The sequence below is a fragment of the Lentzea roselyniae genome, from assembly GCF_039537795.1.
Lineage (GTDB): Bacteria > Actinomycetota > Actinomycetes > Mycobacteriales > Pseudonocardiaceae > Lentzea > Lentzea atacamensis.
The window spans coordinates 57,230-167,613 of the sequence record NZ_BAABBE010000013.1 but is presented as its reverse complement, the minus strand read 5'-3'; the positions used below and the strand labels follow the sequence as shown (position 1 = coordinate 167,613).

At 69.0% G+C, this 110,384-nt stretch carries 119 protein-coding genes, 1 tRNA gene, 1 pseudogene and 1 riboswitch (2 of these 122 running past the window's edge); of the genes and pseudogenes, 46 read left to right on the top strand and 75 right to left on the bottom strand.

The genetic code is table 11. The features are described from left to right. Positions 1-277: the 5' end (the start) of an SDR family oxidoreductase gene (locus tag ABFX45_RS24165; RefSeq protein ID WP_346132045.1), read on the bottom strand. Its footprint begins 380 nt before the window's first position; only the first 277 of its 657 coding nucleotides appear in the window; it begins with the start codon at positions 275-277; its stop codon lies off the left edge, out of view. A gap of 80 nt (positions 278-357) precedes the next feature. Here ABFX45_RS24165 and ABFX45_RS24160 point away from each other — a divergent pair, with 80 nt between their 5' ends. The 3 genes from ABFX45_RS24160 to ABFX45_RS24150 are packed head-to-tail and all read left to right on the top strand — an operon-like array spanning position 358 to position 1,407. Beyond that, entirely contained in the window at positions 358-789 is a 432-nt protein-coding gene (locus tag ABFX45_RS24160) for a winged helix-turn-helix transcriptional regulator (RefSeq protein WP_109637284.1), read from the top strand. Then, positions 786-1,151: an Imm63 family immunity protein gene (locus ABFX45_RS24155; protein ID WP_170154974.1), complete on the top strand. Its 366-nt coding sequence runs from the start codon at positions 786-788 to the stop codon at positions 1,149-1,151. The genes ABFX45_RS24160 and ABFX45_RS24155 overlap by 4 nt, the downstream gene beginning before the upstream one ends. 10 nt (positions 1,152-1,161) lie before the next feature. Next, positions 1,162-1,407 carry a hypothetical protein gene (locus ABFX45_RS24150; protein ID WP_109637279.1) on the top strand — a complete coding sequence of 82 codons (246 nt, stop codon included), beginning with the start codon at positions 1,162-1,164 and terminating at the stop codon, positions 1,405-1,407. Here the strand turns inward: ABFX45_RS24150 and ABFX45_RS24145 are convergent. Further along, a complete protein-coding gene (locus tag ABFX45_RS24145; protein WP_109637277.1) occupies positions 1,382-1,834 on the bottom strand; it encodes an iron chaperone in 453 nt (150 codons plus the stop codon). The two genes, ABFX45_RS24150 and ABFX45_RS24145, sit on opposite strands and share 26 nt — an antisense overlap. 77 nt (positions 1,835-1,911) lie before the next feature. Between ABFX45_RS24145 and ABFX45_RS24140 the strand changes: the two genes are divergently transcribed. Then, a complete protein-coding gene (locus ABFX45_RS24140; RefSeq protein WP_233439587.1) occupies positions 1,912-2,727 on the top strand; it encodes a 3-methyladenine DNA glycosylase in 816 nt (271 codons plus the stop codon). A 63-nt stretch (positions 2,728-2,790) separates the two neighbouring features. After that, positions 2,791-4,497, top strand: a complete 1,707-nt coding sequence (locus ABFX45_RS24135) for a substrate-binding domain-containing protein (protein WP_346132041.1) — start codon at positions 2,791-2,793, stop codon at positions 4,495-4,497. 6 nt (positions 4,498-4,503) lie between these two features. On the opposite strand, the gene ABFX45_RS24130 is transcribed toward ABFX45_RS24135, so the two are convergent. Continuing rightward, complete coding sequence (locus tag ABFX45_RS24130) at positions 4,504-4,911, bottom strand: ester cyclase (RefSeq protein WP_346132039.1); 408 nt, start codon at positions 4,909-4,911, stop codon at positions 4,504-4,506. A 14-nt stretch (positions 4,912-4,925) separates the two neighbouring features. On the opposite strand from ABFX45_RS24130, the gene ABFX45_RS24125 reads away from it, so the two are divergent. Continuing rightward, positions 4,926-5,273: a nucleotide disphospho-sugar-binding domain-containing protein gene (locus ABFX45_RS24125; RefSeq protein WP_346132176.1), complete on the top strand. Its 348-nt coding sequence runs from the start codon at positions 4,926-4,928 to the stop codon at positions 5,271-5,273. Here ABFX45_RS24125 and ABFX45_RS24120 read toward each other — a convergent pair. Then, entirely contained in the window at positions 5,260-6,072 is an 813-nt protein-coding gene (locus ABFX45_RS24120; RefSeq protein ID WP_109637270.1) for an aldo/keto reductase, read from the bottom strand. The two genes, ABFX45_RS24125 and ABFX45_RS24120, sit on opposite strands and share 14 nt — an antisense overlap. Further along, entirely contained in the window at positions 6,060-7,031 is a 972-nt protein-coding gene (locus ABFX45_RS24115; RefSeq protein ID WP_346132036.1) for a helix-turn-helix transcriptional regulator, read from the bottom strand. Before ABFX45_RS24115 ends, ABFX45_RS24120 begins: the two co-directional genes overlap by 13 nt. A gap of 49 nt (positions 7,032-7,080) precedes the next feature. Between ABFX45_RS24115 and ABFX45_RS24110 the strand changes: the two genes are divergently transcribed. The 3 genes from ABFX45_RS24110 to ABFX45_RS24100 are packed head-to-tail and all read left to right on the top strand — an operon-like array spanning position 7,081 to position 8,312. Beyond that, positions 7,081-7,458: a DUF3224 domain-containing protein gene (locus ABFX45_RS24110; RefSeq protein ID WP_146231583.1), complete on the top strand. Its 378-nt coding sequence runs from the start codon at positions 7,081-7,083 to the stop codon at positions 7,456-7,458. 2 nt (positions 7,459-7,460) lie between these two features. Then, positions 7,461-8,120, top strand: coding sequence for a maleylpyruvate isomerase family mycothiol-dependent enzyme (locus ABFX45_RS24105; RefSeq protein WP_109637267.1), 660 nt, complete (start codon positions 7,461-7,463; stop codon positions 8,118-8,120). 12 nt (positions 8,121-8,132) lie between these two features. After that, complete coding sequence (locus ABFX45_RS24100) at positions 8,133-8,312, top strand: hypothetical protein (RefSeq protein ID WP_109637266.1); 180 nt, start codon at positions 8,133-8,135, stop codon at positions 8,310-8,312. A gap of 45 nt (positions 8,313-8,357) precedes the next feature. On the opposite strand, the gene gcvP is transcribed toward ABFX45_RS24100, so the two are convergent. The 9 genes from gcvP to ABFX45_RS24055 form a co-directional block, all read right to left on the bottom strand. Next, a complete protein-coding gene (gene gcvP / locus ABFX45_RS24095; RefSeq protein ID WP_346132033.1) occupies positions 8,358-11,249 on the bottom strand; it encodes an aminomethyl-transferring glycine dehydrogenase in 2,892 nt (963 codons plus the stop codon). Positions 11,250-11,408: 159 nt separating this feature from the next. Further along, positions 11,409-11,504: riboswitch (glycine riboswitch) on the bottom strand. Between the two features lie 56 nt (positions 11,505-11,560). Further along, positions 11,561-12,511: a Clp protease N-terminal domain-containing protein gene (locus ABFX45_RS24090; RefSeq protein WP_346132031.1), complete on the bottom strand. Its 951-nt coding sequence runs from the start codon at positions 12,509-12,511 to the stop codon at positions 11,561-11,563. A 79-nt stretch (positions 12,512-12,590) separates the two neighbouring features. After that, positions 12,591-13,157 (bottom strand): MerR family transcriptional regulator, encoded by a 567-nt coding sequence (locus tag ABFX45_RS24085; protein ID WP_109637263.1) that lies wholly within the window; start codon positions 13,155-13,157, stop codon positions 12,591-12,593. 322 nt (positions 13,158-13,479) lie between these two features. Continuing rightward, on the bottom strand, positions 13,480-13,953 hold the full coding sequence (locus tag ABFX45_RS24080) for a bifunctional nuclease family protein (RefSeq protein ID WP_030468959.1): 474 nt from the start codon (positions 13,951-13,953) through the stop codon (positions 13,480-13,482). A gap of 125 nt (positions 13,954-14,078) precedes the next feature. After that, entirely contained in the window at positions 14,079-14,639 is a 561-nt protein-coding gene (gene ftsR / locus ABFX45_RS24075; protein ID WP_170155000.1) for a transcriptional regulator FtsR, read from the bottom strand. Between the two features lie 33 nt (positions 14,640-14,672). Further along, on the bottom strand, positions 14,673-15,128 hold the full coding sequence (garA, locus tag ABFX45_RS24070) for a glycogen accumulation regulator GarA (RefSeq protein ID WP_109637261.1): 456 nt from the start codon (positions 15,126-15,128) through the stop codon (positions 14,673-14,675). 113 nt (positions 15,129-15,241) lie between these two features. Next, positions 15,242-15,625 (bottom strand): glycine cleavage system protein GcvH, encoded by a 384-nt coding sequence (gene gcvH, locus ABFX45_RS24065; protein WP_109637260.1) that lies wholly within the window; start codon positions 15,623-15,625, stop codon positions 15,242-15,244. Between the two features lie 42 nt (positions 15,626-15,667). Continuing rightward, a complete protein-coding gene (gene clsA / locus ABFX45_RS24060; RefSeq protein WP_109637259.1) occupies positions 15,668-16,249 on the bottom strand; it encodes a cardiolipin synthase ClsA in 582 nt (193 codons plus the stop codon). Positions 16,250-16,359: 110 nt separating this feature from the next. Continuing rightward, positions 16,360-16,575: a hypothetical protein gene (locus ABFX45_RS24055; protein WP_109637258.1), complete on the bottom strand. Its 216-nt coding sequence runs from the start codon at positions 16,573-16,575 to the stop codon at positions 16,360-16,362. A gap of 253 nt (positions 16,576-16,828) precedes the next feature. Here ABFX45_RS24055 and ABFX45_RS24050 point away from each other — a divergent pair, with 253 nt between their 5' ends. Both ABFX45_RS24050 and ABFX45_RS24045 read left to right on the top strand, forming a co-directional pair. Then, entirely contained in the window at positions 16,829-17,494 is a 666-nt protein-coding gene (locus tag ABFX45_RS24050) for an ANTAR domain-containing protein (protein WP_346132027.1), read from the top strand. A 142-nt stretch (positions 17,495-17,636) separates the two neighbouring features. Further along, positions 17,637-17,999 carry an STAS domain-containing protein gene (locus tag ABFX45_RS24045; protein WP_233439586.1) on the top strand — a complete coding sequence of 121 codons (363 nt, stop codon included), beginning with the start codon at positions 17,637-17,639 and terminating at the stop codon, positions 17,997-17,999. Between the two features lie 8 nt (positions 18,000-18,007). Here ABFX45_RS24045 and ABFX45_RS24040 read toward each other — a convergent pair whose 3' ends face one another. After that, a complete protein-coding gene (locus tag ABFX45_RS24040; RefSeq protein ID WP_346132024.1) occupies positions 18,008-18,676 on the bottom strand; it encodes an ATP-binding protein in 669 nt (222 codons plus the stop codon). A 131-nt stretch (positions 18,677-18,807) separates the two neighbouring features. Between ABFX45_RS24040 and ABFX45_RS24035 the strand changes: the two genes are divergently transcribed. Continuing rightward, positions 18,808-19,206, top strand: a complete 399-nt coding sequence (locus tag ABFX45_RS24035) for an ATP-binding protein (protein WP_233439585.1) — start codon at positions 18,808-18,810, stop codon at positions 19,204-19,206. Further along, entirely contained in the window at positions 19,203-20,012 is an 810-nt protein-coding gene (locus ABFX45_RS24030) for a SigB/SigF/SigG family RNA polymerase sigma factor (RefSeq protein WP_109637254.1), read from the top strand. Before ABFX45_RS24035 ends, ABFX45_RS24030 begins: the two co-directional genes overlap by 4 nt. A 148-nt stretch (positions 20,013-20,160) precedes the next feature. On the opposite strand, the gene ABFX45_RS24025 is transcribed toward ABFX45_RS24030, so the two are convergent. From ABFX45_RS24025 to ABFX45_RS23980, 10 genes are all read right to left on the bottom strand, one after another. Next, positions 20,161-20,460 carry a WhiB family transcriptional regulator gene (locus ABFX45_RS24025; RefSeq protein ID WP_109637253.1) on the bottom strand — a complete coding sequence of 100 codons (300 nt, stop codon included), beginning with the start codon at positions 20,458-20,460 and terminating at the stop codon, positions 20,161-20,163. A 155-nt stretch (positions 20,461-20,615) separates the two neighbouring features. Beyond that, a complete protein-coding gene (argS, locus tag ABFX45_RS24020) occupies positions 20,616-22,349 on the bottom strand; it encodes an arginine--tRNA ligase (protein ID WP_109637252.1) in 1,734 nt (577 codons plus the stop codon). A gap of 38 nt (positions 22,350-22,387) precedes the next feature. After that, positions 22,388-23,062, bottom strand: a complete 675-nt coding sequence (locus tag ABFX45_RS24015; RefSeq protein WP_211337378.1) for a M50 family metallopeptidase — start codon at positions 23,060-23,062, stop codon at positions 22,388-22,390. Positions 23,063-23,132: 70 nt separating this feature from the next. Then, positions 23,133-23,765, bottom strand: coding sequence for a DUF4383 domain-containing protein (locus ABFX45_RS24010; RefSeq protein ID WP_109637250.1), 633 nt, complete (start codon positions 23,763-23,765; stop codon positions 23,133-23,135). A 36-nt stretch (positions 23,766-23,801) separates the two neighbouring features. Beyond that, positions 23,802-24,104, bottom strand: a complete 303-nt coding sequence (locus ABFX45_RS24005) for a hypothetical protein (RefSeq protein WP_346132020.1) — start codon at positions 24,102-24,104, stop codon at positions 23,802-23,804. A gap of 77 nt (positions 24,105-24,181) precedes the next feature. Further along, positions 24,182-24,616, bottom strand: a complete 435-nt coding sequence (locus tag ABFX45_RS24000) for a hypothetical protein (RefSeq protein ID WP_346132018.1) — start codon at positions 24,614-24,616, stop codon at positions 24,182-24,184. Between the two features lie 78 nt (positions 24,617-24,694). Continuing rightward, positions 24,695-24,979, bottom strand: a complete 285-nt coding sequence (locus ABFX45_RS23995) for a response regulator transcription factor (protein ID WP_109637247.1) — start codon at positions 24,977-24,979, stop codon at positions 24,695-24,697. A 27-nt stretch (positions 24,980-25,006) separates the two neighbouring features. Continuing rightward, positions 25,007-25,672, bottom strand: coding sequence for an SAM-dependent methyltransferase (locus ABFX45_RS23990; RefSeq protein WP_109637246.1), 666 nt, complete (start codon positions 25,670-25,672; stop codon positions 25,007-25,009). Positions 25,673-25,780: 108 nt separating this feature from the next. Further along, a tRNA-Glu gene (locus ABFX45_RS23985) sits at positions 25,781-25,852 on the bottom strand. 144 nt (positions 25,853-25,996) lie between these two features. Further along, entirely contained in the window at positions 25,997-27,349 is a 1,353-nt protein-coding gene (locus tag ABFX45_RS23980) for a PucR family transcriptional regulator (RefSeq protein WP_346132015.1), read from the bottom strand. 82 nt (positions 27,350-27,431) lie between these two features. On the opposite strand from ABFX45_RS23980, the gene ABFX45_RS23975 reads away from it, so the two are divergent. The 5 genes from ABFX45_RS23975 (at position 27,432) to ABFX45_RS23955 (ending at position 33,908) form a co-directional block, all read left to right on the top strand. After that, complete coding sequence (locus tag ABFX45_RS23975) at positions 27,432-28,853, top strand: sodium:solute symporter family protein (protein WP_109637244.1); 1,422 nt, start codon at positions 27,432-27,434, stop codon at positions 28,851-28,853. Further along, a complete protein-coding gene (gene speB, locus ABFX45_RS23970) occupies positions 28,850-29,788 on the top strand; it encodes an agmatinase (RefSeq protein ID WP_109637243.1) in 939 nt (312 codons plus the stop codon). Before ABFX45_RS23975 ends, speB begins: the two co-directional genes overlap by 4 nt. A gap of 121 nt (positions 29,789-29,909) precedes the next feature. Further along, positions 29,910-31,520, top strand: a complete 1,611-nt coding sequence (locus ABFX45_RS23965; RefSeq protein WP_346132012.1) for a thiamine pyrophosphate-binding protein — start codon at positions 29,910-29,912, stop codon at positions 31,518-31,520. Further along, the gene (locus ABFX45_RS23960; RefSeq protein WP_346132010.1) at positions 31,517-32,905 is read left to right on the top strand and encodes an aminobutyraldehyde dehydrogenase; all 1,389 of its coding nucleotides are present in this window, start codon (positions 31,517-31,519) and stop codon (positions 32,903-32,905) included. Before ABFX45_RS23965 ends, ABFX45_RS23960 begins: the two co-directional genes overlap by 4 nt. Positions 32,906-32,963: 58 nt before the next feature. Continuing rightward, entirely contained in the window at positions 32,964-33,908 is a 945-nt protein-coding gene (locus tag ABFX45_RS23955; RefSeq protein WP_346132008.1) for a zinc-binding dehydrogenase, read from the top strand. Here ABFX45_RS23955 and ABFX45_RS23950 read toward each other — a convergent pair. The 6 genes from ABFX45_RS23950 to ABFX45_RS23925 all read right to left on the bottom strand — a co-directional run bounded on the left by ABFX45_RS23950 (position 33,898) and on the right by ABFX45_RS23925 (position 37,324). Further along, positions 33,898-34,029, bottom strand: coding sequence for a hypothetical protein (locus tag ABFX45_RS23950; RefSeq protein ID WP_346132006.1), 132 nt, complete (start codon positions 34,027-34,029; stop codon positions 33,898-33,900). The two genes, ABFX45_RS23955 and ABFX45_RS23950, sit on opposite strands and share 11 nt — an antisense overlap. Then, entirely contained in the window at positions 34,026-34,274 is a 249-nt protein-coding gene (locus ABFX45_RS23945; protein WP_346132005.1) for a hypothetical protein, read from the bottom strand. The genes ABFX45_RS23950 and ABFX45_RS23945 overlap by 4 nt, the downstream gene beginning before the upstream one ends. 7 nt (positions 34,275-34,281) lie before the next feature. Next, positions 34,282-34,989 carry an anti-sigma factor family protein gene (locus tag ABFX45_RS23940; RefSeq protein ID WP_346132003.1) on the bottom strand — a complete coding sequence of 236 codons (708 nt, stop codon included), beginning with the start codon at positions 34,987-34,989 and terminating at the stop codon, positions 34,282-34,284. Next, on the bottom strand, positions 34,986-35,537 hold the full coding sequence (locus tag ABFX45_RS23935) for a sigma-70 family RNA polymerase sigma factor (protein WP_109637237.1): 552 nt from the start codon (positions 35,535-35,537) through the stop codon (positions 34,986-34,988). The genes ABFX45_RS23940 and ABFX45_RS23935 overlap by 4 nt, the downstream gene beginning before the upstream one ends. A gap of 122 nt (positions 35,538-35,659) precedes the next feature. After that, positions 35,660-36,595 (bottom strand): DUF1996 domain-containing protein, encoded by a 936-nt coding sequence (locus ABFX45_RS23930; protein ID WP_233439584.1) that lies wholly within the window; start codon positions 36,593-36,595, stop codon positions 35,660-35,662. A 132-nt stretch (positions 36,596-36,727) separates the two neighbouring features. Further along, the gene (locus ABFX45_RS23925; RefSeq protein WP_346132000.1) at positions 36,728-37,324 is read right to left on the bottom strand and encodes a hypothetical protein; all 597 of its coding nucleotides are present in this window, start codon (positions 37,322-37,324) and stop codon (positions 36,728-36,730) included. Positions 37,325-37,472: 148 nt separating this feature from the next. Between ABFX45_RS23925 and ABFX45_RS23920 the strand changes: the two genes are divergently transcribed. The 3 genes from ABFX45_RS23920 to araD are packed head-to-tail and all read left to right on the top strand — an operon-like array spanning position 37,473 to position 40,715. Continuing rightward, positions 37,473-38,120, top strand: coding sequence for a GntR family transcriptional regulator (locus tag ABFX45_RS23920; RefSeq protein WP_233439583.1), 648 nt, complete (start codon positions 37,473-37,475; stop codon positions 38,118-38,120). Continuing rightward, positions 38,107-39,012: a dihydrodipicolinate synthase family protein gene (locus ABFX45_RS23915; protein ID WP_346131997.1), complete on the top strand. Its 906-nt coding sequence runs from the start codon at positions 38,107-38,109 to the stop codon at positions 39,010-39,012. The genes ABFX45_RS23920 and ABFX45_RS23915 overlap by 14 nt, the downstream gene beginning before the upstream one ends. Next, positions 39,009-40,715 carry an L-arabinonate dehydratase gene (gene araD / locus ABFX45_RS23910; RefSeq protein ID WP_346131995.1) on the top strand — a complete coding sequence of 569 codons (1,707 nt, stop codon included), beginning with the start codon at positions 39,009-39,011 and terminating at the stop codon, positions 40,713-40,715. The genes ABFX45_RS23915 and araD overlap by 4 nt, the downstream gene beginning before the upstream one ends. On the opposite strand, the gene ABFX45_RS23905 is transcribed toward araD, so the two are convergent. Then, positions 40,677-41,558: an alpha/beta hydrolase family protein gene (locus ABFX45_RS23905; protein ID WP_346131993.1), complete on the bottom strand. Its 882-nt coding sequence runs from the start codon at positions 41,556-41,558 to the stop codon at positions 40,677-40,679. The genes araD and ABFX45_RS23905 overlap by 39 nt on opposite strands. A gap of 99 nt (positions 41,559-41,657) precedes the next feature. On the opposite strand from ABFX45_RS23905, the gene ABFX45_RS23900 reads away from it, so the two are divergent. Beyond that, entirely contained in the window at positions 41,658-42,215 is a 558-nt protein-coding gene (locus ABFX45_RS23900; protein ID WP_346131991.1) for a TetR/AcrR family transcriptional regulator, read from the top strand. On the opposite strand, the gene ABFX45_RS23895 is transcribed toward ABFX45_RS23900, so the two are convergent. Further along, entirely contained in the window at positions 42,202-42,444 is a 243-nt protein-coding gene (locus tag ABFX45_RS23895) for a ribbon-helix-helix domain-containing protein (protein WP_109637231.1), read from the bottom strand. The genes ABFX45_RS23900 and ABFX45_RS23895 overlap by 14 nt on opposite strands. A 269-nt stretch (positions 42,445-42,713) precedes the next feature. On the opposite strand from ABFX45_RS23895, the gene ABFX45_RS23890 reads away from it, so the two are divergent. Beyond that, the gene (locus tag ABFX45_RS23890) at positions 42,714-43,037 is read left to right on the top strand and encodes a hypothetical protein (RefSeq protein WP_346131988.1); all 324 of its coding nucleotides are present in this window, start codon (positions 42,714-42,716) and stop codon (positions 43,035-43,037) included. A gap of 30 nt (positions 43,038-43,067) precedes the next feature. Here the strand turns inward: ABFX45_RS23890 and ABFX45_RS23885 are convergent, their stop codons facing one another. Next, entirely contained in the window at positions 43,068-43,859 is a 792-nt protein-coding gene (locus ABFX45_RS23885) for a hypothetical protein (RefSeq protein WP_346131986.1), read from the bottom strand. 104 nt (positions 43,860-43,963) lie between these two features. Next, positions 43,964-46,039, bottom strand: coding sequence for a PQQ-dependent sugar dehydrogenase (locus ABFX45_RS23880; RefSeq protein ID WP_346131984.1), 2,076 nt, complete (start codon positions 46,037-46,039; stop codon positions 43,964-43,966). A 136-nt stretch (positions 46,040-46,175) separates the two neighbouring features. Here ABFX45_RS23880 and ABFX45_RS23875 point away from each other — a divergent pair, with 136 nt between their 5' ends. The 5 genes from ABFX45_RS23875 to ABFX45_RS23855 are packed head-to-tail and all read left to right on the top strand — an operon-like array spanning position 46,176 to position 51,190. After that, a complete protein-coding gene (locus tag ABFX45_RS23875; RefSeq protein ID WP_346131982.1) occupies positions 46,176-47,369 on the top strand; it encodes an extracellular solute-binding protein in 1,194 nt (397 codons plus the stop codon). Continuing rightward, positions 47,366-48,424: an ABC transporter ATP-binding protein gene (locus ABFX45_RS23870; protein ID WP_346131980.1), complete on the top strand. Its 1,059-nt coding sequence runs from the start codon at positions 47,366-47,368 to the stop codon at positions 48,422-48,424. Before ABFX45_RS23875 ends, ABFX45_RS23870 begins: the two co-directional genes overlap by 4 nt. After that, the gene (locus ABFX45_RS23865; RefSeq protein WP_109637227.1) at positions 48,421-49,335 is read left to right on the top strand and encodes an ABC transporter permease; all 915 of its coding nucleotides are present in this window, start codon (positions 48,421-48,423) and stop codon (positions 49,333-49,335) included. The genes ABFX45_RS23870 and ABFX45_RS23865 overlap by 4 nt, the downstream gene beginning before the upstream one ends. A 53-nt stretch (positions 49,336-49,388) precedes the next feature. Next, positions 49,389-50,156 (top strand): ABC transporter permease, encoded by a 768-nt coding sequence (locus ABFX45_RS23860; protein ID WP_346132173.1) that lies wholly within the window; start codon positions 49,389-49,391, stop codon positions 50,154-50,156. Between the two features lie 50 nt (positions 50,157-50,206). After that, positions 50,207-51,190 carry a LacI family DNA-binding transcriptional regulator gene (locus ABFX45_RS23855; RefSeq protein WP_109637226.1) on the top strand — a complete coding sequence of 328 codons (984 nt, stop codon included), beginning with the start codon at positions 50,207-50,209 and terminating at the stop codon, positions 51,188-51,190. A gap of 174 nt (positions 51,191-51,364) precedes the next feature. Here the strand turns inward: ABFX45_RS23855 and ABFX45_RS23850 are convergent, their stop codons facing one another. Genes ABFX45_RS23850 through ABFX45_RS23840 form a run of 3 tightly spaced genes read right to left on the bottom strand, consistent with a single transcriptional unit; the run spans position 51,365 to position 55,996 of the window. Beyond that, positions 51,365-53,146 carry an AMP-dependent synthetase/ligase gene (locus tag ABFX45_RS23850; protein ID WP_211337376.1) on the bottom strand — a complete coding sequence of 594 codons (1,782 nt, stop codon included), beginning with the start codon at positions 53,144-53,146 and terminating at the stop codon, positions 51,365-51,367. Between the two features lie 32 nt (positions 53,147-53,178). Continuing rightward, positions 53,179-55,317 (bottom strand): molybdopterin oxidoreductase family protein, encoded by a 2,139-nt coding sequence (locus ABFX45_RS23845; protein ID WP_346131977.1) that lies wholly within the window; start codon positions 55,315-55,317, stop codon positions 53,179-53,181. 31 nt (positions 55,318-55,348) lie between these two features. Further along, positions 55,349-55,996, bottom strand: a complete 648-nt coding sequence (locus ABFX45_RS23840; RefSeq protein WP_346131975.1) for a zinc-binding dehydrogenase — start codon at positions 55,994-55,996, stop codon at positions 55,349-55,351. A 277-nt stretch (positions 55,997-56,273) separates the two neighbouring features. Here ABFX45_RS23840 and ABFX45_RS23835 point away from each other — a divergent pair, with 277 nt between their 5' ends. Then, positions 56,274-57,221, top strand: a complete 948-nt coding sequence (locus ABFX45_RS23835; protein WP_211337375.1) for an MASE1 domain-containing protein — start codon at positions 56,274-56,276, stop codon at positions 57,219-57,221. 76 nt (positions 57,222-57,297) lie between these two features. Here the strand turns inward: ABFX45_RS23835 and ABFX45_RS23830 are convergent, their stop codons facing one another. Continuing rightward, the gene (locus ABFX45_RS23830; RefSeq protein ID WP_346131972.1) at positions 57,298-60,195 is read right to left on the bottom strand and encodes a helix-turn-helix transcriptional regulator; all 2,898 of its coding nucleotides are present in this window, start codon (positions 60,193-60,195) and stop codon (positions 57,298-57,300) included. 124 nt (positions 60,196-60,319) lie between these two features. Between ABFX45_RS23830 and ABFX45_RS23825 the strand changes: the two genes are divergently transcribed. Continuing rightward, positions 60,320-61,540, top strand: coding sequence for a serine hydrolase domain-containing protein (locus ABFX45_RS23825; RefSeq protein WP_346131970.1), 1,221 nt, complete (start codon positions 60,320-60,322; stop codon positions 61,538-61,540). Positions 61,541-61,625: 85 nt separating this feature from the next. Here the strand turns inward: ABFX45_RS23825 and ABFX45_RS23820 are convergent, their stop codons facing one another. From ABFX45_RS23820 to ABFX45_RS23810, 3 genes are all read right to left on the bottom strand, one after another. After that, a complete protein-coding gene (locus tag ABFX45_RS23820; protein WP_346131968.1) occupies positions 61,626-63,197 on the bottom strand; it encodes an alpha/beta fold hydrolase in 1,572 nt (523 codons plus the stop codon). A gap of 84 nt (positions 63,198-63,281) precedes the next feature. After that, complete coding sequence (locus ABFX45_RS23815; RefSeq protein ID WP_346131966.1) at positions 63,282-63,695, bottom strand: DUF3237 domain-containing protein; 414 nt, start codon at positions 63,693-63,695, stop codon at positions 63,282-63,284. After that, complete coding sequence (locus ABFX45_RS23810) at positions 63,695-64,462, bottom strand: SDR family NAD(P)-dependent oxidoreductase (RefSeq protein ID WP_346131965.1); 768 nt, start codon at positions 64,460-64,462, stop codon at positions 63,695-63,697. The genes ABFX45_RS23815 and ABFX45_RS23810 overlap by 1 nt, the downstream gene beginning before the upstream one ends. 104 nt (positions 64,463-64,566) lie before the next feature. On the opposite strand from ABFX45_RS23810, the gene ABFX45_RS23805 reads away from it, so the two are divergent. Beyond that, on the top strand, positions 64,567-65,553 hold the full coding sequence (locus tag ABFX45_RS23805) for a PHP domain-containing protein (protein ID WP_109637218.1): 987 nt from the start codon (positions 64,567-64,569) through the stop codon (positions 65,551-65,553). Here the strand turns inward: ABFX45_RS23805 and ABFX45_RS23800 are convergent. Next, a complete protein-coding gene (locus ABFX45_RS23800) occupies positions 65,516-66,094 on the bottom strand; it encodes a hypothetical protein (protein ID WP_346131964.1) in 579 nt (192 codons plus the stop codon). The two genes, ABFX45_RS23805 and ABFX45_RS23800, sit on opposite strands and share 38 nt — an antisense overlap. Positions 66,095-66,331: 237 nt before the next feature. Here ABFX45_RS23800 and ABFX45_RS23795 point away from each other — a divergent pair, with 237 nt between their 5' ends. The 3 genes from ABFX45_RS23795 to ABFX45_RS23785 all read left to right on the top strand — a co-directional run bounded on the left by ABFX45_RS23795 (position 66,332) and on the right by ABFX45_RS23785 (position 68,299). Then, a complete protein-coding gene (locus ABFX45_RS23795) occupies positions 66,332-66,970 on the top strand; it encodes a sensor histidine kinase (RefSeq protein ID WP_346131963.1) in 639 nt (212 codons plus the stop codon). Further along, positions 66,967-67,593, top strand: coding sequence for a response regulator (locus ABFX45_RS23790; protein WP_346131962.1), 627 nt, complete (start codon positions 66,967-66,969; stop codon positions 67,591-67,593). The genes ABFX45_RS23795 and ABFX45_RS23790 overlap by 4 nt, the downstream gene beginning before the upstream one ends. Positions 67,594-67,672: 79 nt before the next feature. Then, positions 67,673-68,299, top strand: coding sequence for a response regulator transcription factor (locus ABFX45_RS23785; RefSeq protein WP_109637214.1), 627 nt, complete (start codon positions 67,673-67,675; stop codon positions 68,297-68,299). A 20-nt stretch (positions 68,300-68,319) separates the two neighbouring features. Here the strand turns inward: ABFX45_RS23785 and ABFX45_RS23780 are convergent, their stop codons facing one another. The 15 genes and pseudogenes from ABFX45_RS23780 to ABFX45_RS23710 form a co-directional block, all read right to left on the bottom strand. After that, a complete protein-coding gene (locus tag ABFX45_RS23780; protein WP_346131961.1) occupies positions 68,320-69,615 on the bottom strand; it encodes a COG1470 family protein in 1,296 nt (431 codons plus the stop codon). A gap of 90 nt (positions 69,616-69,705) precedes the next feature. Then, entirely contained in the window at positions 69,706-72,699 is a 2,994-nt protein-coding gene (locus tag ABFX45_RS23775) for a VWA domain-containing protein (RefSeq protein ID WP_346131960.1), read from the bottom strand. After that, a complete protein-coding gene (locus ABFX45_RS23770; protein ID WP_346131959.1) occupies positions 72,696-73,637 on the bottom strand; it encodes an NADase-type glycan-binding domain-containing protein in 942 nt (313 codons plus the stop codon). The genes ABFX45_RS23775 and ABFX45_RS23770 overlap by 4 nt, the downstream gene beginning before the upstream one ends. Next, a complete protein-coding gene (locus tag ABFX45_RS23765) occupies positions 73,634-74,170 on the bottom strand; it encodes a phage tail protein (RefSeq protein ID WP_109637210.1) in 537 nt (178 codons plus the stop codon). The genes ABFX45_RS23770 and ABFX45_RS23765 overlap by 4 nt, the downstream gene beginning before the upstream one ends. A 56-nt stretch (positions 74,171-74,226) precedes the next feature. After that, positions 74,227-76,152 carry a putative baseplate assembly protein gene (locus tag ABFX45_RS23760; protein ID WP_109637931.1) on the bottom strand — a complete coding sequence of 642 codons (1,926 nt, stop codon included), beginning with the start codon at positions 76,150-76,152 and terminating at the stop codon, positions 74,227-74,229. Beyond that, positions 76,152-76,553, bottom strand: coding sequence for a GPW/gp25 family protein (locus ABFX45_RS23755; protein ID WP_109637209.1), 402 nt, complete (start codon positions 76,551-76,553; stop codon positions 76,152-76,154). The genes ABFX45_RS23760 and ABFX45_RS23755 overlap by 1 nt, the downstream gene beginning before the upstream one ends. A 3-nt stretch (positions 76,554-76,556) precedes the next feature. Next, complete coding sequence (locus ABFX45_RS23750) at positions 76,557-76,841, bottom strand: PAAR domain-containing protein (protein WP_109637208.1); 285 nt, start codon at positions 76,839-76,841, stop codon at positions 76,557-76,559. A gap of 10 nt (positions 76,842-76,851) precedes the next feature. After that, entirely contained in the window at positions 76,852-78,621 is a 1,770-nt protein-coding gene (locus ABFX45_RS23745) for a VgrG-related protein (RefSeq protein ID WP_346131958.1), read from the bottom strand. Next, positions 78,614-79,348 carry a CIS tube protein gene (locus ABFX45_RS23740; protein ID WP_109637206.1) on the bottom strand — a complete coding sequence of 245 codons (735 nt, stop codon included), beginning with the start codon at positions 79,346-79,348 and terminating at the stop codon, positions 78,614-78,616. The genes ABFX45_RS23745 and ABFX45_RS23740 overlap by 8 nt, the downstream gene beginning before the upstream one ends. After that, positions 79,345-79,773, bottom strand: coding sequence for a phage tail protein (locus ABFX45_RS23735; RefSeq protein WP_109637205.1), 429 nt, complete (start codon positions 79,771-79,773; stop codon positions 79,345-79,347). The genes ABFX45_RS23740 and ABFX45_RS23735 overlap by 4 nt, the downstream gene beginning before the upstream one ends. 9 nt (positions 79,774-79,782) lie before the next feature. After that, positions 79,783-82,434, bottom strand: coding sequence for a hypothetical protein (locus ABFX45_RS23730; protein WP_346131957.1), 2,652 nt, complete (start codon positions 82,432-82,434; stop codon positions 79,783-79,785). A gap of 60 nt (positions 82,435-82,494) precedes the next feature. Next, positions 82,495-82,641, bottom strand: a pseudogene (locus ABFX45_RS23725) (DUF6760 family protein); the annotation flags it as partial. Beyond that, a complete protein-coding gene (locus tag ABFX45_RS23720) occupies positions 82,638-83,006 on the bottom strand; it encodes a hypothetical protein (protein WP_109637930.1) in 369 nt (122 codons plus the stop codon). The pseudogene ABFX45_RS23725 and the gene ABFX45_RS23720, both read right to left, overlap by 4 nt. A 20-nt stretch (positions 83,007-83,026) precedes the next feature. Beyond that, the gene (locus ABFX45_RS23715; protein ID WP_109637201.1) at positions 83,027-83,470 is read right to left on the bottom strand and encodes a phage tail protein; all 444 of its coding nucleotides are present in this window, start codon (positions 83,468-83,470) and stop codon (positions 83,027-83,029) included. A 15-nt stretch (positions 83,471-83,485) separates the two neighbouring features. After that, complete coding sequence (locus ABFX45_RS23710; protein ID WP_109637200.1) at positions 83,486-85,000, bottom strand: phage tail sheath family protein; 1,515 nt, start codon at positions 84,998-85,000, stop codon at positions 83,486-83,488. 238 nt (positions 85,001-85,238) lie between these two features. Between ABFX45_RS23710 and ABFX45_RS23705 the strand changes: the two genes are divergently transcribed. The 4 genes from ABFX45_RS23705 to ABFX45_RS23690 all read left to right on the top strand — a co-directional run bounded on the left by ABFX45_RS23705 (position 85,239) and on the right by ABFX45_RS23690 (position 89,696). Further along, positions 85,239-86,600, top strand: coding sequence for a CBM96 family carbohydrate-binding protein (locus ABFX45_RS23705; RefSeq protein WP_346131956.1), 1,362 nt, complete (start codon positions 85,239-85,241; stop codon positions 86,598-86,600). 22 nt (positions 86,601-86,622) lie between these two features. Next, on the top strand, positions 86,623-87,828 hold the full coding sequence (locus ABFX45_RS23700) for an MFS transporter (protein ID WP_109637198.1): 1,206 nt from the start codon (positions 86,623-86,625) through the stop codon (positions 87,826-87,828). After that, positions 87,825-88,775 carry a hypothetical protein gene (locus tag ABFX45_RS23695; RefSeq protein WP_346131955.1) on the top strand — a complete coding sequence of 317 codons (951 nt, stop codon included), beginning with the start codon at positions 87,825-87,827 and terminating at the stop codon, positions 88,773-88,775. Before ABFX45_RS23700 ends, ABFX45_RS23695 begins: the two co-directional genes overlap by 4 nt. A gap of 525 nt (positions 88,776-89,300) precedes the next feature. After that, positions 89,301-89,696, top strand: coding sequence for a hypothetical protein (locus ABFX45_RS23690; protein WP_346131954.1), 396 nt, complete (start codon positions 89,301-89,303; stop codon positions 89,694-89,696). A gap of 1 nt (position 89,697) precedes the next feature. Here the strand turns inward: ABFX45_RS23690 and ABFX45_RS23685 are convergent, their stop codons facing one another. From ABFX45_RS23685 to ABFX45_RS23630, 12 genes are all read right to left on the bottom strand, one after another. Continuing rightward, complete coding sequence (locus tag ABFX45_RS23685; RefSeq protein WP_346131953.1) at positions 89,698-90,411, bottom strand: eCIS core domain-containing protein; 714 nt, start codon at positions 90,409-90,411, stop codon at positions 89,698-89,700. 20 nt (positions 90,412-90,431) lie between these two features. After that, positions 90,432-92,396: an ATP-binding protein gene (locus ABFX45_RS23680; RefSeq protein WP_346131952.1), complete on the bottom strand. Its 1,965-nt coding sequence runs from the start codon at positions 92,394-92,396 to the stop codon at positions 90,432-90,434. Continuing rightward, on the bottom strand, positions 92,393-93,019 hold the full coding sequence (locus tag ABFX45_RS23675) for a Pvc16 family protein (RefSeq protein WP_109637193.1): 627 nt from the start codon (positions 93,017-93,019) through the stop codon (positions 92,393-92,395). The genes ABFX45_RS23680 and ABFX45_RS23675 overlap by 4 nt, the downstream gene beginning before the upstream one ends. A gap of 111 nt (positions 93,020-93,130) precedes the next feature. Continuing rightward, the gene (locus ABFX45_RS23670; protein WP_346131951.1) at positions 93,131-93,496 is read right to left on the bottom strand and encodes a hypothetical protein; all 366 of its coding nucleotides are present in this window, start codon (positions 93,494-93,496) and stop codon (positions 93,131-93,133) included. Positions 93,497-93,897: 401 nt separating this feature from the next. Beyond that, positions 93,898-94,053 (bottom strand): hypothetical protein, encoded by a 156-nt coding sequence (locus ABFX45_RS23665; protein WP_170154970.1) that lies wholly within the window; start codon positions 94,051-94,053, stop codon positions 93,898-93,900. Between the two features lie 51 nt (positions 94,054-94,104). After that, complete coding sequence (locus ABFX45_RS23660; RefSeq protein WP_109637191.1) at positions 94,105-94,386, bottom strand: hypothetical protein; 282 nt, start codon at positions 94,384-94,386, stop codon at positions 94,105-94,107. 126 nt (positions 94,387-94,512) lie between these two features. Next, positions 94,513-95,799, bottom strand: a complete 1,287-nt coding sequence (locus tag ABFX45_RS23655; RefSeq protein WP_346131950.1) for an ABC transporter substrate-binding protein — start codon at positions 95,797-95,799, stop codon at positions 94,513-94,515. A gap of 11 nt (positions 95,800-95,810) precedes the next feature. Continuing rightward, positions 95,811-96,911 carry a branched-chain amino acid ABC transporter permease gene (locus tag ABFX45_RS23650; RefSeq protein ID WP_112227796.1) on the bottom strand — a complete coding sequence of 367 codons (1,101 nt, stop codon included), beginning with the start codon at positions 96,909-96,911 and terminating at the stop codon, positions 95,811-95,813. After that, complete coding sequence (locus ABFX45_RS23645; protein ID WP_109637188.1) at positions 96,908-97,795, bottom strand: branched-chain amino acid ABC transporter permease; 888 nt, start codon at positions 97,793-97,795, stop codon at positions 96,908-96,910. Before ABFX45_RS23645 ends, ABFX45_RS23650 begins: the two co-directional genes overlap by 4 nt. Further along, the gene (locus ABFX45_RS23640) at positions 97,788-99,608 is read right to left on the bottom strand and encodes an AMP-dependent synthetase/ligase (RefSeq protein ID WP_109637187.1); all 1,821 of its coding nucleotides are present in this window, start codon (positions 99,606-99,608) and stop codon (positions 97,788-97,790) included. Before ABFX45_RS23640 ends, ABFX45_RS23645 begins: the two co-directional genes overlap by 8 nt. Beyond that, entirely contained in the window at positions 99,605-100,384 is a 780-nt protein-coding gene (locus ABFX45_RS23635) for an ABC transporter ATP-binding protein (RefSeq protein ID WP_109637186.1), read from the bottom strand. The genes ABFX45_RS23640 and ABFX45_RS23635 overlap by 4 nt, the downstream gene beginning before the upstream one ends. Then, positions 100,381-101,154 carry an ABC transporter ATP-binding protein gene (locus tag ABFX45_RS23630; protein WP_109637185.1) on the bottom strand — a complete coding sequence of 258 codons (774 nt, stop codon included), beginning with the start codon at positions 101,152-101,154 and terminating at the stop codon, positions 100,381-100,383. Before ABFX45_RS23630 ends, ABFX45_RS23635 begins: the two co-directional genes overlap by 4 nt. A gap of 204 nt (positions 101,155-101,358) precedes the next feature. Here ABFX45_RS23630 and ABFX45_RS23625 point away from each other — a divergent pair, with 204 nt between their 5' ends. From ABFX45_RS23625 to ABFX45_RS23615, 3 genes are read left to right on the top strand one after another with little or no spacing between them, the layout of a single operon-like run. Beyond that, a complete protein-coding gene (locus ABFX45_RS23625) occupies positions 101,359-101,823 on the top strand; it encodes an SRPBCC family protein (protein ID WP_109637184.1) in 465 nt (154 codons plus the stop codon). 13 nt (positions 101,824-101,836) lie between these two features. After that, positions 101,837-102,556 (top strand): SigB/SigF/SigG family RNA polymerase sigma factor, encoded by a 720-nt coding sequence (locus ABFX45_RS23620; protein ID WP_233439579.1) that lies wholly within the window; start codon positions 101,837-101,839, stop codon positions 102,554-102,556. 42 nt (positions 102,557-102,598) lie between these two features. Next, positions 102,599-103,024: a DUF4383 domain-containing protein gene (locus ABFX45_RS23615; protein WP_170154969.1), complete on the top strand. Its 426-nt coding sequence runs from the start codon at positions 102,599-102,601 to the stop codon at positions 103,022-103,024. On the opposite strand, the gene ABFX45_RS23610 is transcribed toward ABFX45_RS23615, so the two are convergent. Then, a complete protein-coding gene (locus tag ABFX45_RS23610; protein WP_346131949.1) occupies positions 103,011-103,934 on the bottom strand; it encodes a DNA topoisomerase IB in 924 nt (307 codons plus the stop codon). The genes ABFX45_RS23615 and ABFX45_RS23610 overlap by 14 nt on opposite strands. A 49-nt stretch (positions 103,935-103,983) precedes the next feature. Between ABFX45_RS23610 and ABFX45_RS23605 the strand changes: the two genes are divergently transcribed. The 3 genes from ABFX45_RS23605 to ABFX45_RS23595 are packed head-to-tail and all read left to right on the top strand — an operon-like array spanning position 103,984 to position 106,204. Beyond that, complete coding sequence (locus ABFX45_RS23605) at positions 103,984-105,051, top strand: carboxylate-amine ligase (RefSeq protein ID WP_109637180.1); 1,068 nt, start codon at positions 103,984-103,986, stop codon at positions 105,049-105,051. Next, entirely contained in the window at positions 105,051-105,815 is a 765-nt protein-coding gene (locus ABFX45_RS23600) for an iron-containing redox enzyme family protein (protein ID WP_109637179.1), read from the top strand. The genes ABFX45_RS23605 and ABFX45_RS23600 overlap by 1 nt, the downstream gene beginning before the upstream one ends. Before the next feature lie 26 nt (positions 105,816-105,841). Further along, a complete protein-coding gene (locus ABFX45_RS23595) occupies positions 105,842-106,204 on the top strand; it encodes an STAS domain-containing protein (RefSeq protein WP_170154968.1) in 363 nt (120 codons plus the stop codon). On the opposite strand, the gene ABFX45_RS23590 is transcribed toward ABFX45_RS23595, so the two are convergent. The 4 genes from ABFX45_RS23590 to ABFX45_RS23575 form a co-directional block, all read right to left on the bottom strand. Continuing rightward, the gene (locus tag ABFX45_RS23590; protein WP_346131948.1) at positions 106,192-106,707 is read right to left on the bottom strand and encodes an SDR family NAD(P)-dependent oxidoreductase; all 516 of its coding nucleotides are present in this window, start codon (positions 106,705-106,707) and stop codon (positions 106,192-106,194) included. The genes ABFX45_RS23595 and ABFX45_RS23590 overlap by 13 nt on opposite strands. Before the next feature lie 48 nt (positions 106,708-106,755). Continuing rightward, complete coding sequence (locus ABFX45_RS23585; protein WP_346131947.1) at positions 106,756-106,893, bottom strand: hypothetical protein; 138 nt, start codon at positions 106,891-106,893, stop codon at positions 106,756-106,758. Continuing rightward, entirely contained in the window at positions 106,890-107,261 is a 372-nt protein-coding gene (locus ABFX45_RS23580) for a hypothetical protein (RefSeq protein ID WP_146231578.1), read from the bottom strand. The genes ABFX45_RS23585 and ABFX45_RS23580 overlap by 4 nt, the downstream gene beginning before the upstream one ends. Positions 107,262-107,897: 636 nt before the next feature. Then, positions 107,898-108,344 carry a nucleoside deaminase gene (locus tag ABFX45_RS23575; protein ID WP_109637175.1) on the bottom strand — a complete coding sequence of 149 codons (447 nt, stop codon included), beginning with the start codon at positions 108,342-108,344 and terminating at the stop codon, positions 107,898-107,900. Positions 108,345-108,443: 99 nt separating this feature from the next. Here ABFX45_RS23575 and ABFX45_RS23570 point away from each other — a divergent pair, with 99 nt between their 5' ends. Together ABFX45_RS23570 and ABFX45_RS23565 are read left to right on the top strand one after the other, a co-directional pair. Beyond that, positions 108,444-109,943: a S8 family peptidase gene (locus ABFX45_RS23570; RefSeq protein WP_346131946.1), complete on the top strand. Its 1,500-nt coding sequence runs from the start codon at positions 108,444-108,446 to the stop codon at positions 109,941-109,943. 119 nt (positions 109,944-110,062) lie between these two features. Beyond that, on the top strand, positions 110,063-110,384 hold the start of the coding sequence (locus ABFX45_RS23565; protein WP_346131945.1) for an Nramp family divalent metal transporter. It continues 1,124 nt past the right edge of the window; the window shows 322 of its 1,446 coding nt (coding positions 1-322); its start codon is at positions 110,063-110,065; its stop codon lies off the right edge, out of view.

The following is a 110,384-nucleotide window of genomic DNA, read 5'->3' as shown; positions in this document are numbered from 1 at the left end:
ACTCCGTCCTGATGCTGTCGACGTCCTCGCCGCCGATGGCCACGCCCGCGTTGTTGATGACGATCGAGACGTCGCCGAGCTCCTTGGCCGCGGCCGCGACGGACGCGTCGTCGGTCACGTCGAGCTGGACCGGGATCACGCCGTCGTCCACAACGGACACCGGGTTGCGCGCGCCGGCGTAGACCTTCGCCCCCTGTTTCACGAGCTCTCGGGCGAACGCACGGCCGAGCCCGCGGTTGGCACCGGTCACCAGCACCACAGCACCGTTGAAGTCCATCACTACCTCCTGAGTTGGGATTTCCAACTCACCGTAGCGAGTGTCAGTTGGATTTGCCAACCCACTGCTAGGATGGTCACATGGCACCTCGAACCTGCTCGATGGCGAACGCACTGGAAGTCGTGGGCGAACGCTGGTCGCTGCTCGCGTTGCGCGAGATTTTCTTCGGCAACACCCGGTTCGACCAGATCGCGGCGAACACCGGTGCCTCCCGCGACGTGCTCGCCGCGCGCCTGAAGAAGCTTGTCGCCGCCGGCGTGCTGGAGAAGCGCCCGTATTCCGACCACCCGCCGCGCCACGAGTACCACCTGACCGAGGCGGGGCGCGCGCTGCACAACACGATGCTGCTGCTCAAGGAGTGGGGCGACGCCTACGTGACCGAGGGCCCGCTCCCCCTCGTGTGGGAGCACTCGTGCGGCCACGTGCTCCAGCCGCGCGTCGTATGCGCTTCGTGCGGCGAGGAGGCGACGCCGGAGTCGCTGACCCCCGCACCGATTCCGGCAGCGTCGTGAAGGACGAGCTCGCCGCGCGGCTCGAAGCCATGCGGCGGCAGATCGGTGCCAGGTGGGTCGTCGGGTTCGAGAACTTCGACGGCGGCCACCCGTTCATCGAGGTCGCGGAGGGGCCGGTGTACCGGCTCACGGCGTACGAGCGCGGGAAGCGGCTGTTCACCAAGGAGACGACGGAGCTCGACGAGATCCTGTACTGGGCGATGTACGAGGTCACCTGGAACATGGCGTACGGGTACGCCGTGGAGCATCCGGTGGAGGGCGAGGAGCAGCGGTTCACCGCGTTCCGGCGGCAGGAGGAGCTGCTGGGCACGCTCAACCCCGCGTGGGTGGAGCGCGCGCGTGCGACCAGGCCCACCCACTAGGTTGTGCACCATGAGTGAGGACGACGAGGACGAGTTCGCCGAGGACGACGACTTCGAGGACGAGGAAGACGCCGACGACCTCTTCGCCGTCACGCCGGAGCCGCGCACGGTGTGCCACCTGTGCGGAGGAGCCAGCTACATCGCGGCGCCCACGCTCGCGCTCATCGGAGGCGCGCCGCGGACCGTCGACAACGGGCGGGAGTGCCCGCACTGCAACGGCGCGCGGACGTTCAACGGGCTGGTCCCGCCGCTCTAGCCGCGTCGTGCCAGCCGAGGAAGTCGTCGACGCTCAGGCGTGCGATCTCCTCGCCGATGACGTCGAGGGCCAGGTCCGAGGCGCGTTTGAAGCGGATGCAGGACTTGCCCATGTCCAGCTTCTTGCCGGTGGCCTCGTAGCGCTCGCGGAACGACTCCTCGCCTGGGCCCATCACCGTGGTGAGGTAGACAGAGTAGTAGTTCTTCTGGGCGGCCAGGGCCACGTAGGAGAGGGGCTGCTTGTTGTAGGTCGGGCCGCTGACCTCCAGCGGCACGAACCACGTGATCATTCCCCACATCACGCCCTCGACGTAGCCGTCGGGCAGGCTGGCGAGAATGACGTCGCGCACAGCGCTGACCTCGGCACGCCTCTCATCAGGCAGTTCGGCGAGGTACTCGGTGACCGTCGAGGCTTTGCTCTGCACCATGGCGCGTACGGTAATCGCTCGTGGAGGTCCTGACCCGAGCCGAATGGCACGAATTGCGCGAGGCGCACGTCGCACGCATGAGGCGGTTCACGGGTCCGCATCAGGAACGGAAGCTTCGCAAGGAGAAGCACCCGGTGATGGACTTCCTCTTCACGTACTACAGCCATCGGCCCGTGCGGCTTGAACGGTGGCATCCGGGGCCGGGTGTCGTCCTCGAGGACGCGGCGGAGTACCTGGAGTTTCCGCACTACAAGGCCACGCCGGACGGTGTCGCGCTCGACGTCGAGAGCTTCCTGGGGCAGCGCGCGAAGACTGTCGAGTTCGTGCGGCAGCTGCTCACGGCGACGCTCAGCCGGCCGCCGCGGCTCGGGTGTTTCGGGCTGCACGAGTGGGCCATGGTCTACCGGCAGGAGCCCGAGGAGATCAGGCACAACGCGTGGCCGCTGCGGCTCGGCAGCGATGGGACCGATCGGGTGGTGGAGGCCAGCCGGATCCAGTGCGGGCACTTCGACGCGTTCCGGTTCTTCACGCAGCCCGCGCGGCCTCGCAACGCCCTCCAGCCCACGCGTGAGGACCAGGTCGCGAACGAGCAGCCGGGGTGCCTGCACGCGAACATGGACCTCTTCAAGTGGGCCTACAAGATGGAGCCCGCCACGCCGTCCGACCTGGTCGCGGACTGTTTCGAGCTGGCAGCCGACGTGCGCGAGCTCGACATGCGGGCCTCGCCGTACGACCTGGCTGGACTCGGGTACGACCCCGTGCCGATCGAGACCCCCGACGGACGGGCGGAGTACGCGCGGCAGCAGGCGGCGTTCGCCGAGCGGGCACGACCGTTGCGAGAACGGCTCGTGTTCGTGTGCCAGTCGATACTTACAGTGACTTCACTTCGCTGAGCGAGTTCACCTGTTAGCGTGATTGGCGGTCGTCGGGGGCCGCTGAGTAGTTGTGAGGGATCGATGTCTCGACACCGCGCGCTGCGGGCGAGGGTGCGGCGCGGGATCGCCAAGTGGCCCGTGCTCATCGTCGTGTTCGTCGTGCTGATCGGCCTCGGGTACCTGGCGTGGTCGTGGGCCGGTGGCGTGCTCGACAGCCGGGCCAGGGCGCTGGCCCAGAACTGCAGCGAGGGCGACTCGGTGCTGCGCGTCGCCGCGACGCCGAGTGTTGCCGGGGCTGTTGCCGACGTCGCGCGCGCGTGGAGCGCCACGCGGCCCGTTGTGTACGACCACTGCATCGCCATCGAGGTGACGTCACTGGACTCGTCCGCGGTGCTGGACGGGCTGACGACGACGTGGGACGAGACCAAGCTCGGCAAGCGGCCGCACGCGTGGCTGCCCGACTCGACGTTGTGGGCGAACCGGCTGAGCGCGCTCAACGCGAAGCTCGTCGGCGCGGCGCCCAAGTCCGTCGGCACCTCGCCCGTGCTGCTCGCGGCACCGGAGGCGGCGGCGCCCGTGCTGAAGGACTTCCGCTGGTCGGACATGCCCGAGGTGACGGACTGGAACAAGTTCGGCCAGTCGTGGGGACGGTTCAGCGTCGCCATGCCCGACCCGTCCGCGAACACGGCGTCCGCGCTCGCGATCCAGTCGGCGCTGGCCGAGGGCAAGGGTCCCGTCACGGCCGAGTCGCTCAACTCGGAGAGCGCCAAGGCGAAGCTCACGAAGCTCGCGGCCACGGTGCCGCCGGAGGTGCCGCCGACGACGCGCGACGCGTTGCGGCGCCTGGGTGACAGCGCGACGGTCAACGCGGCGGGCTTCAGCGTCACGCCGGTGTCCGAAGTGGACCTCTACAAGCACAACACCGGCAAGGAAGCCCCGTCGAAGCCGCTCGTGGGCGTGCTTCCGGTCGGACCGGCGCCGGTGGCGGACTTCCCGTACATCGCGCTGGGCGGCTCCGAGGTCGGCGAGGCGGAGGAGCGGGCGGCGCAGGCGTTCCGCGAGTTCATGACCGAGCCCGAGCAGCAGAAGATCCTGGCGAAGGGTGGGTTGCGGGTCGAGTCCACTCAGGACCGTCCGACGCCCTCCCCCGGCGTGTCCTGGGCCGCTGTCACGGAGAACCTCGTCGCCGCGGACGCGACCACCACGCAGCAGATCTCGTCGGCCTGGGCGTCGGCGGACCGCGGTGGGCAGGTCGTGACGGTGCTGGCCGACGTGTCGACGTCGATGAAACCCCGGCTGGACAAGGTGAAGGCCGCGCTGCGCGGCCAGATCGACAGATCGGTGTCCGGGTCGTTCGGGCTCTGGGAGTTCGCGCGGGACCTCGACGGCGCCAAGCCCTACAAGCAGCTCGTCGGGACAGGGCCGGTGGCGGAGAAGCGCGACGCGCTGCGCAGGGCCGTCGACGGGCTCAGGACGTCCGACGGGTCTCAGCTCTACAGCTCGCTGGCGGCCTGCTACGAGGCAGCGCACGACGGCTTCGTGGCCGGGCGGGTCAACCGGGTCGTGGTGATCACCGACGGCACCTCGGACGGCGGGATCGACCTGGCGGCGTTGAAGAGCCGCCTGCACGGCAAGGACCTGGCCGTCAGCTTCATCGCCATCGGCGGTGAGGTCGACAAGGGCGCGCTGACCGACATCGCGCAGACCACCGGCGGTTCGGTGTCCGTGGTGGAGAACCCCGACGGGATCGAGGCGGCACTCGGCCAGGTGCTGTCGACGAACGCCTGACCGCGGTCAGAACGACGGAATCTGCTCCGGCAGGAGTCCTGCCTGGCGGAGCATGCCGTACAGGTCGGTCTCGCCCCAGAACTCCACGACGCGGCCGTCGTGGAGCCGGTAGGACTTGAGGCCCGACATGGTGAGGTCCTTGCCGCTGCGGTCGTGGGTGTAGGTGAGCGTGCAAGCCACGCTCACCCGGTCGGCCGCAGCGAAGAAGTCATCCACCTGCACGCGGCAGTTGGACAGTCCCGGAGTCAGCACCGCCTGTTCGGGGTGGTGCCGCCCGCGGACGTGAGAGGTCGCGCCGTGCACGAGGACGTCCTCGGCGACGAGCTCGGCGACGTTCCTCGTCTCGAAGACCCGGAGATAGCGGCGGACGACCTCGGCATTGCGTGTGCTGACGGCTTCGGCTGGGCCCGACATGAACCGACCGTAGCCTGCTCGCATGGGGGAACAACGTATATTGGTCGCTTCGATGCCTGCTGCTGCCGCGGACCGATGTGATGATCACCAATGGCGGGTGGGGTGGCGTGCTCGCCGCGGTCGAGGCGGGTGTGCCGATGGTCGTGGTGCCGGACTCGCTGGACAAGCCTCAGGCCGCGCGACGGGTCGCGCGGGCGGGAGCCGGGGTCGTGCGGAAAAAGCCCGAGCGGCTCAGGAACGCGGTGGACCAGGTGCTCGCTCAGCCGCGCCACCGGGTGCGCGAGCTGGGGCGCGCGATCACGGCGGCCGGTGGCACGGCCAGGGCGGTTGATCTGGTCGAGGAGCTGCTCAGGCGACGTTGAAGCGGTCCGGGTCCGGGCCGGTTCGCGTGCCGTTGTCCAGTTCGGCGATGACGGTCATGTCGTCCTGGGCCAGTTCGAAGTCGAAGATGTCGATGTTCTCCTTGATCCGGTAGGGCGTGACGGACTTCGGGATCACGACGTTGCCGAGCTGGATGTGCCAGCGCAGCACGATCTGGGCCGGGGTCTTGCCGTACTTCTCGGCGAGGCTCGTGATGTCGGGCTTGTGCAGCAACGCGCCCTGGGCCAGCGGGGACCACGCCTCGGTGACGATGCGGTGGGTGACGTGGACCTTGCGCATCTCTTCCTGCTGCAGCAACGGGTGCAGCTCGATCTGGTTCACCGCCGGGGTGGTCGGGAATTCGTCGAAGAGGCGCTGCAGGTGCCGCGTGTGGAAGTTCGAGACGCCGATGGCACGCACGCGGCCGTCGGCGTAGAGCTGCTCGAACGCGCGCCACGTCTCGGCGTAGAGGTCGCGTTCGGGGGTCGGCCAGTGGATGAGGTAGAGGTCGAGCACGTCGCGGCGCAGGCGTCGCATGCTCTCGTCGAACGCGCGCAGCGTCGAGTCGTAGCCCTGGTCGGAGTTCCACAGCTTGGTCGTGACGAACAGGTCGGGGACGCCTGCGATCGCGTCGCCGACACCGGACTCGTTGCGGTAGGCGGCCGCCGTGTCGATGCTGCGGTAGCCGGCTTCGATCGCGGTCGTGACCGCACCGGCGACCTGGTCCTCCGGCACCTGGAAGACGCCGAAGCCGAGTTGAGGGATCCGTACTCCGTTGTTCAACGCGATCAGCGGAACCATGCGCGTAGCTTCGCACCGTTGTAGACGTCCTGCATCGCCTTGATTGTCTCGACGAGTTCGTGTCTCAGTTCGACCGGAGCGACCACCTCCACGTCCGCACCGAATTTGAGCAGGTCAGCGACGGCGTGCCGGGTCGACTCGGTGGGGAAACCGAACTCCTGGCCCGGCTGCGGCGCGGTCTCCCGGACGACCCGGGCCTGGTAGCCGCTCAGCAGGTACTGGGTCTTGTCGAGGCCCGCCTGCGTCATGCGGACCGTGACGCGCTCGCCGTACATGCGGGCCTCGAACTGTTCCGACCACCGGGCCCAGTACCGGGCCAGGTCGAAGTCCGCCGGCCGGTCGAAGGTCTCCGGCAACGTGTCGAGCGACAGGACACGCGACACGCGGTAGGTGCGGCCGCTGCCGACGAAGTACCAGGTGCCGGCCTTCACCACGAGCCCGTACGGGTCGACCTCGCGCTCGACGGTCTGGTTGCCCCACCGCTGGTAGGTCATGCGGATCCGGCGCTGCTCCCAGACGGCGTCGGCGATCGCGGCGAGGTGCTCGGCGGGTTCGTCGCCGCGGAACCACGTCGGGGTGTCGAGGTGGAAGCGCTGGCGGATCTGCTCGGCGCGGGTGCGCAGCTCGGTCGGCAGCGCGGCGAGGAGCTTGAGCTGGGCGGCGGCGGCGAACTCCTTCAACCCCAGCTCCTCCGCCGGACCGGGCAGGCCGGCGAGGAACAACGACTGGGCCTCGCCGGTGGTGAGGCCGGTCAGGCGGGTGCGGTAGCCGTCGATCAGCTGGTAGCCGCCGGTGGGGCCGCGGTCGGCGTAGACGGGGATGCCGGCGGCACCGAGAGACTCGATGTCGCGGTAGATCGTGCGGGGCGAGACCTCCAGCTCGGCGGCGAGCTCGTCCGCCGTCATCCGGCCCCTCGACTGGAGGAGCAGGAGCACCTGGATGAGCCGGCTGGACTTCATCTCTCAAACCTGACACGAACTGTCAGGAATCGCCAGCAGAGTGGTCCGCATGAAGGCAACCGGAACCATCGAAGTGAAGAGCTGGGACGAGAAGACCTGGGACGGCCGCCCGTACCAGGAGGTCGAGGGACGCAAGCTGACCGAGGCGCACGTCCAGTTCGCCTACGCGGGTGATGTCAGCGGCGTCGGGAACTGCCGGTACCTCATGTCGTACGGCGACAACGTGGCGTGGACGACGGCGATCGAGGAGATCACGACCGACGACGGCACGCTGGTGTTGCGGCACGTGGGCGCCTATCGCACCAGTGTGGAGGCCGTGATCGAGATTCTGGACGGCACCGGGGCCTACGCCGGCGCGCGAGGTGCGGCGACGATCGACTGGGCGGAGGATGGCAGCGCCACCTACACCCTGGAGTACGAGGTCTGACCATGACCAACGCCCCCGTCTACGACGCGACCAAGCAGCGGATCACCGAACTGGTGCGAGGCCGGGATCCCCAGACGCCCGTGGCGGCGACGCCCGGCTGGTCGGTCAAGGACGTGGTGGCGCACCTCGCCGGCGGTCTGCGCGACTTCGTGGACCGCCGGTTCGACGGCGTCGAGTCCGGTGAGTGGGGAGAGCGGCAGGTCCGCGACCGCCGGGCCAACACGCTGGACGACGCCTTCGCGGAGTGGGACGCGAACCGGGAGCTGGCCGAGCCGTTGTTCGACACCCCCATGGGGTCCGTGCTGATCTCCGAGGTCGTGCAGCACGAGCACGATCTGCGGGCGGCGCTGGGTGTGCCTGGTGACCGGGACGGCGTCGCCGTGCGGTCGGCGTTGACGAAACCGTTGCAGCAGCTGGATCAGCGGATGCGGGAGAACGACGTGCCCGCGTTGCGGATCTCGCTGGAGCACGGGGACCGGGTGCTGGGGCACGGCGAGCCGGAGGGGACGTTGCGGACGACGTCGTTCGAGCTGATGCGGGCCATCGGCGGGCGGCGGTCGGCGGATCAGATCAAGGCGATGGACTGGGACGGGGATCCGGACACCTGGATCTCGTCGCTCGCGTTGTTCGGACGGCACCGGCCGGAGCCCTTCGAGGAGTGAGACCATCTGCCGGTGAACGACCAGACCTGTCAGCGGTGCGGTGAGCCGGTCGAGCTCGACCAGGAGGACTTCGAGCTGTTCGAGCGCATGCACCCGGAGTGCTTCCACTACGCGTTCGAGCACGACCTGACCAAGCCCGGCCTCAGCGTGGACGAGGACTGCGGCGACCCCGCCTGCCCTTCCGGCGCATAGGAAAAAGGGGCGCACCCCCGAGTGCGCCCCTTTCACCAGACCGGATCAGCTGCCGTACGCCGAGAGCGGCGGGCAGGAGCAGACCAGGTTGCGGTCGCCCTTCGCGCCGTCGATGCGGCGGACCGGCGGCCAGATCTTCGGAGCAGAAGTACCGGCCGGGTGGACGGCCTCCTCGCGGGTGTACGGGTGGTTCCACTCGCCGACGGTCACGCAGGCCGCGGTGTGCGGGGCGTTGCGCAGCGGGTTGTCCTCGACGGGCCACTCGCCGGCGCCGACGCGGTCGATCTCGCGCTTGATGGCGATCATGGCGTCGATGAACCTGTCGATCTCGGCCAGGTCCTCGGACTCGGTGGGCTCGACCATCAGCGTGCCGGCGACGGGGAACGACATCGTCGGGGCGTGCAGGCCGTAGTCGGCGAGGCGCTTGGCGACGTCGTCGACCGTCACGCCGGTGGCCTTGGTGATCGGGCGCAGGTCCAGGATGCACTCGTGGGCCACGAAGCCGCCCTCACCGGTGTAGAGGACCGGGTAGTGCTCGTCGAGGCGGCGCGCGACGTAGTTGGCGGCGGCCACGGCGGTCAGGGTGGCGCGGCGCAGGCCGTCGCCGCCCATCATGCGCACGTAGGCCCACGAGATCGGCAGGATCGACGCGGAACCCCACGGGGCGGCGCTGATCGGGCCGACACCCGTCGCCGGGCCCGCGGTGGGCTGCAGCGGGTGGTTCGGCAGGAACGGGGCGAGGTGGGAGCGGACGCCGATCGGGCCGACGCCGGGGCCACCACCGCCGTGCGGGATGCAGAACGTCTTGTGCAGGTTCAGGTGCGAGACATCCGAGCCGAACTTGCCGTAACGCGCGAGGCCGATGAGGGCGTTGAGGTTCGCGCCGTCGACGTACACCTGGCCGCCCGCGTCGTGGACCAGGCCGCACACCTCGCGGACCGTGTCCTCGTACACGCCGTGGGTCGACGGGTAGGTGATCATGATCGCGGCGAGGTCGTCCGCGTGCTCCGCGACGGTCTCCCGCAGGTGGCCCATGTCGATGTTGCCCTTGTCGTCGCACTTCACGACGACGACGCGCATGCCGGCCATGACGGCGGACGCGGCGTTGGTGCCGTGGGCCGACGACGGGATCAGGCAGACGTCGCGGTCGGCGTTGCCGTTCGCGCGGTGGTAGGCACGGATCGCCAGCAGACCGGCGAACTCGCCCTGCGAACCGGCGTTGGGCTGCAGGGACACCGCGTCGTAGCCGGTGAGCTCGGCCAGCCAGGCCTCGAGGTCAGAGACGATCTTCAACAGGCCTGCGGCGTCCTCGACGGGCGCGAAGGGGTGCAGCGTCGAGAACTCCGGCCACGTGATGGACTCCATCTCCGCGGTGGCGTTCAGCTTCATCGTGCAGGAGCCGAGCGGGATCATGCTGCGGTCGAGCGCGACGTCCTTGTCCGACAACGCACGCAGGTAACGCAGCAGCGCGGTCTCGGAGCGGTGCGCGTGGAAGACCGGATGCGTCAGGTAGTCGGACGTGCGGCGAAGGTCTGCCGGGATGCCGTCCGCGGTGTCGGCGTCGATGGCGTCCACATCGGACCCGGTGACCCCGAAGGCTTCCCACACAGCGACGACGTGCGCCCGCGTGGTCTTCTCGTCGCAGGCGATCGCCACGACGTCGGCGTCGACCTGGCGCAGGTTGATGCCTGCCTCGCGCGCCTTCTCGACGATCCGGGCGGCCTGACCCTCGACGCGCACCTGGACGGTGTCGAAGAACTCGCCGTGCACGACGTCCAGACCGGCCTCGCACAGGCCCGTGGCGAGCACGGTGGCCATGCGGTGCACACGGGTCGCGATGGCGCGCAGGCCCTCGGGACCGTGGTAGACGGCGTACATGGAGGCGATCACGGCCAGCAGCACCTGCGCGGTGCAGATGTTCGACGTGGCCTTCTCGCGGCGGATGTGCTGCTCGCGCGTCTGCAGCGCGAGGCGGTAGGCCAGCGAGCCGTCGGCGTCGACGGAGACACCGACGAGACGGCCGGGCAGCTGACGCTCCAGCCCGGACCGGACGGCCATGTAACCGGCGTGCGGGCCACCGAACCCGATCGGCACACCGAAGCGCTGGGTGGTGCCGATGACGACGTCCGCGCCGATCTCGCCCGGCGCGCGCAGCAGCGTCAGCGCGAGGAGGTCGGCGGCGACCACGGCCTGCGCACCGGCGGCGTGGATCTCCTCGACCAGGCCGGCCTGGTCGCGCACCACACCAGACGCGCCGGGGTACGAGAGCAGCACACCGAAGAAGTCACCGCCCAGGCCGAGGCCCTCGATGCCCTGCGACAGGTCGGCGACGACGATCTCGATGCCCAGCGGCTCGGCGCGCGTCTCGATGACGGCGAGCGTCTGCGGCAGCGTGTCGGCGTCCACGACGAACTTGTTCGACTTGGACCGACCGGCGCGGCGCACCAGCGTCATCGCCTCGGCGGCGGCGGTCGACTCGTCCAGCATGGACGCGTTCGCCACCGGCAGGCCGGTCAGGTCGCCGACCATGGTCTGGAAGTTCAGCAGCGCCTCGAGGCGGCCCTGCGAGATCTCCGGCTGGTACGGCGTGTACGCGGTGTACCAGGCGGGCGACTCCAGCACGTTGCGCAGGATCACGCCCGGCGTGACGGTGTCGTAGTAGCCGAGACCGATCATCTGCGTCATCGGCCGGTTCTGGGACGCGAGCTCACGCAGCTCGGCGAGCGCCTCGGTCTCGGTGGCCGGGGCGGGCAGGTCCAGCACGAGGTCGCGCTCGTGAATGGACGAAGGCACCGCGCGCTGCGCCAGCTCCTCCAGCGACCCGACGCCGATGACGTCGAGGATGCGCGCGAGTTCGGCGGGGCGCGGACCGACGTGGCGGTCGGCGAACGGGGTGCCGTGCTCGAGAGCGGCGAGCGGAATGCGGTCCTGCGACATCAAACGCCTCCGGGGGCTGCGGGCACACGTGTCCTGGTGCCCTCCCCGCTCTGTCCGTACCCCGAGGGGCGCCTGAGAGGTTCACCCCGGCGCGAACCAGGGCTTTCACCGTCGGCGGGACCGCAAAAAGATCTTCAGCGGTCCACTTTCCAGAGGCGTCTCGCTCACGCGGTCCTGGATGCCTGAGAGGTTCCCGGGGAGGGACTTGCTCCTTCGGCGCCGGGTTCGAGGCCCGGTCTCTCCCGCCTGAGTTCAGCGACTACCCGCGAAGAATACCCGCAGGTGGCCCACCTAGTCCCCAGGGACGCGACCTACGTCTCAACAGCGAGATCGCGCAGCACCCTGCCGACCGGGTCGAGCAGGTCCTCGCGCACCGCCACCAGCAGGTGCGAGGTGCCCACCACGTCGTCCCCGCGCTGCGCCGCGACGAGCTTCGCGCCCTCGACGAACCGCTCGACCCCGGCACCGGACGCGGCCGGCAACGCGGCCGGGTCCACTCCTGCCGCCCGCAGCGCCGCCGCCCCACCGGACTCGAACTCCGGCCGCAACCACTGCCCGGCGGCCGTCAGCTGGTCGTCGACCGTCAGCACCGCCGCCACCAGGTCCGCAGCCGTGGCTTCCTGACGCCCGGCGGCCACCGCGAGCCTCGTCGCCTCGTTCCGCACCACGGTCAGCACCGGTCCGCCCAGACCCTGGCTGCGGGCGACAAACCGGATCAGCCAGCGCACGTAACCGCCACCGGTGTCACCCTCCAACGCCCCGGCCTTGCGCAGCAGTCGCACGGCGGGAGCCTCTTCCGGTTCCGCGGCTTTCCGCACTGCTTCGACCGTGGCCTCGACATCCACACGCAGGACGGTGAACAGTTCGGCGGCGCGTCCGTACTCCAGCGACAGCAACGCCACCGAGAGATGCGTCGTGGTCAGCACACCGTCGCCGGCCTCGGCGATCGCCGCACGCAAGCACTCGTCCAACGCCCGGCTGACCGGCAACGCGGGCTCGGCACCGGCGCGGTCGTGGGCTGTGCGCATCAGTGCGGCCACGCCGGGATCAGCCTCACAGGCGCCACCGTCGTCACCGGTCCAGCTCCTGGCCATCGCCTGTGCCCGAACCGACTTCACACCCAGTCTGCGGCCGGGGCCGATCGTGTCCGCCAGTGCGATCAACAGGTTCTCGGTGCCGACGAGGCCGAACTCCAGCCGGGACGCTCGCTGCACCGCGGCGGCCAGCACGTTCACGACCTGATAGGAGGGTGTGCAGATCATGCGCTCAACGCTAGAGAGCGGCACGATCGCGACGCTGCTGCCGACTGGCCACGAGGGACAGCCGGTCGGCCACGGTCTCTCAGCCGGTCGCGCGCTCCCGGCGGCGACGCGCCAGCTCGTCCTCCGTCATGGGAGCGATCTCGACGCCGTCCGCACGTTCGGCCGGGAACTCGTGGATCGTGCCGCTGATCTCCCGCATGGCGCCGGAGACCGCGATGCCGAACACGCCTTGGCCGCCCTGCAGCAGGTCGACGACCTCCTCAGGCGAGGTGCACTCGTAGACGGTCGTGCCGTCGGAGAACAACGTGATCTTCGCCAGGTCCTGCACGCCGCGGCGGCGCAGGTGGTCGACCGCGACCCTGATGTTCTGCAGCGAGACCCCGGTGTCCAGCAGTCGCTTGACGACCTTCAGGACCAGGATGTCCTTGAACGAGTACAGCCGCTGACTGCCGGAGCCGTGCGCCATCCGCACCGTCGGAGCGACGAGGCCGGTCCTGGCCCAGTAGTCGAGCTGCCGGTACGTGATGCCCGCGATCTGACACGCCGCGGGACCCCGGTAACCGACGAGCTCGTCCGGCAGCGAGGAGTCCGGGAACAGCTCACCCTGCTGCCCGGATTCGGCCCGAACGGGCGCTTCCTCGACCACGCCTGCCTCCCCTCGGAACGGCCACGAAACTCATGGCCGTCAAGCCGCTACGTCAGCTCACGCAAACCAGCGACGTCCACTCGAGTTCGACGGTAAGACCGGTCAGAGGGCAGGTCAACGCGACGCGCGGGGAGTGTCGACGCTCAACCTCAGGTAGAGAGTCACGCCGTCACCCGATGTAGGACGTTCAGGTGACGTTTAGTGATCGTTTAGCGGGCAAATTGTGCGGAAGGTAGCCCAAAAGAGCGACAAGCGGACGAGTTACGCCGGTGCCAAACAAGACGGACAGCGACACGCTTATGTGTCCGCTCCGCGACTGTGCTTATGTGTCCGCTCCGCGGAAGTCCTCGGGCGAGACCGAGTCGAGGAACTCGCGGAACTTCTCCACCTCGTCCTCCTGCTCGTCCGGGATGATGAGGCCCGCCTCGGCCAGCACGGACTCCTCCGCGTGGATCGGCACACCGACGCGCAACGCCAGCGCCACCGAGTCCGAGGGCCGCGCGGACACCCGCACGTCGCCGTCGAACACGAGTTCGGCGAAGAAGGTGCCCTCCTGCAGGTCGGTGATCCGCACCTGTTCGAGGTTGCGGCCCAACGCTCCGATGACGTCCTTGAGCAGGTCGTGGGTGAGGGGCCGGGCCGGGCGCACGCCCTGTTGCTCGAGTGCGATGGCCGTGGCCTCGACGGAGCCGATCCAGATCGGCAGGTACCGCTCGCCCTCGGTTTCGCGCAGCAGGAGGATCGGCTGGTTCTGGGGCAGCTCCACCCGGACGCCCACGACGCGCATCTCGCTCATCGGGTCTCGCCTCCCTCTGGACTCGTTGGGGAGTACCCGGTTTGTCTCCGAGCATCCCCCGGCGTATGCGTTCGACGCTACCCGCCAAGCGGGCCGTGTGCTCAATCGTTGCGGGCAGAACGTGATCAAGACGATTGACGCAGACCTGCTCTTACCAACAACGTGTGCAACGAGGTGAACAGGTCAGCCAATTCCCGGACCGTCTCGGGATCTGAGAAAGACTTCAGCAGAACCACCTCGTGGTCCGCCGCAGCGCGAACCGCGCGCAGCTGCTCGCGCTCGACGCCGAGTCCGGTCATCGTCCGGATCGTGCGGAGCGCGGTGATGTCATCGGTGGTGAAACGGCCACCGGGGCCCGCGCGCAGCAGACCGTCGCGTTCCAGCTGGGACAGCTGTTCCGCGCTGATTCCGGTCTGGGCCAGCAGGTCTGCCCGCGTCACCGAGCCGGAGTCGGCGGCAACCGCGCTGTCGAGCTGTTCGCGGATCACCTTGAGCGGCAGGTATCTGTCGCGTTGTGCGGACAGCACAAAACGCAGCCTCTCGACGTCCGCCACGGAGAACTGGCGGTAGCCGGAGGCCGTGCGTGCCGGGCGGACCAGCCCCTCCGCTTCCAGGAAGCGGATCTTGGAGATGGTGACCTCGGGGAACTCGGGGCGGAGCTGCGAGAGCACCGCCCCGATGCTCAGTACCCCGCGTTGTGGCCGCCCGGCCGTCACGCGTCAGGCTCCGGAGGAGCCAGGACCCGTCAGGAAGACGAGGCGGAACTTGCCGATCTGGACCTCGTCGCCGTTCGCGAGGACGGCCTGGTCGACCGGCTCGCGGTTGACGTAGGTGCCGTTGAGGCTGCCGACGTCGATGACGACGAACTCGCCGCTTTCCCGGCGGAACTCGGCGTGGCGGCGGGACACCGTCACGTCGTCCAGGAAGATGTCGCTGTCGGGGTGGCGTCCCGCGCTCGTCGTGTCGCGGTCCAGCAGGAACCGGGAACCGGCGTTCGGGCCGCGCTTCACCACGAGCAGCGCGGAACCGGCGGGAAGTGCGTCTACGCCGGCAACGGCCGGCTCCTGCGCGGGCGCCTCTGCGCCTTCGACCTCTGCGAGGAAGTCCGCCCGGAAGACGGAGGTCCGCTCCGGGGACTGCTCCGGCGGAACGCCTGGGCCGTCGTTCGTGCTCACCTGAGCTCTCCTCCTGCTGCTGGATCCGTCACTTCCGGTAAAACCTATCGTGTTCGAGTCGCCACCTTGAGCGCGGCTCCCCTTCCGGCCGAAGATCCGGCGAAAGATCGACGTCACTCCTTCTCCACCAAAGCCTTGTACCCGTCGGCGTCCAGCAGCCCTTCGATCGCGTCCGGGTCGCTCACCCGGAGCTCGACCATCCAGCCCTCGCCGTACGGGTCGCTGTTGACCGAGTCGGGCGTCTGCACCAACGCGTCGTTGATGGCGACGACCTCACCGTCGAGCGGCGAGTAGAGGTCGGACACGCTCTTGGTCGACTCGACCTCGCCGAACGTGTCGCCCGCGGAGACGGTGTGGCCGACCTCGGGCAGCTGGACGAAGACGACGTCACCGAGCTGTTCCTGGGCGTAGTCGGTGATGCCGACGCGCACGGTGTTCTCGCCCGTGCTGGCGACCCACTCGTGCTCCTCGGTGTAGCGAAGCTCCTCGGGAATCAACTGACTGCGCTCCTCGTGCTGAACCTGTATGGGGTGATCTTTTCACGCGGCCTTGCCGGGAGTGACCCGCAGGGCCAGGAAGAACTGGTAGACGTACAGCAGCGCCGACCACAGGTAGAGCGCTCCGCCCCAGACCGTGAACGCGTAGGCGAACGGCTGGGCGACCTGCGCCCAGCCCGAGTCGCCCTGTGCGAGCAGCAGCAGGGGGAACGCGTACAGCAGGTTGAAAGTCGCGGCCTTGCCCAGGTAGGTGACCTCGAACGGGGCCCAGCCGCGCCCGCGCAGGATCAGCAGGCAGATGCCGACGACGACCTCTCGGCCCACGAGCACGAGAGCGATCCACAGCGGGACGATGTCCCTGACCACGAACGCCAGCAGCGTGCAGAACACGTACAGGCGGTCGGCGGCGGGATCGAGCAGCGCGCCCAGCTTGCTGGCCTGGTCGAGCCAGCGGGCGAGCTTGCCGTCCAGCCAGTCGGAAAGCCCCGCGAAGACGAGAACGAGCAGCGCCCAGCCGTCCGCGCGGGGTCCGAGCAACAGGTACAGGAAGAGCGGAACACCGGCCAGCCGCAACACGCTGAGCAGGTTCGGAATCGTCAGCAGGCGATCAGCCGGATCACGCACACCCGCACTCTAAACGAGTGACTGCGCACGGGCTGCCGGATGGCGTCACGGCACGCGGTGCGACTGGTTGCGGGTCTGGTGCGCGGTGTTCGGTTCTTGCGGGGTCGAGCTCAGGCTGTCCGGGTGAGCGTCCAGCCGCGGCGCTGCATCTCGGCGCCGGTGATGGCGTGCGGGCGGCCCCGGTCGTCGCGGCCCACCCAGCGAGCGCGGAAACCCTCGAGCACGTAGGCGTGCCCCCGGCTCCACACCACGCTGCACGGCGTGGTGGGCAGCGCGGTCTGCATCTCTGCGGACTGCTGCGGCTGGGTCTCCATGGCGGTTCTCATTTCAATCCCTCCGTGACACCAGGGATGTCGCGCACCGGGGCTCCGGTGTTATCCCTGAGAACGAATTCTGTCGGACTGTGGTTCAGAACACGTGTCCTGTTTGGGTCCTTAGCGTTAACTGGGCCGAACGGCGCGCCGAGCTGTTCGGGCCCGAAGCGGAACGGAAGAACGGGTCATTGCTCACGCAACCGTTCGTCGTACGACGACGACCGCACAACGTTTGCGACGTATCGGTCTGGCCTAACCTCCGCGGATGGAGCAGGTGAAGTTCGGTGGCGAGCTGATCTCGCGGTTGATGACCCACCTGTGCGAGCGGCTGGACGGCTGCCTCGGCGTCGGGCTGAGCGTGTGGCCGGACGGCGCGCTGCTCAGGGCCGTCGGTGTCGCGGCGGAGCTGGACCAGGCGCAGGTGGAGGGGCGGGAGGGACCGCTCGTCGACGCCTCACGCGACGAACGGCAGGCCGCCGGGAAGGTCGGCGGTCTGGACGTCGTCGCCGTGCCGGGCAGCTGGGGCGACGGGGGCCCGGTGGTGCTCACCGTGTACCTGGACCACGAGCCGGAGGCCGAGGACCTCAAGGCCATCGAGGAGATCGAACCGCTCGTCGCCACCGCCGCCGCGGTGATCGAGTTCTGCGCCGGCGAGGTGCTCAGGGCCGACCAGATGGTGCGGATGGTGCAGCACCGGCGCTACATCGAACAGGCCAAGGGGCTGCTGATGGGAGCGCGGCCCTGCCCGCCGGGAGACGCGTTCGAGCTGCTCGTGCGCGCCAGCCAGCACGCCAACGTGAAGCTGCGGGACGTGGCGATGGCGCTGGTGCTGGTGGCCTGCGGGGAGCTGGAGGACGCCGACGACATGTCGATGCCGCCGAAGATCGCCTACGACACCGCGCAACGGTTGTGGGAGGCGCTGCACGTTTGAGTCACCCTCGTGTTGGGTATGGACCCCTCGACCTGTCATGTGATGCGACCTCTCCCGTACGGTGAGGGCGCAGCGGTTGAGCCAGCAGCCGCGTCGGGGCCGCTGCAGTGGCGGCTCCCTGGGTGCGAGAGGGAGAACATCGGTGACTGTGCAGGACCCGCGAGCTGAGCAGACCATCGCACTGTCGGCGAGCCAGCCGGCGGCCGGTGCCACGGTGCTCGCCGTGTCCGGCGAGGTCGACATGGTGTCCGCGCCCGCGTTGCGCGACGCCCTGGTCAACGGCCTCGAGGACGGCGGCACCTTCGTAGTGGACATGACCGGCGTGACCTTCCTCGGATCCGCCGGCCTGGCGGTGCTCGTGGAGGCTGCCCGGTTGGCGCCGCAACATTCCGCGACTCTCAAGGTCGTGGCCACCGCACGGGCCGTGACGCGGCCTCTGGAGGCCACGGGCCTTGGTGAGGTGTTCAGCGTGCACGAATCCGTGGACGCCGCTCTCAGCGTTTAGTTCAGCGTTCAGTTCATCCGAATGGTGAGGCGGTTTCCCGCCGCCTCCAACGCCTCGGAGACCGTGTGGAGCGCGTGCTGGACTCCGCCTGTCTCCTCGCCGAGCTCGGTGAGGTCGACGGTCAGCGGCACGGTGCCACCGCGCGCCGCCGTGGTCAGGGTGCGTCGCAACGACGGACCGGCCTCGGCGGGCACGTTCCTCCGGATGACCGCGACGACGCCGGAGGAGGTCTCGTACACGTGCACTTCGCAGTCGGTCGCGGCCGGAGACCCGAACGGCACCGGCGAACGGCCGCGGCGCAGCCGCACGGTCGTGCCTCTCGACGAGCGGTCGATCACGACGTCGTCCACGCTCTCCCGCATGAGCAGAAGTCCTCGGCCCCTCGTGGTGAGCGCCGGCGGCGGTACACGCCACTGGCCGTGGTCGGTGACGTCGATCGCGACGGCGCCGTCCTTCCCGATCCGCGCGCGGACCTCGATGGTGCCCGTGGCGGGCGCCGGGTACGCGTGTTCGACCGAGTTGTTGACCGCTTCGCTGACGGCGAGAACGAGGTCGCTCGCCTCGTCGTCACCAAAACCGCTTTCCCGCAGCCACTCGCGCAGCTGGTGCCGCAAAGGCGCCACTTCGCGTGCGTCCGCGGGGAAGCGGAGGGACAGGAAGTCCTCGTGCACCAGCACAACGCTCCTCCCCTGGATTGCCTCTGCCAGGTGATTTCCCTGCGGCTCGGACCAATACACGTGTGAAACGAGAACAATTCGGGTACGGCAATGACATGCCGGCCTTCAGCAGAACGGACTACAAGGTGGGTGTGACGCAATTGTCAGGGGTCGAACTGCGGATGGCCGCGGATCCCACGCAGCTGTCCATCGTCCGCGCCGTCGCGGCGGACATCGCGATGAGGCAGGACTTCGACCTCGACTCGATCGAGGACCTGAAGCTCGCCGTCGACGAGACGTGCTCGACGCTGATCACACTGGCGGACTCGGACGCGGTGCTCAGCTGTCACTTCGCGGTCGACGCCGCTGGTGCGGTCCGGGTGTCGGCCCGCGTCGCAACGAACTCCGCCGGCGGGCCCGACGAGGGCAGCTTCGGCTGGCGCGTGCTGACCGCGCTCGTCGACTCGGTGAAGACCAGAGTCGAGGAGACCGAAGGGGTCGTGGTCCACATCGACCTCGTGAAGTCCTCGGCAGGGGCGGTGGATGCGTGACGGGCTCGGAGGAGGCGACCAAAACCTCCCCTGCCGAGGAGAAGAAGACCTCGCAGGGCGGTGATTACGACCACCTGGCCCCGCTGTTCGCCGAGCTCGCGCAGACCCCTGAGGGGCCGTCGAGAGACGCGCTGCGGGACCGGCTCGTGACCGAGCACCTCCCGGTCGCCCAGCACATCGCGCGCCGGTTCGGCCATCGCGGTGAACCGCACGAGGACCTGGTGCAGGTCGCGACGGTCGGCCTGATCAACGCGGTCGACCGGTTCGACCCCGACCGCGGCTCGGACTTCCTGTCGTTCGCCGTGCCGACGATCATGGGCGAGGTCAGGAAGTACTTCCGCGACTCCAGCTGGTCGGTGCGCATGCCGCGCCGGCTGAAGGAGCTGCACCTGGCGATCAACGCGGGTACCTCGCGGTTGTCGCAGCAGCTGGGGCGGGCACCGACGCCGTCGGAGCTGGCCGAGCACCTGGGGCTCTCGCGCGACGAGATCCACGAAGGACTCGCGGCCGGAAACGCCTACCAGAGCGCGTCTTTGGACGACATGCTGATGTCGGAGGACTCGTCGATCTCGCTCGGTTCCACGATCGGCGAGGAGGATCCCGAGATCGCGATGATCGAGCAGCGGGAGGCTCTGCACCCGTTGCTGCAGAAGCTGCCGGAGCGGGAACGCAAGATCGTGATCATGCGGTTCTTCGGGAACATGACGCAGACGCAGATCGCGCAGAAGGTCGGGATCTCGCAGATGCACGTCTCGCGGTTGCTCGCGAAGACGTTGCGGCAACTCCGAGACGTGCTCGAGGAGTGAGCCGGAGTTCCGGCACGGTCACGTCTCGCCGCCGCCGCGGCGATGCGATCGGGGCTTGACTTCGAGGGATTTGCGAGACGTTCGCACCCGAGGTCGAGCCCCGATCGCAAGAGCGGGTGGCTGCGTCGGACCGGTGCCGACGGGCTTTTCAGGACGCCACGCGGACGCGGCGCCGGGTCGCAGCGATGATCTGGCGCCGCTCGTCCTCCCCCATGCCGCCCCACACGCCGTAGGGTTCCTGGGCCTCAAGGGCGTGCTCGCGGCACTGCTCGAGCACCGGGCAGTGCGCGCAGATCGCCTTGGCCTTCTCCTCCCGGGCGGCGCGGGCGTAGCCGCGCTCGTTGTCCGGGTGGAAGAAGATGGCGCTGTTCTGGCCGCGGCACAGACCATGCATCTGCCAGTCCCACACGTCGGTGACCGGCTTGGGCAGACGGGTCGTGCAGGTCATCGCGACTCCCTTGGCTGGGCGGAAGAGTTGCGATCACTGCGTACCCGTGGTCTGACCAGCGGTAAACCTGTTAGGCCGTGTCCTGCAGGTCTCGTTCGCGATAGTCGCGGCCGAGGGGCCTGGGACCCTCATCGAACGGACCTGCAGGACACGGCCTAAAGCCGTTCAGGTGCCCCGATGCCCAGCAACGACAGGCCCAGCGTGAGCACGCGTGACGTGAGGGTGAGCAGGTGCAGGCGTGAATCCTGAAGCTCCTGGGACTCCGCGGTCGCCACGGGGCAGTTGTTGTAGAACGTGGAGAACGCCGTCGCCGTCTCGAACAGGTACGTCGTGAGCTTGTGCGGGGCGAGCTCGTCGATGGCCGCCTGGATCGCCGTGGGCAGCTGCAGCAGCTTCAGGGCGAGGTCGCGTTCGGCCTGCTCCTGCAGCACGAGCGGGGCGTCCGCGGGGGCCTCGCGGCCCACCTTGCGTCCGATGGAGAGGATGCGGGCGTTCGCGTACTGGATGTAGACGGACGTGTCGCCGGTGGTGGCGAGCATCTTCTCCCAGGTGAAGACGTAGTCCTTCTCGCGGTCGTTGGAGAGGTCCGCGTACTTCACCGCGCCGAGGCCGATGGTGCGGGCGAGCTGTTCCTTCTCCGCACCCTCCACTTCGGACGTTTCGGGCATGACCTTGTACGAGTTCTCGATCGCCTCGGTGAGCAGGTCGATGAGCTTGATGGTGCCGCCCGCGCGGGTGCGGATGGTCTTGCCGTCCGAGCCGAGGATCGTGCCGAAGCCCGTGTGCACGGCGGTGTGGGCGTCGTCGAGCCAGCCGGCCTGCCTGGCGGTGGCGAAGATCATCTGGAAGTGCTGGGCCTGCGGGGTGCCGACGACGTAGATCAGGTCGTCGACCTTGCGGTCGCGCACCCAGTAGCGGACCGTCGCGAAGTCCGTGGTGGCGTAGCCGTAGCCGCCGTCGCTCTTGCGGACGATCAGCGGCAGCCGGTCGCCGTCGCGGTTGGTGAAGCCGGGCGGGAACACGCACAGGGCGCCGTCGCTGGTCTCGACGAGGCCCTTCTGCTGCAGCTCGGTGATCGTGTCGGCGAGGTAGGGGTTGTAGAAGCTCTCGCCGTAGTTGTCGGCGGCGGACAGGCCGATGCCGAGCATGTCGTAGATCTGGTTGAAGTGCCGCTGCGACTCCGCGACCAGCTCGTTCCACAGGGCGAGCGTGTGCTCGTCGCCGCCCTGCAGCAGCACGACCCGGCGGCGCGCGCGGTCGGCGAAGCCCGGCTCGTTGTCGAACTTCTGCCGCGCCTGCTGGTAGAAGGCGTTGAGGTCGCTGATCTCGTGATCGGCGCCGTGGCCCTCGTCGGTGAGGTGCTCGATGAGCATGCCGAACGGCGTGCCCCAGTCACCGAGGTGGTTGTGCGGGATGACCTCGTGGCCGGCGAACGTCAGCAGCCGGCAGAACGCGTCACCGATGATCGTCGAGCGCAGGTGCCCGACGTGCATCTCCTTGGCGACGTTCGGGCTGCTGTAGTCGATCGCGATCCGCCGCGGCTCGTCCGTCGTGGGCACGCCCAGCCGGTCGTCGGCCAGCAGGCGCGCGGTCTGCGTCTCCAGCCACTCGCGGCGCAGCTTCAGGTTGATGAAGCCGGGGCCCGCGATCTCCGGGGTCTCGAGCGCGTCGGCCGCGTCGAGGTGCTCGACGATCAGCGCGGCGACCTCGCGAGGGTTGCGGCCGACCTTCTTGGCGAGACTCATCGCCACGTTGCACTGGTAGTCGGCACCGTCTCGGTTGGACGGTCGGATCAGCGCTTCCTCGGCGGTGATGTCCACGTCCAGAGCGGCGCGCAATGCCCGCGCGACCCGCTGGCCCAGTTCGAGCCCGACATCCCCACGCAGCACTGAACCCACCTTTCACCCGCGGCTTTGAACCCAGTATTTCACCAGCGTCCAAGCAGTAACGCACCGCCGCCCACGAGCGCCGCCAGACTCACCGCGCCGAAGAGCGTCACCCAGCCGAGCGCGGGCACGCCGGTCAGCCAGGCGAGCTGGTCGGCGTCCGACCGCGGTGCCTGCCGGCGCCACCGCTTGACCTGCAGTTCCCACACCGGCCGCACGCCGCCGAGCAGCAGGAACCACGCGAAGACGTACGCGGCGGTGTCCCTGACCTCGGGTGATGCGTAGAAGGAGACGAAGAAGAACGCGCCGCCGGTGACGATGATGGACAGGACGCCGAAGACGTTGCGGATCATGATCAGCATGGCGGCGAGGAAGCCGATGCTGATCCAGAGCATGAGCTGGATCTGCTCGTTGGTGATGAGCACGGCGGCGCCGAAGCCGAGCAGCGACGGGGCGATGTAGCCGGCCAGGGCGGTGAGGACCATGCCGGGTCCGCGGGGCTTGCCGCGCGAAACCGTGAGGCCGCTGGTGTCGGAGTGCAGCTTGATGCCGCTGAGGCGTCGTCCCGTGAGGACGGCCACCAGTGCGTGGCCGCCTTCGTGGGCGATGGTGATGACGTTCCGGGTCACCCGCCAGAGCCCGTGCAGCGCCACGGCCAGGAACGCGGCGAGCGCGGTGCCCCAGGTGATCACGACCTCATGAGTCAGCTCCGGCATCGGGACATCGAAACAGACGCGCCGTGAGAGCCGCATGTGGGCTCTCACGGCGCGCGTGCTCGGCAGGGGGTCAGTGCTTGATCTTGTCCTTGCTCACGCGGTCGGTCTTGGGATCGACCACGGCCTGCTCCTTGGTGATGGGCTCGCGTTCCCTCGGGCTGACCGTCGGGTCCATCTCCTCGATGCGGTGTTCGCGGGCCGGCTCGTCGCCGGCGTCCCGGAACGCCGCCGAACGCTGCTGGGGCAGCTCCGGCTCCTCGTCCTCCTCGATCAGCTTGCGGCGCGCGGGCACCACCGCGAGCAGCAGGCCGAAGAGCGCGAGGCCGAGGTGCAGCCAGTTGTCGTTCGTGTTGAGCGCCAACGGGTTGCCGAACTCTGACGCGGGGTTCTGCGCGAGGATCCCGGTGATCATCAGGCCCCAGACGAAGAGCGCGCCGTAGCCGGCGAACAGCAGCCACCCGTACAGCCGGGCGAGGCCCGACCCGAGAGCCATCAGCAGACCGAGCACGCCGATGGCCACGTGCACCAGGTTGTGCAGCGGGTTCACCGAGAACCCGAGCACGAACGAGTGGGTGGACCAGTCACCGACCCCGGTGCGGGTGAAGCCCACGACGCCGAACACGATGAACGCGATACCGGCCAGCGCGGCCAGAATCTGCACCGGTTGCAGACCGGCGACCTTGACAGTGACGCGGTGGGTCATGACGCCCTCCAGGCTCCGTACTTGTCGCTCGGCTGACTACCCCGCGTCAGCTTTCGTCAAACCGTTCACCGAAACGTCCGGCATGCCATTACGTGGCACGACGACATTGCGTTTGCCGATGTGCACCACATGGGCTCTCGCAGGGTTCACGAGAACCGTGATTTCGGCGTTCTGCTCGTTGTACGCGCGGACCTCGACCTGTGCGCCGCGGGCGGCGGCATTGCGCAGAGCCGCGGCGAGCATGTCCAGGTTCCACGGTTTGACGAGCCGGAACTGGAACTCGTCCACGTTCAGCACGGCCCAGAGCTCGTGGTCGGTGGGTGGATCGGTCGGATTCATCGCGAAAATCCCCTCGGTGGTGGGCTCCGGGCGCCGCGCCCACCGCTCGGCGCCCGGAATCCTGTTGCGGCGTGTTGTCACGGGAGCTGGGTCACGACGTACGGGACCTCGTAGAACGCACCCGCCCCGGACACCAGCTGCTCCTTCGAGGCGGTGCGGCACGGCACGCGGAACGAGCCGATGACGGTGTCGACGGCGGGGTCGTCCTCGACGACGGACACCACCACGAAGCCACCCGGCGCGATGAACTCCGTGATCTGGTCGGCGTTCCCGAGCTCGCTGCCCTCCCGCGTCTGGCCTTCCGTGAACGTGCGCGTGCTCGTTCTCTCGTCACCGACCCGCAGGTAGATTTCGTCCGTGGGCGTCTCCTGCAGGTCGCGCGCCTGAACTTCGGTGATGCGCAGCTCGCACGAACCGGCCATGGGTGCGACCTGTGCGTGCGACGTTCCCGTGGTGGCGGCGGCGATCCCGCCGGCAAGGGGCAACACGGCTGCGATGCGCTTCAGGTTCAACTCGTTCTCCTAGGTCGGGGTTTCTGTTGCCCCTCAAGGAGAACTCATGTGCCGCCACCCGCACATCTGTCGCATTACCTAGGTTTGGTCGCGGGCGATGCGCGCCGCCTCCGACCTGTTGCTCGCACCGAGCTTCGCCGGCACGTGCAACCCGACGGTCCGCACGCTCAGCACCAGCTCTTCGGCGATCTCCTTGTTGGTGCGGCCCCATCCCAGCAGTTCCAGCACGTCGCGCTCGCGAGGGGTCAGCGTGCCGAGTTGTGGTTTGTCCTTGTGCAGCAACGGGACTCGCAGCTCCGCAGCGGCGTCCTCCGGCCTTCCCGCCCACCGCAACGCCTTCGCCCGCTCAAGTGCTTCCCGCACGTTCCCTTAGGAGTCGCGGCGGAACTCCTAGATACGGCCCGGCTTGCGCCCGATGCCCGAGTACGCCCCCGGCACCACGCACGGCGCCTCGATCGACAGCCCTTCCATGAGCTGCTCGACCGGTGCCGGATGCGACACCACCAGGAACCCGCCCGCCGGTAACGCGTGCCGGTACCGGCGCACCACCCGACCCTGTCCCGTGGCGTCGTCGACGTATCTCAGGACGTCGATCATCAGCACGGCGTAAGGCTCACGGAGGTCGAGATGGGACATCACGCCCGGATGCCTCAGCACCTGCTCGGGGCGGCGCAGATCGGCCTCCACGGCGCACGTCCGCGGTTCGCCGCGCAGCAGGCCACGCGCGAACGTCACGGTCACCGGGTCCGAGTCCACGTAGACGACGCGGGCGTCCGGCAGCGTCTGGTGGGTCGCACCGCACGTCGGGATGCCGGAACCGAGGTCGAGGAACTGACGCACGCCCGCCGCCCAGCAGTGGCGGACGGCGTGCCGGAGGAACAGCCGGTGCGCCCTGGTCACGAGCGGCAGCTCCGGGTCGATCCGGACGGCCTGTTTGGCGAACGCCCGGTCGGCGGCGTAGTTGTGCGCGCCGCCCAGATAGAAGTCATGGATCCGTGCGGCGTTCGGCCGACGTACGTCGACCTCGTAGCGTGCGAAGGCGGGGACCGCAGCCATTCGCAGAGCGTAACTGGCGCCTAGACCATTCGGGCGAAGTTTTGGGAAGATTCTTTGGGCCCGTCTGAGGCGGGCGGGCCCGGTCCACCCCACACAGACCGGGCCACGTAGCGCGTACGGGGATCGAACCCGTGTTTCCGGATTGAGAGTCCAGCGTCCTGACCACTAGACGAACACGCCAGGAACGAGCATTGATACACAAATGCTCGCAGAGATTAGAAGAAAATGTACTAGCTGGTCACGGCTTTGAGGGCGCTCCGGCCCATTCCTCTGCGGTAATCATGGAACAATGATGACCGAAGGGCCGCACACCTCGCAAAGGAATTAATCGAGCCACGTCAGCGAGAGCCACAGCGAGGCCCTCGCGTCGGCCGAACCAAGATCACGGCCGAGCAGCCGTTCGACGTGGGCGATGCGGTGCCGGACGCTGTTGCGGTGCACGCCGAGCACCGTCGCGGCCCGGTCCCAGCTGCCGTGCTGACCCAGCCAGGCTCGCAGCGTCTCGATCAGTTCGGGGCGTCCGAGCAGTGCCGCGAGCTCGCGGCGGGCGAAGGCGCGCGCTGCCACCGGGTCCACCAAAGAGGACAGATCGGACGCCGGGAACGCGGGTGAGCCGGTGGCGAGAGCACGCGGCAGCAACGCACGAGCCTCCGCCACCGCGCTGTCGATCGCGGACGTGGAGGCGGCAGCGGGCTCGGCGACCGGGGACGACACCCCGACCGGTCCCGACACCGCGAACCCCGCCGGCACCAGCGCCAGAAACTCGTCCTCCGCCTTCGACACCAGCGGCCCGTACCGCTGCGCGAGCACGTCGTAGTCCGCTCGCGACTCCCCCGCCACCGCCCGGTACGGCCCCGGTCCCAGCACGCCCGCCAGCCCGGACACCTCCGAGCGCAGCACCGCCGACGCCGCGAGCCGGGCGATCTGGCCGCGTTCGCTCTCCACGTCCCGGCGCAGCAGCCCGAGCAACGCCAGCGCGACCGCGACGACCGCCCGTTCGGCGGCGGACAGCGGGGCCGGACGTCTGACCACGAGGACCGCGGACTCGACCGGGTCGAGCGTCACGTGGTCTTCCCCCACCTGGGCGGAGGCCGAACGAGGTCCCGTACCGGACGCGACACGTGCCACGAGAGAGGAGACGTCTTCGGGTGCGTTCCGAGCGTCGACGAGGTCGGCCCGGCAGTTCAGGACGACCGCGAGCGTGGTCAGCACCGACTCGACGGGACGGACGCGGGTCGCCGCGCGGGTCAGGGCGCGCTGGCTGTCCGCGAGCATCCGCTGCTCCCGCACGGCGATCTCCGCGAGCAACGCCCCCAGCGCCTGCGACACCGCGAGGAACGGCGTCGACGGCGGCACCTCCAGCAGCGGCATCCCCTGCGCCGCACAGGCTTCCACCAGCGACGGCGGCACGGTCGGGAACTCCGGCTCGACGCCGAACCCGATCGCCGAGACACCGGACGACACCAGCCCGGCGACGTACGCGGGCACGTCGGACGGGAACCGCACGCCGGCCGTGAGCAGCAGCTCCTCTCCGACCAGGTAGGGCGTCGGGTCCTCCAGCTCGGACACGTGCGCCCAGCGGATCGGCCGGTCCAGCCCGTCGGCTCCACACAGGACCGTCAGCCCGAGATCGACTCGCGCGACCAGATCCTTCAGCGGGACGGTTTGCACAACCATGGTCGAACGATTGTGCAGAACAACCACTTACCAGCGCCAGTGCGCGTTCCTACTGTGACCTGCAACCCAAGGAGGTCCGACAGTGGCTCTCGACTACGCGGTGATCGCCGCCTACGTGCTCGGCATGATCGGGATGGGCTGGTGGGGCATGCGCCGCGCCACCACCAAGAGCGAGTACCTGGTCGCAGGACGCAGGCTCGGTTTCGGCATGTACTCCGGCACCATGTCGGCCGTCGTGCTCGGCGGCGCGTCGACCATCGGCGGTGTCGGGCTCGGCTACAAGTTCGGCATCTCCGGCGCCTGGATGGTGTTCGCGATCGGCCTCGGCATCCTGCTGCTCTCCGCGTTGTTCGCGCGCAGGATCGTCCGGCTCAAGGTCTACACCGTCTCGCAGATGCTCGATCTTCGTTACGGCGGCAACTCGTCGATGGTGTCCGGCGCGGTGATGTGGGCGTACACGCTGATGCTCACCGTCACGTCCACGATCGCCTACTCGACCATCTTCAACGTCCTCTTCGGACTGCCGAAGACCGTGGGCGTGATCATCGGCGGCAGCATCGTGGTGCTGTACAGCGTTCTCGGCGGCATGTGGTCGATCACGCTGACCGACATCGTGCAGTTCATCGTGAAGACCATCGGCATCCTGTTCCTGCTGCTGCCGATCTCGCTGTTCGCGGCGGGCGGCATCGACGGCATCCAGGCGCGGCTCGACGACCCCGCGATGTTCGACGTCGGCAACATCGGCATCAGCACGATCATCACGTTCCTGCTGATCTACGTGTTCGGCCTGCTGATCGGCCAGGACATCTGGCAGCGCGTGTTCACCGCGAAGTCGCCGAAGGTCGCGACGTGGGGCGGGATCACGTCCGGGCTCTACTGCCTCGTCTACGCGGTCGCCGGCGCGTTGATCGGCACCGCGGGCAAGGCGCTGTACCCCGACATCGCCAACAAGGACGAGGCGTTCGCGACGATGGTGGAAGGCCTGCTGCCGACCGGTGTGCGCGGGCTCGTGCTCGCGGCCGCGCTGGCGGCGATGATGTCGACGTCCTCCGGCGCGCTCATCGCGTGTGCGACCGTCGCGGCCAACGACATCTGGAAGCGCAAGACCGACGTGCACTCCAACCGGATGTTCACGCTGGTGCTCGGCGTGATCGCGATCGGCGTCGCGGTCGCCCTGAACGACGTCGTGGCCGCGCTGACCGTCGCCTACAACATCCTCGTGGGCGGTCTGCTCGTCGCGATCATCGGCGGGCTGGTGTGGAAGCGCGGCACGCGGATCGGCGCGATGGCGTCCATGGCGGTCGGCGCGCTGACGGCGATCGCGTTCATGGTGATCGACGGCGTGCTGGCCGACTCCCCGATCTACTACAGCCTCGGCGCGTCGCTCGTGACCTACGTGGCGGTGAGCCTGGCGACGCCACCGACCCCGGCCGAGGTGCTGGCGGCGTGGGACCGCCGGGTGGCGGGAAAGGCTGACGAAGAAGAGGAACTGGTGAACGCATGATCGGCCCCGTCGACTCCTCCCAGGTCCCGCGCTACGCGGGACCGGCGACCTTCGCCCGGCTGCCGCGCCTCGACCAGGTGGCGCACGCGGACGTCGCGGTGGTGGGAGTCCCGTTCGACACCGGCGTCTCGTACCGGCCGGGAGCGAGGTTCGCGCCCACGGCCGTGCGGGAGGCCTCCCGGCTGCTGCGGCCCTACAACCCCGGTCTGGACGTGTCACCGTTCGAACGCGTCCAGGTCGCGGACGGCGGGGACATCGCGGTGAACCCGTTCCACATCGGCGAGGCCATCGAAACGATCGAGGGTGCCGCTTCCGAACTGCAGCGCGAGGGCACGCGGCTGGTGACGATCGGCGGTGACCACACGATCGCGCTGCCGTTGCTGCGGGCGGTGTCGCGGATCCACGGCCCGGTGGCGCTGCTGCACTTCGACGCGCACCTCGACACGTGGGACACCTACTTCGGCGAGCCGTTCACGCACGGGACACCGTTCCGGCGCGCGGTGGAGGAGGGCATCCTCGACACCGAGGCGATCTCGCACGTCGGCACGCGGGGACCGTTGTACGGCAAGAAGGATCTGGAGGACGACCGGCGGCTCGGGTTCGGGATCGTCACCTCGTCCGACGTGATGCGGCGTGGCGTCGACGAGACCGTGGACGCGTTGCGGCAGCGGATCGGGTCGCGGCCGTTGTACGTGTCGATCGACATCGACGTGCTCGATCCGGCGCACGCCCCCGGTACCGGGACGCCCGAGGCCGGTGGGATGACGTCGCGAGAGCTGCTGGAGATCGTGCGCGGGCTGCGGGGGCTGAACCTCGTGGGCGCGGACGTGGTCGAAGTGGCGCCCGCCTACGACCACGCGGACATCACGTCGGTGGCGGCTTCGCACCTCGCCTACGACTTGGTGAGTTTGCTGGCGCTGAAGGAGGGTCTGTGAGCGGCACACGCACCGCTGCGAACGACCCGGCGAGGCTGCTGGCAGCAGTTGGAGGACGCCTGAGCGGCACACGCACCGCTGCGAACGACCCAGCGGGGCTGCTGGCGCCTGGGGAGGGAAAGTGAGGACCGGCGGTGACGTCGTCGTCGAGACGCTCGAAGCACTCGGCGCCCACACCGTGTTCGGCATCCCCGGCCAGCACGCCCTCGGGCTCTTCGACGCGCTTCGCCGCTCCGACCTGCGGTACGTCGGCTCACGGACCGAGGTCAACGCCGCCTTCGCCGCCGACGGGCACGCGCGGATCACCGGTTCGGTGACGCCGTTGCTGGTGTCGACCGGGCCCGGCGCGTTGCAGACCCTGGCCGGGCTGCAGGAGTCCGCGGCCGCGTCGGCACCGGTGCTGGGGATCTCGTCGCAGATCCCCTCCGCCGGGCTGGGCGGGGTGCGGGGCGGGTACCTGCACGAGCTCACCGATCAGCTGGCGTCGTTCCGGGACGTGGTGAAGCACGCGCGGGTCGTGCGGCACGTGTCGCAGATCCCGTCGGCGCTGGCCGAGGCGTGGGAGATCGCGCTGACCGCGCCGTTCGGGCCGGTGTGGGTGGAGATTCCGCAGGACGTGCTGCTCGGGCCGGCCACGGTGCCGCCGGTGACGTCGGTTTCCTGGTCCGCGCGGGAGTTGTACCCGCGGCCGGAGCTCGTCGCGGAGGCCGTCCGGTTGCTGGACGGGGCTTCCCGGCCGGTGATTCTCGCCGGTGGCGGTGCGGTCAGGGCGTCGGACGAGTTGCTGGAGCTGGCCGAGAAGCTGCGGGCACCGGTCGTCACGACGTTCGGCGGCAAGGGCAGCTTCCCTTGGGAGCACCCGCTTTCCGCGCGGTCGTGGCTGGAGGACTGGCACACCACCGAGTTCCTCGCCTCCGCCGACGTGCTGCTCGTCGTGGGCTCCGGGCTGGGTGAGCTGTCCAGCAACTACCGCACGTTCCGCCCGGCGGGGAAGGTCGTCCAGATCGAGGCCGACCTGGGCAAGCTGGAGTCGAACTACCCGGCGCTCGGCATCCACGCCGATGCCCGGCACGCGTTGCGCGCCTTGACTTCCGGCGTGACCGCGCGCGCTGCGGACGGCGCCTCGGAGTCGCTGGTCAGCCGGCTGCTGGGGCTGGTGCGGGCGCGGCTGGCGGCGCAGGACCTGGAGCTGGAGCAGCAGGTGCTGTCGGCGCTGCGGTCGGCGGTCCCGGACGGCACACCCACCTGCTGGGACATGACGATCCTCGCCTACTGGGCCTGGTCGGCGTGGGATCCGCGCGGTGGCGCGCAGTTCTCCGCCCAGGGTGCCGGTGGTCTGGGTTACGGGTTCCCTGCCGCGCTGGGTGTCGCGGCGGCCGTCGACGGGCCCGTGCTGGCGGTGTCCGGTGACGGCGGCGCGATGTACGGGATCTCGGAGCTGGCCGTTGCCGCCCAGCACGGTTCGCGGGTGGTGTGGCTGATCGTCGACGACGGGGGCTACGGCATCCTGCGCGAGTACATGACCGACGTGTTCGGCCAGGCCACCGCCACCGAGCTGGCCAGGCCCGACTTCGTGGCGCTCGCCGGCGCGTTCGGGGTGCCCGCCACCCGCAGCACGCCCGAGTCGCTGCGCGAAGATCTCGCCAAGGCGTTCGCCGGGGACGGTCCGCACGTGGTGGTACTGCCCGCGGTGTTGCGCATGTTCGCCCCCACGCACCTGGAGCACACGTGATCGTCGCGAACTTCATCAACGGCACGGCTGTTTCCGCCGACGAGACCTCACCGCTGGTCGATCCCGCCGCCGGCGAGGAGTTCGGCCGCGCCGTCGTCTCCCGTGCCGCCGAGGTCGACGCCGCCGTCCAGGCCGCGGCCGATGCCTTTCCCACCTGGTCGCGCACCACGCCCGGCGAACGCCAGCTGGCGTTGCTGAAGCTCGCCGACCTCCTCGAAGCCAACGCCGAAGCGGTGGCCGACGCGGAGATCCGGGCGACCGGCAAGATCCGCGCGGTCGTGCTGGGCGAGGAGATCCCGCAGTGCGTGGACCAGATCCGGTTCTTCGCCGGTGCCGCCCGTGCGCTGGGCACCGCCGCCGCGGGTGAGTACGTCTCCGGCGCCACCTCGTACCAGCGTCGCGAGCCGGTGGGTGTGATCGCGCAGATCACGCCGTGGAACTACCCGCTGATGATGGCCGTGTGGAAGATCGCCCCGGCACTGGCGGCGGGCAACACCGTCGTGGTCAAGCCCGCCGACACCACGCCGTCGTCCACCGTGCTGCTCGCGTCTCTCGCCGCTCGGGTGCTGCCCGCCGGTGTGTTCAACGTGGTGCTGGGTGACCGCGACACCGGTCGGTTGCTGGTCGAGCATCCCGTCCCGGCGATGGTCTCGCTGACGGGCTCCACCCGCGCCGGCGTCGAGGTGGCCCGCAGCGCCGCCGCGACCGTGAAGCGCACGCACCTCGAACTCGGTGGCAACGCGCCGGTTCTGGTGTTCGACGACGTGGACGTCGCTTCCGCCGCCGAGGGCATCGTGGGCGCCGCCTTCTACAACGCGGGCCAGGACTGCACGGCTGCCACGCGCGTGCTGGTGCATTCGGCGGTGCACGACGAGTTCGTCGCGGCGCTGGTGAAGGCCGCGTCAGCGCAGGTTCCCGGCACCGACTTCGGCCCGCTGAACAGCGCGGCGCAGCTGGACCGCGTGCTCACGATGCTCGGCAGGTCGTCCGCCAAGGTCCACTGTGGAGGGAAGCGGTACGGTTCGACCGGTTTCTTCCTGGAGCCCACCGTGATCTCCGGGCTCGCGCAGGAGGACGAGCTGGTGCAGGAGGAACCGTTCGCACCGGTGATCACGGTGCAGTCGTTCGGCTCCGACGACGAGGCGGTCGAGCTGGCCAACGGTGTGCCGCAAGGTCTCGCTTCGTCGATCTGGACCCGCGACACGAGCCGGGCCGCGGCGCTGACGACGCGGCTCGACTTCGGCATCGTGTGGGTCAACACCCACGGCCTCGTGGCGTCCGAGATGCCGCACGGCGGGTTCGGCGCCTCGGGCTACGGCAAGGACCTCTCGATGCACGGGCTGGAGGACTACACACGCGTGAAGCACGTGATGATCGCTCACTAGGCCAGTCACAACCCGCCGACTTGACCTCCAGTTAAGTCGAGCTCATAGCGTCAACGGCATGTTCGCGATTCGGCAGTACGAGTTCGGCCCGGCGGAGAACCTGCTCTTCGAGGAGGTGCCCGATCCGGAGCCCGCCGCGGGCCAGGTCCGCGTCACGGTGGCCGCGGCCGGCGTCCACCTCGTCGACACGACCATCCGCAAGGGCGGGTTCGGCCCGGTCGAGTTCCCCATGACACCGGGCCGCGAAGTGGCCGGCGTCGTCACGGCCCTCGGCGACGGCGTCTCCCCCGAGTGGCTGGGCCGCCGCGTCACCGCACACCTCGGCCAGGCCAACGGCGGCTACGCGGAACTCGCCGTCGCGAAGGTCGAGTCGCTGCACGCCCTTCCGGACGAGGTGTCGTTCGAGGCCGCGGTGGCGATGATCGGCACCGGCCGCACGGTGGTCGCGGTGCTCGACGCGGCGAAGCTCACCAAGGACGACGTGGTGCTGGTGACCTCGGCGGCAGGCGGCATGGGAGCGCTGTTCGTGCAGGAGGCGCGCAACATCGGAGCGCAGGTCGTGGGTCTGGCCAGCGGCGAGAAGCTCGATCACGTGATGGACAACGGCGCGGACGCCGCCATCGACTACACCCGGCCGGGGTGGGCGGACGGGATCAAGGACATGACCGTGGTGCTCGACGGCGCCGGCGGCGAGGTGGGCGCGACGGCACTGAAGACGCTGGGGCCCGGCGGCCGGCAGATCATCTACGGCTGGGCGTCCGGGAGCATGACGCCGATCAGCACGGAAGCGTTGTTCGCCAACAGCCTCACGGCCACGGTCGCGCTCGGGCCCGGTCTGATGCGGCGTGGGTTGCGAGCGCTGGAGGACGAGTCGATGGCCGGGCTCGCGAGCGGGCGGTTCGTGCCGCTGGTCAACCCCGCGTTCGCGTTGAAGGACGCGGCGAAGGCGCACGAAGCGCTGGAATCTCGTGCCACGGTGGGGAAAGTGGTGCTCAAGCCGTGACGCCGGGATAGCGCGCGGCGAGGTCGGCCAGGTCGTCGACCAGCGGCAGCAAGTAGTCGCGGTACTCCGCGTTGCCCTCGCTGTCCGCCAGTGCCGCCGCACGAAGGTCCGTGACGATCACTGCGCGATGGCCACGGGGTCGCGGTAGTTGTTGCCGTCGATCACGGCCATCTGCCAGCCGCCCCAGTCGGCCGCTTCCTTCAGCGCGGCGGCGTCCGCCTCGTCGCTCACCCGCTCGGCCAGCACGCCGAGCACCCAGCCGAGGGTGCTGCGCTGGAGGGAGCGCGACTCGTCACCGATGTAGATCGTTGCCGGCGTCGGAGGAGGATGGAGGGGCCGCCCACCGGACGGCCCCTCCTTTTTCACCCCTCGGTCATGCCTGTACGGGCACCTCGACGAACTTCTTGCCCGCGAAGTTCTCGACCACCACGGACTTGACGTCGTTCGGTGCCACGAGGGCGGAGCCGTCCAGGTTCGTGCCCTCGGCGGCGCCCTTCTTGGACACCACCCAGGAACCGGCCTCCTGGCGGCTGCCGTCCTTCGCCACGACGAAGATCCGGCACTTCTCGCCCTCGGGAATACCGTTGATCGACATGTTCGTGCGCACCCAGCCCGCGGCGGGGACGACCTTGACGGTCATCGACGCCTTGGTCACCGGGTCGGTGAAGGTGGCGAGCCTGGTACCGGTCGGATCCGGAGCCACCGACGGCGTGGGAAGGGCCGTGGTCGCATCGGGCGACGTGGCCTTGCCGACGAAGACACCGGCGCCGAGCACCAGAGCGGCGACGACTGCCGCCGCGGCACCGAGAGCGAACTGACGACGCCGTGCGACGCCGCCTCGTTCCGCGCGCACCTGACGAAGGGTGCGCTGCAACAACAGATCGCCGCCTTCCGGCGGTCCGTCGAGCATGGCCTCCGGCGGCACCTCGCCGAGGTAGGCCTTCATCGAACGGAGTTCATCGAGCTCACGCGTGCAGTCCGGGCAGGATGCCAGGTGCTCGTCCATGGCGCGCACCTCCTGCTCGTCCAGTGCTCCGAGAACATAGGCACCGAGCAGCTGCGGGTCGTGCTGCGTGGTCATCCGGCCACCCCCTTCAGTGCGACCTGTTGACCGACGAACGTCTCCCTCAGGGCTCGCAACGCGTAATACGATCTTGATTTCACAGTGCCCGGTGGTACTCCGAGCGCTTCCGCCGCCTCCGTCACGCTGCGGCCGCGGAAGTAGATCTCCATCAGCACATCGCGGTGGTCGGAGGACAACCGGTCAAGCGCCTCCAGCACCACCACCGAGTCGACCACCTGATCGGCGTGGTCACGTTCGATCGGTGGCGTCGCCGGAGACTCCGCCACCTCCTGCGGGCGCGCCGCCTTGGCCCGCACCCTGTCGGTGACGATGTTGCGCGCCACGGTCAGCAACCAGCCGCGCACCGATCCCTTGCCGTTCACGAGGGCGTCGGGATGGCGCCAGGCTCGGACGAGGGTCTCCTGGACCACGTCCTCGGCAGCCGCCCGATCGCCGGTCAACCGCGTCGCGTACGCCAGCAGCGCCCGACCGTGCTCCTCGTAGAGCGACCGGATCAGTGCCTCGTCGGCCGCGGTCTCCCGTTTGCGGGAGAACAAAGCCGCCATCCACCCACTCCTCCCCGCCCGCGAACACCTCTTGCGGGCGTTCTGTTCAAGACCTCAGCCGACACACGAGCGAAAGCGGGCTTCGGTTCAAACAGGTTTCGACGAAAAAGATGGAGCGGATGCTAGCGGCTGCGGTTGAGGTGCCCGACGAGTTCACTCATCTGCGCCTCCGGCATCACGTTGATGGCCATGGCGTGGTCGGTCGCCGGGTCGCGCAGCTCCTCGGGGAAGCTGTCGATCGCGAACGGGCGGCCCGCGGGAACGTCGTACCCGACGGTGACGCGCAGGTGCGGGATCGGGAACGTCTTGGGCGGGCAGACTCCGCTTTCCAGCGGGAACACCACGTGCGAGCGGTGGGAGGCGCTGTCGGTGTTGTTGCCGTCCCAGCAGCTGCCGAAGTCGAAGGTGCGCAGCGTCGTCGCGCTCCCGCACAACGGGTACCGCGTCGTGTACCGGCCGGGCTGGTCCGAGCACCCCCACCTGGCGCGGGTGTTCGGGCCGTAGTCGCTGGTGAACGCCGACGGATCACCGGTGATCATGCGCAGGAACCGGGGCATCGGCAGCACGTCGCTCACCGGGCTGCCCTCGTACCGGATCTCCACGCTCCTGGGCTTCAGCACCTCGCCGGCGTTGCCGTGCACCCCGCCGCCCTCGGCGTGCACGTCGTGGCCCGTGCCGTCGGTCAGGCGCAGCACCGGCCAGTAGTAGGTGGAGAGGTCGCCCTTCTCGCACGTGCTGGTCGCGGCCGCGAGAGAGTCGTTCGTCGACATCGCGTTGGCCGACCTGTTGCCCACGTACTCGTGCGTGTGGTGTGCGCCGAACGGGATTCCAGGTGACACAACGGGGTTGTCCGCGTTGAGGTGCCGTTCCTCGTTCGTGCCGCAGCGGATGACCACGCTGGGCGCCTTCGGCTCGTCCAGCACCTGGTCGAGCTCGCTCACGTACTGGTCAGCGGCGCGTTCGCCGCTGGACGTGCCGCACAGCAGGACCGCCGAGAGCCCGATGACGAGAACCGAGACCACCGCGACTGCGACGGTCATCGGTTTGTTCGGGGCCACACCCACAGCTTGCCAAGCGGATCACGGAGATGACAGGGCACTGTCTCACTTCGGCGGTCAGCGAATTTCCGGTCGGTAGCGTCGCCGGTGGCACGGTGAGCGTGTGGCCCGGACCTCGGCCGGGCCACATCACTAGTTCGCGGTCACCAGCGGCTCGTGGTGGTGGTTCACCACGCTGACCCCGGCGACGTCGCCCGCCCGCACCATCGCGGACCCGGCCAGCGTCACCTCGCCGGCGTGCGCCCGCCAGGAGCCCGCGGTGAAGGTGCGCCCGTCCTTCGTGTGCACGACCAGCCAGCAGGCTTCCCCGTCCTGCACGCCGTCGACGGTGGCGACCAGTCTCAGGCCGCCCTCGGTGTCGGTGACCTTCACGGCCAGGTGCGCGCCGGCCGGCGAGGTCCCCTGCAGGACGCCGTCCGTACCACCGACGCCGAGCCCCTGGCCCAGCCAGACGCCGCCGGCCAGCACGCCGGCGACCACGAAGGTCGAGGTCAGGGCCGTGATGCGCCCTCGGCGTCGCACGGCCAAGTGTCTCTCCTCGCGAACCGTGCCCAGCGTGCGCTGCAGCAGGTGGTCCGCGTTGCGCGGAGGACCGTCCAGTGCGGCCTCCGGTGGCAGTTCTTCCATCAGCATGTCGATCTCGTTCAACTCGTTGGTGTCCAGGACGTTCGGTGCCATGCGCTGGCGGACGCGGCAATGGACACGTTTTACGCGGAACGACTCACTCATTTCTCCTTCTCCAGTCCCGCGCAGTTGCGGTGACCGACACCTTCAAAACGAGCGTTCGAGGAACTTGGTTCAACGCAGATACACAGACGTTGCCCAGCCCACAGGAGTCGCTTGACCTGGGCCTCTGGCAGCTCCTAGGGTCTCGTATATGATGTATGACCGAGCGGAAGCGCCTCCGGCGTCGCGCACGGACTTCGTTCTGGAATCGATCAAAGAAGCGATTCTCAACGGAAAGCTGAAGCCCGGTCAGGCGCTCGTGGAAACAGATCTCGCGGCCACGCTCAACGTCTCCAAGACGCCGGTGCGCGAGGCGCTCAAGACGCTCGCGGGATCAGGACTCGTCGTGATGAGTCCGTACAAAGGCGCCGCGGTCCGCACCGTCGACGCCGAGATGGCCGCTTCCGTCTACGACGTGCGGATGCTGCTGGAACCCGAGGCGCTGCGCCGCGCGGTCCTGCTGGCCGCCTCGTTCGACGAGGCGGCTTCGGCGCTGGAGGACGTCCCCGACCTGGCCCGGCGCTCGCTCGCCAACCGCCGCTTCCACCGCGCCCTGTACGCCGGGTGCGGCAACCCGTTGATGATCGAGATCCTGGACGGCCTGCGCGACCAGGCGGCGCTGATCACCGTCGCCGGCTGGGGCATCTGCCCGACCTGGGACGACGAGGCTGCCGAGCACCGCGCGATCCTGGCCGCCGCCGTGCGGGGCGAGGGTGACCTCGCCTGCGAACTCCTCCGCCGCCACATCCAGACCTTCGCCGACCGAGTAGTTGAGGAGCTTCCCGATGGCGTTCGATGACCTCTCCGAGCGGCTCGCGTCAGTCGTGGCGATCACCGTCACGCCGTTCGACGCTGACGGCGCGATCGACGAGAAGAACTACGCCGCGATCGTGGACCGGATGGTGGAGGGCGGCGTCTCGGTCGTCACGCCGAACGGCAACACCAGCGAGTTCTACACGTTGTCCGCTGCGGAGACCGAGCGCGCGCTTTCCATCACCGTGGACGCGGTCGGGGACCGTGCCGCGATCGTCGCCGGTGTCGGGCACGACGTGGGGACCGCCGTCGCGGCTGCCCGGTTCGCTGATCGGGCGGGCGCGAACGGGATCATGATCCACCAGCCGGTGCACCCGTACGTCTCGCTGGACGGCTGGGTCGACTACCACCGGGAGATCGCGTCTTCTGTGCCCGAGCTGAGCGTGGTCCTGTACGTGCGGAACCCTCGGATCGGGGGCGCTAAGATGGCCGCCCTGGCCGACGCGTGCCCGAACGTCGTCGGCGTGAAGTACGCGGTGCCGGACCCGGTTCGCTTCGCCTCGGTGGCCCGCGACGCCGGGCTGGACCGGCTGACGTGGATCGCCGGGCTGGCCGAACTGTCGGCGCCCGGCTACTTCGCGGTGGGGGCGACCGGGTTCACGTCCGGGCTCGCGAACGTGGCGCCGCAGCTGTCGGTGCAGATGTTCCGTTGCCTGCGGGCCGGCGAGTTCGGTGCCGCGATGGAGCTCTGGGAGTTCATCAGGAAGTTCGAGGAGCTGCGGGCGCTCAACGAGTCCGCGAACAACGTGTCCGTGGTGAAGGAAGCGCTGGCACAGCTGGGGTTGTGCCGCCGGGACGTGCGACCGCCTGCTTCCGTGCTGGCGGAGGCCGACCGGTCTGCCGTCGGTGTGCTGCTCAACTCGTGGAGCCTGCTGTGAGGCTGCGCAGCGCGGAGTGGTTCGAGGGCGAGGGGTTGCGGGCGTTCTCGCACAACGCCCGCATGCGCCAGCTGGGCATGAACCCGTCCGAGCACCTCGGCAAGCCGGTCATCGCCATCCTGAACACGTGGAGCGGCATCAACCCGTGCCACATGCACTTGCGCGAGCGGGCCGAACAGGTCGAGCGCGGAGTGTGGGAGGCGGGCGGATATCCGCTGGAATTCCCGGTTTCCACGCTGTCGGAGACGTACCAGAAGCCGACGCCCATGATGTACCGCAACATGCTGTCGATGGAGACGGAGGAGATTCTCCGCTCCTACCCGGTCGACGGCGCGGTGCTGATGGGCGGCTGCGACAAGACCACACCGGCGTTGCTGATGGGTGCGGCTTCCGCCGGCCTGCCCGCGGTCTTCGTGCCGGCCGGGCCGATGCTGCGCGGCAACTGGCGTGGCGAGAAGCTCGCGTCCGGCACCGACATGTGGCGGTTCTGGGACGAGAAGCGCGCGGGGACGATCTCCTCCGGCGACTGGGCGGAGATCCAGTCGGGGCTGGCCCGCTCCCCCGGCACGTGCATGACGATGGGCACGGCCTCGACGATGACCGCCGCCGCGGAGGCGCTCGGGCTCACCCTGCCCGGCGCGTCGTCGATTCCGGCGGTCGACTCGGCGCACTACCGGATGGCGGCGGCGTCGGGCATGCGGATCGTCGAGATGGTGCGCGAGGGACTGACGATCAGCGACGTGCTGTCCGCGGAGGCGTACGAGGACGCCATCCGCACCGTGCTGGCGCTGGGCGGCTCGACGAACTCGTGCATCCACCTGATCGCGATGGCCGGGCGGTCGCAGATCTCGTTGTCGCTGGACGACTTCGACAGATTGTCACGTGAAGTGCCCGTGCTGGCATCGGTTCAGCCCGCCGGGTCTCATCTGATGGAGGACTTCTACTACGCGGGCGGACTGCGCGGGTTGTTGTCGCGGTTGCGGGATTCGTTGCACCTCAAGCGGATCACGGTGACAGGGCGGACGTTCGGAGAGGACCTCGAAGGCGCCGAGGTCTACGACTCCGCGGTGATCCGGCCGCTGGACGACCCGATCTCGGCCGAGGCCGGACTGGCGGTGCTGCGCGGCAACCTGGCGCCGGACGGTGCGGTGATCAAGTACGTGGCGGCTGATCCCTCGTTGTGGAAGCACACCGGACCCGCCGTGGTTTTCCGCGGGTACAAGGACTTGCAGGCGCGGATCAACGATCCTTCGCTCGACGTGACGAGGGACTCGGTGATCGTGCTCGCGGGTGGAGGACCCAAGGGCGGGCCCGGCATGCCGGAATACGGGATGCTGCCGATCCCGGACAAGCTGCTACGCGAGGGAGTCCGGGACATGGTGCGCGTGTCGGACGCGCGGATGAGCGGAACTTCTTACGGCGCTTGCGTTCTGCACGTCGCACCGGAGGCGCACGTTGGCGGTCCGTTGGCGTTGGTGCAGGACGGCGACCTCGTGACGCTGGACGTCGAGGCGCGCGTGTTGCGCGTGGAGATCTCCGACGAGGAGATGGCACGGCGGAAGGCCGCGTGGACGGCGCCGCCGCCGAAGTTCGAACGCGGGTACGGCGCTTTGTACTACGAGCACATCACTCAGGCGAACGAGGGTTGTGACTTCGAGTTCCTGTCACGGCCGGGAGTGAACCCCGAACCCGACGCCCACTAGTGCCTCCTGCTGCCAGTCGGCCGTCCCGAGCAGCTGACCGCGCAGGTAGGCCGTGGTGAGCCGCTGCACGGCCGCGACCCGCTCCGGGCTTTCGTCCGTGGTCTCGGCGACGTCGTACCCGGAGACGCCGCCGAGGCCGTGATCTCCGCCTTCGAGGATCAGCAGGTCCTTCGGGGCGGGCGCGAGGTGGAACGGGTCCGTGTGCCACTCCGGCCCGTTGACCGTGAGGTGCTCCGAGGCGTCCTTGTCACCGGCGACCACGAGGGCCGGGGTGGTCATGTCGCTGAAGTCCGAGGTCACCATGAAGGAGTAGTTCTCCCGCACGAACTCGGTGAGCCCGTCGCCGCGCCCGGTGGCGCCGAGCAGCACGCCCGCCCTGATCCGGTCGTCCTTGAGGCTGACCCCCTCGGTTTTCATGCCCAGCAACAGACTCGCGGTGTGGCCGCCCATCGAGTGGCCCGCGACCGCGACCTTCGTGCGGTCGAGCCGGCCCTGCAGCTGGGGCACGGCCTTCTCGATCTCGTCGAGCCGGTCGAGGAGGTGCGACATGTCCTGGGCGCGTTCCTTCCAGAACATCGGCGCGCCAGGCGTGTCGGCGGGGAGGTTCAGGGTCCTGCTGCTCAGGTGCGTGGGCTGGAGGACGACGAAGCCCTCTTCCGCCCAGTGGTTCGCGAGCGGCGCGTAGCCGTTCAGCGAGGAAAGGTGGTTCGAGTAGCCCTGGCCGTGGGACAGCAGGATGATCGGCAACCCGCTGCCCTCGGTCGGCGCGGAGACCTTCAACTGCAGGTCAACAGGCCTTCCGGGGATTTCGAGCACGACAGGGCTCACCGTGAAGACGGTCATGACGTTCCCTTCGAGTAAGCTCACCACTTAAGTGGAGCGACGTTCCGGAACGATACGGAGCACTGTTCCGCTTTGTCAACGTCCGGGAAGGGAGGCGCTGTGCCACCACGCAAGCGAGCCGACGCCGTGCGCAACGAGCAGACGCTGCTCGCGGCCGCGGCCGAGGTGTTCGTGAGGTCCGGCGTCGACGCGCCGATCCGGGAGATCGCGGCCGAGGCGGGCGTCGGGATGGGGACGATCTACCGCCACTTCCCCACCCGCGCGGACCTCGTCGTCGCGGTGTACTGGCATCAGGTCGAGGCGTGCGCCGAGGCCGGACCGTCGCTGCTGTCCACTTCGGACTCGCCGTTCGCGGCGCTGCGGGCGTGGGTCGACCTGTTCGTGGACTTCCTGGTGACCAAGCACGGGCTGGCTCACGCGCTGCAGTCGGACAGCAGCGGGTTCGAGTCGTTGCACGCGTACTTCATCGACCGGCTGGGGCCGGTGTGCGGTGAGCTGCTCTCGGCGGCGGCTTCGGCGAGCGAGATCCGGGCCGATGTGCAGCCGTACGAGCTGATGCGCGGGATCGGCAACCTGTGCATCGGACGGGACGACGATCCGCGCTACGACCCGCGCCGGTTGATCGGACTGCTCCTCGACGGACTCAGAAGATCTTGACGAGGCGGTCGATGCCGTCGGGATCCCGCACCACGAGTTCCTTGCCCTCACGCATCTCCGCTTCGAGGAACTCGTAGAGCTGCACGGCCCGGTTCACGATGTCGACCTTCTTCATGCCGGTCCGCGCCTGGAGCTTGCCCAGCGCGGCAGCCGAGTCGGCGATCAACGCGACGTTGACGCGCTCGACGACGGCCGGCTTGTCCTGCTGAGTCTCCTTGGCAGCTCCCATGCACCCATCCTCGCAGATCAACACATCCCTAGCCACTTTTTGACACAAAAAATGTGGCGAATCGGTTGCCATGCCGCGTGTGACCGGCGCTATGCTTGCGGCGGACCGTGCGCAAGCCGCGTGCGGCGGGCCGGAAAAATGGGGGTCGTCCGGCCTGCCGACGTGATTGCGCGACGTGGCGTTTGGCTTGTGAGCGCCACCGAGGTCCCCCGGTCGCCGCGCTCATGGCGGGTGCAGGTTGGTGCCGGGTGGTGAGGAGAACATCTGCGATGACAGGTGTTACAACTCCGGACCTGGGCGAGCCGGAGCCGAACGAGGAGCCTGGCGACACGGCGCAGCTGCGCATCGAGTTCGATGACAAGGCCGTGGACGTGAGAGGACCGTCGAGCCGGTTGCACGAGTTGACCGACTCGATGTCGCTGACCGTTGCCACCGTTGGTGGTGCGGCCGGTCCCACGCTGGCGTTGGGAGCACTTCCCGAGGGAACACCGGCGTGGGTGACGGGAGCCGTGGCCGACGCGCAGCTGGTGTTTCTGGCGTACGTGGTCACCACGATCTTCGTGCGCCGCAGCCGGCGGACGCGGTCCGCCTGATCCTGAGGGGCGCTCCGCACGGGGTGCCCCTCAAGGCTTTTCGGCGTCTTCTTCCTCGGGCTTCCGATCGGTCTTCTTCCGCTTCTTCTTGCGCAGCCAGACGAAGAACGTCCCGACCGCACCAACGATCACCGGCACGCTGAGACCCGTGATCGCACCGTAGTCCTTGACGAACTTGCCGAAGCTGTAAGGGAAGTTGACGTCGACCTCGACCTCATGGGCGTAGGTCCGGTAGTGGATGGGGACGCCGCCGGCGTCCTTGGCGACGTACAGCACGAAGTCGAGGCGCAGCTTCCCGCTCTTCTGCGGGCGGACGTCCCAGGCCCACTCGGCGTAGTCGCGGTCGGGCAGCTCACGCTGACCGTCGTCGCCTCCGACGCGGGTGATCTGGAAGTCCGGGCCGCTGAGGTCCGCGGTGAGCGCGCTGCCGACCTTCGCCGGGGCGACGGACACGCTGCCCGTGCCGGGCAGGCCAGAGGTCAGGTCGGGCGGGGCCTCCTCGCCGACGACGCGGACGGTGACGCGCTGGACCTCGTTGACCCGCATGGGAGACGGGGCGCGGTAGACGACCTGGCCGTCACGGAGGCGGAACGTGGTCGTGGTGGGCGTGGCGGCGTCGGTGGTGGTCGTGGCGGTGCGGGTCGGGATTCCGGACGGCTTCACCGTCGGCGTCGGGAACGGCGTCACCGGCACGGTCGTCGGCTTCACCGTCGGATGCGGATCCGCTGTCGGCTCGAAGTTGAGGTAGACCAGGGTGCCGGCAGCCGTCAGCGCCGCCGCCACGAGACCGGTGACGACGACCAGCGTGTTTCGCCGGGCCATCGGAGTCACCTCCTCCGTATCCCAGGTCGATCCCCCGCACGTCGCCGTTACGCGGGGAAGCCCCCGGACGAGGTGTCCGGGGGCTTCCGTTTCCGGCGCGGTCCCTAGTTCAGCGCCACCTTGAGAATCCTGGTGTTGCTGTTGCCCGCCGTGGAGTCCTTGTCACCGTTGGAGGTGGTGACCCACAGCGAGCCGTCCGGCGCCGGCTCCGGAGTGCGCAGCCGGCCGTAGGTGCCCTGGAAGTGGGGCGTGGCCGCGCCGAGCGACGAGCCGTTGATCGGGATCCGGTACAGCCGTTCGCCGCGCAGGGCGGCGAGGAACAGCACGTCGTTCACGATCGCGAGACCCGACGGGGAGGCGCTGCTCACCGAGAAGGTCTTCTTCGGCGCGATGGAGCCGCCACAGCTGCCCGAGGTGCCCTCGCAGGCGGGCCAGCCGTAGTTGCCGCCCTTCTGCAGCAGGTTGATCTCGTCCTGGCTGCCGTCGCCGAGCTCGGCCTGCCACATGCGGCCCTGCGAGTCCACGGCGAGGCCCTGGACGTTGCGGTGGCCGTAGGTCCACACGTAGCGGGCGTTGCCGCCCTCGCCGAAGAACGGGTTGTCCGACGGCGCGGTGCCGTCCGGGTTGAGGCGCAGGACCTTGCCGCCGAACGACTGCTTGTTCTGCGCCAGCGGCTTGTTCTGGCCGTCGCCGGTGGCCGCGTACAGCTTGCCGTCGGCACCGAAGCGAAGGCGGCCGCCGTTGTGGAACTTGTTGCGCGGGATGCCGGTCAGCAGGGTCTGCCAGCCGGTGAGCGAGTTGCCCTCGATCTTCGCGCGCACGATCCGGTTGTCGCTCGAAGACGTGTGGTAGACGTAGATCAGGCCGTCCGCGGCGAACGTCGGCGACAGCTCGATGCCGAGCAGGCCGCCCTCGCCGTTGGTGCCGGAGACCCCGGGAACCTTGCCCAGGTTGGTCTTCTGGCCCGACGGGATGATCTTCACGATGTCCTGCGCGTCGCGGCGCGAGTAGATGCCGGAGCCGTCGGGCAGGAACGCGAGGCCCCACGGCACGTCGTTGTCGGTCGCGATCTGCGTGACGGCACCGACCTGGTCACCGCCTGAGCGGGTCTTCACCGTCACCGCGTTCGAGGCGGCCGAAGCGTTGCCCACCGCGTCGAAAGCCTTGACCGTGAACGTGTACTCGGTGTTCGCGCTGCGGCCGCCGATCGTCGCGGACGTGCCGGCGGCGTCACCGACCTTCGTCGCTCCCGTGTAGACCTCGTAGCGGGTCACGCCGACGTTGTCCGTCGCCGGCTCCCACGCCAGCGACACCGAGTTCGCCGTCACGCCCGTCGACCGCAGGTTCTTCGGCGCGGTCGGCGGAATCGGGTCGTCCTGTGCGGGCGGGGTCTTGAACTCCGCCGTGTTGGACGCCTGCGACACGTTGCCCGCGGCGTCACGCGCGTTGACGTAGAAGCCGTAGTTCACGTTCGGCTTCAACCCGGTCATGACGGTCGTCAAAGCGTTGCCCGGCACCGTTTTCTGGAACTGGCCGAGGTTGTAGATGTCGTACGCGGTGACGGCGACGTTGTCCGTCGCGGCCTTCCACGTCAGCTTCGCCGAGTCGGACTTGATCTCCGACGCGACCAGGTCCGACGGCGGTGACGGCGGCTCCGGGTCGACCGGGCCGGAGTTGCCGAAGACCTGGAACTCCTGCAGGGAGTAACCGTACGACGTGCCGGTGCGGCAACGCGTTGTGCCGTAGACACGGACATAACGGCCCCGCCCGGTGACCGTCAGGTCCTCGACACCGCCTAAGCCATCGGTGGTGCTGTGGATCGACGTCCAGGTCGAGTCGTTCTCGGAGGTCTCGACCCGGTACACCTTGGCGCACGAGAGGTCCCACTGCAGCCGGACCCGGCTGATGTTCGCGGACGCGCCGAGATCGACGCGGATCCAGGCCGGATCGGTGTTCGACTTGCTCGCCCAGCGCGTGGCCGCGTTGCCGTCGAAGGCGTTCTTCGGCGCGTAGTTCGCACCGCCGGACGCCGACTCGGTCGCGGGTTTGCCTTGGGACAGCAGGACATCCGCCGCGGCTGCCTGGGGAGCCGCGGAGACGAGCGAGGTCACCGCCACTGCGAGCGCAGTGGCCAGGATGCCGGCTCTGGTGACCGGCAACCGCCGTGAACGGGGTGCCACAGGAACCTCCCACTTTCGTAAGGGACAGGTAGGTGCGGCGGCATTGCGTTCGACCCGGCGGCGGGTGTACGAGTGTTACAGAAAAACCGTAAACGTTTTCGAGCGCCAGGTCCAGAGTCAGTTAGGGAGCCACGAGATGCGCTGGACAAGGAAGTTACAGCTCGTCATCCCCACCCTGTTGATCGTCACGGCGTGTGGTGCGCCGGAGGTCCCGCAGGCGCAGAACGCACCCACGACAGTCCCGGACAAGCCCGCGAAACCGGTCGAGCTCAACGTGCTCGACGTCGCCGGCAACCTGCAGCTCACCCAGGGCATGATCGACGAGTTCGTGAAGACCAACCCCGACTTCGTCAGCAAGGTCAACTACACCAAGGCGACGGCGCCCGACATGCCGGGCAAGCTCAAGGCCGAGCAGAACGCCGGCACCTCCCAGACCCATCTCGTGCTCACCGGCACGGACGGATTGTCGTCGGTGATCGAGCAGAAACTGGTCTACGAACTGCTCCCCGGATTTTCGGCGAAGCTGCCGGACCTGGAGAAGACCTACCTCCCGCCCGCGTGGGAGATGCAGAAGCTCGCCCAGGGCCAGGGTGTCGCGGTCACCTACTACCCCGCCGGCCCGCTGCTGGAGTACGACCCGGCGAAGGTGCCGAGTCCGCCGACGTCGCCTGCCGAGCTGCTGGAATGGGCCAAGGCGCACCCCGGCAAGTTCCAGTACGCGCGGCCCGCGAACTCCGGTCCCGGCCGGACGTTCCTCATGGGACTGCCGTACCTGCTCGGCGACTCCGACCCCAAGGACCCGGAGAAGGGCTGGGAGAAGACCTGGGCCTACCTCAAGGAGCTGGGCCAGTACGTCGAGAACTACCCCGGTGGCACGACTGACGTCATGAAGAACCTGGCGAACGGCACGTCGTGGATGGTCGCCTCCACCACCGGCTGGGACATCAACCCGCGCGTGCTCGGCTCGGTGCCGGAGGGAATGAAGATCTCGACGTTCAAGGGCTTCCACTGGGTCACCGACGCGCACTACGCGGTCGTCCCGAAGGGAGTGTCCGCCGACGTGCTGTCCGCGAACCTGGCACTCATCAAGTTCATGCTCGACCCCAAGCAGCAGGCCAAGGCCTACGACAAGGGCTACTTCTACCCCGGCCCCGCGGTCAAGGACGTCACGCTGAAGATGGCGCCGCAGGAGTCGCAGGACGCCATCGCGAAGTTCGGCCGCCCCGAGTACGACAAGCTGATCGAGGAGAACCCCAAGGAGACGTCGCTGCCCGCCGCGCAACAGGTGAAGGCCTTCCAGCGGTGGGACCGAGAGATCGGCAAGAAGTGAGCGGGCAGCAGCGGTTTGCCGAGCTGCACCTCGACCGCGTGCAGCGCGCGTTCGGGGACACCGTTGCCCTCAAGGGCATGGATCTGACGATCAAGGGCGGCGAGTTCGTCGCCCTGCTCGGGCCGTCGGGGTGCGGGAAGTCGACGGCGCTCAACTGCCTGGCCGGTCTGCTGCCGCTCACCGGTGGGCGGATCACCCTGGACGGCAAGCGCATCGACGACCTGCCGCCGGAGAAGCGCGGGTTCGGGATGGTGTTCCAGAACTACGCGCTGTTCCCGCACATGTCGGTGCGGCGCAACATCGGGTTCGGCCTGTCCATGCGCAAGACGCCCAAGGCCGAGCTGAACCGGCGCGTGGACGAGGCGGTCCGGCTCGTCCAGCTCGAAGAGCACCAGCACAAGTTCCCGGCGCAGCTTTCGGGCGGCCAGCAGCAACGCGTGGCGATCGCCCGCGCGATCGTGCTGGGGCCACCACTGGTGCTGATGGACGAGCCGCTGTCCAATCTGGACGCGGCGCTGCGGCTGGAGATGCGCACCGAGATCCGCAGGCTGCACCAGTCGCTGGGACTCACGACCGTCTACGTCACGCACGACCAGGAGGAGGCGCTGGCCCTCGCCGACCGTCTCGTCGTGCTGCGGCTCGGCGAGGTGCAGCAGGTCGGTTCGCCGGAGGAGGTCTACGCGCATCCGGTGAACCGGTACGTCGCCGGGTTCATGGGCTATCGCAACATGATCCCGGTGACGGTGACCTCTCAGGACGGTGAGCGGACGACCGTGCGGGCTGACGGCGTCGAACTCGTCGGCGTCAAACGGGAGGAGCTCACGGAGAAGGCCGTCGCGGCAGTCCGGCCCGAGGACTTCGCCGTCGTCACCGAGACCGGGGCCAACACGCTCGAAGCCACGGTCGAGATCGTCGAGTACCACGGCCGCGAGCAGGCGGTGGAGGCACGGCTGCGCAACGGCGGCCAACTCCACGTCCGCACCAACTCGCGGCTGGCCCCCGGCGACACCATCAGGCTGAAGGTGCCCGTCGAACGTGTGCTGGTGTTCTCATGACCGCGGTCCTGTCGCCGCGCGACCGGAGATCACTGCAACGGGCCTCGCTCAAACACCGGCTCGCCGAGAAGGGCGTCGACCGCGTCCTGTGGCTGCTCGTGCCGGGCGCGGTGTTCGTGGCGCTGCTGTTCGTCTACCCGTTCCTGTACGGGCTGCAGCTGTCGTTCCAGCCCAAGGGCGGCGGCAACCCGTTCCAGAACTACGTCACGTTCTTCTCCGACCCCTACCTGGCCGACACCGTCTGGATCACCCTGCGGCTCGGCCTCCCGGCGGCGCTGTTCAACGTGCTCGCGTCCATCCCGATCGCGTTCCGGATGCGCGGCCGGTTCCGCGGCAAGCGAGCGCTCACCACGCTGCTGGTCATCCCGATCACGCTCGGCACCGTGCTGACCGCGGAAGGCCTGCTCGCGTTCTTCGGCCCCACGGGGTGGTTCAACCGCATCTGGATGGCGCTCGGCGCGGACGAACCGGCGAGGCTCACCCACAACTACTGGGGCGTGCTGTTCTCGCTGATCATCACCGGTTTCCCGTTCGCGTTCCTGCTCACGCTGTCGTACCTGTCGGGCATCGACCCGACGCTGGAACAGGCGGCGGCCACGCTGGGGGCCTCGAAACGGCAACGCTTCCGGACCATCACGATGCCGTTGCTCGCACCGGGCCTCGCGGTCACGTTCTGCCTGTCGTTCGTGCTCGCCTTCTCGGTGTTCCCGTCGGCGGTGATGGTCGGCAACCCCGCCGGTGAGACGCACGTGATGTCGATCGCCGCATACGAGACGGCGTTGCGGGACAACGACTTCGCGATGGGCTCGGCGATCGCGATGCTGATGGCGCTGGTGATGCTGATCGTGATCGGCGTGGTGCTGATCTGGCGCACGACGCTCTACCGCGGCGCGACAGGAGGCAAAGGGTGAGCATCAAAGCGAGGCCGGTCGTCTGGCTGACCTGGGGCGCGCTGATCTTCTTCATGCTGAACCTCGTCGGCATCGTCGGCGCGGTCGTCACCAACTCGTTCGCGGAGTCCTGGTTCGGCACGTGGCTGCCGAACGGCTACACGGGCAAGTGGTACGGCGAGGCGTGGCGCGACTACCGGTTGCTGGACGTGCTGGTTGTAACGTTCCAAGTCGCGATCGCGGTCGTCGTCATCTCCGTCCTCATCGGAGTGCCGACGGCCTACGCGCTGGCCCGCCGCACCTTTCCCGGCAAGAAGCTGCTCAACGTGCTGTTCCTGCTGCCGATCCTGATGCCGCCGATGACGTACGGCATCCCGCTCGCGACGGTGCTGTACAAGTTCGGGCTGGCGGGCACCATGTTCGGCGTGATCGCGGCGAACCTCGTGCCGGCCGTGCCGTTCGTCGTGCTGACGATGACGCCGTTCATCGAGCAGATCGACACGAAGATCGAGTCGGCGGCGCGGATGTGCGGCGCGAACACGGTCGCCATCTTCACCCGTGTGCTGGCTCCGTTGCTGGTCCCGGGCATTCTGGCGGCGTCGATCCTGGTGCTCGTGCGGACGGTGGGCATGTTCGAACTGACGTTCCTCACGGCGGGGCCGACCAGTCAGACCCTGGTCGTGTCGCTGTACGAGGCGATGTCGTCGGCGGGCATCCGGCCACAGCAGATGGTCGACTCGATGGCGGTGATCTACACCGGATCTATGCTGCTGCTCCTCGTGATCGCGCTGCGGTTCGTGAACCCGACCCAGCTCGTCACGAGACTCAAAGAACCGGCTTAGCGCCTGACCGGTCATGATTGTTTCAACCGGCAGTTGAGGGTGAGGTACCAGTGGCAGTCACCATCCGCGACGTGGCACGCAGGGCGCACGTATCGGTCGCCACCGTTTCGCGTGCGCTGACATCTCCCGAACTGGTCCGCCCGGAGACCAGATCACGGGTGCTGGCTGCCGCCTCCGACCTCGGCTACCAGCCCAACCGGGCGGCTCGGGGGCTGATCACCGGCAAGACCGGCAACATCGGCATCGTCGTGCCCGACCTCGACAACCCGTTCTTCACGGGCGTGCTCAAGGCCGTGCAGGCGCGGGCGATGCAGGCCGACTACGCGGTGTTCGTGGCGGACAGCGACGAGGACCCGGTGGCCGAGGCGAAACTCGTGCACGCGATGGCCAAGCAGGTCGACGGCGTCGTGCTGTGTGCGCCCGGCCTGGAGGACTCGCAGGTCTACGAGGTGGCGGGGGCGACGTCGCTGGTGCTGCTCAACCGGCGGCTGCCGGGCGTGCCCGCCGCGCTGATGGACTCCGCGGGTGGCATGCACGCGATCATCGACCACCTCGTCGCATTGGGACACCGGCGGATCGCTTACCTGAACGGGCCTCGCACGTCGTGGTCCAACCAGGAGCGTCGCCGGGGTCTCATGTCTGCGGTTGCCCAGCACGGCGTGGACCTGGTGGATCTCGGACCGTTCGCGCCGCGCTACGAAGGCGGTCTGCAGGCGGCCGATCTGGCCGTGGCGGCCGACACGACGGCGATCGTGGCCTACAACGACATCATGGCGCTGGGCGTGCTGGCACGGCTGCGGGACCGCGGCATCTCGGTTCCCGGCGACGTGTCGGTGACGGGGTTCGACGACCTGACGTACGCGTCGCTGTGCTCGCCCGCGTTGACAACGGTGGCAATGCCGGTGGCGCAGGCAGGACGCACCGCGGTGAACCTGTTGCTGGACTGGCTGGACTCGGACAACACGGAGGTTCCGCAGATCGTGGCGGAGACGCAACTCATCGTGCGTGGCACGACGACACCGCCTCGTAGGTAGGTACAAGGCGGCCCCGGCAGGGCGTCTGGGGGGAGTACGCCGTGAGCCGGGGCCGCGAAAGCGGCGGGCCCGAGGGGGGAGGGGGCCAAGTGCCGCTGGTGTTCCACTCTGCCCTGAGCGGACCGAATCCGCCAGGGTGGATGTACCTGTTTTTGGATTTCTCGTACGTACGGGTTACTCGTAGAGCCCTTCGTACAACCGAGAGTGAAGGCGGTGCACCACGTTGCGCTTGACCTTCAACGTCGGCGTGAGCTCGCCCTCCTCCTGGGACAGATCACGGCTGAGCAGCACGAACTTCTTCACCTGGGAAGCACTGGCGAAGTGCGAGTTCGCTTCGTCGACAACTCCCTGCACGAGCGTTCGCACGTCCGGGTGACCCACCAAAGATTCGATGTCGGACGGCAAGCCACGCGCGGTCGCCCACGGCACGATCTCGTCGGCATCGAGTGTGAGTAGCGCCACACAGTAGGGTTTGCGGTCACCGAACAGGACCGCGTGCGAGATCCAGCGGGACTGGCGCAGGACGTTCTCCACGTTGGCCGGCGCGATGTTCTTGCCGCCCGCGGTGATGATGATGTCCTTCTTGCGCCCCGTGATCGTGACGAAACCGTCCGCGTCGATCTCGCCGAGGTCGCCGGTGTGCAGCCAGCCGTCCTGGATCGTGGCAGCGGTCGCCTCGTCGTTGCGCCAGTAGCCGGCGAAGACGTGCGGGCCGCGCATGAGCAGTTCGCCGTCCTCCGCAACGGACATCTCCAGGCCCGCCACGCCGGAAGCGCCGACGGAACCGAGTTTGAAGCTGTCCAAGGTGTTGATGGTGCCGACCGCGGTCGACTCCGTCATGCCGTAACCCTCCAGCACCGGAACCCCGGCCGCGTGGAAGAACTGCAGCACCTCACGCGAGATCGGCGCGGCACCGGACAGAGCCTGCACGAGCTGTCCGCCGAACACCGCCCGCACCTTGGCGAACATCGCGTCGACCTGCTCGAACGCCGCGGCCATCTCCGGCGGAACCGGTTCGCCCACGGAACGCCTGCGCCGGACCTCCAGCCCCAGCGTCACCGCCTGCGCGAGCTGCTCCGGCGGCACGGCGGCGGTGACGAACGTGTAGATCTTCTCGAAGATGCGCGGCACCGAAGGCAGGAACGTCGGCCTGACCTCGGCGAGCTCCGGCACGATCGCCGTCATGTCGCCGCCGAAGTACGCCAGTGCGCCACCGCGGTACATCGTGCCGAACATGACGATCTGCGCGAAGACGTGCGCCAGCGGCAGGAACAGGTAGACGGTGCCGGTCATCGCGTCGATGCGCGCTTCTTCCGCGACACGGCACAACGCGACCCAGTTCGCGTTGGTGAGGATGCATCCCTTGGGCGGACCCGTTGTGCCCGAGGTGTAGATGATCAGTCCCGGGTCCTCCGGCCTGATCGCGGCACGGCGGGAGTCCAGCTCATCCGCGAGCGGCGAGGTGCGGCCCGTGTCCTGCAGCTCGGCCACGGTCGGGCGGTCACCGGCGGGCTCGATCGTGAAAACCGTTCGCAGCTCGGGAAGTTCCGCGCGGACGGCGTCGACCTTCGCGCACTGGGCCTCGTCCTCGGCCACCACCATCGACGCGCCGGAGTCGCCGACCACCCAGGCGATCTCCTCCGGCGCGCTCGACGGGTAGATCGGCACGACGATGCCGCCCGCCGCGAGCACCGCCAGCTCGACCGCCGTCCACTCAGGACGGGTGTTGGCGAGCACGCAGACCCGCTCGCCCGCCTTCAGTCCGGCGTGGACGAAGCCGGACGCGAGGTCCAGCACCAGCTCGGAGACCTCGGCGTAGGTCTGCTGCCGCCACTCGCCGTCCTGCTTGAACCGCCACGCCACCGCGTCGCCGTACGCCTGCTCCGCGAGGAACGGCAGGTCGGCTATCCGGCGGACGGTCTGCACCGCGTTCGGCATCGTGACTCCGGCGGTCATGGCGGCTCCTGTGCGCGTCGGGGGCGGGGTTTTCAGGCGGGCACGACCTGCACTCGGGTGCCGTTGAGGACGGCGGTGCCCGAGAGCGGGTCGATGCGGAGGTCGTCGGTGAGGAGGTTGACGTTCACGCCGGCGTGCTCGCGCGCGACCGAGAGCTGCGTGCCCGGCTGGTCGTGGCCCCAGCCGTGCGGCATCGACACGACGCCGGGCGCGATGTCGTCGGTGACCTCGACCAGCACCTCGACCTTGCCGACGCGCGAGGTGACCTGGGCGGTCGCGCCGTCGGTGAGGCCGAGGCGGCGGGCGTCGCCGGTGTTCACGAGGAGCGTGCACAACGGCTTGCCCTTCACCAGCGCGGGCACGTTGTGCATCCAGGAGTTGTTGGTGCGCAGGTGCCTGCGGCCGATCAGCACCATGTCGGTCTCGGGGTGCCGCAACGCCGTCAGCACGCGCGGCAGGTCGTCCATGATCGGCTGCGGGGTGAGCTCGATGCGGCCGGACGGCGTGCGCAGGATCTCCGGCAGTCGCGAGGTGAGCGGGCCGAGGTCGATGCCGTGCGGGTGGTCGAGCAACTGCCGCAGCGACACCCCGTACGGGCCGGTGCGGAGTTTCAGGTCCAGCAGGCGTTCCTCGCGCGTCTCACCTTCCGGTTCGAAGTCGGCGCCCAGCTTCTGCTTGAGATCCGCGAGCTGGAACGCCGCCAGCGCGTCGAGATCGGCGGACGGGCCCAGGCCGCTGAAGATCGTGGCGAGCCGGAAGAAGATGTCCGTCTCGTCGCCCCGGCCTTCCTCCAGTGGAATCGCCGCGCGCGAGTACTTCACGACGTTGCGCACGGAGTTGTTGAGGAACGCGATGTCGTAGTGGTCGCGGCGGGACGGCGGCGGCGTCGGCAGGATGACGTCCGCGTGCCGGGTCGTCTCGTTGAGGTACGGGTCGACGCTGACCATGAAGTCCAGCCCGGCCAGCGCCTCGTTCACGCGAGCGGAGTTCGGCAGCGACAGCGCGGGGTTGCCGCCGATCGTGAACAGCGCCCGCACCTGGCCCTCGCCGGGCGTTTCGATCTCGTCGGCCATCGTGACGGCGGGGAACTCCCCCATCACCTCGGGGTGTCCCTTGACGCGGCTGTGCCAGCGGCCGATGCCGAACCCCTTGCCGCGACCCGGTCCGCGCCTGCTGTGCGCGGGCAGCGGCCACATCACGCCGCCGGGCCGGTCGAGGTTGCCGGTGAGGATGTTGAGCGTGTCGACCGCCCACGACGCGACCGTGCCGAACTCCACGGTCGTCGTGCCGATGCGGCCGTACACCGCGGCACGTTCCGCTCCGGCCAGCTGCCTCGCCAGCGCACGGATCGTGGCAGCGTCGACACCGGTGCGTGCGGCGACGGCGTCCGGGGAGAAGGGTTCCACGTGCGAGCGGATCGCCGTGTGGTCGGTGACGTGCCCGGCGAGGTCCTCGAGGTTCACCAGGTCCTGCGCGAACAGCTCGTGGATCAACGCCAGCAGCAGGAACACGTCCGTGCCCGGCCTGATCACGACGTGCTGGTCGGCGGCCTGAGCGGTGCGGCTGCGGCGCGGGTCGACGACCACGAACCGGCCTCCGCGCTTCTGCAGCTCCTTGAACCGGCCCGGCGCGTCCGGGACCGTCCACAGGCTGCCGTTGGACGAGAACGGGTCCGCGCCCAGCACCAGCATGAAGTCGGTGCGGTCGATGTCGGGCACCGGGATCGAGAAGATGCTGCCGTACATGTGGCCGACCTGGACGTGCTTGGGCATCTGGTCGACGGTGCTCGCGGTGAAGACGTTGCGGCTGCCCAGCGCCTTGCGCAGCGGTCCCGCGTAGAGACCGCCGGCGAGCGAGTGGACGACCGGGTTGCCCAGGTACATCGCGATCGAGTTGCGGTCGGGGAAGTCCTTGAGCCGCTCGTCGATGTACCGGAAGGCCTCGTCCCAGCTCACCTCCCGGAACTCGCCGTCGCGCTTGATCAGCGGCGCGCTCAGCCGGTCCGGGTCCGAGTCGAGCGTGCCGAGCGAGGCGCCCTTGGGGCAGATGAAGCCCCTGCTGAAGTCGTCCTCGCGGTCGCCGCGCACCTTGGTGATGCGGTCGCCCTCGACCGTCAGCTCCAGCCCGCACGTCGCCTCGCAGAGCGGGCAGGTCGTGAATACGGTCCTCATGAGTCCCCTAATTCCGGCTTCCTAACGGGTACTAGTCGCCTGCCACTGGGCGCAATCGGCCAGCCGAGGTCAACCCGAACAGCTCACTGACAGCCCTCGCGATCATGTCCGGTCTTTCCAGCGTGTGCTCGAAACGGAACCCGATGACCGCCTGCGATCCGCCGAGCAGACCGGTCAGCCTGACGGATTCGTCCTGGTCAGCGCCGTAGCAGACGATCCGGCCGAACGGCGCGAGCGCGTCCAGCGAGGCCTTCAGCGTGCCTCCTGGATCGAGTACGACATCGACCTGCTTGCCCTCGTTCGCCGCGATCAAACGCTCCGCCAGGCCGTCACGGCCCGACTCGACGGCGATGTCGGCACCGAGCTTCACGGCCCGGCGCCGGCGGGACTGGCTGGATTCGGTGGCGATCACCCGTCCCGCCGCGAAACTGCGGGCGAGCTGGACCGCGATCGCGCCCACCTCGCTCGCGGCGTCGTGCACGACGATCGACTCGTCCGGCCTGAGGTGCGCGCACGTGCGCAGGAGATGCCAGGCCGTGGTGCCCGCTCTGGCGAGGGTGAGTGCCTGGTCGTCGGTGACGCCCGCGGAAACCGGGAGGCGGAGGCGGCCGGCGACCACCACCACGCGGCGTCCGCCGTCCTCGACCTGGATCTCGTCGGCCGCCTCGGCTGTGCGCATACAGCCCATCTCACGTTCTGCGGGCGCCGGGTTGTAGTGCGGCTTCCACGACAACTAAGAATCAGTGCTGCTCAGCGACCTGCAATGGACGAAGGCGAGCGAAGCACTCGTCGAGGCTGATGTCCTGGAGGGCCGCACGGCGCGCCGGGCCGCGTCGAGTGCCTGCAGTCCGGTGATCACCGCGTCAGTCTCCGTGAGGACCTGCGGAGTGAGTCCGAGTGGGTACGCCCTGTTTCGAGGTATGGCGGACGCGTGTGCACCGGTGCAGCATGTGCCGGTGAACGCCGCAATGCGCACCACCACGACGATCCTCGCGGTAGCGGTCGCCTACTACGCGACGGCGAAGGTGGGACTGGTCCTGGCACTGGTCAAGGGCCAGGTCACTCCACTGTGGCTACCCACGGGGATCTCCGTGGCGGCGCTGCTGATGTCGGGCCGCAAGATCTGGCCGGGCATCGCCCTCGGCGCGTTGACCGCCAACATCGAGCTCGGTGCGGGCCTCGGCGCGGTCGTGGTGATCACCATCGGCAACACGGCCGCCCCGCTGGCCGCCTGGTACCTGCTGACGCGCTTCGGGTTCCGGACGCAGCTCGACCGCTTGAAGGACGCGTTGCTGCTCGTGTTCGCGGGTGCGCTGGGCGCGATGCTGATCAGCTCGGTGATCGGCACGACGGCGTTGACGCTCGACGGCGTGATCCCGTGGCAGGAGATCCCGGCTGTGCTGTCGGTGTGGTGGACCGGGGACGCGATGGGCGTCCTGGTGTTCACGCCGCTGCTGCTCACGCTCACCCGGCACTGGCACGCCCCGCCACGCCGGGTCGCGGAGGCCGCGGCGCTGCTGGTCGTCACCGCCGTCCTCGCGTCGTTCGTGACCATGTCGGAGGCACGACTGCTGTTCCTGGTGTTCCCGATGCTGATCTGGGCGGCTCTGCGGTTCCAGCACGCGATCGCCGCCCCGTGTGCCGCGATCATCTCCGTGGCCGCCGTGATGTCCGCCGCCGGTGGTCTGTTCGTCCAGGGCGACCTGCTGGCCACGATGATCGTGCTGCAGGCGTACAACGGCTCGGTGGCGCTGACCGGGTTGATCCTGAGCGCCGTCACGAGTGAGCGCAACCAGGCCCGCGAGACGATCGAGCGGGCGTGCCTGCAGCTGGCCGAGACCGTCGCGAACTACCAGGAAGAGGGTGTGCGGAAACGGCTCGGGCGGGTCGTGCCGCCTGCCTAGTGCCGTGACCGGCAGCCTTTGCCGCGAGGCGCCCTGCTGAGCGTCGAAGACGCGGTGAAGGTTGCCGGTCACGGCACTAGCGCTGTTGCATGGCGTCCAGTACGCGGGCCAGCTCCAGCCGCGAGGACACGTGCAGTTTGGCGTAGATCCGCGACAGGTACACCTCGATCGTCCGCGGGCTGTAGTGCAGGGCGGCAGCGATGTCCCGGTTGCGCATCCCCTGCTGCACCAGGCGGGCCACGTTCTCCTCGGCCTCGGTCAGCAGGCCGGGCGCCTTCGAGCGAGCCCTCGGCACTTTGGCGCCCAGCGTGCGCAAACGGTTGCCTGCCTGCCGCCGCAGCCCGTGCGCGCCGAGACGCTGGAACGCCGTGTAGGCCTCGACCAGCGTGGGGACCTCGTCGGAGGAGACCTCGCCCAGAGCCAGCTGGGCACGAGCCTTCTCGAACTCCAGGCCGCCCAGCGCGGCCTCGGACACCGCCTCGCGCAGCAGGTCCGCGTCCTGCCGCACCACCCCGGTCACCCGCCGGATCGTGGTGCGCGACCACGGCGACACCCGCGTCGAGGACACCGCGGACAGCCGGTCCAACGCCTCCAGAGCGGCTTCGGTGCGGCCTCGTTCCAGGTCCAGCTCGATCATCCGCGCCACCAGGACGCAGGAGTAGGCGGCTTCCAGGCGTGTGCCGATGGCGTCGGCGAGCAACGCGTACGCGGAGTCGACTTCGCCGCGCGCGATCAGGTACTCGGCGAGGGCGGCGGCGTGCAGCTTCGAGATGTTCACCGACTGCGGCGCGGGCAGCGAGGCCAGCCGGGCGGCGACGTCCAGCTCGCCGCGCCACGTGCGGATGGAGAGCTCGACGGCCTGCAGGACGCCGAGAGCTTGGTCGGCCTGGGCGGCTTCGACGTCGGGGAGCCAGCGGCCGATGCCGTCCAGGGCGGCCTCCCAGCGACCGCCCAGCCAGTCCAGCGCGACCCGTGAGGCGGCGCGTTCGGCGCGGAAGCCGTGGGAGCCGACCTGGTCGACCAGCTCCTCGGCGCGCCGCACCCGCCAGGAGGCGTCGTGGACCAGGCCCGCCAGCGCGGTGATGGACGCGCAGACGGACAGGGCCTGCAGCTCGAGCATCGGCTGGCCGTCGCTGCACGACAGGGCGCGGTTGGCGTGCTCGACGGTGCGGTCGTGCTGGAAGAGCAGCGAGGACAGCATGGCCAGGTGCTCGAAGACGATCACGCCTTCGGCCGGTGAGCTGATGGGGAGTGCTTCGATGCGGTCGAGTTCGGAGATCGCGTCGTCGTGGCGGTTGTTGTAGACGAGGAGCACGGCGCGTTGAGCTTCCAGGGAAGCGGGGACTGGACCGCGCGCCACTTCGTCATCGGCCAGTGCCATGGCTTCTGCCGTGCGGCCGACGGAGAAGAGCGACGCGATGACGGCGGTGGCGACGCGCGTGCGTTCCTGGCCCGGCGCCAGGGATTCGAGGGCGGCCAGTCCGGGGTCGATCGCCAGCGCGGGACGTGACGCCCTGGCGAGCACGCGGCACTGCAACGCCAGCAGGTCCGAGCGCTCGGGAGCGTTGCGCGGCAACAGTTGCAGGGCTCTGGCGCACAGGGCGGCGGCGGTCTCGGGTGCGGTCGCGCGGGCCACGGAGGCGGCTTCGGCCAGCACGGTGACGGCCACGCGGTCGCCCGGGGCGGCGGACTCGGCCAGGTGCCAGGCGAGTTGCAGGAGGTCGACCGGGAGGCCCTGGGAGCGGTCTTCCAGCAGCCGTGCGGAGATCAGGGAGTGGAGGTGACGACGCTGAGCCGGGCCCACCTCGTGGTACAGGGCTTCGCCCACGAGAGCGTGGGAGAAGCGGTAGCCGCGGTCGTCGTCGTGCACGACGATGTGCGCGCGCAGGAGATCGTCGAACGCGGACACGACCGTCGACTCCGGCAGCGAGGCGACGCGGGCCAGCAGTGAGATCTGGTCCAGCCGCACACGCCGGAAGACGGCCACCGCACGGGCCACCAGCCGCGTGTCGTTCTCCAGAGGTGCCACGCGCCTGAGCACGGCCTCGCGACGGGTCAGCCTGATCGCGTCGGGAGGCACCGCCAGGCGGGCCCGGTTGTTGTCGACCGTCACCAGGTCGAGCTCTCGCAGCGAGCGGGCGATCTCGGTGACGAAGAACGGGTTGCCGTCGGATCGTTGCTGGACTTCGCGGGCGAGGGCGTCGTCCACCGGCGTCTGCAGGACGGATTCGACGATGCGGGCCACGTCGGCGCCGGACAACGGTGCCAGGTCGATGCGCACGACCTCGGCGTGCTGTTCCACGCGGTCCAGCAGGCTCTCCACGCCGGGTTCGCTGGTGTGCGAACGGCTCGCGGTGACGAGCACCAGCGGAGCCGCCGAGACCCGGCGCAGCACCAGCGTCAGCAGGGCCAGGGAGTCGTCGTCGACGTGGTCGAGGTCGTCGATCAGCAACGCCGCGGGCCGCGTCGCGGTGAGTTCGGTGAGCAGGCGCACCACCCGGTCGCAGGCCCTGCCGAACCAGGCGCCGGAGTCCTCGGTCACCGAGATCTCCAGTGCGGCCAAGGCATCCGCGCGGAGCTTGTCGAGCGGCACGGGAACGCCGAGGGAACGGATCAGCGCCACCACCGCGCCGTACGGGATGCGCTTGCCGAGCACGTCGGACGCCGAGGCGAGCACACCGGCGTGCCGTTCGTGCAGCCGGCGGGCGATCTCCGCGAGCAGGGAGGTCTTGCCGATGCCCGGTTCGCCGCTGACCTGGACCACGACGAGACCGGTCGCGGGTGCGGCGTCCACGCGGTCCAGCACGGCGCGCAGTTCGGGTTCCCTCCCCCGAAGTTCGGTTCTCCGGGTCCCGGCGTGGAGCGGAGTGTCGGCGATGACGGCCTCCCGGCGAGCTTCGGCGGAGCAGCGCCTGAGTCTTCCATGTGGGTGGCTCGGCTCGGCAAGGGCCGCTTTCCGTGCGCGATCAGTCACTCTCAGTAGGATTGATTGGTCCGGTCGAGGCCAGACGCGTTAGCCGCTGAGTGTTCCCTACTGATCCGTGGTTCCTCTCAGTGATGCCCTTGGGGACAACCGCCGCTCCCCCAGAGGAGGATCGATGTCGATCCAGGGAACATGCGCCCCGCAGTTCGCCGAGGTGCGCGCCGAGTTCGAACGCAACTTCGCCGAACGCGGCGAGGTGGGCGCGTCCGTGCACGTGACCCTCGACGGCGCGCCCGTCGTCGACCTCTGGGGCGGTGTCGCCGACCCCATCACCGGCCGGCTCTGGTCGGAGGACACCATCGTCCACGTGTGGTCGTGCACGAAGGCCGCGACCGCGCTGTGCGCCCACGTGCTCGCCTCCCGCGGCGCACTCGACCTCAACGCGCCGGTCACCCGCTACTGGCCCGAGTACGGCGCCGAGGGCAAGGGCACGACGCTCGTCCGGCACGTGCTGAGCCACCAGGCGGGCCTGCCCGCGCTCACCGAGTGGCTGCCCGGCGGCGCCTTCTACGACTGGGACCTGGTCACCGCCAAGCTCGCCGCCCAGAAACCCCTGTGGGATCCGGGCACCAAGCACGGCTACCACGGCCTCACGTTCGGGTTCCTCGTCGGCGAGATCGTCCGCCGCGTCACGGGCCTGTCGCTGGGCCAGTTCTTCGAGAAGGAGGTGTCCGGACCGCTCGGCCTCGACTTCTGGATGGGCCTGCCGGAGGACCTCGAACCCCATGTCGCGCACACGATCCCGGTCGACCCGACGCAGCCGGGCATCCTGCTGCCGTCGCTGTTCATCACCGCTCTGACGCAACCCGAGTCCGTCCCCGGCCTGATGCTGCTCAACAACGGCGGCTACATGGCGCCGGGTGAGTCCGACTCCCGCGCCGCGCACGCGGCGGAGATGGGCGCGATCGGCGGCATCTCCAACGCCCGCGGGCTCGCCGGCCTGTACCGGCCGTTGGCGCTGGGCGGGGAGTACAACGGCGTGCGGCTCGTCGAGCCGGAGCAGATCCCGCAGATGTCGAACGTCGCCGTGGCGGGGCTCGACGCCGTCGTCGGGGTGCCGTCGCGGTTCGGGCTCGGGTTCCAGAAGGCCACGGACAACGCCCACCTGCCGCCGAACGACCGCGAGGGGCTGCTCGTCAGCGAGGAGGCGTTCGGGCACAACGGGATGGGCGGCTCGCTCGGGTTCGCCGACCCTCGGGCGCGGGTCTCGTTCGGGTACGCGATGAACCGGCAGGGGCCCGGGCTCGGAGCGAACGAGCGCGGGCAGTCGCTGGTGGACGCGGTGTACCGGGCGCTGGGGTACCGGCGAACCGGTGGCGGCACCTGGTTCGCCTGAGAACGCGCTGACGCAGGGGTCCCCTCGAGCTGGGAACCCCTGCGTTTCAACGTACTCGCGAGGTCTGACAAGATCGTTCAGACGATCAGAACGGCTTCGTCTCCGCCGCGATCTCGCCCAGGATGTCGCTCAACGGCCGCGCCGACTGCACGCCCATGGTGGCCGCCGTGCCCGGAGGCACGTTCTCCGCGATGTCCGTACCGGCACACGTGACCCGGGACGCCGGCAGAATCCCGGAAACCAGGTACTTGTTGACCAGCGCGTCCACGCAGGCGTTGCGCCGCAACGCGTAGTGCCCGTGCTGCCCGTCGTTCGACACCGAGATCAACGGAACGTTGAGGTGCTCGGCCATGACCCGCCCGTTCGCGAGCGGAGTCTGCGTGTCACCGTCGGAGTTGATCACGATGCCGGCCGGGTACTTCCGCGTGATGGCTGGAATCTTCTCCGGCCGCTTGAACGCGCGGAACGTGCAGTTGGTGGGCGCCATGAAGTCGACGGTCCCGCCGTACGGGTTGGTGTCCCGCCACCGCTTCATGTCGTTGTAGTAGGTGTTGACGTCGGTGAACCAGTCCCACTCGCAGGTGACGGCCTGGTACGTGCCGGGCGAGGTGGGCTCGATGTCACCCTTCTTCAACGCCGCCACGATCGCGGACGCCTCGGCGGGATCGGCGACCCCGGCCTTGATCGAGACGATGTGACGCGAGAACGCCGCCCACGAACGACGGTACCGGGTGGCACCCACCGCGTAGTCGAAGGACGAAACGTCCGCGTACCCGCCGAACGGACCGGTCTTCAGCTTCGCGGCGATCGCGTCCAGCTCACCGCGCACGGCCGCGGCCGTGGTCCCGAGCCCGTAGGTGGAGTTGCGGGCCGCGGTCCACTCGGTCCACTTGCGAAGGTTGTCGGTGATGGCGTCCACCACGTCGACGTCCTGCTCGTGCCACGTCTTCAGCGGGTCCAGCGCGGAGTCCAGCACGCTGCGATCCAGCGACTTCGGGAACATGGAGCCGAAAACGGCGCCGAGCTGGGTGCCGTACGAGTAGCCGACGTACGAGACCTTCTTCTCCCCCAACGCGCCGCGGATGACGTCCATGTCGCGGGCGGTGTTCATCGTCGACACGAAGCGACGCATCTCGCCACCGCCGCGCTGGCAGTTGTCCTCGACGGCGCGCGCGTACTCGGACCAGTTCGCGAGCTGTGAATCCGTTGGGCGCGTGGGGAACTCGTCGTCACTCGGGGTGGAGATGCACCGCAGCTGCGTGGACCTGCCCACGCCGCGCGGGTCCATGCCGATCACGTCGTAGATCTTCAGCACCTCGGTCTGCGCGTTGAACCAGTGCACAGCGCCGAGGCCGGATCCGCCCGGCCCGCCGGGGTTCGTCAGCAGCACGCCTCTGCGCCGCGCGGGGTCTGTGGCCTTCTTGCGGGAGATCGCGATCTCCAGATTGCCGTTGCCCGGGTTCTTGTAGTCCATCGGCACGATCACCGTGGCGCACTCGACACCCGTCGACGGCGACACCCAGCCGGCCGGGCACTCGGCCCACGCGACGGTCTGGTTGTAGTACTCGTCCAACGGCCCCGGTTCCGCATGGGCCGTTCCCACCAGGGACATGAGCAGCGGGGCGGCCAAAGCCGCCGCGCCCCAACGCTTTTTCACCGCGACACCCCTCCGATTCGGTCGTCGGCGACGACGCTTCCGCAGTCGCCGTCCCGATCGGAACCCCCGAAGGTCGGGTGAAATTCACCGCACCTCGCACACCTCGTAGGTGAGGACCAGGCCGTCGAGCACGCCCTTCGCGACCGCCTGCACGCGGTTCAACCAGCGGTAGCGGTCGTCGCCGGTCTCGAAGAGAGGAGCCGCGTACAACGGCTGGCCGAAGCCATTCGAGACGTCAACCCGTCCTGAGTAGTGCAGATACACGTAAGCGTTGTCCTGGGTGAGCAGTACAGAACGGACGTCCAGGGTCGCGGTGCCGTCGGGGCCGATGGTCAGCCAGTCGGCGGTCGACGTGCCGTGCATCGTGCCGCGCAAACGCTCGCCCTCGAACGTGCCCGACTCGACCTCGTAGATCAGCCGGTCGCCGGAGGGCGTTTTCCGGAGCAGGTAAGGCTTGCGCAAACGGGCGGTCATGGTTCCCAGCGGCACGAGCTCCATCACGCCACCGTCCCACCGTCGACGATGAGGATCGAGCCCGTCGTGTAGGCGGCGGCCGGTGAGGCCAGGTACGCCACGGCGCCCGCGACCTCCGCGGCCTCGCCGACCCGGCCCAACGCGGTCTTGGCGACCACCGCGGCGTGCAGGTCCTCGTTGCCCACAAGGGCAGCGGAGAAGTCCGTGCGGATCACGCCGGGAGCCACCGCGTTCACCCGGATCCCCACCGGACCGAGCTCGCGGGCCAGCGTCCGGGTCGCGCTGATCATCGCCGCCTTCGCCGCGGAGTAGAGCCCCGTGAACGGCTCTGCCTTCAGCCCGGCGGCGGACACGATGTTGACGACCGACCCGCCACCCGTGCCGAGACCGGCGGCGACAGCGGCGCGAGTCAGTGCCAGAGGTGCGGGCACGTTCACGACCATGATCTTGTCGAACGCCTTGGCGGACACGTCGATCAGCGGACCGAACGGCGGCGCGGCACCGGCGTTGTTCACCAGCACGTCGATGCGGCCGAAGCGGTCGGCGACGGACGACACGACGCCGGAGATCTCGTCGTCGCGGCCGATGTCGGCGACAACGGGCAGTGCCTCGACCTCGAACTCGCGCTCGACGGCCGCGGCGACCTCCTTGGTGGTCTCGGCCGTCCGCGCGACCACGGCAACGCTCGCCCCCGCGCGGGCCAGCGCGCGCACCGTTTCCAGACCGATGCCCCTGGTGCCGCCGGTGACCAGCGCGACGTGTCCGATCAGCGAAAACGGGTTGCTCGACATGGCGGCGAAGTTATTCGGCACCGCGCCGGGCGACAACGACCACCGCTTATCTGCCGGGAAACCCCGTACACGGCGTGCGGCCTGCGGATTTGGTAGGAAGAGGTATGGATCCGGTCAAGGCGTTGAAGCAGGTGGCCTTCCACCTCGAACGGGCGGGCGAGCCGACCTACCGCGTCCAGGCCTTCCGCAACGCGGCGGCGGTCATCTCCGAACTGGACCCCGCCGAGGTCGAGAAGCGGGCGAAACTCGGCACGCTCACCGACCTGAAAGGCGTCGGGAAGGCGACGGCCGGCGTGGTGGTGGACGCACTCGCGAACCGGGAGCCGTCCTACCTCGCGAAGCTCCGGCACGTCGACCTCAGCGGCGGCGAGGAGCTGCGCGCGAAGCTCAAGGGCGACTGCCACGTCCACTCCGACTGGTCCGACGGCGGCAGCCCGATCAGGGAGATGGCAGAGGCGGCCCGCGACCTCGGCCACGAGTTCATGGTGCTGACCGACCACTCGCCGCGCCTGACCGTCGCGAATGGACTGTCCCGCGCCCGGCTGGAGAAGCAGCTCGAGGTCGTCGCCGAGTTGAACGTGGAGCTGGCGCCGTTCCTGATCCTCACCGGCATCGAGGTCGACATCCTCGACGACGGCTCGCTCGACCAGGACGAGGACATGCTGGAACGACTGGACGTCGTGGTCGCGAGCGTCCACTCGAAACTGAAGATGCCGAAGGCCGAGATGACCGAACGGATGGTGACGGCGGTCGCGAACCCGCACGTCGACATCCTCGGCCACTGCACCGGCCGCCTCGTCGTGGGCAAGGGGCGCCCGGAGTCCCAGTTCGACGCGGAACGGGTCTTCGAGGCCTGCGCTGAGCACGGCACCGCTGTGGAGATCAACTCACGGCCAGAGCGCCTCGACCCGCCGCGCAGGCTGCTGAGCCTCGCCGTCGACGCGGGCTGCACGTTCTCGATCGACAGCGACGCGCACGCGCCCGGCCAGCTGGACTGGCTGAACTACGGTTGCGCGCGGGCGGAGGAGTGCGGCGTGACGCCGGACCTCGTGATCAACACCCGGCCCGCAGCTCGACTGCTGTCCGGGTGAGGTGCTCGTACCAGGAGACCAGCGGGCCGGTGTCGGCCAGCGCGCGGCCCAGGGCGACCCGGCACAGGTCCCTGACCGGCTCGGGATCCCATCCGGACACCAGCTCGTCGAGCGTGCCCAGCGATCCGAGCGCGTACCGTTCCAGCCCCTCGCAGATCGGCACGACCGTCCCGTCCGCCTTGACCACGAGCGGGTCGACCCGGACGAACGCCGCAGGGTCCGCTCGCAGCAGTGCGGCGGACGTGACGTCGAACTGGACCTCGACGGCGTCGTCCTCGGCGACCCGGTTCAGCTCCACGGCCGCGTAGACGAGATCGACCCGGTCGACGCCGTGCGGGCGCACCCGCACCTTGCGCGCGCCGTCCCCCACTGCCTCGGTGGCCATGTCTCGGAGCAATGGCACGTTGTCCGGCACGAGGTCGATCATCACGGTCACCCGGTGACCGTCCGCGGCGCATTCACCCACATCGTCCAGCCCGACCACCAGCTCGGCTCCCGGCACGGCGGTGAGCCAGCGAGGGTCGTGGACCTCGACTCCCATACCTGGTAGGAGCGTCCGTTTGGCCGACAAATACCTCCGTACCGCTCACCGGGCCATTTGGTTTTCCATCTGGCTGTATCACGGGCGCCCCCGCTTCCATCACTGTGTGAACAAGCCGTCACCCACTCCCGCCACGGCGGCGAATGGGCCGATCAGGCGACTTGTGGTCACACCATCGGGAACACCCGAAACGGCCGCTGACGCGCGAACGACGTCATCTTCGGGGAGGGAGGGAGCATGCGCCGCCAATTCATCGTGCCAGCGGACTCGTGCGCCCGGAGTGCGGCCGAAGCCCGCCGCACGGTGTTGCGGGACCTCCACGACGGTGTTGGCCCGTCCCTCGCCGCCGTCGCTCTCGGACTGCGGTCGGCGCGGCAGCTGCTCACCTCCGACCCGGCTGGCGCCGCCCGGTTGCTCGCGGCGCTGGAGGACGAGATGCACTCCGCGATCGACGACATCAGGGCGCTGGTCGCGAGGGAGAACCCGGCCTCGGTGACGAAGCTCGGACTGGTCGGCGCGGTCGAGGAGTTCGTGGCGGCGCTGCGGTCAAGGCTGCACGTCGCGATCGACGTCGTGGTGCTCGGCGAGATCCCGCCCCTGCCCGACGCGGTGAGCGTGGCGGCGTACCAGATCATCCGCGAGGCGCTGACGAACGTGGTCACCCACGCCGACGCGCGCACGTGCCAGGTGCGGCTGTGGTTCGACGCCGAGCTGCACGCCGAGGTTGTCGACGACGGGGTGGGGGCGGCTGAGGTGTCGACCGGGGTGGGTCTGGCTTCGATGCGCCAGCGAGCCAGCGAACTCGGAGGGAACTGCCGCGTCGAGCCACGGCACGGTGGCGGCACCAGGCTCGCGGCCGCTCTCCCCCTGTCATGACCTTGCGCGCCCTGGTCGTGGACGACCATCCCCTGTTCCGCCGCGGCGTGATGGCGGCGCTGACCGACAGCGGCATCGACGTCGTCGGCGAAGCATCCGGTGGCACGGTCGCCGTCGAGCTTGCGCAGCAGCTGCAACCCGACGTGATCGTGATGGACCTCAACATGCCCGATCTCGGCGGTGTCGAGGCGACCCGCCGGATCGTCACCGCACGGCCGTCCGCACACGTGCTCATGCTGACCATGTTCGAGGACGACGAGTCGGTGTTCGCGGCGATGCGCGCCGGCGCGCGCGGGTATCTGGTGAAGTCCTCGCGCCCTCAGCAGATCGTGGACGCCGTGCGCGCCGTCGGTGAGGGTGAGGCGATCTTCAGCCCTGCGGTCGCCACGCGGTTGCTCGACTTCTTCGCCACCGCACCACGTCCGAGCACGCTCCCGGAGCTCACCGGGCGCGAACGCGAGGTCGCCCGGCTCATGGCGGACGGCAAGGGCAACGCGGTGATCGCGCGGGAGTTGTTCCTGAGCACCAAAACCGTGCGCAACCACGTGTCCAACATCCTCCGGAAGTTGCAGGTCGCAGATCGTGCCCAGGCCATAGACCTGTTCCGGGACAGTTCGGGATGACTGCCCCTGTCGACCGGGACGTTCCCGGCCCGATGATTGCAGTGTTGGTTCTTTCGGGCTGAAGTCAGAAGGGGAGCTGATGAATGCCGAACCCGTCACCGTCGTCCTCCACGCCACCGACTCGATCACCCGCGCCGGCGTGACGGTCGCACTGCGTTCCCGGCCGGAGATCCGGCTGGTCGAACCGGAGACCGCCGAGAGCTGCGTCGCGCTCGTCGTCGCGGAACGTCTCGACGAGAACGTCCTGCAGCTGCTGAGAAAACTGCAGTGCCAGCCCAACCCCGGCATCGTGCTCGTCGCCGGTGACGTGGCCGACTCCGAGCTGCTCGACATCGTCGGCAGTGGCGTCTCCGCGGTGCTGCGCCGCGCCGACGCCACCCCGGACACGCTGGTCCGGCTGATCCGCGCGGCACACGCCGGGGAGGGGTCGCTGCCCGCGGATCTGCTCGGCCGGCTGCTCGGCCGCGTGTCCCAGCTGCAGCGCAACGTGTTGCGTCCCAACGGGCTCAACCTCGCCGGCATGTCCAGCCGGGAGACCGAGGTGCTGCGGATGATCGCCGACGGACTCGAGACCAGGGAGATCGCGGAGCGGCTGTGCTACTCGCAGCGGACGGTGAAGTCGATCCTGCACGACATCACCAACCGCTTCCAGCTGCGCAACCGCGCCCACGCCGTGGCCTTCGCCCTCCGTGAGGGCCTGATCTAGAGCGAAGGCCCGAGCTGACGTCACTCCGCACGCCCGTTGAGCACCACCGAAGGTGTGCACGCGCCCTTGGGCTGCGGGTTCTGGCAGCTCACCCGGAACACGATCTTCTCTCCCGGCTGGAACCGCAGTGGTTCCTGGAAGTGCTCGTCGCGGTCCCGGAAGTTCCCGAGCCCGATCACCCTGATGACCGTGCGCGTCCCGCCCGCGTCCCGGACGAGCTGGGCCGTACCCAGGTCGCTCTTGGCGTTCTCGAAGAAGATGTCCTTGATGTACAGGGTCTTCTTGACGTCCGGAGGGGTGAAGGTCACCTCGGTGAACGCGCCGGCGTTCGCCACGATCGGCGAGGTGATGTCGATCCGGAAGGTCACCGGTTCGCCCTTCTCGGCGGGCTTGGGCAGCGTGGGTGTCGTGTTGGTGTCGCCCGGCTTGAGGCCCAGCGCGCCCAGTGCCTGACCGGCGTTCGCGGCCGCCTGCTTCGACTCCTCCTTGGCAGCGCCGGCCGCGCTGGCCGCCTCCTCGCTCTTCTGCTTGATCTCCGCGCTCTCCTGCTGCATCGCCTCGCGGGCTGCGGACTTCACGGCCGGCTTGAGCACGGTGAGCCACAACGCCACCAGCGCGGCCGCGAGCAGCAGGAGCGCGATCAGGGCCGGCAGCAACCACTTCGGCAGCAGCTGGCGCTGGACCATGGTGCCCTGGGCGATCAACGGGTCGCCCTGCTCCGGCACGACCTCGACCTGGAACGGGTGCCGCTGGGGTTCACCGCGCAGGAACGTCTTGCGCGGCTTGGCCCGCAGCCGCACGAACGCGGTGGTGCCCGGTGGCAGCGCGATCTCGGAGCGGTCCAGCCGGAACTCCAGCTCGTCCTCCGGGTCGATCGGCCTCAGCCGCAGGACCGCGGGCGCGTTGCCCACGTTGTCGACGGCGACCTCGTACTTGGCCCTCCTGGCGCCCTCCGCCTTGGCGGGCACCAGTTCCGCGGCGATGCCGGTGAACGCGCCGACCACGACGACGCCCTCTTCGACGACCGAGCCGTGCGGGTCCTCGCGCGAGATGACCCGCACGCCGAACGGGACGGAACCCGCGTAGACGCCAGGGTCGCGTGGCGGCGCGAACCGGATGAGCACGGGCGCGGACTCACCGGGGTTGAGGTTGACCACGCCCGGTTCGGCCTGGCTCCACGGCGCGGCATCGCCGACGACGTCGATCGTGAACTGGTCCACCAGCTCGCCCGCGTTGCGCACCATCACCTGGCAGGTGACGTCCCCGCCCGGTGCGACCGACAGGTCCGAAGTGGACAGTGTCGCTGTTGCTCCCATGACTAGCAGTCTCCTTCTTTCCCTGTCCCCCGCGCAGCGGCGGTGGAGGCGTGGCCGGGTGCGCTCATCGCTGCCCGTTGGGGAAGCCGGTCAGCCGCGCTCGACGAAGTACGACGGCTGCACGGTGTTCGGCAGCGCGAGGAAGTCCCCGGACTTCACCTCGCCGAACCTCGTTCCCTCGACCGGGGTGGCTGTCGCCTGCCGGATTCCTTCGGTGTCGTTGTGGAAGACCAGCATCTGCGCGACGAACGTGCCGTCGGCGGTGGTGACCTCTCCCGGTGTCTCGGCGATGCCGGCGGTCCAGCCGAGCCGCACCGTCGCACCGGGCGGGAAGTCCTTGCCCTGCAGCGACACCACTCCGCCGAGCGGACCGGCATGCTGGTCCAGGGTCAGCGTCGGCTGCTTGATCACGATCCGGGTCGTGGCGACGTTGTCCTGCGCGTCCTCGTCCGGGCCGGTGGCGATCACGACGCCGGCCAGCTCGCGGTCGACGGCCTGGGTGGCCGGGATCGTGAACTCGACCTCGGTCTGGCCGTCGGGCCCGAGGGTGCCGACCGCGCACTCGGGGTCGCAGCCGAACGCGGAGGCGACGACGCGCACGCCGGTCAGCGTCGAGCCGGAACTGTTGAGCAGCTTGAAGGTCACCGTCACGTCGTCACCGCCGACGAACGCCGGCTGAGGGCTCGCCGACAGCGCGAGCGAGAGCGATCCGGTCCGTTCCAGGACCTTCACGGTGACCCGCGACGTGATGGTGCCGACCGCGGCCGTCACCACGTGCTCTCCCGCCGTGACACCGGTGGCCTCGCCGCTCACGACCTTCCGCTCGCCCGGCGCGATCGGGCCGATGTTCCCACCGGCCGGTCCGCCCGTCAGACCTTCCGGCACGGTCACCGTGAGCGTGGCGGGAGCGGGCGCGAAGCCGATGTTCACGACGGCGACCTCGATCGTCGTCTTACCGTTGAAGGGGATCTCGGCGGGCGTCGCGGTCGTGGTCACCGTGAGCTTCGCAAGTCGTTGCACGGCGGGCTGACTGCCGTTCTCCGTCAGGAGTCGCGGCGGCGTGCCGTCCTGCACCGCCACGGTCCACAGGTCCGGTGGCAGCTCCTGGTTGGTGGCCTGGAAGACGATCCTGGTGCCGTCCGGGAGCCAGGCGGGGTTCCTCGGGCGTTCGGCGTCCTCGGTGCCGCAGACGACCACGCGGGCGCCGGAACCGTCCGCACCGACCACGCAGATCTGCCCGTCCTGTGCGACGGCGAGGCTCTTGCCGTCCGGGGACCACGCCGGATCCTCGCTCGGGCGGTCCCGGCACGGCTCGCCGAAGCGTTCGGACAGGTTGATCTGCGAGCTGCCGTCCGGGGTGACGAGCCAGACGGCGGGGTCTTCCCGGTCGGCCGACGTGACGGTGACGACCGCCGTGTCGGTGCCGGTGTTGCCCCGCGCGTCGGTTGCGGTGCAGGTGACTCGGGTGACGCCGATCGGGAACACGGTGCCGGACGGCGGTGTGCACACCGGCGTGAGCGGCCGGTTCTGGTTGTCGGTGGCGGTGGCCTGGTAGGTGACCGTCGCGCCGGTGCCGTTCTGGGCCTGCACGATCACGTCGTTGACGCGCACCAGCGGTTCGACCAGGTCCGCGACCCGGACGGTGACGGTCTGAACGCGGCCGGGACGGACGTCCGGCTCGTTGTTGAGCCGGAACTCGATGGTGCAGCGCAGCGTGCTGCCGGGCGTGGTGTCCGGGGAGACCGTGAACTTCTCGGCGAACGTCACGTCCTCGCCGCTCGGCCCGGTGACCGGTCCGGGCGGGGTGAGCTCGACGGTGAGACCGGTGTCGCACTTCGGCACCGGGGTGACCGTGACGTCGAGGTCCCTGATGCCGTCGAGGATCGCCGTCTTGATCTGCTCCTCGCCGCCCTTCACGTACTTCTGCAGCGAGCCCTTGGGATCCTCGATGATCCTGTCGATCTGCTTCTCCGAGTTGAGGCCGCGCTGGGCGTTGCCGCTGTCGACACCGACCACGCGGATGTTGGCGCGCTTGAGCTCTGCGATGGCGTTGTCGACGGAGTCCTTGCCCGTGACCAGGTTCTCCGCGGTCGGCTCGTCACCGATGATGACGACGACCTTGCTCGCGTCCTGGCGGAACTCGAACGCGCGGGTGGCGGTCTCGATCAGCGCGTTCGCCCAGACCTCCGTGGAGTTGGCGTCCTCGACCAGCCCGACCCTCCCGACCGCGGCCACGGCCTCGTCGACGTTGCTGGTGAGCACCTGGTGACGCTTGAACACGTTGCCCTTGTTCTCCGCGCCCGCGTAGGTGGCGACGCCGAACCTGGTCTCCGGCTGCTCCTTCTTGACCTCCTCCATGATGTCCCTGAGCTGTCCCTGCACGCCTGACAGCTCGTCGAACATCGAGCGGCTGATGTCGATGAGCAGCACGACGTCCGGCTTCGGCGGGATGCGCGGGGTGTGCACGACCTGCTGGAGGTCGAACGTGCTGCCCCGGCGGGACGGGCGGTCGGTGTCGGGCACCTCGATCTCCGGTCGCGGAGGAGTGAGGTTGCTGGAGCGCCTGGTGATCGCGATGGTCCTGCCGTCGGGCGACCAGTCCGGCTGGGTGTCGTCGGCGGTGAGGTGGCCGGGGATCGGGATCTCGCCGGTCTTGGCGCCGTCGGACACGCGGTGGATCTGGATGATCGGGCGGGAGCCCTCGCCGTCCGGGATCCGGGTGACGGCGGCGATCATCGTCCCGTCCGGGGACCACGCCGGTTGCGACTGCGACCGCGTCTCGTTGTTGAGGCGCCTGGGACTCGTGCCGTCGGCGTTGGCGATCATGACGCGGTTCTCGTCGGTGTAGGCGAGCCTGGTGCCGTCGAGCGAGAACGCCGGGTCCTGCTGGCCGCGCGGGCTCCTCGTCAGGTTCGTGCGCGCGTTTCCGTTGCTGTCCACGGTGAAGACGTCGCGGTTGTCGTTCTCCAGGCTGGAGAAACCGATCCTGAACGGCTCGGGCTCCGGCGCCGGTTGGGCGCGGGTGACGGGAACCGGCGTCGCCAGCAACGCCACGAGCAACAACGGAAGTGCGCGCACGGTCATTTCACCTGCTTCTCGAACAGCTCGATCTCACTGATCGCCGTGTCGGTGCTCTCGCTCGACGGGTAGACGCCCGCGATCAGCACCTGGACCTGCTTGACGCCGTCGCCGTTCTTGATGTCGTGCTGCTGCTCGTCCGGCTTGTCGGTGAGCTTGATGTCGTGGGTCTTGCCGGTGTCGAACACCAGCGTGAGGCGCTGCGGCCGCGCGGACCCCAGGTACTTCTTGCCGTCGCCGTTGTGGACGATCATCCGGCGCAGGTCCGTGACGTGGTCGAACTGGATTGTCAGCGCCGCGCTCTTCGGGTCGGGGGCGGCCCAGAAGGTGGCCTTGTTGTTGTCCATGGCGAGTTTCGCGGGGTGGTCGGGGCGTTCCTGCGCGGCCGAGACCACGCTCTGCCGCACCGGAACCAGGTCCTCGGTGAAGATGCCGGCGACCGCGTCCTTGGCCGTGACGACCTGGGTGTTGACGGTGCCGCGGAACGGCTGGGAGAACGCGTAGAGGCCACCGAACAGCAGCACCGCGAGCGCGAGCAGCCAGCGGAAGGCCGTGCCGATGCCCTGGCGGACCTTCGTCGCCCTCCTGGTCCGGGGCGGGCGGCTGCCGCGTTCCCTGACCTTCGGGCCTTTCGCAGGCAGCCAGCGCTTCCACCACGGCTGCTTCTGGATGACCGCGTCGTGCAGCGAATGGCCGCAGACGCCGCAGAACTTCCTGGTGGGCACGTTGCCGGACCCGCACTGGCCGCAGATCAGGTCACCGGGCTGGGCCTGGCGCCTCATCGTCTGTTGTGGACGGTGGTGTGGCTGCGGCTGCGGCGCGGCGTCCGGGCGGACCGGGCCGGCCTGCACCTGCGCTCCGGTCCACTTCAGGAAGTCACCGCAGTTGCCGCAGAACTCGGCGTTGGGCGCGTTGTGCTCCCCGCACGTCTGGCAGACGATCATGTGGTCACCTCGATGGTCGTGGCGACGTGGGCGGGCACCATCCGGCGCACCGCCGCGGTGATCCGCGCCCGGTCGACCGCTTCCGGGTTCGGCACCCGGATGCGGATCAGCACGTGCGCGGGAGAGCTGCCCGGGATCGGGCCTTCCGGGCGGGTCGAGACGGAGGTTCCGCCGCTGTCCGCGATGTCCACCCGGCCGCCGGTGAGGAGCCAGACGTGTTCGGCCAGGCCCCTTCTGGTGCCGCGGAACCGGTGCAGGTGCACGGCTCTGGCGACCAGCTCGCGGCGCTGGGCGGCGGACCAGCTCTCGTCGAGGTCCAGGGCCACCCAGCCGGCCAGCCAGTCGACGAAGTCCGCCGGGGCGAGGCGCGGGTCGAGGTAGGCCGCGAAGCAGTCGAGGACGGTGAAAACAGGGGCGATGACCTCGTCCAGGGCCCGGGTGAAGCGCTGGGTGAAGTCGTCGTCGGTGTAGACGGAGGGCATGCGCTCGCCCAGCGGGTGCGGCGAGATCAGTTCGTCGACGGCACTACGCATTGCCACACCTCGACTCCTCGTTTCGTTGCCCGAGGACCTCGATCTCGGCGCGCATGTCAGCTCCTCGCCACTCGGACCTGGTGCCCGTAGGAGAAGGCCAGCCCGTTCGGCGGCAGGTCGATCCGCTGCACCGCCTGGCCCCTCTCCCCGGTCAGCAGGTTGGCCGCGAACAACCGGACGTCCTCGACCAGCTCCACGCCCGCGATCCGTTGCAGCACCGCGTAGACCTCCCCAGAGTGCACCGGCCGCCCGAACGGCCACCCGTCGCCGTCCGCTCCGCCGCGGATCGGGTCGAGGTAGTCGCCCAGCGCGTCCATCGCCCTGGCCCTGACCGCCTCGGTCGGCGTTCCCGTGCGGGCCTTGAGGTCCGCGACGACCGTGACGCCCTGGTAGAACGGCGGCTCGACGCTCACCCGCGCGCCGACGCACCTCCGCGCGTCGAGGTGCCGGGCGATCCGTTCGAGCGTCTCCTGGTCGACCTGGAACGCCGCGAAGTTCGGTTCCTCGTGCTCGGGCACCGCGGGCACGACCAGCACGCGCACCCCGTCGTCACCAGGCGCGCACCGCACCCGCGCGACCTCCGGAGCGGCCTCTCGCGCGAGAATCTCGTAGTCCTCCGCCGTCACCGCCCGATCCCTGGTCCGCAGCGACAGCGGGCCTCTCAGCGCCGCGTCCTCGACCGACTCCCCCGCGACACCACCGCGGCCGGGCTTGCGGTTGGTCACGTTGCTGACGAACGGCACCGGATCCCGTTGCACGGTCACGAGGTTGCGGGCGACGTTGCCCCGCAGCCCTCCGCCCGTGCGGTATTCGGGCACCCGGATCGCCGCCGACTTCGCGGGCACGGCGCCGTAGTGCCGCAGCGTGCCGTCCTGCTGCCGCACCGCCGGCCCGAAGATGATCTGGCCTTCGATGTTGTCCAGCAGGAAGTGGCGGTCCTGCGGGCCCGACTCGACGAACGTGGGCACCTCGGTCCAGGTGTCCCAGCCCTCGGTGGTCGCGACCTCGACGGTGATCGGCGCGCCTGCCACGACCGGGGTGCGGGCGAGCGGGAACCGCTGGCCCGCCACACCTTCGGAGACACCGATGGTCTCGCCCTTCACCACGTCGGCGTGCACGGCCTCGGTGGTGCCACCGATCGTGGCGGCGGTGACGTCGCGGATCTTCGGTGAGCGCTGGTAGAACGGCTGGCCCTGCCACAGTTCGGCGGCCCGGCACCGCAGCCAGCCGGCCCGCTGCCTGACCATGATCGACGTGGTGTGGCCCGGCGGGACGTGCACGACGACGTCGCCCGCGGAGTTGAAGCCGCCGTTGGTGAAGTGGTCGACCTCGCAGGCGGTCCAGCCCTCGCTCGTCCACGCCTCCCACACCCACGGCGGGTCGGCCGGGTTGATGCCGGAGCCCATCGGGTCGCAGTCGAACCTGAGCAGCACCGCGCAGCCGGGGACGGCGTTGGAGAGGCCGAACAGCACGGCGTCGCCCGGCTCCGGCTGCTCGCTGAACGCCGATGGCTCCTTGGCCGCCTTGAGGTCGTCGGTGCGGTCGACGGGCTGGCCGTTCGCCGTCGCCGTGGCGAGGTGCGAGAGCTCGCAGGGCATGATCGCGAGCGGGCGGTCGACCGTGAACACGACCGGCTCCTCGACGCCCTTGCGCTGGGTCGCGACCTGGTTGCCCTGCGGGACCTCCACCGGCGCGGGCTGGGGTGCGGACAGCCAGTAGGTGACGTCCACGCGTGCGGCGGTCGGGGCGAACAGCTCGACGCCGATGAGGTCGAGGAACCTGAGGTAGTTCAGCCTGGGCACGCGGTTGAGCCGGTACATCAGCTCGTCGACCATGTGCGCGAAGGCCTCGATCAGCGTGACGCCGGGGTCGGACACGTTGTGGTCGGTCCACTCGGGACAGTGCTGCTGAACGCGGCGCTTGGCCTCGTCGACGAGCTGCTGGAAGCGCCGGTCGTCCAGGTTCGGCAAGGGAAGCGGCATTACGCACCGTCCTCGTGCGGCGGTATGACGTAGAACGGGAAGACGAGGTTGCGCGGGTCGTTGGTGTTGTGCAGGGTGTAGCGGATGTCGATCAGCAGGGTGCCGTTGTCGGCCTCGGCGAAGTCGACGATCACGTCGGTGAGGTCGATGCGCGGTTCCCACCGCTCCAGCGACAGCCGCACCTCGTAGGCGATCTGCCCGGCCGTCGTGGAGTCGGCGGGCGCGAACACGAGGTCGTGGATCGCGCAGCCGAACTCGGGTCGCATGGGGCGTTCGCCCGGTGCGGTCGCGAGGATCAGCCGGATGCTCTCGACGATCTCGCGGTCGCCGTCGACGAGCGCCACCGATCCCGTCGCGTCGGTGCGGACGGGAAAGCTGAGGCCCCTGCCGATGAAGTCCACCGCTCATCCTCCGATCAGGACGGTCGGGCAGCCGGGCGGCAGGATCGGCGCGCCACAGCCGCTCATGTCACCCACGCGGGCCGCGGGTTTGCCGCCGATCAGCACGGTCGGGCAGCCCGGCGGGATGACCGGAGTCGGCGGGTGCACGGCGGGCGGCGGGAACGAGCAGGTGTGCATCGACCCGACCGTCGCGGCGGGCAGTCCGCCGATGAGCACGGTCGGGACACCGGGCGGCATGATGACGCCGGGGTGCCCGGTCATGTCTCCGACTCTTGCTGCGGGTGGCATGGTCCGTTCCTCAGTTGATCTTGACGATGGAGCCCTTGACGGTGAGCACACCGCTGGAGGTCACCTCGGTCCGGGCCTGGCCGGCGATCTTGACCTGGGCGCCTTCCGCCTTGAGCTCGGTCTGCGCCTTCACGGACACCTTCTGTCCCTTGAGCTCCAGCGGCCCGGTGCCGGCGTCGACGGTGATGCCGTTCTGCGCCTTGACGGTGATGGTCTTGCCGCTGGTGATCTCGATGTTCTGGGACTTCTGGTCGAGCTTGACGACGAACTTCCCGTCACCGCTGGAGATCACGATGCCGTCGTCCTCGACGAACTCGACCTTGTGCCCCTTGCGGCTCACGAACCCCCGCACCGCGATCTCGCCGTTGGCGCCGTCGACCGGCGGCTTGCTGAGCTTGGGCGGCTTGTCCTTGCCGTTGTAGAGACCGCCGAGCACGTAGGGCGCGTCGAAGTCGCCGTGCTCGAAGCCGACCAGCACCTCGTCGCCGACCTCCGGCAGGATCACCGTGCCGCGGTTCGCTCCTGCGCCCTGCTGCACGGTTCTGGCCCAGACGCTGGTGAGCTCCGAGGAGAGCCAGGGAAAGCTCACCTGGACGCGGCCGATCTGCAGCGGGTCCTTGGCGTTCGTGACGACGGCGGGCACGAGTCCGTTGAGCGGCTTGTCCTTCGTGCTGTGGACGAGTCCGTAGAGCGAGCGTTCCTGCCTGCCGGACACGGTGAACTCCGTGGTGTAGCCGGTGTGCTCGGCGAACAGGTGCCGGGTGCTGGTGAGGGTGTACTTGCCCTGGAACGGTTCGCCGACGTTGGCCAGCGCCACCGCCACCCCCGCCTTCAGCTCCGGGTTGCCCCGTGCCACGCCGGAGAGTTCGGCGCACGAGCCGCCGAGCTGTGCCGCCAGGGCTTCCGCAGCGGTCTTGGCCTCGGCGTGCGTCCGGTAGGCCAGGCCCGCTTCGAGGTGGGGCGGGGCCTTGAACTTGTTGGCGAGCTCGATCGGCTTGGCCTGCGGCACCTCGACGCCGGCGGTGTTCGGGGTGGCGGTCGCCACCACCTCCTGCTTGTTCTCGAAGTCCCAGCCCCTGACCTGGACCTCGGGCACCTGGCCCGCGGTCGTGATGCCCGCCCTGAGCGCCACGAGCGTGCTGTGCAGCTCGAGGACGAGCGGGTTGGACTTGGCCTTGGCGTTGGGTTTCGGCGCCGAGGCAGGTGGTTCGGGGAGCTTGAAGTCGAGCTTGCCGTCCTTGACCGCGATCTGCGCGCCGACCGTGCGCGCCAGGCGGCTCAGGAACTCCCAGTCGCTGACGTTGTCCTGGCTGAGCTGGGTGTCCGGCCTGCCGCCGAAGCCCGGCACGTTGTCGATGTCGCCGACCTTGATGTGCGCGCGTTCGGCGACCTTCCTGACGACGTCGCCGACCGTCATGTTCGGGTAGACCGCGACGCGCTTGCCCCGGAACAGCCGGTGCGCCTCGTCGTACCCCCTGACCTCGGTGAACGTGCCCTGGGCGTCGAGCTCGACCCCCACCGCGGTGATCTCGCCGCTCATCAGCGGTTTCGGCGCGCCGGGGTCGGCGGTCTGGACTTTGAGCGCCGTCTTCGCGCCGATGGTGAAGCGCCCCTTGGCGAGCACGACGTGGCCGGGGTCGCGGAACCGCAGCACGAACATGTCCGGCAGGTTCCGGCTGTCGTCGACGTAGGCGTAGGTCAGCAACAGCTTGACGTCCGCGGGCAACGGCTGGCCCTCGACCTCGACGACCAGGTTGTTGGCGAAGCTCTCGTTAGCCATGCTGGATCTCCTCCAACGCCGGAACGAGCACTGTTGAGCCGAGCTTGAGCCGCATCGGGTCGTCGATGTCGTTGGCCTCGGCGATGTGCCGCCACAGCTCCGCGTTGCCGTACGCCTTGTACGCCAGCGACTGCAGCGAATCACCGGCCGTGAGCGTGTGCGTGTCCCTGGCCGCGAGCGCACCGCTGGTCGGGTTCTGGCCACCCGGTTCGCCGCTGACCTCCTCCAGGTTGATCGTGCACACGGCCCTGACCGGCATCCCGCCGGGCGTGAAGAGCGTGTACTTGGCCGAGACGCTGGAGACGAAGCTGGGGACGCCCTTCGTGGTGCCCCACTGGAAGATGACCCAGGGCGGGCTGCCCTTGCCGCCCTTGCGGCTTTCCTTCGTGGGCACGGTGAGGTTGAAGAGCTGCTCGACCGTCTTGATGACCGCGTCGCCCATGGTGTCGGTCGAGTCGAGGAACATCTCCAGACTCAGCTTCGCCGGCTCGGCCCCCTTGAACTCCGGGACGCCGGCCTTGGCCGCGTTGGGCTGCGCCTGCCGCTGCCACTTGGCGTTCTTGGCGAGCGTCAGCTCCTTGGGGTTGAACGTGAACTTGATGACGCCCAGCTCCGCCCCGGGCTTCTGCAGCCCACCCGGCTTCGGCGGCTCGTGCACCGTGATGCTGGCGTGCTCCATCTTCTTGGACGTGGTCGCCGACCCCGCGCTCGTGAACGTGACGGTCATCGCGCGTCCAGAAACCCGTGGTGCGCCAGCTCAAGCGTCTCCGTGGCGACCTTGGCCTGCTCCGCACTGAGCTGCGGCCCCGTCCACCGCACCGGCACCACCCCGGCCAGCGACCAGCTGGCGATGATCTTCCCTTCGAGGGTCTTCGCCTCGATGACCGCGGTCCTCCGCCTGACCCCCGCCGCCATCCCCGAGATCCAGTTCGTGATCTTCTGGCTGTCCCTGGTGACCGGCCGCGACAGCTTCACGTTGGGGTACTTGATGCGCGTGGGCAGCTGCCACACCATCCCGTTGTTGCCGCCCTCCTCCCGCTGCTCGATGACGAACTCGCACCCGAGCCCCTCACAGCTGTTGAACGACCCCAGGTCGTCCTTGTCCACCGACACGCTGAAGCAGACGGCGACGGCTTCCTCTGGTGCGGTCATGGCATGTCCTCACAGGTCGGTGAGCGCCCCACGACGCTCACGGTCGAGCCACAGGTCGGCCTTGAGCCGGCGCAGCAGGGGGTCGTACAACTTCCGCAACAACTCGTCGGCGTTCTGCCCCGGCGGCGCTCCGGGCCCTGGTTGCGGCACCTCGGGTTGAGCCGCCTCGGCGCGCTGCACGGTGGTTTCGACGACGCGCTGGACAGGCTCCGGGGCCGGGGCCGGCTCGGGGTCCGGGGCGCGGGCCACGACGACGGGCAAGGCGGGTTGCACCTGCCCGAGCGGGCCTGCCGATGGTGCCGCGGCCGGCGGGATCGGCGTTTGTGGTGCCCGCTGGACGAGCGGGGGCGCGGAACCGACCAGTCGCTGCACTGCGGGTGCGGGTGCGGGTGCGGGTGCGGGTTCGGTGAAGGTTGCGGTTGGCGCGGTGGGCGCGGCATCGGTTCGCGACACGATCGGCAGGCTGGGTGCGGTGCCGACGAGCCGCTGGGCGACCGGTTCACCTGGGCCGGTTGACGCGTAAGGCGCGCCGAGGTTCGCCTCGGTCAGCGCGGAAGGCGTGGCGGAGCCGGCCGCGGTCGGCGCGGAAGGCCCGCCGAAGTTCGCCGTGGCAGGCACCGCGGAGCCGGCCGCGATCGCCGCGGAAGACGCACCGAAGTCCGCCGCGCTCAGCACGGAAGACACCGCGGAATCGGCCGCGATCGCCGCGGAAGACGCATCGAAGTCGGCCGCAGTCTGTACGGAAGGCACGGCGGAATCGGCCGCGATCGCCGCGGAAGGCCCGCCGAAGTTCGCCGTGGCAGGCACCGCGGAGCCGGCCGCGATCGCCGCGGAAGGCCCGCCGAAGTTCGCCGTGGCAGGCACCGCGGAGCCGGCCGCGATCGCCGCGGAAGGCGTGCCGAAGTTCGCCGCGCTCAGCACGGAAGGCACCGCAGAGTCCGCCGCGATCGGCGCGGAAGACGCACCGAAGTCCGCCGCAGTCTGTACGGACGGCGTGCCGAAGTCTCGTGCAGTCTGTACGGAAGGCACCGCGGAATCGGCCGCGATCGGCGCGGAAGGCCCGCCGAAGTTCGCCGTGGCAGGCACCGCGGAGCCGGCCGTGGTCGACGCGGAAGGGGCATCAGGGCGAGACGTCGTCGGTGCAGAAGGTCCGCCGAGATCGGCCATGGTCTGGACGGACGGGATGGCTGTGCCGGAGCCCGTGCCGAGGTCGGTCCCGCCCGAGGCGGATGCCTCTGGTGTGGCAGAACTGTCCGCAGCCGTGGGCCGACCCAGCACCGGGAGGCTGGGCGCCTCGCCGACGAGACGTTGCACCGCAGGCGGGCCACCACCGCTGGCCGTTCGGGACACGTGATCGGGCCCGGCAACTGCACGCGAGGCACTATCACTCGTCGTTGGGGACACGTGGTCGGCCCCGGCAACACGCTGCACCGCAGACGGACCAACATCACTGATCGTCGGGGGCACGTGGCTCGTACCGACGACACGCTGCACCGCAGGTAATCCCGCAGTTCCTGAGCCGGCATCGCCCTGGCGAGCGCCCGGCGTGCCCGCTGCCGGGATCCCGGAGCCGGAGACCCGTTGCACCATGGGCAGAGCTGCCCGCCCGGCCACGTCCCGGCTGGAATCCGCAGCACGCTGAAGGACATCGGTGGGCGGTCCTGCCGACACCGCTCCCGGCTCGACACCGCTCGCGGACGAGTCGCCGACACCAGTGCCGGTCACACCAGGATCGAGGACCGGCAGCTGGTCCGTGAAGCCCGCGGTCGGAGCCGACTCGCCGGCTTCGCTCACCGAGGCGGCGGTGGCGTCCCCCGTCATGGGCACCAGATCCAGGTCCCCTGCCGAAGTCAGCTCGCCACCGTGCCCGGCGTGTTCGGACGAGCTCGACCCGCCGGCGGAATCGGCCGCACCGGACTCGGAGGGCTGCCGCACGACCGGCATGCCGAGTCCTGGGGTTCGTGGTGCGTCGGCAAGCCTCTGCACGGACGGCGTACCCGCCTGCGGGGTCACCGGCTCAACCGCACCGCCGGAGTCGGCAGCCCGCTGCACAGCAGAAGGTGTGGCCTTGGTGGGGGCAGCCGCGCGCCCCGCCTCCGAGCCGTCCGGCCCAGCGGATCGCTGCAGCACGGACGAAATCGGCTCACCGAGTCCCAGCCTCCTCGGCCGGGACGGCGGGACCGGGCGTGGCGGCTCTTCCGCCGCCGAACGTTGCACAGCTGCTCCGACCGTGGGCGGCGGAGAGTCTTCAGCAACCGCCCCGAGGGCCTGAAGCGCGGACCCGCCCGGCTCGGCAGAGTCCGCGGCACTGCGCGAAACCACAGGCGCGGACGGCTCGGCAGCAAGCATCCGGGACACCACCGGCCCTCCCGAACCCGCAGGCCCGGAAACGTCTCCCCACACCGGCTTCCACTCGGAAGGCTCCTGCGCGGGAGCCGCCACGTCCGAGATCGAACCGGAAGGCTCCGCAGGCCCCACCGCGTGCGCCAGCGGCGCCAGGAACGACGGGTTCTGCCAGGCGGTCAACCGCGACGAGAACGCGGACACCGGGTTGATCAGCGGGTGCGCGGACACGACCCGCTGCAGCGGTGGCAACGTCCGCCAGTCGGCCCGGACGACGGGCAACGAAGGTTCAGCGGAACGCCGCCGAAAGGGCCACACAGCAAGTCACCTCCCCAAACCGAACCCGGAGCCAAAACCGGAACCTGAACCAGAACTCGCAGAAATCCGCGTGTTGATGCGGCCGATCTCCTCCACGTACCGCAGCCGATCCGCGTGCTCCAGGTCCAAGATGGAGTCGAGCGACCAGTGGAAGTGGTAGGCGACGTACGCGACCTCCGAGTACAGCCGGTCCGGCGCGTACGTCACGATTCCCCCAGGCGCCCACCCGCGATGTCGACCTCGAAGCCGTGCCCGCAGGAGGGGCACGCCACGCCGGTGCGGGTGTGGCCCTCGCTGTTGATGCGGCGGTACATGTCCTGCAGGAAGGCCAGGTCCGACGCGAACAGGTTCTCGATGATCCCCGCGTGCACGTCGGTCACCGAGCCGAGACGGACCACCACGCGGCCCAGCAGCACGACCGTGAGGAAGGCCGCGTTCTCGCGGACCCGGTCGTCCCGCAGCGGGATCAGCTCGTCGCGGGCCGTGGCCAGGCGCATCACGCCCGACTTGTGCACGGTGCCCGAGTCGTCGACGTAGCCGCGCGGAAGCTCGAACGCGAACTCGGTCTGCATGACGGGGGCGGCGGAGCGTTTCACTCGACTTCCATCTCCTCGTAGGTGACCGTGAGCTTCTCGGTCAGCACGGAGGTGTCGCCGGCCTTCAGCGTGCCGATCTCCAGCGCCTTCGGCCAGGCGCGCATGATCTTGTAGCGCTTGATGGCCTGGCCCTCGTAGTCGTAGACGACGACCACGCCGTTCTTGCGGGCGCTGCCCATCTTGCCGAAGCGGGAGTCCTTCACCCACTTCTCGAACGAGTTGTCGGCGGTCAGGCCTCGGGTGAAGACGACCTCACCCGCCTTCATGCGGCCGGGGAGCTTCTTGATGACGTACTTGCCGTCGGCCATGTTCTGCTTGAGCTCGATGACGTCCTGTTCCATCTTCAGGCCGGTCACCTCGGAGATCTGCTTGATCGTGATGCCGTCGACCTCAAGGCCGAACGAGTGGCCTACCGACGTGTCGAGATCGGGGAGTGCCATGTCGATGAACCGCCTTTACTCGTTGACCAGACTGGTGCCGCCCTGCAGCTGGGCGAGCCGGAAGATGACGAACTCCGCGGGCTTCACCGGCGCCACGCCGATCTCGCACACGACCTGGCCGAGGTCGATGCCCTCCGCCGGGTTGGTCTCGCGGTCGCACTTGACGTAGAACGCCTCGTCGGGCGTCAGGCCGAACAGCGCGCCCTTGCGCCACTCCATGACCAGGAAGGCGGAGATGGTGCGCCTGATACGCGCCCACAGGGCGTCGTCGTTCGGCTCGAAGACCACCCACTGGGTTCCGTCCAGAATGGACTCTTCGAGGTAGTTGAAGAGCCGCCGGACGTTCAGGTACCGCCAGGCCGGGTCGGACGACAGCGTCCGCGCACCCCACACGCGGATGCCGCGGCCGGTGAAGGAACGGATGCAGTTCACGCCGATCGGGTTCAGCAGCTCCTGCTCGGCCTTGGTGAGCTGGGTCTGCAACGCCACAGCGCCGCGCACGTTCTCGTTCGCCGGGGCCTTGTGCACGCCGCGAGCGGCGTCACTGCGCGCCCAGACGCCGGCCATGTGACCTGACGGCGGCACGAAGATGTTGTCCGAAGTGGACGGATCGTAGACCTTGATCCACGGGTAGTAGAGCGTCGCGTACTTCGAGTCGTAGCCCGCCTCGGTCTGTTTCCAGTTCTTCACCTGGTCCGGCGAGAGGTCCGGCGGCGGGTCGAGGATCGCCATGCGGTCGCCCATGAGCTCGCAGTGCGCGATGATCGCGGCCTGCACGGTCTTGACGGCCTCGAGCGTGATCAGCCCACGCTGGTAGGAGCTCATCAGATCGGGCACCGAGACCATCGTGATCTCGTCGATCGCTTCCAGGCCACCGAAACCGGTGCGGTCGGCCACGTCGCCCACGTAGTCGTCGGCCACTACCTTGCGCGGCACGGGCGGCGGTGTCGGGGCCTCGCGCAGTGCCACGGAAGCCTTGTCCGGCTTGGCCAGCGACGCGCCGGCGACCTCTTCGATCGTGATCAGCTTCGAGGCCGTGTTCACGACGGTGAGCACGTTCTCCTTGCCGCGCTTGGACGACACCTGGTGCGTCTCGACGACCTTGCCGTTGTCCTTGACGATCAACGAGAAGCGGTCGTCCGGCTGGTTCTCCCCTGCCGGGTCGCTCACCTCGACGGACAGGCTGCCCGCACCGAGCTCACGAGCCGACACGCGGTAGCCGCCCAGCTGCGCCTGCGGGCCCGCGGGCAGTTCCTTCGCCGAGCGCGATCCTCCGACGCGGACGACGTAGCAGTTGGTGCCACCGTTGAGGAAGTAGCCGTAGACGGCCAGCGGCAGGTAGCAGCCCTCGGCGAAGTCACCGAACTTCTCGGTGTACTGCGCCCAGTTCGACACCAGCGTCGGGGTGTTGTACTCACCCTTGGCCGCGAACCCGACGAACGCGGCGACGGCGGTGCCCACGCCCTCGATCGGGCGAGCACCTGCCTCCACCTCCTCGACGTACACGCCCGGCGAGAGATAGGTGGGCATCGACGGCCTCCCATGTCGTACGGAACCCTGTACGACACATGCTGCGGCGATCGCCAGGAACTCGACACGACCCCGCGGCGGTGCTGGAGGGAGCCGGTGACTGCCCGAAAGGGCAGCCACCCCTGAGGGGGATTTTCCGGCCGTTCACCCAACCGCCGCCGAACGATCACCGCACGCGATCCTCCTGAGCCCTACCCTTCGCGACGGCCCATGTCCGCCAACAAGGAAGTGCGCTGGCATGTCACGTCGCAGGGCTCCACTAGCCGTGCTCACCACGGTCGTCATCACGGCGGCCACCCTCACCGCCTCCACCGCGGCCCAAGCGGCCGTCACCACCTTCACCCCCGCCGCCGACACCTACGTCGACAACGCCGCCACCGGAACGAACTACGGCACGTCCGGCCAGCTCGGCATCGACAACTCGTCGATCAAGCGGACGTTCCTCAGGTTCTCCGTCTCCGGGATCAGCGGCGCGGTCAGCAACGCCAAGCTGCGCCTGCACACCGACGACGTCGCCGACGCGCAGAGCCCCAACGGCGGCACCTTCCGGTCCATGACCAACGTCAGCTGGACCGAGACGGGCGTCACCTGGAACAACCAGCCCGCCATCGACGGCGCCACGCTCGGCTCCCTCGGGCAGGTCGAGCGCAACGCCTGGTACGAGATCGACGTGACCAGCTACGTCACGGGCAACGGCACGTTCAGCATCGGCGTCACGTCGAGCAGTTCGGACGGCGCCGACTACGACTCGCGCGAGTCCGGTGCCACCACCGCACCCCAGCTCGTGATCACCAGCGGCACCACCGAACCGCCCGGTGATCCGGTGTGGGTCGGCGCCGGTGACATCGCCGACTCCGGTTCCGGCGACACGGCCACGGCCGCGCTGCTGGACAACATCCAGGGCACCGTCTGGACCACGGGAGACAACGTCTACCCGGACGGCACCGCGTCGCAGTTCAGCACCTACTACGAGCCCACGTGGGGCCGGCACAAGGCACGCACGCGGCCGTCGCCGGGCAACCACGACTACCACACCAGTGGCGCCACCGGGTACTACAACTACTTCGGGGCGCAGGCCGGGCCGTCCGGACGGGGTTACTACTCCTACGACCTCGGCAACTGGCACATCGTGTCGCTGAATTCCAACATCAGCATGGCCGCGGGCAGCGCGCAGGAGCAGTGGCTGCGACAGGACCTGGCGGCGAGCACGAAGCCGTGCACCGCGGCGTACTGGCACCACCCGCTGTTCACCAGCGGCGCCAACCACGCGCCGTCAACGGCCACGAAACCATTGTTCCAGGCCCTGTACGACGCCAACGCGGACCTGGTGCTCTTCGGGCACAACCACCACTACGAGCGGTTCGCCCCGCAGAACCCCAACGGCGGGCTGGACACCGCGCGCGGCATCAGGACGTTCGTCGCGGGCATGGGAGGCGCGGGCGCGTACGGCTTCGGCACGATCAAGCCGAACAGCGAGGCCCGCAACACCGGCACCCGCGGCGTGCTGAAGTTCACGTTGCACAGCAACAGCTTCGACTGGCAGTTCGTCCCTGAGGCCGGCAGGACCTACACCGACAGCGGCACCACCAACTGTCACTGACGCCGCCGCTGGAGGCCGAGCCGTGTACCTGTCCACAATTGACAAACCCAAGACGGCGAACTGGAAAGGGCTGAGCGGCAACGTCTTCGCGCTCGGCACGGTCAGCCTCATCACCGACGTCTCGTCGGAGATGGTGGCCGCGATCCTGCCGCTGTACCTGGTCATCGGCCTCCAGCTCAGCCCGGCCGCGTACGGGCTGATCGACGGCGTATACACCGGCGCCACCACGTTGCTGCGCCTCGCCGGCGGCTACCTCGCCGACCGGACGAACAAGCGCAAGGCGGTCGCGGGCTTCGGCTACGGCATCTCCGCCGTGGCCAAGCTCGGACTGCTCGCCGCGGGCAACTCCCTGACCGCGCTCGGCTTCGTGATCACCGCGGACCGCGCGGGCAAGGGCCTGCGCACCGCACCACGGGACGCGCTGATCACGTTGTCCACCCCCAGCGGTGACCTGGGGCGCGCGTTCGGCGTGCACCGCGCGATGGACGGCATCGGCGCCTTCGCCGGGCCGCTCGTCGCGATGGCCGTGCTCGCGGCCTCGGCCCAGTCGTTCGACGCCGTGTTCGTCACCAGCTTCTGCATCGCCGCGTTCGGCGTGCTGGTCCTGGTCCTCTACGTCAGAGACCGGCCAGAACCGGTACGGCGCAAGGAACCCGTCAAGCTCGCTCTCCTCAAAGACCCGGCCGTGCGCAGGATCGTGCTGGCCGCGTCGTCGCTCGGCCTGGTCACCATCGGCGACGGGTTCGTGTACCTGTTGCTGCAGAAGCGGGAAGGGCTGGCGTTCGGCTGGTTCCCGCTGCTCGCCGTCGGCACGAGCCTCGTCTACCTGCTGCTCGCCGCACCGCTGGGCGCGCTCGCCGACCGCGTCGGCAGGCTCAAGGTGATGCTCTGCGGCTACGGCGCACTGACCGCCGTCTACCTGCTGCTCTTCGGCCCGCTCGGCGGCTGGCCGCTGCTGGTGCTGGTCGTGCTGCTCTACGGCGTGTTCTACGCGGCCACCGACGGCGTGCTGATGGCGCTGGCGGGTCCGGTCCTGCCGGAGCGGCTGCGCACCACCGGAATCGCCCTGATCCAAAGTGGACAGGCACTCGCCTACCTCGGCTCGTCCGTGCTGTTCGGTCTCGCCTGGCAGTTCTGGAGCCCGGAAGCCGCCACCAGGATCGCCGCGGCCGCGGTCGTCCTGGCCCTGATCACCACCGCCGCACTGCTGGGACGTCGTCACCCGTGAAGAACCGACTGCTGATCACCGTCATCGCCGCCGTGCTGCTCGCCGGCGTCGCCATCGGCTACACCGTGCTGTCCGGCGCCTCGCCGGGAGAGGCCGCTCACTCGCTACCGGTGCAGTCCGGACCGCGGCTGATGATGCTCAGCAACGGCAGGCTCTCCACCGCGTCCCGCAACGACCCCGCCGGACCGAGGGAGATCACCGAACAGCGTTGCGACCGCGCGTACGGCGCCGCGGGCACGATCTCGTGCCTGCGGCCGGTCGGTGCCCTCAAAGCAGGCGAACTGGCCGTGCTCGACAGCCAGTTGAAGGAGCTGCGCACAGTTCCGCTGACCGGTTTCCCGAACCGCACCCGCGTGTCCGCGAGCGGCCGGATGGTCGCGTGGACGCTGTTCGTCGACGGGCATTCCTACGCCGCCAACGGTTTCTCGACGAGCACGGGCATCCTCGACACGAGGACCGGGACACTGGTGCAGTCGCTGGAGGAGTTCACCGTCGAGGGCCTGCCGCAGCTGCCCGTGGACGCGAACTTCTGGGGCGTCACGTTCACCGCCGACGACAACCGCTTCTACGCCACCATGTCCACCGGCGGGCACCGCCACCTGGTCGAGGGTGACTTCGCGGCGCGCAAGGTCCGCCGGACCGAGCACGACAACGTCGAATGCCCGTCGCTCTCCCCGGACGGCACGCGGATCGCCTACAAGGCCGCGGTCAACGGCGACCCGCAGCAGGGCTGGCGGATCTCCGTGCTCGACCTGGCGACGCGCAGGATCACGCCGCTCGCCGAGACCCGCGGCGTCGACGACCAGCCGGCCTGGCTCGACGACAGGACCGTGGCGTACGGGATCCAGCGCGACGACGGCCTGAACGACGTGTGGTCCGTGCCGGCCGACGGCACCGGCACGCCCAGGATCGAGATTCCCGAAGCGAGCTCGCCCGCGCCTTGGTAGCTGCCCGAACGGGCGGTCGCCATCGCACGAGCGGCCGACCCGGCAGTCCTCGACGGCTCCGAAGCCGGTGCGAACACTGGAAAAATGACCCACGCAGTGCCCGGTCACGACAAGCCCTCCGACAGGCGGGGTACTCAGTCCACTCCAGCGCGAGCACAAACGAAGCCACCGCCGAGGCATCACCTCAACCCCGTCGCCGCGATGGCCTTGCAACGTCAGGCAGGCAACGCGCGGTGACGAGCCCGAGGCAGGCAGCAGTTCGGCATTCAGGACCTTCTGAAGGTCTTCGCCGAACACGGCCGACCTGCAACGCCGACGACGCCGGAAGCATCGGGCGCCCAGCAGATCCATGCCCGCATAACCGTACGTGTCGCACCCGGCGCGACACCGCTGGAGATGGACAAGACGACAGGTCGCCCGCGAGGGACGGGCGAAACACCACCGGCACGCCCCGGCTATGAGCTCTTCAACTGGGACCCGGATCTGCCGACGCCTCAACGGGGTAAAAAGGTCGGTCGCGGAGCGGTGTACACCGGGAGCAACACACCCAACACATCCGGCACGGCACAAACCGTCGAGGTCATAGCTCGTACGTGGGCGACGCAGGGAACCGAGAAGAACAGCGTCAACCACACCGAGCGGCAGTTGGACACGTGGCTGACCAGCCAAGGTGACGACTTTCTGCGCCGCATCACCGCCATGGAGCTGCACAGCAGATACAGCGCGTGCACCAACTGCACAGACGTCCTCATAGGACTGCGCAGGAAGCTGCCGTCGGCGGTGCTCGTGTTCCACTGGCGAGACCTCTACGTGCCGAAGGACGATTCTCCCTCGCGCCGACGACAGGTGTCGCAGACGGCCGCTGCCTACCTCAGCGAGCTGGAGAAGGTCGGGTGGAGGCTGACCGGCCGCCGGTCCTGAGCTACTGAGGAGCTTCCTCTTCCTCCGGAGCTTCGCTCTCCCGCTGCACGAACGTCTGCGCGGTCTCCTCCTCAGGAGCCTCCTCGCGCTGCACGTGCGCCTCCCCGACGCCGTGATCCTCACACCGCTGCACCGGAGCGGCGGGCGTGGCCATGATCCGGTCCGCGTTCGCGACGGCGTCCCGCTCGAACCGGTCGGACGGGTCGCTCACCTTCACACCACCCCCGGTGTCGGTACCGTCGACCGGCCCCGACCGCTGCTGCACCACGTGCGTCAACTCGTGCGCCAGCATGTGCTTGCCGGAGTCCGACGACGGGTCGTACTTGTCGCGCTGGAACACGATGTTGGAGCCAACGGTGTAGGCCTGCGCGTTCACCGATCGGGCCGAGTGGTCCGCTGCGGAGTCGGTGTGCACGCGGACGTCGGAGAAGTCCTGCCCGAAACGGCCCTCCATGTCCTGGCGGACGTCCGCCGACAGCGGTGATCCGCTCGACGAGATGACGTCGTGCACGGGCGAGCGCTCCTCCTCCACGACGGCCCCGACGCCCGCGTTGCCCACGGCTCGTTGCAGGCCCAGCATGCCGGCGGGCCCGAGCACGTCGGGACGGCCGGCCGCGGCCGCGCGGCCCAGCAGGCCGGTCTCCTCCTGCGGGATCCGGTCACCCTTGGGACGAAGGGAGTTCTCCGAGTCGAAATCGTGTTCGTGTCCGTGCATCTCCGCTCCCTGTGAATGGCCTAACCCACCAGACGTTCGGTTGCCAGCTCGAAGTAGCGGCCGAACTCACGCTCCCCCACCAGCCGCCCCAGCTTGCGGTACTCCCGCGCCACGGCACCGATCAGCTCGACCATGCCGACGACGTGCCCCGCGGCAGCGGCCAGGTAGGCCGCCGTCACCGCCGCGGACCGGATGTGCCCGCCGGCCAGTTCGAACGACGCCGCCAGAAAATCGAGGTCCACATCGGACGATCGCGGCACCGAGTCGCCCAGGCACCGGTCCCACAGCCCGCGGCGCAGGTCCGCGTCGGGCAACGGGAAGTCCACGATGACGTCCAGCCTCCGGGTGAAGGCGTCGTCGAGGTTCGCCCGCAGGTTCGTGGCCAGTACCGCGATGCCGTCGAAGGACTCCATGCGCTGCAACAGGTACGCGCTCTCGATGTTCGCGTACCGGTCGTGTGCGTCCCTGACCTCCGATCGTTTGCCGAAGATCGCGTCGGCCTCGTCGAACAGCAGCACGCCGTTGACGCCGGCCGCCTCGACGAAGATCCGCTCCAGGTTCTTCTCGGTCTCGCCGACGTACTTGTCCACGACCGTGGCGAGGTTGACCGTGTAGAGGTCGAGGCCGAGCGAGGCCGCGATCACCTCGGCCGACATCGTCTTGCCCGTGCCGGAGTCGCCGGCGAACAACGCCGTGACGCCCCTGCCCCTGCCCCCTCCCGGCCGCATGCGCCATTCGTCGATCACGCGGTCCCGGTGCTTCGCCCTCGCCGCGAGCTCGCGCAGCAACGACGTGATGGGCGCGGGCAGCACCAGGTCCGGCCACGACACGGCGGGCTCGATGCGCCGCGCCAGCCGTTGCAGCCCTCCCGCGTTCTGGCTGCGCGCACCGGCCCGCAGATGTGTCACGTCGACCAGCCCGTCATCGGCCAGCGCCGAGACCGTCGCCGCGTTCGCCGCCCGGCTGATCTGGGTCGGCCCCAGCACGAAGTGCGCGGTGACCTCCGCCGGGTCGATGCCGTGCGCCAGCTTGCCGTCGAGCTCCGTGCGCCACAACGCCACCCGCACGTCGAACGGCACCGGCACCGCGTCGTGCTGCAACGGCGGCATCCGGGTCCAGCGCGGCTCCCACGCCCCCGGACCGTACGCGATGACCGGGATCTCCTCGTGCAGCAGCGGATCCAGCGTGAAGTTCGAGTCGACGGGGCCGATCGTGATGCCCGCGCCCCTGAGCAACGCCTCCCTGGTCACCGCCAGCGGGTCGGTGATCCGCGCCGCGTCCACCAGCAACGCGGGAAAACCCGCCAGCGACAGCGCCGCCACGGCCAGCTCCGCCGCGCCACCGCCGGGATGCTCTCGCAGGTAGACGAGCCGCACACCGCGTTCGATGCCGCGAGCCAGCCGCTCCGCACCCGGCATCGCGACCGGATCTCCCGGCAGCGTCACGAAATCCGACAGCAACGGATCCGGCCTGTCGTCGCCGAGCAGGTGCGCCCCGACCCGGTCCGGCACCCGCAGGGATCTGCTGAGCAGTGGCCTTTCCTGGTCCTCCGCGGTGATGAGCCCGCACCGGACGAGGGGGCTGCCGTGGTCGAGCCTCGCCCGCCCCTTCGACGACGCCTCCGGTAGCCCGCACAACCGCAACGCCAGCCCGACCGTCGCCCTGCGCCGCGTCACGTCGTCGTTGAGGTACCCGTAGAACTGCTCGAACCGGCTGTCCACGTCCGGCGCCAACGCGACCAGCAGCAGCTCGACGTCCACTTCGGACAGTTGCGCCTTGCGCGCCAGCCGGCCGAGCCTGCCGTCCGCCGTCGTCTCGGTGAACGGTGCGAACGGCTCCCTGCCGCTGTCCAGCAACGCCTCGATGACCTCGTCCGACAGGTAGAGCCCGCGGAACGGGTCGTCGGGGTTCGGGTCAGTGGCCCGCCGCGCCGCCACCGCCGCCCGGATCCGCCGCTCCAGGCCCGCCATCCGCTCGAAGATCATCGCGCCACCCGGCGCATCGCCACGCCGTCCTCGGAGACGTCGTGCCGCACCCGTTCCTCCCCGGAACGCAGCTGCACGCCCTCCTTGGCGGGCGGCCCGGCCTCGAACCTGCGCCCGGACGAGATCGGCGCCGACACGACGACGTCCAGCGACGGCTTCAGCTCGCCGCCCAGCGCACTCCACACGTCCGCGAACGCCCTGTCCTCCGGCGGCGGCAACGCGACCGTCATCGGCACGGGCAGCTGCAGCTCGTCGAGCGTGCCGCTGAGCAGCCCCGGCGGCACGGCCTCGTACTTCAGGAACCCGATCAACAGGTCCGAGAGGAGCCGGTGCTCGTCCTCCGGGCGTTGCGTCCACGCCGTGACCAGGTACGAGAGCTTCATGTGCCGCGGCGGGACGTGCCGCGCCGCCACCTTGCCCTGCGCGTCGTACTCGTTGAGCATCCCGCGCTGGCGGCGGCGCATGTCCTCCCGGATGTCGTAGAGGTAGATGTTGACCGTGGGCGCGTTGCGGCGCGCCGCCCAGTCCTTGGTGGGCGCGTCGAACGCGACCTCCAGATCGGAACCGCGCAGCGCCTCGTCGCGGACCAGGCGGCGCAAAGCCTCGTCTACCTCGTGAATCACCCGTCCACGATCGCGCGCACACCCCGGAGCCGGGACCAGCGCGCTGACGTCCCGGCGGACACGGTTGGCTGCCCCAACGGGCAGCCGCACCCGAACCTCGTGCGGAAGCGATCAGCTGGTTGCGGCGGCGGCGGGGACGGCGACGCCGACGGCGGTGAACGGGGCGGTGAGCAGGGCGTACTGCTCGGCTGAGAGCCCGGCGGGTTTCCGCACGGCCCTGGCCGCGATCACGCAGACGGACTTGGCGTCCGAGTGGAGTCCCGCGCGGTACGCGTCGAGTTCCTCACTGCGCGGAAGCAGCGCCGACCTCACGGCGTGATCGAGCTCGGAGTTCTCCGACGCCGAGAGCCTGAGGGCACGGCTCGCCTCACGGCCGCCCTGCCGGCGCAGGCCGACGGCGTGGTCGAACGCGGCGGCGAGCGTCTCGGGCGGCAACGCCGCGATGGTCCCTATGAACCGAGCCGTGGCGGCATCCACAACAAGCTCCTTCGTCAGGATGCGGAAGGTTGGAAAGCAGCGGCCGCGGTGGCGCCGTCAACCAGTCTGCCTCGCCCACGTGAAAAGGTACGTTCCGGGGGAACGAGGGAGCGCCACATGGATGTCCAACGCCTGACCCGCACAGCAGCGAGGCTCTTCGGGGATCTCGGCCCTGCTGGGGCGCTCACGGTGCGGGAGTTGCCCGACGGACTCGGGATCTGCGTGTGGCAGACCGGCGTCCGAGGTGGAGGAACCATCTTCGTGGGATGCGACGAGACGGTTCTGTTCGTGGGGTCCGCGACGGGTTTCGATGCCGGTCTCGCGGCTTTCCGCCAAGGCAGGCGCACTCCAGCCGAACGGTTCCGGAGTGAACCCTGACGAGGCGACCGCACGGAGGCCGGCTACTCCGCGTCGGCCTCGACGATCCGGACGTCCTGAGCGATCGGGTCCTCCAGGACCTTGGCCATGTAGCGTTCGGCGCCGGCAAGATCATAGGTGGAGTACGTCCCGATCTCGCTGCCCTCGTAAATCCACCTCACGCGGTACTGCTCTGCCATCCAGCTTCCTTCCACCACAGGGACGCACATCATCCCCTGTGACTGAAACGATCAGTGGGTGGGCAGGGGACGCATCCGGTCCGGCATGTGCGCCCGTAACGTGTCGTGCAGCGCGGACACCTCGTCACGATCCAGAAGGACGGACCCGGTGGCGCACGCCAGCACGGCCTCACCGGTGCGCTGGTCCGGCACGTACCGCAGGGTCAGATCCTGCTGGACGACGTCCCGGACTGTGCACGACTCGGCCTGACGAATCGCGGTCAGCAGCTCCGACACCCGCTCGTACCCCAGCCGCGCGCTCCAGCGCAGCGCGGCCGGGGGGCGAACGAACAACCGGAGGCCTCCTGCGGCACGGCGAACTTCAACGCACGTCAACACCGCTGCAACCTCCTAGCAACATCTCACCAGCGAGACTAGCCAGAAAGGCGGGCCGTCAGCGGTAGGTGTCACCCGTTCGGTTCATTGGTAACAGGGCTTCTCGAATTTGAAATCCTTAGCGGTCGAACCGGTGAAGAAGTCCTCCACCAGCGTCACTCCGGTCGGCGCGGCGTCGTCCGGGCGGTAGATCAGTGACTGACGGAACAGTGCGTCCTGCGGAGAAGCGGAGAAATTGCCTGCACCCGAAGGAAGCATTCCCTCGTAGTCCACCGAGCTGAGTGAACGCACCGCGTTCAACACTCCGGCACGCGTCAGGTCCTTGTTCTCCGCCGCCTTTTCCAGCGCCGCCTTCAACGGGTACGCCCACACCCAGCCGGCGGTGTAGCCGTCGTTCGGCGTCACACCGGGCAGCGCGGCGCGCATCGCGGTGTGGCCGACGGACTCGGTCGCCCACGCCTTCCACGGCGCCGACTGCAGGTACAGGGCCTTGATCGCGGGCGCGGCCGGCGACTTCAGCAGACCGGGGTTCCACGTCGGCGAGGTGCCGATGAACTTGCCCTTGTACCCGCGCGCCGCCGCCTGGCCGATGATCACGGCCGCGTCGGTCGGGCCGGTCGTCAGCACGACCAGGTCGGGCTTCTTCGACACGACGGCGTCGACGGCGCCGCCCTGGTTGTCCTGGCCGGTCTGGGTGGTCACGTTCTCGAACGACAGACCGCGCTTCTCCGCGGCGATGCGAGCACCTGCCGCCGCGTCGTCGCCGTAGTCGCCGGCGAGGTGCACGGCCATCACGGACTTCACGCCGAGCTTCTCCACGGCGTAGTCGACGGTGTTCATCGACTCGACGCAGTAGTTCGTGCCGGACTCCAGCACGACCTCCTCGAAGCCCCACAACGACGTCCACGACGCCGGGACCGACACCATCTGGGTGCTCTCCAGATCGGGCAGGATCGCGGCCGTCGTGGGCGAGCCCAGCGTCTGCGTCAGCGCCAGGATCTTGCCCTTGATCTCCTGGTAGACCTGGTTGTGGATCTGCGGGTTGTACTTGTTGTCCTTGACGTACGTGGTCACGTCGATCTCATACCCGCCGATGCCGCCGCGGTCGTTCACGCGCTTCCAGAACGCCTTCTGCGCGTCCGTGATCGGCACGGCCAGCGTCTTGAACGGGCCCTCGGTGAGGTCCGAGATCGTGCCCAGGTAGATGCAGCCCTTGGACTTGTCGGCGGCCTGCGGGCACGCCTCCTCGGTGACGCCGAAGTCGACCTTGATGCCGCCCGCGCCCTCCTGTGGCGCGGCGCCGTCCCCGCCCCGGCAGGAGGCCACCGCGAGCAGGCCTGTGAACAGAACGGCCAATCGCTTACCAGACATGGGGATTCTCCTCAGTACGAGAACGGCCAGGTGCGCCAGTAGTTGCGGACGCGCACCCAGATGCCGAACAACCCGCGTGGCTCGACGATCAGGAACACGATGATGAGCACGCCGTAGAGCACGGCTTCCAGCTGGAAGACCGTGATCGCGCCGGTGGCGTCACCACTGATGAACGGCAGCACCGCGGGCAGTTCCCTGGTGATGCGTGGCAGCAGCGTGATGAAGAGCGCGCCCATGATCGCGCCCGAGATGGTGCCCGCGCCGCCGATGAGCACCATCGCGATGTACTGCACTGACAACAGCAGGTTGAACGAGCCGGGGTCGAAGAACCCGTTCACCACGAACAGCAACGCGCCCGCGACGCCCGCGTAGAACGAGGACACCGCGAACGCCAGCACCTTGTACTTCGTCAGGTCCACGCCGATCACCGACGCGGCCAGGTCCCGGTCCCGCACCGCCGCGAACGCCCGGCCCACCCGCGAGCGCACCAGGTTCCGCGCCAGCACACCGAAGATCACCAGCAGCACGAACATCACCAGGTACAGCTGTTGTGCCGCCGTGAACACCGCGTTGTCCCTGTCGAGCCGCACCCCGAACAGCTCGGGGATCGCCGCGGGCCGCCCGACTCCCGGCCCACCGGTGAGCGACGTCCACTCCCGGAAGACGTGCTCTCCCAGGAAGACCAGCCCGAGCGTCACGATCGCCAGGTACAGGCCGCGCAGCCGCACCGCCACCGGCGCCACCAGCACGCCGAAGAACGCGGCCACCAGACCGGAGGCCAGCAACCAGATCGGCAGCGACGTGATGCCGAACCCGATCACCCGCCCGGTCTCGGAACCGGACAGCGCCGCACCCGTGTACGCGCCGATCGCGAGGAAGAAGGCGTGGCCCAGCGAGACCTGGCCCGCGTAGCCGGTGACGATGTTCAGCCCGATGGCACCGATCGCCGCCACGAACCCCGTCGCCAGCAGCTGCAGCAGGTCGTCGGTGATGAGAAACGGGATCAGGAGAGCGAGAACGACCAGCGCCGACACGGAGACCCGCTTGGGGCGCGTGTTGAGGAACGCCATGTCTTGCGCATAAGAGGTGTACAGCTCAGGACGACCCTTCACAGCCGTTCGACCTCCCTCTTGCCGAACAACCCGTATGGTCTGACGAGCAACACCAGCAGCATCAACGCGTACGGCGCGACGAGGGCGAAGTTCGGCCCAAGCCACGGCGCGAAGTCGTTCTGGTAGGTACCGAAGAGCGACTCGACGATCCCGACCGCGAGCCCGCCGACGACGGCACCGCCCAGCGACTCGAGTCCACCGAGGATGATCGCGGGCAACGCCTTCAGCGCCACGATCCACAGCTGCTGGTCGACACCGGCGCCGGTCGCCACGAACACACCCGCCAACGCGGCCAGCCCACCGGCCAGCGCCCACGACAACGCGAACACCGACCCGACCGAAATGCCTTGCGCCAGGGCGACTTCCTGGTCGTACGCGACGGCCCGCATCGCGAGCCCGATCCGCGAGTACCGGAAGAACAGGAACAACGCGACGGTCACGACAGCGGTCGTCCCGATCATCACCAGGTACCGCTGCTGCACCTCGGCACCGAGGAAGTTCACCGTCGTGAGTCCCCACGGATCTCCGACCTGCCGCACGTCCAGGCCGATGAACGCGTTCGTCACGACTCTGACCACGACGTCCACGCCGATCGTGATGATCGCGACGACGAACACCGGCTTGCCGACCATCGGCCGCAGCACCGTGCGCTCGACACCCAACGCCAGCACCGCGATCACCACCGCGGCCACCAGCACAGCGCCGAAGAACGAGACCGCGGGCGCCAGGTACGAGACCAGCACCGCACCGGCCAGCATGAACGCCGGCTGGGCGAAGCTGATCACCTGCGTCGACTTGTAGATGATCACGAAGCCGAGCGCGAGCAACGAGTAGATCGACCCGGTGCCGAGACCCCGGATCAACGACTGGAGAAACTCATCCATACATGCTCTCCACGAGGTCGTCGAACATCTTGCCCAGCGCGGCCCGTTTCACCTTCTGCGTCGCGGTCAGCTCGCCGTCCTCGTGGTCGAGCTCCTTGGGGAACATCCGGAACTTCTTGATCTGCTCGACGTTGGCGAACTTCGCGTTCACGTCGTTCACGATCTTCTGCACCAGCTCCAGCACCTCGGGTTTCTCCGAGAGGTCCCGGTAGGTGGTGTAGGGGATCTTGCGCTGCTGCGCCCAGTGCCCGACCGTCTCGTGCTCGATGCCGATCAACGCCACCAGGTACGCCCGCTGGTCGCCGATCACCACGGCTTCCTTGATGTACGGGGAGGTTTTCAGCGCGTTCTCCAGCTCGGACGGCGCGATGTTCTTGCCGCCCGCGGTGATGATGATGTCCTTCATCCGGTCGGTGATCTTCACGTGCGTCCCGTCGACCCACTCACCGACGTCGCCGGTGTGCAGCCAGCCGTCGGTGATCACGCGGGCGGTCGCGTCGGGATCGCGCCAGTAGCCGGCGAACGTGCCGCCGTGCCGGGTGAGGATCTCGCCGGTCTCCTCGTCGATCCGCAGCTCGATGCCCGGCTGCGGCTCGCCGACGGTGCCGACCTTGACCCTGCCCGGCCGGTTTCCCGTTGCCACGGCGGTGTTCTCGGTCATGCCGTAGACCTCGTGCATCGGAACTCCGATGCCCATGAAGAACTTCAGCACGTCCGGTGCGATCGGCGCGGCACCGGACGACGCGTAGCGCACGTACCTCATACCGATCCGGGCCTTCAGCGCGCGGAAGCAGAACAGCCAGCCGATCGCGTAGACCAACCTGCTCGACGCGGTGTGGTTGCCGCCGGTCCGGACGAGCGTCTCACCGATGCTTTCCGCTCTTCGCAACCAGAACCGGGTGACCGTCCGCTTGAGCCACGACGCGCTGGACACGCCGATCGTGACGCCCGCCAGCACCTTCTCCCAGATGCGCGGCACACCGAACAGGATCGTCGGCTGCACCTCGCGCAGGTTCGCCTGCACGGTCTCGATGGACTCGGCGAAGTGCACCTGCACACCGGAAGCCGCGCTGAACCACGTCGTGAAGATGCGTTCGGCGACGTGGCACAACGGCAGGTACGACAGCGTGACGTCGGCGGAGGACGGCGGTGGCGAAGTGAAACCGCCGCCCTCCACCAGCACATGGACGGCGAACTCGACGTTCGCCACGGTGAGCATCGCGCCCTTGGGTGGCCCGGTGGTGCCGGAGGTGTAGATCAAGGTCATCACGTCGTCGGGCTCGGTCGCCGCCATCCGCTTCGCGAGCTCGTCACCGTGTTCGTCCCGGTACCGCGCGCCCATCGCGAGGAAGTCGTCCCACCACAACAGCTTCGGGTTGTCGTAGCGCCCTTTGATGCCTCGTGGTTCGAGGTAGACGATCCGTTCCAGGTCGGGGGTGTCCTCCAGCACCGCGAGCGCCTTGTCGACCTGTTCCTGGTCCTCGGCGATGAGGATCCGCGCGCCGGAGTGCGACAGCAGGTAGGCGACCTCGGACGGCGGGTTCGTCGGGTACAGGCCGACCGTGATGCCGCGCGCCGCGACGATGCCGAGGTCGGCGTAGAGCCACTCGCGGCGGTTCTCCGAGTGGATCGCCACCCGGTCGCCCGGCTGCAGCCCGAGTGCGAGCAGCGCGTCGCCGACGAGCTCGACGTTCGCCCAGTACTGGGCCCAGGAGACCTCCTGCCAGATGCCGAAGTCCTTGGCGCGCAACGCGATCTGGTCAGGGGTGTTGGCCGCCCTGTTCTTGACGCGGGTCACGACGGTGGTGGTCATGTCGTCACGCTCCGGTGCTGCTCACCCAGGTACGCGCGGACGACGTCCGGATCCGCCTGCACCTCGGCGGGCGTGCCGGTGCGGATCGGGCGGCCGAAGTCCATCACCATCACGCGGTCGGCGAGGTCCATCACGAGGCCCATGTCGTGCTCCACCATGATCATCGGGATGTTCAGCTCCTCGCGGACGTCGAGGATGAACCGGGCCATGTCCTCGGTCTCCTCGACGTTCATGCCCGCGACCGGCTCGTCGAGCAGCAGCAACCGCGGCTCCATCGCGAGCGCCCTGCCCAGCTCGACGCGCTTCTGCACGCCGTAGGGCAGCAGGCCGACCGGGTACCGGCGCCACTGCTCCAGCTCCAGGAAGTCGATGACGTCCTCGACCGCCGCCCGGTTCTTCAGCTCCTCGCCGCGGGCCTTCCCGAGCCACAGGAACGCGCTGAGGGCGCCGTAGCGCATGTGGTTGTGGCGGCCGAGCATGAGGTTCTCGACCACGGTGAGGTGCGAGAACAGCTCGATGTTCTGGAACGTGCGGGACATGCCCCTGGCGGCGATCCGGTGCGGCCGCATGCCGATCAGATCCTCGCCGTTGAACCGCACGGTGCCCTGTTGCGGCCGGTAGACGCCGCTCAGCACGTTGAAGATGGACGTCTTACCCGCGCCGTTCGGGCCGATGATGGCGAAGAGCTCGCTCTCGCCGACCTCGAACGACACCCCGTCGACGGCGATGACGCCCTCGAAGGCGAGCCTGATGTCGGTGACCTCGAGAACGCTCATGACAGCCACCGCTTCCTGCGCTTGTAGTGCTTGACCGCACGGAACGAGGAGGTGCCGAGGCCGAGGTAGAACTCGCGGATGTCGTCGTCGGCCAGCAGGGCCTCCGCCGGCTTGTCCATGACGACCTTGCCGGTCTCCAGCACGTACCCGTGGTCGGCGATGGAGAGCGCCATGCTGGCGTTCTGCTCGACCAGCAGGACGGTGGTGCCCTGTTCGTTGATCTTCACGACCAGGTCGCGGATCTGCTGCACGAGCAGCGGCGCGAGACCGAGGCTGGGCTCGTCGAGCAGCAGGTACTCGGGTTCGGACATGAGCGCGCGGCCGATCGACAGCATCTGCTGCTCGCCACCGGACAGGTAGCCGGCGCTCTGCCTGCGTCTCTCCAGGAGCCGAGGGAAGAGCTCGTAGCAGCGCTCGAGGTTCTGCTTGAGACGCTTCGGCCTGGCGTGGCCACCGACCTTGAGGTTCTCCTCGACGGTCAGTTCGGCGAGGATTCTGCGGCCCTCCAGGGCCTGCTTGATGCCCCTGTCGGCTATTTTCGCTGGTGAGAGTCGGTGGATCGGTTCACCGTCGAGCGTGATCGAGCCCTTGGTGACCTTGCCGTCGTGCACGTCGAGGAGGCCGCTGAAAGCCCTCATCAACGTTGTTTTCCCTGCTCCGTTCGCTCCGAGCAGGGCGACGACGCGACCTTTGGGCACCTTGAGACTCACGCCGCGGAGCACCAGCATCACGTCGTCGTAGACAACCTCAAGGTTGTTCGCCTCGAGCACCGGCGCCTCCTAGGGCCTGCGATGCCGATCAGTATGACGTGGATCACGTCCGATATGACTACTGTGCGCGATTTCGTGATGCGCAAATCGCGATTGGTCCACCACTCTCCGTGTCCGTCCAGTGTGGACCGGGCACGATGTGTAACAACGCGTGGCTCGGGTACTCACTCTTCGACGACAAAATGATGAAGAGGAGGAGGTTTCGTGACCACCATTGAGAAGTCGGTGGATGTCCACGTGCCTGTGAGCACGGCGTACAACCAGTGGACCCAGTTCGAGTCCTTCCCGGCGTTCATGGACGGCGTCGAGAAGATCGACCAGGTCACGCCGACCAGGACCCACTGGACCACGAAGATCGGCGGCGTCGTCCGCGAGTTCGACGCGGAGATCACCGAGCAGCACCCGGACGAGCGCGTCGCGTGGACCACGGTCGACGGGCCTCCGCAGGGTGGCGTGGTCACCTTCCACCGGCTCGACAACGACACGACCAGGGTTCATCTCCAGATGGAGTACGACCCGGAGACCTTGACCGAGAAGGCGGGCGCCGCGCTCGGCGTCGTCGGCCACCGGATCGAAGGTGACCTGAAGCGGTTCAAGGAGTTCATCGAGAACCGGGGCACCGAGACCGGCGCATGGCGGGGCGACGTCACGCCGCCGCCCCAGGTCTGATCTGCGGTGTGCGTTGACCCCAGATCAACAGGCGGCGTTCGAGGAACTCGCCCGCACCGGCCGTGACTCGCCGCGTTACTACGCGCTGCGAGATCGGCTGGTGCGCGAGTACCTCCCGCTCGCCCGTCACATCGCCCGCCGCTTCAGCGAACGCGGCGAGCCGATGGAAGACCTCGCCCAGGTGGCGGCGGTCGGACTGATCAACGCCATCGACCGGTACGACGTGGGCCGGCAGACGGACTTCCTGTCCTATGCCGTGCCCACGATCACCGGCGAGGTGCGGCGGCACTTCCGCGACCAGTGCTGGGCGGTGCGGGTGCCGCGCAGGTTGAAAGAGCTGTGCGACTCGATCGACGGCGCGACTGCCGAGCTGTCGCACAAGACCGGGCGATCTCCGACTCCCTCCGAGATCGCCCGGCACCTGGGGATTCCTCTTTCCGACGTCTACGAGGGCCTGCGAGTGGAGAAGAACGTCGCGTTCGCGCCACTCGACTCCCTCGAAGGTTCGACGGTCGACGACCCGGCGCTCGAAGGCGTGGAGATCCACGAGGCCCTGCAGCCCATGCTGCGGGGCCTTCCCCGCCGTGAGCGGACCATCGTGGTGCTGCGGTTCTTCGGCCGGCTGACCCAGACGGAGATCGCGCGCCGCGTCGGGATCTCCCAGATGCACGTCTCGCGGCTGTTGACCAAGTCGCTGGAACAGCTGCGCAACGACCTTCTGGCAGACGAATGAAATGGGCGAGCGCGAATGTCCGGTCTTCGCGATACTGACGGCATGAACCGGTTGCGGTGGCCCCAGAAGCTGGCGATCAGCACTGGTACCCTGCTCGTCCTCTGGGGGGTCGCCGGGTTCTTCGTGACGGGTTTCTCGCCGTTCGCCGGCGAGTCCGACACCTGGGTTCTCCTGCTCCGGGTGAACCCGCTGCAGAACACCGTCCACGTCGTGCTGGGCGCGGCACTGCTGCTCACCTTTCGCAGCTTGAAAGCACTCAGCTCCTCCGCGTTGCTCGTCGCCGCGGTGTCGCTGATCGTCTTCGGCATCGGGACGGCCAGGTACGACGAGGGCGTTGTGAACGTGCTCAACGTGAACTCCGGCAGCAACGCGCTGCACCTGCTGACCGGGTTCGCGGCGCTGGCGGCGGCGCAGGGTGCCGTCTGGTGCCGCCAGTGCGACCGGGTGGCGGCGCTCAAGGCTTCCTGAGCAGCTTCCGCACGGCACGCTCCGGATCGCCGTTGCTGATGACCTCGCCGCGTTCGAACGCTCCGGTCAAACGTGGGTCCACGTAGGACTTCCGCGCGACGGCCGCCGTGTTGCCCAGGTGTTCGGCCACCTCTTTCATGACCGCGCTGACCGCTCGTTTCGACGGTTTGCCCCGTTCGTTCAGGGCGTGCGCGAACGCCTGGGCCGCGTGGACCGTGGCGTGCCAGGTGCGGAGGTCCTTCACGCTGAACTCCTCGCCGACGAGCTCGCGGAAGCGCTCGTTGACGTCGTCGGCGGTGAGGTCGAAGACGCGGCAGTCCGGGGTCCGGTCCTTGAGGAGACTCCGCACGGCGCGTGCGAGCCGCGCGTCGGTGATCTCCTCGTCCACCTCGACGCCGTGCTTGGCCGGGAAGCGGAACCTGACCCGGTCACCGCGCACGCTGAGGTGTTCGCAGAGGAGGGTCGCGACGCCATGAGTGCCGTTCTCCTCGGCGTACTCCTCGTGGCCGACGCGGAAGACGCCGAGGTCGAGCATGCGCAGCGCGATGGCGAGCAACCGCTTGCGGCCACGCGTCTTCATGTCCTTCTCGATCTGCTCGCGGAACTTCCCCAGTCGCGGGGCGAGCCGCAGGACGCGGTCGAACTTCTCCGCGTCCCGGTCGGTGCGCCACTTCTCGTGGTAGAGGTACTGGCGGCGGCCCGCGTCGTCGTAGCCGACGGCCTGGATGTGGCCGTTGGGGTGCGGAGAGATCCAGACGTCGCGCCACGCGGGTGGGATGACCAGGGCTTTCACCCTCGCCAGCTGGTCCGCCGTGAGGGCGTTGCCCTGCGCGTCGAGATAGCGGAAACCGCCGCCGTGCCGGCGGCGGGTCCAGCCCGGCCCCGCCGGGTCGCTGCGGCGCAGTCTCATTCGGGCACCTCGTGGTTGATCAGCACAGAACGCGGGTACCCGCTCGCCGATGAGTCACTACACGGTCGGTGTGGAACAAGAGTTCCTTCTTGTTGATCCCGAGTCGCGGCGGCCGGTAGCACTGGCTCCCCGGGTCAGGGAGATCTCTCGCGCTCCCGGTGACCTCGACGTGCAGGGCGAGCTGACGCCGTTCCAGATCGAGGTCGCCACCGGCATCACCCACTCCTTCGAAGAGCTGGACGAGCAGGTGCGCTCGGCGCGGCGAACGCTGGTCAGGGCCGCTGACGAGGCCGGCTGCCGGCTGGTGGCCGTCGGCATGCCGCCGATCGGCGAGGCCGGTCCCCCTCCCGGAACGGATGACCCCAGGTATCACCGGATCGAGTACTCCCACCGAAGACTCGTGCTCGGGCAAGGCGCGTGCGGGCTGCACGTGCACGTGGGTGTTTCCTCGAAGTCCGAAGCGCTGGCGGCGTCGAACAAGCTGCGCCCGTGGCTGCCGACGTTGCTGGCGCTGAGCGCGAACTCCCCTTACTACGCCGGGGAGGACACCGGGTACGCGAGCTGGCGCTCGATGGTGTGGTCGCGCTGGCCGGTGAGCGGGCCGCCTCCGCACTGGAACGGGCCGGACGACTACGACCGGACCGTCTCGGCGCTCATCAACTCGGAAGCCTTGATAGACCGGGCGATGGTGTACTGGGACGTGCGCCCGTCGGCCGATCATCCGACCGTTGAGGTGCGCGTCGCGGACATTCCGCAACTGGCAACGGAAGTCACCGTTCTCGCGGAACTGATCCGGGCCCTCGTCGTGTCCGAACCCTCCGAACAGAGGGTGGACGATTCCGTGCTGCTGGCGGCATATTGGCGGGCGTCGCGCGACGGGGTCGACGGACTGGCCGCCGATCCACACACCGGAAAACTCTCCCCCGCGTTCGACCGGGCAGCGCAGCTCGTGGAGCACGTGTCGGCCGCGCTGCGCGATCGCGGCACTGTGTCTACTGTGGAACGCCAGATGGACTGGTTGCGTCACAACGGCTGCGGTGCCTCGAGGCAACGTCGCTGCCCGGACCCCGAGTCCCTTGTGGACATGCTGATCGCCCGAACGCGTGAGGAAACCTGATGCGACTGCCCGCTCCACGCGGCCACATGAGCTCGGCTCTCGTCGCCGCCCTCCGTCGCCCGCCGGTCCCCAGGCCGGCGTTGCTCGTCAGCGCGGGCACCAGGGAGATCTTCTTCGACGACGACTTCCAGCTGTCGTTGTGGATCTGCTACGAACTGCGCACACGTGGCTTCGACGACGTGCACGCCTCCTGGGAGGACCACCCGGCGCTGGCCCAGTTCCACGCGGCGCTGGAGACCCGCTGGGAGGAGTCCCTGCGTTCGCTGACCGAGGCGACCCAGCCCGCGGAGCTGTCCGGTGAGGGCCTGGCAGAGCTGCGCAAGCACCACGCGTTCTGGCAACCGCGCCGCGAGATGCGCTCGGTGCTGCGCGACATCCAGGGCGACGCGTACGGCGCGCGGTCCTCGCGGGCGCATTCGGTGCTGTTCACCGTGACGGTGCGCGACCTGGACCCCGCCGGCGTCGACGAGATGCCCGCGCTGACGCTCTCCCTGGTGAACGCCCTGTCGTTGTTCGGCCTTCACCAGCGCCTGGTGGGTGCCCTGGTCGGCTTCCTCACCGCCGTCGACACCATCGGTGGCGACCCGTTCGCCCAGCTGCTGCCCGTGCAGTGCCCGCCGGACGACGTCCGTCTGGGCTTCACCGCGTGCCACGAACTGCACGCCCGCCTCACTCAACACGTCCACGCGTCCCTGCAGGCGGGACGCACTTCACTGCGGGGCCGGTGGCTGGTCTCGCAGGGCAGGGTTAACGTGGGGTGCTGACCGAAGTTTGCTCTGGAGGGAGAAACGTGCCCGACCCCACCGCGCTGGCGTCCGTGGTCGTCGACCGGATCGCACCCGACGTCGTCGTGCTGCACGTGTCCGGCGAGCTCGACACCACGAGCAGCAGCGAGCTGACGACCCCTCTGGAAAGTCACGTGGTGTCGGAGAACCGGGCTGTCGTGGTGGATCTCGGCGGCGTGAGGTTCCTCGGATCGGCAGGGCTCGAGGCTCTGGTGCTGGGGCAGCAGCGGGCTGCTCGCGCCGGCGTCGAGTTCGTCGTCGTGGCTTCCGCCCGTGCCGCTCTGCGGCCGATCGAGGCGACCGGGCTGGACTCGGTGTTCACGATTCTGGGCTCGATGGACGAGGCGGCGGAGCGCTACCCGTCCTGAGCGTCGATCGTCCGCAGGATGCCTTCGGCACCCTCCTCCAGCTCCACCGCGTTGATCCGCATCCGCGGGTACGCCTTCGCGTACTGCACCGTGACCATGGTGACCGCGGCCTCGGCCAGCGGGTCCGACCGGCTGCCCACGTTCACGACGACCGGGGCAGCTGACCGCTCCAGCAGCGGCAGGAAGGCGTGCAGCACCCTGGCCAGGCCGGCCAGGCCGGCCTCGAACGCGTCCCGCACGACCTCGGCGGTGACCTCGCCCGGCTCTGTCAGTTCAGCCACGTTGTTGACCAGCACGTCGAGGGAGCCGACAGCGGAGGCCGCTGCCGCCACCGACTCGTCCGACGTGACGTCGAGCTGGACGAACAGGGCACCCACACCGGCCGCACGTGCGCGATCGGTGTGCCCGCTGCCCAGCCAGACCGTGTGACCAGCGCGGACCAGTTGGCGGGCGGTCTCCAGGCCGAGGTCGGAGTTCGCGCCGGCGATCAGCACAGAAGCCATGCGCCCAACCTACGGCTCCGGTCGGTGTGGCCGGTGAGAAGACGCCCTTCAACGCGTCAGGTCGAGCCGCACGCCGATCTCCGCGCCGGCGGCGATGTCGCGGGCGACGAGTTCGGCCACCGGTTCCCGCCGATCGGCCGGAGGCGTGAACTCGAAGGAGTCCGCGCCCGTCTGCAGGCCGATCAACTGGTGTCGAACCTGGCTGCCCGGCGGCAGTTTGATGCGGTGGCGCAGGAGCGCGAGCGGGCGCCCCCACCTGAACACATCAACGGTGTCACCCGGCCCGGCCACTGCGCCTGGAACAGCAGACGCAGCTCCTCTCCTTTGCGCGGTGGAGCACCGCGGAAGTGCACGACCACCTCGAGACGACCGTCGGGCAACCACCGAGTCGTCTCCTCCCAGCGGGGACCGGTGCCGTCGACTTCCACACTGCAGGCCGTGATGTCGACGCGCCGCTGTTCCCATTCCGGTGACCAGTGCCTGCCAGAGCCGAGGCGGATCCGGAAGAACGGCAGGGCCTGTGCCTCGACGAGTGCCCGGACGGCAACGGACACCCGGGCGTCACCGTTCGGCTGTACGTCGACGAACTCCTCCCAGTGGTCGATTCGCCACCGGTGCTCGGTCTGCTCGTACCAGAGGTCGCAGTGGAAGGCGAGCAGGGCGCGGTACCGCTCGACCTCGCGGCGACTGTGCTGCCTGCTGCGCGCAACAACATCACGAACGCGCCCAATGCTGACAACGCTCCGAGCGCGAGTCCCGCGGTCTTCACCGCGACGGAACCGAACGCTGCGGAGAGCACGTGGCCGGCCACCAGAATCCCGAACGTGGCCTTCACAAGAACGGTGATGCCGCCTTCTGCGAGGTGTTCGTCGAGAAGGGACTCGAACTCCGCAGCAGCACAGCGCCTCCCCTGCCGAGCAGACGGCCATGCGCCGACGGGCTGGCAGTTGGGAGTGTGGGCGGAGCGTTGTCGCAGGTCAATGCGGCCAATGCATGTACGGATATGCATTTTCTGAATCAGGTGGATTTTGACGCGCACCTGGCCGGTGCGCGCCGCCAAATGGTTACTCGTCGCCGCTCTCGCCGCCGACGAGAACACCCGATTGTGCACGCACTAAAACTCTCAACAGGCCGTTTGGCGGGACGCCGGAAGCTACCAGATGATCTTCGTCGCGGCTTCGAGCCAGGCTTCAGTCCTGGCCGATGTCCTCGTACCAGAGCTCCGGATGCTCCGAGATGAACGACGTCATCAGCTCGATCAGCGCCGGGTCGTCGACGATCGTGATTCCGACGCCGTGCTCGGCCAGCCAGTCGTGGCCGCCGTAGAACGTCGTGGCCTCGCCGATCAGCACGTTCGAGATGCCGAACTGGCGGACCAGGCCGCTGCAGTACCAGCACGGCGACAGGGTCGTGACCATCGTGGTGCCGCGGTAGCTGCGCTGGCGCCCCGCGTCGCGGAAGGCCGAGGTCTCCGCGTGCATGGAGGCGTCGCCGTCCTGCACGCGGCGGTTGTGGCCACGTCCCAGCAGGCGGCCGTCGGCGTCGAAGAGCGCGGCGCCGATGGGGATTCCGCCTTCGGCCAGTCCCGTGCGCGCCTCTTCGACGGCAACGGCCAGCATGTCTGATGCAGCGGTCATGACGACCAAGCTACTTCCTCCGGCGCCCGGTAGGCCTTTCGGCGGGCGGCCGTTCGGCGTATAAACCGTGTCGGGTCGGGGATGATCCTGGGAGTCCACATGAGACGTCTCATCGCGGCTGCCGCCGCCCTGGTGCTGATCGCCGCGGGGGCACCGGCGTTGTCCGCCGCCCCCGCTCCGTCCGGCTACCTCGTCGGCAGCGCGTCGCCGCTGACCTCAGCCCAGCTCGACCAGCTGCGCGCCGCCGGTGCCCAGGTGCACGTGGCCTATCGCAACTTCGGCGGCGCGTCCGCCGCCATTCCCGGCTCGAAGGTCGCGGCGGTGCGCGCGCTGCCGTTCGTGACTTCGGTGAGCGCGGACCCGATCCGCACGCCCCTGGCCGTCTCCGATCCGGCGGCGGCACCGTTGCCGAACGAGCCCTACTGGCACGACCAGATGGATCTGGAGGGCGTGACCGAGACCGGTGCGGGCGTGTGGGTGGCGGTGCTCGACACCGGTTTCTACCCGAACTGGCGTGACTACTTCGTCGAGAGTGACATCCTGGCGGACAAGGCGCGCGCGTTCGCCGGCGTGCTCGGCAACCCCAACGCCGGTCAGTGGGACGCGGGCAGCGACCCGCACGGCATGGCGGTCTCCGCGACCATCACCGGCCACCGCCTGGCCGACGACCTGAACGAGGGCGGCTGGGGCACCGGCTACGCGACGGGATCGCCCGGCACGAAGTGGGTTCCCGGTGTGGCGCCCAACGCCAAGATCATCCCGATCAAGGTGTGCGAGCCGATCGGTTGTTTCGGCAGCGCCATCAACGCCGGTGTCGACTACGTGACCTCGCTGAAGAAGGCCAACCCCCAGCAGCCGATCGTGATCAACGAGTCGATCGGCGGTGCCGGCCTCGACGCGGTCGAGAAGGCGGCGCTGGACGCCGCGATCAAGGCGGGCGTGGTGTTCGTGGCGTCGGCGGGCAACTCCGGCGACGCGGGCATGGGCTTCCCGGCCGCTTACGAGCCCGTCGTGTCCGTGGGCGCCGGCGGCTGGACGAAGCAGTGGAACGACTACCCGGACAAGACGTGGTGGCTCGACGACGTGCCCGAGAGCGGAGTGTCCGAGGTGTACGTGACCGGGTTCTCCTCGCGGCAGAAGGCGGGCCAGTACCTCGACGTCGTGTCCGAGGGCCGGTACCTGCTGCTGCCGTACCCGTGCGCGCAGCTCTACAAGGACGGGCAAGCAACACCGTCCACCAGCAACCGCACGTGCGCGGCGAAGGCGGCGCCCGACAACGCTTCCACGGCACCGTTCCAGTACCTCTTCCAAAGCGGCACCAGCTTCTCCGGTCCCGCCGTGGCCGGTGTGGTGGCGCTGATGCTGGAACGCAATCCCGGACTGTCCAACGCGGATGCTCAGTTCGGCACGCTGACCGACCCCGCCTCGTGGGGACCTGGTGAGCTGGAACGCCGGCTGGAGGCCTCGGCGACGCCGCTGGCACCCGGCTCGGTGACCGTGACGCATCGGACCGGTGCGCCGCTGGTGGAAACGTGGGGCGCGGACGCCATCGGTCACGGCTGGGTGTTCGCGGACGACGCGGTGAACGCCGCCGGTTGACCTGATGCCCGGCACGTCGGGAAAGTGGGAGCTTCCCTCTTCCCCGACGTGTCGGGAGGTCGACAGTGTCGTCGTCAGGGTCGTCAGTTCAAATCGGAGTGAGCAGGCCTCCACTCGATGTGGCTGACCTGCCAGAACCCGAGAAGGTCTTCAAGGTCCGCAAGCTGGGGCCGCTGCAGGTGGTCCAGTTCGTCATCGGCCCGAGCCTGATCGCGCTCGGCATCTCGATCGGCAGCGGCGAGTGGCTGCTCGGCCCGCAGGCGGTCGGCAGGTTCGGCTTCGTCGGCATCGGCTGGGTGATCACCGTGTCGGCGCTGCTGCAGACGTTCTACAACGTGGAGGTCGCCCGTTACGTCGTGGCGACCGGCGAGGTGCCGATCGTCGGCTGGGGCCGGGTGCCGCCCGGCTGGAAGTTCTGGGTGCCGGTCTCGCTGGTGGTCT

Bases quoted from the DNA above. Each gene is read 5' to 3' on its own strand.
- ABFX45_RS24160 (WP_109637284.1), top strand. From the start codon at position 358: ATGGCACCTCGAACCTGCTCGATGGCGAACGCACTGGAAGTCGTGGGC.
- ABFX45_RS24150 (WP_109637279.1), top strand. From the start codon at position 1,162: ATGAGTGAGGACGACGAGGACGAGTTCGCCGAGGACGACGACTTCGAG.
- ABFX45_RS24145 (WP_109637277.1), bottom strand. From the start codon at position 1,834: ATGGTGCAGAGCAAAGCCTCGACGGTCACCGAGTACCTCGCCGAACTG.
- ABFX45_RS24140 (WP_233439587.1), top strand. From the start codon at position 1,912: ATGAGGCGGTTCACGGGTCCGCATCAGGAACGGAAGCTTCGCAAGGAG.
- ABFX45_RS24135 (WP_346132041.1), top strand. From the start codon at position 2,791: ATGTCTCGACACCGCGCGCTGCGGGCGAGGGTGCGGCGCGGGATCGCC.
- ABFX45_RS24130 (WP_346132039.1), bottom strand. From the start codon at position 4,911: ATGTCGGGCCCAGCCGAAGCCGTCAGCACACGCAATGCCGAGGTCGTC.
- ABFX45_RS24120 (WP_109637270.1), bottom strand. From the start codon at position 6,072: ATGGTTCCGCTGATCGCGTTGAACAACGGAGTACGGATCCCTCAACTC.
- ABFX45_RS24115 (WP_346132036.1), bottom strand. From the start codon at position 7,031: ATGAAGTCCAGCCGGCTCATCCAGGTGCTCCTGCTCCTCCAGTCGAGG.
- ABFX45_RS24110 (WP_146231583.1), top strand. From the start codon at position 7,081: ATGAAGGCAACCGGAACCATCGAAGTGAAGAGCTGGGACGAGAAGACC.
- ABFX45_RS24105 (WP_109637267.1), top strand. From the start codon at position 7,461: ATGACCAACGCCCCCGTCTACGACGCGACCAAGCAGCGGATCACCGAA.
- gcvP (WP_346132033.1), bottom strand. From the start codon at position 11,249: ATGTCGCAGGACCGCATTCCGCTCGCCGCTCTCGAGCACGGCACCCCG.
- ABFX45_RS24090 (WP_346132031.1), bottom strand. From the start codon at position 12,511: ATGATCTGCACACCCTCCTATCAGGTCGTGAACGTGCTGGCCGCCGCG.
- ABFX45_RS24080 (WP_030468959.1), bottom strand. From the start codon at position 13,953: ATGAGCGAGATGCGCGTCGTGGGCGTCCGGGTGGAGCTGCCCCAGAAC.
- ABFX45_RS24055 (WP_109637258.1), bottom strand. From the start codon at position 16,575: ATGAGAACCGCCATGGAGACCCAGCCGCAGCAGTCCGCAGAGATGCAG.
- ABFX45_RS24050 (WP_346132027.1), top strand. From the start codon at position 16,829: ATGGAGCAGGTGAAGTTCGGTGGCGAGCTGATCTCGCGGTTGATGACC.
- ABFX45_RS24025 (WP_109637253.1), bottom strand. From the start codon at position 20,460: ATGACCTGCACGACCCGTCTGCCCAAGCCGGTCACCGACGTGTGGGAC.
- ABFX45_RS24015 (WP_211337378.1), bottom strand. From the start codon at position 23,062: ATGCCGGAGCTGACTCATGAGGTCGTGATCACCTGGGGCACCGCGCTC.
- ABFX45_RS24010 (WP_109637250.1), bottom strand. From the start codon at position 23,765: ATGACCCACCGCGTCACTGTCAAGGTCGCCGGTCTGCAACCGGTGCAG.
- ABFX45_RS24005 (WP_346132020.1), bottom strand. From the start codon at position 24,104: ATGAATCCGACCGATCCACCCACCGACCACGAGCTCTGGGCCGTGCTG.
- ABFX45_RS23990 (WP_109637246.1), bottom strand. From the start codon at position 25,672: ATGGCTGCGGTCCCCGCCTTCGCACGCTACGAGGTCGACGTACGTCGG.
- ABFX45_RS23980 (WP_346132015.1), bottom strand. From the start codon at position 27,349: ATGGTTGTGCAAACCGTCCCGCTGAAGGATCTGGTCGCGCGAGTCGAT.
- speB (WP_109637243.1), top strand. From the start codon at position 28,850: ATGATCGGCCCCGTCGACTCCTCCCAGGTCCCGCGCTACGCGGGACCG.
- ABFX45_RS23955 (WP_346132008.1), top strand. From the start codon at position 32,964: ATGTTCGCGATTCGGCAGTACGAGTTCGGCCCGGCGGAGAACCTGCTC.
- ABFX45_RS23940 (WP_346132003.1), bottom strand. From the start codon at position 34,989: ATGACCACGCAGCACGACCCGCAGCTGCTCGGTGCCTATGTTCTCGGA.
- ABFX45_RS23935 (WP_109637237.1), bottom strand. From the start codon at position 35,537: ATGGCGGCTTTGTTCTCCCGCAAACGGGAGACCGCGGCCGACGAGGCA.
- ABFX45_RS23925 (WP_346132000.1), bottom strand. From the start codon at position 37,324: ATGAGTGAGTCGTTCCGCGTAAAACGTGTCCATTGCCGCGTCCGCCAG.
- ABFX45_RS23920 (WP_233439583.1), top strand. From the start codon at position 37,473: ATGATGTATGACCGAGCGGAAGCGCCTCCGGCGTCGCGCACGGACTTC.
- ABFX45_RS23915 (WP_346131997.1), top strand. From the start codon at position 38,107: ATGGCGTTCGATGACCTCTCCGAGCGGCTCGCGTCAGTCGTGGCGATC.
- ABFX45_RS23905 (WP_346131993.1), bottom strand. From the start codon at position 41,558: ATGACCGTCTTCACGGTGAGCCCTGTCGTGCTCGAAATCCCCGGAAGG.
- ABFX45_RS23895 (WP_109637231.1), bottom strand. From the start codon at position 42,444: ATGGGAGCTGCCAAGGAGACTCAGCAGGACAAGCCGGCCGTCGTCGAG.
- ABFX45_RS23890 (WP_346131988.1), top strand. From the start codon at position 42,714: ATGACAGGTGTTACAACTCCGGACCTGGGCGAGCCGGAGCCGAACGAG.
- ABFX45_RS23885 (WP_346131986.1), bottom strand. From the start codon at position 43,859: ATGGCCCGGCGAAACACGCTGGTCGTCGTCACCGGTCTCGTGGCGGCG.
- ABFX45_RS23875 (WP_346131982.1), top strand. From the start codon at position 46,176: ATGCGCTGGACAAGGAAGTTACAGCTCGTCATCCCCACCCTGTTGATC.
- ABFX45_RS23865 (WP_109637227.1), top strand. From the start codon at position 48,421: ATGACCGCGGTCCTGTCGCCGCGCGACCGGAGATCACTGCAACGGGCC.
- ABFX45_RS23860 (WP_346132173.1), top strand. From the start codon at position 49,389: ATGCTGAACCTCGTCGGCATCGTCGGCGCGGTCGTCACCAACTCGTTC.
- ABFX45_RS23850 (WP_211337376.1), bottom strand. From the start codon at position 53,146: ATGACCGCCGGAGTCACGATGCCGAACGCGGTGCAGACCGTCCGCCGG.
- ABFX45_RS23845 (WP_346131977.1), bottom strand. From the start codon at position 55,317: ATGAGGACCGTATTCACGACCTGCCCGCTCTGCGAGGCGACGTGCGGG.
- ABFX45_RS23840 (WP_346131975.1), bottom strand. From the start codon at position 55,996: ATGCGCACAGCCGAGGCGGCCGACGAGATCCAGGTCGAGGACGGCGGA.
- ABFX45_RS23825 (WP_346131970.1), top strand. From the start codon at position 60,320: ATGTCGATCCAGGGAACATGCGCCCCGCAGTTCGCCGAGGTGCGCGCC.
- ABFX45_RS23815 (WP_346131966.1), bottom strand. From the start codon at position 63,695: ATGGAGCTCGTGCCGCTGGGAACCATGACCGCCCGTTTGCGCAAGCCT.
- ABFX45_RS23810 (WP_346131965.1), bottom strand. From the start codon at position 64,462: ATGTCGAGCAACCCGTTTTCGCTGATCGGACACGTCGCGCTGGTCACC.
- ABFX45_RS23805 (WP_109637218.1), top strand. From the start codon at position 64,567: ATGGATCCGGTCAAGGCGTTGAAGCAGGTGGCCTTCCACCTCGAACGG.
- ABFX45_RS23800 (WP_346131964.1), bottom strand. From the start codon at position 66,094: ATGGGAGTCGAGGTCCACGACCCTCGCTGGCTCACCGCCGTGCCGGGA.
- ABFX45_RS23795 (WP_346131963.1), top strand. From the start codon at position 66,332: ATGCGCCGCCAATTCATCGTGCCAGCGGACTCGTGCGCCCGGAGTGCG.
- ABFX45_RS23790 (WP_346131962.1), top strand. From the start codon at position 66,967: ATGACCTTGCGCGCCCTGGTCGTGGACGACCATCCCCTGTTCCGCCGC.
- ABFX45_RS23785 (WP_109637214.1), top strand. From the start codon at position 67,673: ATGAATGCCGAACCCGTCACCGTCGTCCTCCACGCCACCGACTCGATC.
- ABFX45_RS23780 (WP_346131961.1), bottom strand. From the start codon at position 69,615: ATGGGAGCAACAGCGACACTGTCCACTTCGGACCTGTCGGTCGCACCG.
- ABFX45_RS23775 (WP_346131960.1), bottom strand. From the start codon at position 72,699: ATGACCGTGCGCGCACTTCCGTTGTTGCTCGTGGCGTTGCTGGCGACG.
- ABFX45_RS23770 (WP_346131959.1), bottom strand. From the start codon at position 73,637: ATGATCGTCTGCCAGACGTGCGGGGAGCACAACGCGCCCAACGCCGAG.
- ABFX45_RS23765 (WP_109637210.1), bottom strand. From the start codon at position 74,170: ATGCGTAGTGCCGTCGACGAACTGATCTCGCCGCACCCGCTGGGCGAG.
- ABFX45_RS23760 (WP_109637931.1), bottom strand. From the start codon at position 76,152: ATGCCGCTTCCCTTGCCGAACCTGGACGACCGGCGCTTCCAGCAGCTC.
- ABFX45_RS23750 (WP_109637208.1), bottom strand. From the start codon at position 76,841: ATGCCACCCGCAGCAAGAGTCGGAGACATGACCGGGCACCCCGGCGTC.
- ABFX45_RS23745 (WP_346131958.1), bottom strand. From the start codon at position 78,621: ATGGCTAACGAGAGCTTCGCCAACAACCTGGTCGTCGAGGTCGAGGGC.
- ABFX45_RS23740 (WP_109637206.1), bottom strand. From the start codon at position 79,348: ATGACCGTCACGTTCACGAGCGCGGGGTCGGCGACCACGTCCAAGAAG.
- ABFX45_RS23735 (WP_109637205.1), bottom strand. From the start codon at position 79,773: ATGACCGCACCAGAGGAAGCCGTCGCCGTCTGCTTCAGCGTGTCGGTG.
- ABFX45_RS23720 (WP_109637930.1), bottom strand. From the start codon at position 83,006: ATGCAGACCGAGTTCGCGTTCGAGCTTCCGCGCGGCTACGTCGACGAC.
- ABFX45_RS23715 (WP_109637201.1), bottom strand. From the start codon at position 83,470: ATGGCACTCCCCGATCTCGACACGTCGGTAGGCCACTCGTTCGGCCTT.
- ABFX45_RS23710 (WP_109637200.1), bottom strand. From the start codon at position 85,000: ATGCCCACCTATCTCTCGCCGGGCGTGTACGTCGAGGAGGTGGAGGCA.
- ABFX45_RS23705 (WP_346131956.1), top strand. From the start codon at position 85,239: ATGTCACGTCGCAGGGCTCCACTAGCCGTGCTCACCACGGTCGTCATC.
- ABFX45_RS23685 (WP_346131953.1), bottom strand. From the start codon at position 90,411: ATGCACGGACACGAACACGATTTCGACTCGGAGAACTCCCTTCGTCCC.
- ABFX45_RS23680 (WP_346131952.1), bottom strand. From the start codon at position 92,396: ATGATCTTCGAGCGGATGGCGGGCCTGGAGCGGCGGATCCGGGCGGCG.
- ABFX45_RS23665 (WP_170154970.1), bottom strand. From the start codon at position 94,053: ATGGCAGAGCAGTACCGCGTGAGGTGGATTTACGAGGGCAGCGAGATC.
- ABFX45_RS23655 (WP_346131950.1), bottom strand. From the start codon at position 95,799: ATGTCTGGTAAGCGATTGGCCGTTCTGTTCACAGGCCTGCTCGCGGTG.
- ABFX45_RS23645 (WP_109637188.1), bottom strand. From the start codon at position 97,795: ATGGATGAGTTTCTCCAGTCGTTGATCCGGGGTCTCGGCACCGGGTCG.
- ABFX45_RS23640 (WP_109637187.1), bottom strand. From the start codon at position 99,608: ATGACCACCACCGTCGTGACCCGCGTCAAGAACAGGGCGGCCAACACC.
- ABFX45_RS23635 (WP_109637186.1), bottom strand. From the start codon at position 100,384: ATGAGCGTTCTCGAGGTCACCGACATCAGGCTCGCCTTCGAGGGCGTC.
- ABFX45_RS23615 (WP_170154969.1), top strand. From the start codon at position 102,599: ATGAACCGGTTGCGGTGGCCCCAGAAGCTGGCGATCAGCACTGGTACC.
- ABFX45_RS23610 (WP_346131949.1), bottom strand. From the start codon at position 103,934: ATGAGACTGCGCCGCAGCGACCCGGCGGGGCCGGGCTGGACCCGCCGC.
- ABFX45_RS23605 (WP_109637180.1), top strand. From the start codon at position 103,984: ATGAGTCACTACACGGTCGGTGTGGAACAAGAGTTCCTTCTTGTTGAT.
- ABFX45_RS23600 (WP_109637179.1), top strand. From the start codon at position 105,051: ATGCGACTGCCCGCTCCACGCGGCCACATGAGCTCGGCTCTCGTCGCC.
- ABFX45_RS23590 (WP_346131948.1), bottom strand. From the start codon at position 106,707: ATGGCTTCTGTGCTGATCGCCGGCGCGAACTCCGACCTCGGCCTGGAG.
- ABFX45_RS23575 (WP_109637175.1), bottom strand. From the start codon at position 108,344: ATGACCGCTGCATCAGACATGCTGGCCGTTGCCGTCGAAGAGGCGCGC.
- ABFX45_RS23570 (WP_346131946.1), top strand. From the start codon at position 108,444: ATGAGACGTCTCATCGCGGCTGCCGCCGCCCTGGTGCTGATCGCCGCG.